Source organism: Pseudomonas sp. LBUM1648, assembly GCF_059716145.1.
In genome coordinates this window covers 1,164,939-1,280,281 of the sequence record NZ_CP166808.1, presented here as the reverse complement: position 1 = coordinate 1,280,281, position 115,343 = coordinate 1,164,939, and the positions used below count along the sequence as shown (strand labels likewise).

The 115,343-nt window shown below is 57.9% G+C and carries 101 protein-coding genes and 3 pseudogenes (2 of these 104 cut by a window edge); 51 read left to right on the top strand and 53 right to left on the bottom strand.

The window, feature by feature from the left end; translation table 11 throughout:
* From bamA to rpsB, 9 genes are all read right to left on the bottom strand, one after another.
* Positions 1 to 2,000: the 5' portion of an outer membrane protein assembly factor BamA gene (gene bamA, locus ACA043_RS05630; protein ID WP_187679151.1), read on the bottom strand. Its footprint begins 376 nt before the window's first position; 2,000 of the gene's 2,376 nt are visible here — the first part of the coding sequence; its start codon is at positions 1,998 to 2,000; the stop codon falls past the left edge of the window.
* A gap of 74 nt (positions 2,001 to 2,074) precedes the next feature.
* On the bottom strand, positions 2,075 to 3,427 hold the full coding sequence (rseP, locus tag ACA043_RS05625) for a sigma E protease regulator RseP (RefSeq protein WP_187679152.1): 1,353 nt from the start codon (positions 3,425 to 3,427) through the stop codon (positions 2,075 to 2,077).
* A gap of 54 nt (positions 3,428 to 3,481) precedes the next feature.
* Positions 3,482 to 4,672 carry a 1-deoxy-D-xylulose-5-phosphate reductoisomerase gene (gene ispC, locus ACA043_RS05620; RefSeq protein ID WP_489880865.1) on the bottom strand — a complete coding sequence of 397 codons (1,191 nt, stop codon included), beginning with the start codon at positions 4,670 to 4,672 and terminating at the stop codon, positions 3,482 to 3,484.
* On the bottom strand, positions 4,669 to 5,475 hold the full coding sequence (locus tag ACA043_RS05615; protein ID WP_187679154.1) for a phosphatidate cytidylyltransferase: 807 nt from the start codon (positions 5,473 to 5,475) through the stop codon (positions 4,669 to 4,671). Before ACA043_RS05615 ends, ispC begins: the two co-directional genes overlap by 4 nt.
* Positions 5,475 to 6,230, bottom strand: coding sequence for a polyprenyl diphosphate synthase (gene uppS, locus ACA043_RS05610; protein ID WP_103303033.1), 756 nt, complete (start codon positions 6,228 to 6,230; stop codon positions 5,475 to 5,477). The genes ACA043_RS05615 and uppS overlap by 1 nt, the downstream gene beginning before the upstream one ends.
* A 14-nt stretch (positions 6,231 to 6,244) precedes the next feature.
* Positions 6,245 to 6,802: a ribosome recycling factor gene (frr, locus tag ACA043_RS05605; protein ID WP_187679155.1), complete on the bottom strand. Its 558-nt coding sequence runs from the start codon at positions 6,800 to 6,802 to the stop codon at positions 6,245 to 6,247.
* Positions 6,799 to 7,542 carry a UMP kinase gene (pyrH, locus tag ACA043_RS05600; RefSeq protein ID WP_003222124.1) on the bottom strand — a complete coding sequence of 248 codons (744 nt, stop codon included), beginning with the start codon at positions 7,540 to 7,542 and terminating at the stop codon, positions 6,799 to 6,801. The genes frr and pyrH overlap by 4 nt, the downstream gene beginning before the upstream one ends.
* A 207-nt stretch (positions 7,543 to 7,749) precedes the next feature.
* Complete coding sequence (gene tsf, locus ACA043_RS05595) at positions 7,750 to 8,613, bottom strand: translation elongation factor Ts (protein ID WP_497658759.1); 864 nt, start codon at positions 8,611 to 8,613, stop codon at positions 7,750 to 7,752.
* A 192-nt stretch (positions 8,614 to 8,805) separates the two neighbouring features.
* Positions 8,806 to 9,543: a 30S ribosomal protein S2 gene (gene rpsB, locus ACA043_RS05590; RefSeq protein WP_187679157.1), complete on the bottom strand. Its 738-nt coding sequence runs from the start codon at positions 9,541 to 9,543 to the stop codon at positions 8,806 to 8,808.
* 373 nt (positions 9,544 to 9,916) lie between these two features.
* Here rpsB and map point away from each other — a divergent pair, with 373 nt between their 5' ends.
* The 4 genes from map (at position 9,917) to ACA043_RS05570 (ending at position 15,663) form a co-directional block, all read left to right on the top strand.
* Positions 9,917 to 10,699, top strand: coding sequence for a type I methionyl aminopeptidase (gene map, locus ACA043_RS05585; RefSeq protein ID WP_187679158.1), 783 nt, complete (start codon positions 9,917 to 9,919; stop codon positions 10,697 to 10,699).
* A gap of 40 nt (positions 10,700 to 10,739) precedes the next feature.
* Entirely contained in the window at positions 10,740 to 13,442 is a 2,703-nt protein-coding gene (locus ACA043_RS05580) for a [protein-PII] uridylyltransferase (RefSeq protein ID WP_489880863.1), read from the top strand.
* 44 nt (positions 13,443 to 13,486) lie between these two features.
* Positions 13,487 to 14,683 (top strand): succinyldiaminopimelate transaminase, encoded by a 1,197-nt coding sequence (dapC, locus tag ACA043_RS05575; protein ID WP_489880862.1) that lies wholly within the window; start codon positions 13,487 to 13,489, stop codon positions 14,681 to 14,683.
* Between the two features lie 224 nt (positions 14,684 to 14,907).
* A complete protein-coding gene (locus ACA043_RS05570; protein WP_497658758.1) occupies positions 14,908 to 15,663 on the top strand; it encodes a M12 family metallopeptidase in 756 nt (251 codons plus the stop codon).
* Between the two features lie 28 nt (positions 15,664 to 15,691).
* Here the strand turns inward: ACA043_RS05570 and ACA043_RS05565 are convergent, their stop codons facing one another.
* Positions 15,692 to 17,323 (bottom strand): Na+/H+ antiporter, encoded by a 1,632-nt coding sequence (locus ACA043_RS05565; RefSeq protein ID WP_401270660.1) that lies wholly within the window; start codon positions 17,321 to 17,323, stop codon positions 15,692 to 15,694.
* A 185-nt stretch (positions 17,324 to 17,508) separates the two neighbouring features.
* On the opposite strand from ACA043_RS05565, the gene ACA043_RS05560 reads away from it, so the two are divergent.
* From ACA043_RS05560 to ACA043_RS05545, 4 genes are all read left to right on the top strand, one after another.
* Complete coding sequence (locus tag ACA043_RS05560; protein WP_401270657.1) at positions 17,509 to 17,871, top strand: ArsC family reductase; 363 nt, start codon at positions 17,509 to 17,511, stop codon at positions 17,869 to 17,871.
* Between the two features lie 32 nt (positions 17,872 to 17,903).
* The gene (gene dapD, locus ACA043_RS05555) at positions 17,904 to 18,938 is read left to right on the top strand and encodes a 2,3,4,5-tetrahydropyridine-2,6-dicarboxylate N-succinyltransferase (protein WP_497658757.1); all 1,035 of its coding nucleotides are present in this window, start codon (positions 17,904 to 17,906) and stop codon (positions 18,936 to 18,938) included.
* An 85-nt stretch (positions 18,939 to 19,023) separates the two neighbouring features.
* Positions 19,024 to 20,229 (top strand): aminotransferase class V-fold PLP-dependent enzyme, encoded by a 1,206-nt coding sequence (locus ACA043_RS05550; protein WP_401270655.1) that lies wholly within the window; start codon positions 19,024 to 19,026, stop codon positions 20,227 to 20,229.
* Positions 20,226 to 20,630 (top strand): SufE family protein, encoded by a 405-nt coding sequence (locus ACA043_RS05545; protein ID WP_187680856.1) that lies wholly within the window; start codon positions 20,226 to 20,228, stop codon positions 20,628 to 20,630. Before ACA043_RS05550 ends, ACA043_RS05545 begins: the two co-directional genes overlap by 4 nt.
* Before the next feature lie 115 nt (positions 20,631 to 20,745).
* On the opposite strand, the gene tcdA is transcribed toward ACA043_RS05545, so the two are convergent.
* Positions 20,746 to 21,564 (bottom strand): tRNA cyclic N6-threonylcarbamoyladenosine(37) synthase TcdA, encoded by an 819-nt coding sequence (gene tcdA / locus ACA043_RS05540; protein WP_187680857.1) that lies wholly within the window; start codon positions 21,562 to 21,564, stop codon positions 20,746 to 20,748.
* Between the two features lie 214 nt (positions 21,565 to 21,778).
* Here tcdA and ACA043_RS05535 point away from each other — a divergent pair, with 214 nt between their 5' ends.
* The 4 genes from ACA043_RS05535 to ACA043_RS05520 all read left to right on the top strand — a co-directional run bounded on the left by ACA043_RS05535 (position 21,779) and on the right by ACA043_RS05520 (position 26,881).
* A complete protein-coding gene (locus ACA043_RS05535) occupies positions 21,779 to 24,370 on the top strand; it encodes a glycosyltransferase (protein ID WP_401270650.1) in 2,592 nt (863 codons plus the stop codon).
* Positions 24,371 to 24,467: 97 nt separating this feature from the next.
* On the top strand, positions 24,468 to 25,619 hold the full coding sequence (gene dapE, locus ACA043_RS05530) for a succinyl-diaminopimelate desuccinylase (protein ID WP_187680859.1): 1,152 nt from the start codon (positions 24,468 to 24,470) through the stop codon (positions 25,617 to 25,619).
* The gene (locus tag ACA043_RS05525) at positions 25,619 to 26,428 is read left to right on the top strand and encodes a putative RNA methyltransferase (protein ID WP_100847319.1); all 810 of its coding nucleotides are present in this window, start codon (positions 25,619 to 25,621) and stop codon (positions 26,426 to 26,428) included. The genes dapE and ACA043_RS05525 overlap by 1 nt, the downstream gene beginning before the upstream one ends.
* A gap of 75 nt (positions 26,429 to 26,503) precedes the next feature.
* Positions 26,504 to 26,881: a hypothetical protein gene (locus ACA043_RS05520; protein ID WP_497616654.1), complete on the top strand. Its 378-nt coding sequence runs from the start codon at positions 26,504 to 26,506 to the stop codon at positions 26,879 to 26,881.
* A gap of 271 nt (positions 26,882 to 27,152) precedes the next feature.
* On the opposite strand, the gene ACA043_RS05515 is transcribed toward ACA043_RS05520, so the two are convergent.
* Positions 27,153 to 28,967 carry a hypothetical protein gene (locus tag ACA043_RS05515; protein ID WP_497658756.1) on the bottom strand — a complete coding sequence of 605 codons (1,815 nt, stop codon included), beginning with the start codon at positions 28,965 to 28,967 and terminating at the stop codon, positions 27,153 to 27,155.
* 334 nt (positions 28,968 to 29,301) lie between these two features.
* Positions 29,302 to 29,511, bottom strand: coding sequence for a cold-shock protein (locus ACA043_RS05510; protein WP_095189383.1), 210 nt, complete (start codon positions 29,509 to 29,511; stop codon positions 29,302 to 29,304).
* 238 nt (positions 29,512 to 29,749) lie between these two features.
* On the opposite strand from ACA043_RS05510, the gene plsB reads away from it, so the two are divergent.
* From plsB to ACA043_RS05495, 3 genes are read left to right on the top strand one after another with little or no spacing between them, the layout of a single operon-like run.
* Complete coding sequence (gene plsB / locus ACA043_RS05505; protein ID WP_497658755.1) at positions 29,750 to 32,251, top strand: glycerol-3-phosphate 1-O-acyltransferase PlsB; 2,502 nt, start codon at positions 29,750 to 29,752, stop codon at positions 32,249 to 32,251.
* A gap of 54 nt (positions 32,252 to 32,305) precedes the next feature.
* A complete protein-coding gene (locus ACA043_RS05500; RefSeq protein WP_497616650.1) occupies positions 32,306 to 32,704 on the top strand; it encodes a YbaY family lipoprotein in 399 nt (132 codons plus the stop codon).
* Positions 32,705 to 32,731: 27 nt separating this feature from the next.
* Positions 32,732 to 33,421, top strand: a complete 690-nt coding sequence (locus tag ACA043_RS05495; RefSeq protein WP_401270635.1) for a DUF4197 domain-containing protein — start codon at positions 32,732 to 32,734, stop codon at positions 33,419 to 33,421.
* Between the two features lie 60 nt (positions 33,422 to 33,481).
* Here the strand turns inward: ACA043_RS05495 and ACA043_RS05490 are convergent, their stop codons facing one another.
* The 3 genes from ACA043_RS05490 to ACA043_RS05480 form a co-directional block, all read right to left on the bottom strand.
* Positions 33,482 to 33,739, bottom strand: a complete 258-nt coding sequence (locus ACA043_RS05490) for a DUF6124 family protein (RefSeq protein ID WP_401270633.1) — start codon at positions 33,737 to 33,739, stop codon at positions 33,482 to 33,484.
* Positions 33,740 to 34,579: 840 nt separating this feature from the next.
* Complete coding sequence (locus ACA043_RS05485; protein WP_497658754.1) at positions 34,580 to 37,648, bottom strand: efflux RND transporter permease subunit; 3,069 nt, start codon at positions 37,646 to 37,648, stop codon at positions 34,580 to 34,582.
* A gap of 6 nt (positions 37,649 to 37,654) precedes the next feature.
* Positions 37,655 to 38,767 carry an efflux RND transporter periplasmic adaptor subunit gene (locus tag ACA043_RS05480; protein ID WP_187680868.1) on the bottom strand — a complete coding sequence of 371 codons (1,113 nt, stop codon included), beginning with the start codon at positions 38,765 to 38,767 and terminating at the stop codon, positions 37,655 to 37,657.
* 94 nt (positions 38,768 to 38,861) lie between these two features.
* Here ACA043_RS05480 and ACA043_RS05475 point away from each other — a divergent pair, with 94 nt between their 5' ends.
* A complete protein-coding gene (locus ACA043_RS05475) occupies positions 38,862 to 39,497 on the top strand; it encodes a TetR/AcrR family transcriptional regulator (RefSeq protein ID WP_497616646.1) in 636 nt (211 codons plus the stop codon).
* Between the two features lie 59 nt (positions 39,498 to 39,556).
* Here ACA043_RS05475 and ACA043_RS05470 read toward each other — a convergent pair whose 3' ends face one another.
* Positions 39,557 to 40,339, bottom strand: a complete 783-nt coding sequence (locus tag ACA043_RS05470) for a class I SAM-dependent methyltransferase (protein WP_222944280.1) — start codon at positions 40,337 to 40,339, stop codon at positions 39,557 to 39,559.
* A 93-nt stretch (positions 40,340 to 40,432) separates the two neighbouring features.
* Between ACA043_RS05470 and ACA043_RS05465 the strand changes: the two genes are divergently transcribed.
* Positions 40,433 to 41,053: an energy transducer TonB gene (locus ACA043_RS05465; RefSeq protein ID WP_187680885.1), complete on the top strand. Its 621-nt coding sequence runs from the start codon at positions 40,433 to 40,435 to the stop codon at positions 41,051 to 41,053.
* A 3-nt stretch (positions 41,054 to 41,056) separates the two neighbouring features.
* On the opposite strand, the gene ACA043_RS05460 is transcribed toward ACA043_RS05465, so the two are convergent.
* The 7 genes from ACA043_RS05460 to ppc all read right to left on the bottom strand — a co-directional run bounded on the left by ACA043_RS05460 (position 41,057) and on the right by ppc (position 48,445).
* Positions 41,057 to 41,749, bottom strand: coding sequence for an extensin-like domain-containing protein (locus ACA043_RS05460; protein ID WP_497658753.1), 693 nt, complete (start codon positions 41,747 to 41,749; stop codon positions 41,057 to 41,059).
* A gap of 2 nt (positions 41,750 to 41,751) precedes the next feature.
* Entirely contained in the window at positions 41,752 to 42,588 is an 837-nt protein-coding gene (locus tag ACA043_RS05455; RefSeq protein WP_497658752.1) for an isocitrate lyase/PEP mutase family protein, read from the bottom strand.
* Positions 42,589 to 42,621: 33 nt separating this feature from the next.
* On the bottom strand, positions 42,622 to 43,482 hold the full coding sequence (locus ACA043_RS05450) for a DUF72 domain-containing protein (protein WP_187680872.1): 861 nt from the start codon (positions 43,480 to 43,482) through the stop codon (positions 42,622 to 42,624).
* Positions 43,482 to 43,790 (bottom strand): hypothetical protein, encoded by a 309-nt coding sequence (locus tag ACA043_RS05445; protein ID WP_007908889.1) that lies wholly within the window; start codon positions 43,788 to 43,790, stop codon positions 43,482 to 43,484. The genes ACA043_RS05450 and ACA043_RS05445 overlap by 1 nt, the downstream gene beginning before the upstream one ends.
* Before the next feature lie 307 nt (positions 43,791 to 44,097).
* Positions 44,098 to 44,772 (bottom strand): tRNA (adenosine(37)-N6)-threonylcarbamoyltransferase complex dimerization subunit type 1 TsaB, encoded by a 675-nt coding sequence (gene tsaB, locus ACA043_RS05440; protein ID WP_305441618.1) that lies wholly within the window; start codon positions 44,770 to 44,772, stop codon positions 44,098 to 44,100.
* 93 nt (positions 44,773 to 44,865) lie between these two features.
* The gene (gene adk, locus ACA043_RS05435) at positions 44,866 to 45,513 is read right to left on the bottom strand and encodes an adenylate kinase (protein WP_187680874.1); all 648 of its coding nucleotides are present in this window, start codon (positions 45,511 to 45,513) and stop codon (positions 44,866 to 44,868) included.
* Between the two features lie 301 nt (positions 45,514 to 45,814).
* Positions 45,815 to 48,445, bottom strand: coding sequence for a phosphoenolpyruvate carboxylase (ppc, locus tag ACA043_RS05430; protein ID WP_401270612.1), 2,631 nt, complete (start codon positions 48,443 to 48,445; stop codon positions 45,815 to 45,817).
* 213 nt (positions 48,446 to 48,658) lie between these two features.
* Between ppc and ACA043_RS05425 the strand changes: the two genes are divergently transcribed.
* The 3 genes from ACA043_RS05425 (at position 48,659) to lptF (ending at position 50,617) form a co-directional block, all read left to right on the top strand.
* Positions 48,659 to 49,003 (top strand): pilin assembly protein, encoded by a 345-nt coding sequence (locus ACA043_RS05425; protein ID WP_187680876.1) that lies wholly within the window; start codon positions 48,659 to 48,661, stop codon positions 49,001 to 49,003.
* A 365-nt stretch (positions 49,004 to 49,368) separates the two neighbouring features.
* Complete coding sequence (locus ACA043_RS05420; protein WP_497658751.1) at positions 49,369 to 49,773, top strand: DUF4398 domain-containing protein; 405 nt, start codon at positions 49,369 to 49,371, stop codon at positions 49,771 to 49,773.
* Positions 49,774 to 49,828: 55 nt separating this feature from the next.
* Positions 49,829 to 50,617, top strand: coding sequence for a lipotoxin F family OmpA-related lipoprotein LptF (gene lptF / locus ACA043_RS05415; protein ID WP_187680878.1), 789 nt, complete (start codon positions 49,829 to 49,831; stop codon positions 50,615 to 50,617).
* A gap of 138 nt (positions 50,618 to 50,755) precedes the next feature.
* Here the strand turns inward: lptF and ACA043_RS05410 are convergent, their stop codons facing one another.
* The 14 genes from ACA043_RS05410 to ACA043_RS05345 all read right to left on the bottom strand — a co-directional run bounded on the left by ACA043_RS05410 (position 50,756) and on the right by ACA043_RS05345 (position 66,067).
* Entirely contained in the window at positions 50,756 to 51,085 is a 330-nt protein-coding gene (locus ACA043_RS05410; RefSeq protein ID WP_187680879.1) for a PA3694 family proteiin, read from the bottom strand.
* Positions 51,082 to 51,987 carry an alpha/beta hydrolase gene (locus ACA043_RS05405; RefSeq protein WP_489880852.1) on the bottom strand — a complete coding sequence of 302 codons (906 nt, stop codon included), beginning with the start codon at positions 51,985 to 51,987 and terminating at the stop codon, positions 51,082 to 51,084. The genes ACA043_RS05410 and ACA043_RS05405 overlap by 4 nt, the downstream gene beginning before the upstream one ends.
* A 66-nt stretch (positions 51,988 to 52,053) precedes the next feature.
* A complete protein-coding gene (locus ACA043_RS05400) occupies positions 52,054 to 53,331 on the bottom strand; it encodes a flavohemoglobin expression-modulating QEGLA motif protein (protein WP_187680881.1) in 1,278 nt (425 codons plus the stop codon).
* 33 nt (positions 53,332 to 53,364) lie between these two features.
* Positions 53,365 to 53,919, bottom strand: a complete 555-nt coding sequence (locus ACA043_RS05395; protein WP_497658750.1) for a hypothetical protein — start codon at positions 53,917 to 53,919, stop codon at positions 53,365 to 53,367.
* Between the two features lie 82 nt (positions 53,920 to 54,001).
* Positions 54,002 to 54,715 carry a TetR/AcrR family transcriptional regulator gene (locus ACA043_RS05390; protein WP_187680886.1) on the bottom strand — a complete coding sequence of 238 codons (714 nt, stop codon included), beginning with the start codon at positions 54,713 to 54,715 and terminating at the stop codon, positions 54,002 to 54,004.
* Between the two features lie 105 nt (positions 54,716 to 54,820).
* Positions 54,821 to 56,323 carry a lysine--tRNA ligase gene (gene lysS / locus ACA043_RS05385; protein WP_489880849.1) on the bottom strand — a complete coding sequence of 501 codons (1,503 nt, stop codon included), beginning with the start codon at positions 56,321 to 56,323 and terminating at the stop codon, positions 54,821 to 54,823.
* A 71-nt stretch (positions 56,324 to 56,394) separates the two neighbouring features.
* Positions 56,395 to 57,490 (bottom strand): peptide chain release factor 2 gene (gene prfB, locus ACA043_RS05380; RefSeq protein WP_099758102.1). Its coding sequence is split into 2 segments (ribosomal slippage): positions 56,395 to 57,417 and positions 57,419 to 57,490, totalling 1,095 coding nucleotides; the frame shifts between segments, so codons are not numbered across the junction.
* A gap of 140 nt (positions 57,491 to 57,630) precedes the next feature.
* Complete coding sequence (locus tag ACA043_RS05375; protein ID WP_497658749.1) at positions 57,631 to 58,632, bottom strand: diguanylate cyclase domain-containing protein; 1,002 nt, start codon at positions 58,630 to 58,632, stop codon at positions 57,631 to 57,633.
* 48 nt (positions 58,633 to 58,680) lie between these two features.
* Positions 58,681 to 59,691, bottom strand: a complete 1,011-nt coding sequence (locus tag ACA043_RS05370) for a chemotaxis response regulator protein-glutamate methylesterase (protein ID WP_401272107.1) — start codon at positions 59,689 to 59,691, stop codon at positions 58,681 to 58,683.
* Positions 59,688 to 61,964 (bottom strand): hybrid sensor histidine kinase/response regulator, encoded by a 2,277-nt coding sequence (locus ACA043_RS05365; protein ID WP_497658748.1) that lies wholly within the window; start codon positions 61,962 to 61,964, stop codon positions 59,688 to 59,690. Before ACA043_RS05365 ends, ACA043_RS05370 begins: the two co-directional genes overlap by 4 nt.
* On the bottom strand, positions 61,961 to 62,644 hold the full coding sequence (locus ACA043_RS05360) for a chemotaxis protein CheW (RefSeq protein ID WP_305441605.1): 684 nt from the start codon (positions 62,642 to 62,644) through the stop codon (positions 61,961 to 61,963). The genes ACA043_RS05365 and ACA043_RS05360 overlap by 4 nt, the downstream gene beginning before the upstream one ends.
* The gene (locus ACA043_RS05355) at positions 62,641 to 63,912 is read right to left on the bottom strand and encodes a CheR family methyltransferase (RefSeq protein WP_497658747.1); all 1,272 of its coding nucleotides are present in this window, start codon (positions 63,910 to 63,912) and stop codon (positions 62,641 to 62,643) included. Before ACA043_RS05355 ends, ACA043_RS05360 begins: the two co-directional genes overlap by 4 nt.
* The gene (locus ACA043_RS05350; RefSeq protein ID WP_401272103.1) at positions 63,909 to 64,445 is read right to left on the bottom strand and encodes a chemotaxis protein CheW; all 537 of its coding nucleotides are present in this window, start codon (positions 64,443 to 64,445) and stop codon (positions 63,909 to 63,911) included. The genes ACA043_RS05355 and ACA043_RS05350 overlap by 4 nt, the downstream gene beginning before the upstream one ends.
* Positions 64,445 to 66,067: a methyl-accepting chemotaxis protein gene (locus ACA043_RS05345; RefSeq protein ID WP_489880845.1), complete on the bottom strand. Its 1,623-nt coding sequence runs from the start codon at positions 66,065 to 66,067 to the stop codon at positions 64,445 to 64,447. The genes ACA043_RS05350 and ACA043_RS05345 overlap by 1 nt, the downstream gene beginning before the upstream one ends.
* A 526-nt stretch (positions 66,068 to 66,593) precedes the next feature.
* Here ACA043_RS05345 and ACA043_RS05340 point away from each other — a divergent pair.
* The 18 genes and pseudogenes from ACA043_RS05340 to ACA043_RS05255 all read left to right on the top strand — a co-directional run bounded on the left by ACA043_RS05340 (position 66,594) and on the right by ACA043_RS05255 (position 85,635).
* Positions 66,594 to 67,109 carry an Hcp family type VI secretion system effector gene (locus ACA043_RS05340; RefSeq protein ID WP_007919523.1) on the top strand — a complete coding sequence of 172 codons (516 nt, stop codon included), beginning with the start codon at positions 66,594 to 66,596 and terminating at the stop codon, positions 67,107 to 67,109.
* A gap of 132 nt (positions 67,110 to 67,241) precedes the next feature.
* Entirely contained in the window at positions 67,242 to 69,284 is a 2,043-nt protein-coding gene (locus ACA043_RS05335; protein WP_497658746.1) for a type VI secretion system Vgr family protein, read from the top strand.
* The gene (locus ACA043_RS05330) at positions 69,274 to 70,014 is read left to right on the top strand and encodes a DUF4123 domain-containing protein (protein WP_497658745.1); all 741 of its coding nucleotides are present in this window, start codon (positions 69,274 to 69,276) and stop codon (positions 70,012 to 70,014) included. The genes ACA043_RS05335 and ACA043_RS05330 overlap by 11 nt, the downstream gene beginning before the upstream one ends.
* Positions 70,011 to 74,957 carry a polymorphic toxin type 46 domain-containing protein gene (locus ACA043_RS05325; RefSeq protein ID WP_497658744.1) on the top strand — a complete coding sequence of 1,649 codons (4,947 nt, stop codon included), beginning with the start codon at positions 70,011 to 70,013 and terminating at the stop codon, positions 74,955 to 74,957. The genes ACA043_RS05330 and ACA043_RS05325 overlap by 4 nt, the downstream gene beginning before the upstream one ends.
* A gap of 22 nt (positions 74,958 to 74,979) precedes the next feature.
* Positions 74,980 to 75,252: a hypothetical protein gene (locus ACA043_RS05320; protein WP_497658743.1), complete on the top strand. Its 273-nt coding sequence runs from the start codon at positions 74,980 to 74,982 to the stop codon at positions 75,250 to 75,252.
* Positions 75,234 to 75,869 carry an SMI1/KNR4 family protein gene (locus tag ACA043_RS05315; protein WP_497658742.1) on the top strand — a complete coding sequence of 212 codons (636 nt, stop codon included), beginning with the start codon at positions 75,234 to 75,236 and terminating at the stop codon, positions 75,867 to 75,869. The genes ACA043_RS05320 and ACA043_RS05315 overlap by 19 nt, the downstream gene beginning before the upstream one ends.
* Positions 75,870 to 76,140: 271 nt before the next feature.
* On the top strand, positions 76,141 to 76,497 hold the full coding sequence (locus ACA043_RS05310) for an HNH/ENDO VII family nuclease (protein WP_497659621.1): 357 nt from the start codon (positions 76,141 to 76,143) through the stop codon (positions 76,495 to 76,497).
* Entirely contained in the window at positions 76,494 to 76,919 is a 426-nt protein-coding gene (locus ACA043_RS05305) for an SMI1/KNR4 family protein (RefSeq protein ID WP_497658741.1), read from the top strand. Before ACA043_RS05310 ends, ACA043_RS05305 begins: the two co-directional genes overlap by 4 nt.
* 259 nt (positions 76,920 to 77,178) lie before the next feature.
* A pseudogene (locus ACA043_RS05300) lies at positions 77,179 to 77,760 on the top strand (RHS repeat-associated core domain-containing protein); the annotation flags it as partial.
* Positions 77,761 to 77,805: 45 nt separating this feature from the next.
* Entirely contained in the window at positions 77,806 to 78,141 is a 336-nt protein-coding gene (locus tag ACA043_RS05295; protein WP_497658740.1) for a hypothetical protein, read from the top strand.
* A 12-nt stretch (positions 78,142 to 78,153) separates the two neighbouring features.
* A complete protein-coding gene (locus tag ACA043_RS05290; RefSeq protein WP_497658739.1) occupies positions 78,154 to 78,477 on the top strand; it encodes a DUF7716 domain-containing protein in 324 nt (107 codons plus the stop codon).
* 465 nt (positions 78,478 to 78,942) lie between these two features.
* A complete protein-coding gene (locus ACA043_RS05285; protein ID WP_497658738.1) occupies positions 78,943 to 79,254 on the top strand; it encodes a hypothetical protein in 312 nt (103 codons plus the stop codon).
* A 199-nt stretch (positions 79,255 to 79,453) separates the two neighbouring features.
* Complete coding sequence (locus ACA043_RS05280; RefSeq protein WP_497658737.1) at positions 79,454 to 79,900, top strand: SMI1/KNR4 family protein; 447 nt, start codon at positions 79,454 to 79,456, stop codon at positions 79,898 to 79,900.
* Between the two features lie 270 nt (positions 79,901 to 80,170).
* A pseudogene (locus tag ACA043_RS05275) lies at positions 80,171 to 82,546 on the top strand (RHS repeat-associated core domain-containing protein); the annotation flags it as partial.
* 2 nt (positions 82,547 to 82,548) lie between these two features.
* A complete protein-coding gene (locus tag ACA043_RS05270; protein ID WP_497658736.1) occupies positions 82,549 to 83,190 on the top strand; it encodes a hypothetical protein in 642 nt (213 codons plus the stop codon).
* Positions 83,191 to 83,201: 11 nt separating this feature from the next.
* A pseudogene (locus ACA043_RS05265) lies at positions 83,202 to 84,268 on the top strand (RHS repeat domain-containing protein); the annotation flags it as partial.
* Between the two features lie 313 nt (positions 84,269 to 84,581).
* Positions 84,582 to 84,797 (top strand): hypothetical protein, encoded by a 216-nt coding sequence (locus ACA043_RS05260; RefSeq protein ID WP_497658735.1) that lies wholly within the window; start codon positions 84,582 to 84,584, stop codon positions 84,795 to 84,797.
* 508 nt (positions 84,798 to 85,305) lie between these two features.
* The gene (locus ACA043_RS05255) at positions 85,306 to 85,635 is read left to right on the top strand and encodes an Imm50 family immunity protein (protein ID WP_489879141.1); all 330 of its coding nucleotides are present in this window, start codon (positions 85,306 to 85,308) and stop codon (positions 85,633 to 85,635) included.
* A gap of 183 nt (positions 85,636 to 85,818) precedes the next feature.
* Here the strand turns inward: ACA043_RS05255 and ACA043_RS05250 are convergent, their stop codons facing one another.
* Complete coding sequence (locus ACA043_RS05250) at positions 85,819 to 86,529, bottom strand: tellurite resistance TerB family protein (protein ID WP_497658734.1); 711 nt, start codon at positions 86,527 to 86,529, stop codon at positions 85,819 to 85,821.
* Between the two features lie 175 nt (positions 86,530 to 86,704).
* Between ACA043_RS05250 and ACA043_RS05245 the strand changes: the two genes are divergently transcribed.
* The 8 genes from ACA043_RS05245 to ACA043_RS05210 all read left to right on the top strand — a co-directional run bounded on the left by ACA043_RS05245 (position 86,705) and on the right by ACA043_RS05210 (position 96,616).
* A complete protein-coding gene (locus tag ACA043_RS05245; RefSeq protein ID WP_123534402.1) occupies positions 86,705 to 87,619 on the top strand; it encodes a LysR family transcriptional regulator in 915 nt (304 codons plus the stop codon).
* A gap of 132 nt (positions 87,620 to 87,751) precedes the next feature.
* On the top strand, positions 87,752 to 89,209 hold the full coding sequence (locus tag ACA043_RS05240; protein ID WP_497659620.1) for a gamma-aminobutyraldehyde dehydrogenase: 1,458 nt from the start codon (positions 87,752 to 87,754) through the stop codon (positions 89,207 to 89,209).
* An 83-nt stretch (positions 89,210 to 89,292) separates the two neighbouring features.
* Positions 89,293 to 90,444 (top strand): putative ABC transporter substrate-binding protein YdcS, encoded by a 1,152-nt coding sequence (ydcS, locus tag ACA043_RS05235; RefSeq protein ID WP_401270719.1) that lies wholly within the window; start codon positions 89,293 to 89,295, stop codon positions 90,442 to 90,444.
* Between the two features lie 168 nt (positions 90,445 to 90,612).
* Positions 90,613 to 91,650 carry an ABC transporter ATP-binding protein gene (locus ACA043_RS05230; protein ID WP_489879143.1) on the top strand — a complete coding sequence of 346 codons (1,038 nt, stop codon included), beginning with the start codon at positions 90,613 to 90,615 and terminating at the stop codon, positions 91,648 to 91,650.
* 1 nt (position 91,651) lies between these two features.
* Positions 91,652 to 92,587: an ABC transporter permease gene (locus ACA043_RS05225; RefSeq protein WP_489879144.1), complete on the top strand. Its 936-nt coding sequence runs from the start codon at positions 91,652 to 91,654 to the stop codon at positions 92,585 to 92,587.
* Positions 92,577 to 93,401 (top strand): ABC transporter permease, encoded by an 825-nt coding sequence (locus ACA043_RS05220; RefSeq protein ID WP_497616621.1) that lies wholly within the window; start codon positions 92,577 to 92,579, stop codon positions 93,399 to 93,401. The genes ACA043_RS05225 and ACA043_RS05220 overlap by 11 nt, the downstream gene beginning before the upstream one ends.
* 147 nt (positions 93,402 to 93,548) lie before the next feature.
* Positions 93,549 to 94,973 (top strand): gamma-aminobutyraldehyde dehydrogenase, encoded by a 1,425-nt coding sequence (locus ACA043_RS05215; RefSeq protein ID WP_497658733.1) that lies wholly within the window; start codon positions 93,549 to 93,551, stop codon positions 94,971 to 94,973.
* A 158-nt stretch (positions 94,974 to 95,131) separates the two neighbouring features.
* Positions 95,132 to 96,616 carry an APC family permease gene (locus ACA043_RS05210; RefSeq protein ID WP_489879147.1) on the top strand — a complete coding sequence of 495 codons (1,485 nt, stop codon included), beginning with the start codon at positions 95,132 to 95,134 and terminating at the stop codon, positions 96,614 to 96,616.
* A gap of 57 nt (positions 96,617 to 96,673) precedes the next feature.
* Here the strand turns inward: ACA043_RS05210 and ACA043_RS05205 are convergent, their stop codons facing one another.
* From ACA043_RS05205 to ACA043_RS05190, 4 genes are all read right to left on the bottom strand, one after another.
* Complete coding sequence (locus ACA043_RS05205) at positions 96,674 to 97,231, bottom strand: hypothetical protein (RefSeq protein ID WP_489879148.1); 558 nt, start codon at positions 97,229 to 97,231, stop codon at positions 96,674 to 96,676.
* Positions 97,232 to 97,236: 5 nt separating this feature from the next.
* Entirely contained in the window at positions 97,237 to 97,560 is a 324-nt protein-coding gene (locus ACA043_RS05200) for a hypothetical protein (protein WP_497658732.1), read from the bottom strand.
* A 120-nt stretch (positions 97,561 to 97,680) separates the two neighbouring features.
* Positions 97,681 to 98,319, bottom strand: coding sequence for an RloB family protein (locus ACA043_RS05195; RefSeq protein ID WP_497616613.1), 639 nt, complete (start codon positions 98,317 to 98,319; stop codon positions 97,681 to 97,683).
* A complete protein-coding gene (locus ACA043_RS05190) occupies positions 98,316 to 99,569 on the bottom strand; it encodes an AAA family ATPase (RefSeq protein WP_497659619.1) in 1,254 nt (417 codons plus the stop codon). Before ACA043_RS05190 ends, ACA043_RS05195 begins: the two co-directional genes overlap by 4 nt.
* 438 nt (positions 99,570 to 100,007) lie before the next feature.
* Here ACA043_RS05190 and ACA043_RS05185 point away from each other — a divergent pair, with 438 nt between their 5' ends.
* Positions 100,008 to 100,520: a BRO-N domain-containing protein gene (locus ACA043_RS05185; protein WP_497658731.1), complete on the top strand. Its 513-nt coding sequence runs from the start codon at positions 100,008 to 100,010 to the stop codon at positions 100,518 to 100,520.
* Positions 100,521 to 100,608: 88 nt separating this feature from the next.
* Complete coding sequence (locus ACA043_RS05180) at positions 100,609 to 100,815, top strand: hypothetical protein (RefSeq protein WP_497658730.1); 207 nt, start codon at positions 100,609 to 100,611, stop codon at positions 100,813 to 100,815.
* Here ACA043_RS05180 and ACA043_RS05175 read toward each other — a convergent pair.
* The gene (locus ACA043_RS05175; RefSeq protein WP_102357616.1) at positions 100,812 to 100,997 is read right to left on the bottom strand and encodes a hypothetical protein; all 186 of its coding nucleotides are present in this window, start codon (positions 100,995 to 100,997) and stop codon (positions 100,812 to 100,814) included. The genes ACA043_RS05180 and ACA043_RS05175 overlap by 4 nt on opposite strands.
* Positions 100,998 to 101,400: 403 nt before the next feature.
* On the opposite strand from ACA043_RS05175, the gene ACA043_RS05170 reads away from it, so the two are divergent.
* On the top strand, positions 101,401 to 103,029 hold the full coding sequence (locus ACA043_RS05170) for a glucan biosynthesis protein D (protein WP_401270694.1): 1,629 nt from the start codon (positions 101,401 to 101,403) through the stop codon (positions 103,027 to 103,029).
* A 208-nt stretch (positions 103,030 to 103,237) separates the two neighbouring features.
* Here ACA043_RS05170 and ACA043_RS05165 read toward each other — a convergent pair whose 3' ends face one another.
* The 3 genes from ACA043_RS05165 to ACA043_RS05155 all read right to left on the bottom strand — a co-directional run bounded on the left by ACA043_RS05165 (position 103,238) and on the right by ACA043_RS05155 (position 106,921).
* Positions 103,238 to 104,344: an NADH:flavin oxidoreductase/NADH oxidase gene (locus ACA043_RS05165; protein ID WP_401270691.1), complete on the bottom strand. Its 1,107-nt coding sequence runs from the start codon at positions 104,342 to 104,344 to the stop codon at positions 103,238 to 103,240.
* Positions 104,345 to 104,613: 269 nt separating this feature from the next.
* A complete protein-coding gene (recJ, locus tag ACA043_RS05160) occupies positions 104,614 to 106,323 on the bottom strand; it encodes a single-stranded-DNA-specific exonuclease RecJ (protein ID WP_187679996.1) in 1,710 nt (569 codons plus the stop codon).
* Positions 106,324 to 106,378: 55 nt separating this feature from the next.
* A complete protein-coding gene (locus ACA043_RS05155; RefSeq protein WP_007908961.1) occupies positions 106,379 to 106,921 on the bottom strand; it encodes a YaeQ family protein in 543 nt (180 codons plus the stop codon).
* Between the two features lie 146 nt (positions 106,922 to 107,067).
* Here ACA043_RS05155 and ACA043_RS05150 point away from each other — a divergent pair, with 146 nt between their 5' ends.
* A complete protein-coding gene (locus tag ACA043_RS05150; protein WP_401270686.1) occupies positions 107,068 to 108,267 on the top strand; it encodes a CaiB/BaiF CoA transferase family protein in 1,200 nt (399 codons plus the stop codon).
* Positions 108,215 to 109,174, top strand: coding sequence for a TIGR02285 family protein (locus tag ACA043_RS05145; RefSeq protein WP_497658729.1), 960 nt, complete (start codon positions 108,215 to 108,217; stop codon positions 109,172 to 109,174). The genes ACA043_RS05150 and ACA043_RS05145 overlap by 53 nt, the downstream gene beginning before the upstream one ends.
* Before the next feature lie 178 nt (positions 109,175 to 109,352).
* Here ACA043_RS05145 and ACA043_RS05140 read toward each other — a convergent pair whose 3' ends face one another.
* From ACA043_RS05140 to dsbC, 6 genes are all read right to left on the bottom strand, one after another.
* Entirely contained in the window at positions 109,353 to 109,634 is a 282-nt protein-coding gene (locus ACA043_RS05140; RefSeq protein ID WP_401270681.1) for a DUF3509 domain-containing protein, read from the bottom strand.
* 164 nt (positions 109,635 to 109,798) lie between these two features.
* Positions 109,799 to 110,206, bottom strand: coding sequence for a response regulator (locus ACA043_RS05135; protein WP_187680000.1), 408 nt, complete (start codon positions 110,204 to 110,206; stop codon positions 109,799 to 109,801).
* 117 nt (positions 110,207 to 110,323) lie between these two features.
* Positions 110,324 to 111,697, bottom strand: coding sequence for a transporter substrate-binding domain-containing protein (locus tag ACA043_RS05130; protein WP_401270679.1), 1,374 nt, complete (start codon positions 111,695 to 111,697; stop codon positions 110,324 to 110,326).
* 120 nt (positions 111,698 to 111,817) lie between these two features.
* A complete protein-coding gene (gene thrC, locus ACA043_RS05125) occupies positions 111,818 to 113,227 on the bottom strand; it encodes a threonine synthase (RefSeq protein ID WP_497658728.1) in 1,410 nt (469 codons plus the stop codon).
* A gap of 66 nt (positions 113,228 to 113,293) precedes the next feature.
* On the bottom strand, positions 113,294 to 114,598 hold the full coding sequence (locus ACA043_RS05120) for a homoserine dehydrogenase (protein WP_489879156.1): 1,305 nt from the start codon (positions 114,596 to 114,598) through the stop codon (positions 113,294 to 113,296).
* Positions 114,599 to 114,729: 131 nt separating this feature from the next.
* Positions 114,730 to 115,343: the 3' portion of a bifunctional protein-disulfide isomerase/oxidoreductase DsbC gene (dsbC, locus tag ACA043_RS05115; protein ID WP_489879157.1), read on the bottom strand. 118 nt of this gene lie beyond the right edge of the window; 614 of the gene's 732 nt are visible here — the last part of the coding sequence; its start codon lies beyond the right edge, outside the window — the gene reads right to left on this strand; the stop codon is at positions 114,730 to 114,732.

Sequence of the window (115,343 nt, the reverse complement as noted above, 5' to 3'; positions counted from 1 at the left end):
CCACGACTCGGGGTACTGCGCGGGCCCAGCGTACTGTCCTTGAAGCCACGTACCGAGTTGAAACCACCAGCATAGTAGTTTTCATAGAACGGCAAGCCGTCTGTGGAACCATAACCATCGCCATAACCCAGCTCGGTGTGCAGGCGCAGAGTGTAGTTTTCGCTGATCGGCTGGAACAGCTGACCACGGTAGTCAAGTTTGTAGAAAGACAGGTCGCTGCCCGGGATGGTGGTTTCCAGGGTCAGGCTCTGGGAACGACCACGGGTTGGCAGCACGCCTTTGTTCAAAGTCGATTCGGACCAGCCGGCCGACGCCTTGAAGTTCAGGTACTGATCGCCTTCCTTGTTAACGAAGTCGAAAATCTCGTCAACGGTGTATTTACCGGTATTGATCTTGTCCTGCTGAGCAGACAGGCCGAAGGTCAGACGCGAAGTCTCACTGATCGGGTAACCAACGTTAGCGCCTACACCCAGACTGTCTACTGCGTAGCTCGAGATATCCGCGTCGAGTTCATCATAGTCAGTGGTGCGATAGAACGCGTTGTAACCCAGGCTCACGCCATCGGCGGTCCAGTAGGGGTCAACGTAGCCGAAGTTGTAGCGGCTCTGGTATTCGCTGCGGGTCAGGCCAACGCTGACGCGGTTACCGGTACCGAGGAAGTTGTTCTGGGTGATCGAACCACCGAGGATCAGACCGGCACTCTGGGCGAAACCGACACTGGCGGTAATCGAACCGGAAGCCTGCTCTTCAACGCTGTAGTTCACATCCACCTGGTCGTCGACACCTGGAACAGCCGGAGTCTCGACGTTCACTTCTTTAAAGAAGCCCAGACGCTCAAGACGGGTCTTGGACTGGTCGATCAGGTAGGTCGAAGCCCAGCCACCTTCCATCTGACGCATTTCGCGACGCAGCACTTCGTCTTCGGACTTGGTGTTGCCACGGAAGTTGATGCGGTTGACGTAGGCGCGCTTGCCCGGGTCGACAGCGAACAGGATGTCCACGGTGTGATCATCATCGTGCGGCTGAGGCACGCCGTTGACGTTGGCGAAGGTGTAACCCTCGTTACCCAGACGACGGGTGATCAATTCAGATGTGGTGGTCATCAGCTTGCGCGAGAACACCTGGCCTTTCTGCACCAGCAGCAAGGACTTGACTTGATCTTCAGGGACTTTCAGGTCACCGCTGAGTTTGACGTCACGAACGGTGTACTTTTCACCTTCGGTCACGTTGACGGTGATATAGACATGCTTCTTGTCCGGGGTGATGGACACCTGGGTCGAAGCGATATCCATGTTGATATAGCCGCGATCCAGGTAGTAGGAGCGCAGACGCTCCAGGTCACCGGAAAGCTTTTCACGGGCGTATTTGTCATCGTTCTTGAAGAACGACAGCCAGTTGGTGGTTTTCAGTTCGAACAGGTCGGTCAGGTCTTCCTCGGGGAAAACCGTGTTGCCCACCACGTTGATGTGCTGAATGGCCGCAACGGTGCCTTCGTTGATCTTCACTTTCAGACCAACACGGTTACGCGGCTGCGATACCACCTCGGTATCGACCGTAGCCGAATAGCGACCCTGCGCGACGTACTGACGTTGCAGTTCGTTACGAACACCTTCGAGGGTGGCGCGCTGGAAGATCTCGCCTTCGGACAGACCGGATTGTTTCAAGCCTTTCATCAGGTCTTCAGTGGAGATCGCTTTGTTGCCTTCGATCTCGATACTGGCGACCGACGGACGCTCGACAACCGTGATGACCAGAACGTTGCCTTCGCGGCCCAGCTGGATATCTTGAAAGAAACCGGTTTTGAACAACGCACGAGTGGATTCCACCAGGCGACGATCATCCGCCTGCTCACCGACGTTCAACGGCAAGGCACCAAAGACACTACCCGCGGAGACCCGCTGGAGGCCATTGACGCGAATATCAGAGATAGTGAAGGACTCGGCGTGAACTTCGGCGATCATCAATACGGTGAGAACCGCAGTTAGCAGCAGACGTTTCATGAAGTCCTTTCTTATTCCAACTGGCAATAAACAAACTGCCGCAAAATGCGGCAGATTCGCAATTCAGCGAAGCTTTACAGTCGACCCAGATCGTTGACCAGAGCAAGCAACATCACCCCGACCACCAAACTGATACCGATCTGTATCCCCCAACCTTGCACCCGATCCGACAAGGGACGACCACGCGCCCACTCGATCAGATAAAACAACAAATGCCCCCCATCCAGTACAGGAATGGGCAGCAAATTCAGAACTCCCAGGCTAATACTCAGATAAGCAAGGAAATTCAGGAAATCAGCGACGCCCGACTGGGCAGAAGCGCCCGCCACTTTAGCAATGGTTATCGGTCCACTCAAGTTTTTTACCGAGAGCTCGCCGAACAGCATTTTCTTCAGTGAATCCAGCGTGAGAATGCTCATGGTCCAAGTACGACGGGCGCCCTCGCCAATCGCGGCCAACGGCCCATAACTGACTTCGCGGATCATCTCCGGTGGCCAGTCGACAGCTTTTACACCCGCACCCAGATAACCGCTTGGCGACTTGCTTTCACCGCGCGCAGCCAAGGTCACAGGGACATCGATTGAAGCACCATCACGCTCGACACGCAGCACGATTTTGGTATCAGGACGCGTACGAACGGTATCGACCACTTGCTGCCAGTCGTTGAGCGCCTGGCCGTCGAGCGCCAGCAGACGATCACCGGTTTTCAGGCCGGCAGCCTGAGCCGGGCCTTTTGGATCAAGTTCGGCAAGCACCGGCGGCAAGGCCGGACGCCAAGGACGAATACCCAAAGAGCGAATCGGATCAGGCTCATCTGCGCCCTTGAGCCAGTTATCCAGCACCAGCTCACGTGGCGAATCAACGGTAGTGCCCTGCTCGCGCATCAGCAACTGCAACGAACCGCTTTCACCGAGTCGACGTACCAGCTGCAAATTGACAGCCGCCCAACCGGTCGTTGGCTCGCCATCAATTGCGACGATCTCCTGACCCGCACCCAAACCAGCCTTGGCGGCGATACTGCCGGACTCTACCGCACCGATGACCGGGCGCACCTGCTCGCTACCGAGCATCGCCAGCACCCAGAAGAACACCAGGGCCAACAGGAAGTTGGCAACAGGGCCGGCCGCTACAATAGCGATACGCTGACGAACGGACTTGCGATTGAACGACTGATCCAACTGATCGACCGGCACCTCGCCTTCGCGCTCGTCGAGCATCTTGACGTAGCCACCCAGCGGAATTGCAGCCACAACAAATTCAGTGCCCTGCTTGTCGTGCCAGCGCAGCAACGGCATGCCGAAGCCTACGGAAAAGCGCAGAACCTTGACGCCACAGCGACGCGCGACCCAGAAGTGGCCGAATTCGTGAAAGGTGACCAGCACACCCAAGGCGATCAGGGTGCCGGCAATCATATAGAGCGCGCTCATCTACTTTCTCCGCAATCCTGTTCAGTGCCGCTTATAGCCATTGTGTTGCAAAACCTATCGAGCGTGACGTTTTAGCCATTGCTCGGCCAGGACTCGCGCTTTGGCGTCTGCCGTGAACACGGCATCGAGATCATCCAGCGCCACAACTGATTCGAGGTTCAAGACCTCCTCGATGATACTCGCGATTTCCAGGTAACGAACCCGTCCGTCGAGAAACGCTGCCACCGCTACTTCGTTCGCGGCATTGAGCATCGCTGGTGCACTGTCGCCTGCCTCGGCAGCTTGCCGTGCGAGACGCAGACATGGGAAGCGCTCTTCATCGGGCGCCTCGAAGTCCAGACGCGCGATCGCAAACAGGTCCAACGGTGCCACACCGGAGTCGATGCGCTCCGGCCAGGCCAGTGCATTGGCGATTGGCGTGCGCATGTCAGGATTACCCAACTGTGCGAGCACCGAGCCATCGACATAATCGACCAGAGAGTGAATCACGCTCTGCGGGTGAATCACCACTTCGACCTGCGAAGGTTTTGCATCAAACAACCAGCAGGCCTCGATCAACTCGAGACCTTTATTCATCATGCTGGCCGAATCGACTGAAATCTTGCGCCCCATGGACCAGTTTGGATGCGCGCACGCCTGATCAGGTGAAACATTCGCCAATTCACTCACGGGCGTCTGTCGGAACGGGCCACCAGAGGCTGTGAGTAAAATCCGACGGACACCGACACTGCTCAAACCACGAGCGAAATCCTGCGGCATGCATTGGAAAATCGCGTTGTGTTCGCTGTCGATCGGCAGCAGCACCGAACCGCTTTTGCGTACCGCCTGCATGAACAAGGCGCCGGACATCACCAGCGCCTCTTTATTTGCCAGGAGGATCTTCTTGCCCGCTTCAACGGCAGCCAAAGTCGGACGCAGACCAGCCGCACCAACAATGGCCGCCATGACTGCGTCAACTTCCGGAGCAGAAGCGACCTGACACAGGCCCTCCTCCCCCACCAGCACGCGGGTCGGTAAACCGGCGGCGCGCAAATCATCCTGCAGACCACGTGCTGCGGCGACTTCCGGCACCACGGCAAATTGCGGTACATGACGCACGCACAAGGCCAACAGCTCACTCAAACGCGTAAACCCGCTCAACGCGAAAACCTGATATCGCTCTGGATGACGCGCAATGACATCAAGGGTGCTCAGACCAATCGAGCCTGTCGCACCCAGAACGGTAATCTGTTGCGGACGGCTCACGGCGCAGCCATCCACAGCAATACGGCGAAGACTGGAATGGCCGCTGTCAGGCTATCGATGCGATCGAGCACGCCGCCATGACCCGGCAGCAGGTTGCTGCTGTCCTTGATACCGGACTGACGCTTGAACATGCTTTCGGTCAGGTCACCCACAACAGAGATGAACACGATCAGCGCAGCACCCATCAAGCCCTTGAGCAATTCAGCTACCGTCCAGTCACGCACCAGACCGACAATGGCGGTAATCACCAGACTCAGCGCCAGACCACCGTACACACCTTCCCAGCTTTTACCCGGGCTGACTTGAGGGGCCAACTTGCGCTTGCCGAATGCACGACCAGAGAAGTAGGCACCAATATCGGCACCCCAGACCAATACCATCACCGCCATGATCAGCCAGTTACCCAACGGGTACTGCTTGATCTGCACCAGACCTTGCCAGGCCGGCAGCAGGATCAACAGACCGATCACCAGTTTGGTGGCGGCACTGGACCAATGCTCGCTGGACTTCGGATAGGTCAGCACCAGATACGTCGCGACCGCCCACCAAAGTACCGAAGCACCCAGCACCCAAGGCGCAAGGCCGGGCAGCACATACATGACGAACAACATCAACGCGACGACGGCAGCAAAACCGACGCGAAACGATTGCGCGGTGAAGCCGGCCAGACGCGCCCATTCCCAGGCACCCAGACTTACGACCAGACCGATGAACAGCGCAAAACCGGAACCCTGGAGCAGGAAAAACCCACACAGGGCAATCGGCAGCAGGATCAGCGCAGTGATGATTCGTTGTTTAAGCATTAAACCCGGGCTCCAGCTTCAACCTGTTCGCTCGTTTTACCGAAACGACGTTGGCGCGAAGCGAAATCGGCCAGCGCATTGCGCATGGCATCGTGTTTGAAGTCCGGCCAGAACAGGTCGGAGAAGTACAACTCGGCGTATGCCAGTTGCCACAGCAGGAAGTTACTGATGCGGTGCTCGCCACCGGTACGGATGCACAGATCCGGCAACGGCAAATCGCCGGTCGCCAGACAGGTTTGCAGCAGATCAGGGGTGATGTCTTCCGGGCGCAGATGCCCGGCCTGAACTTCACGCGCAAGGCGCTGCGCGGCTTGCGCGATATCCCACTGACCGCCGTAGTTGGCGGCGATCTGCAGGATAAAACGGTTGGCGCCCGCAGTCATCGCCTCGGCTTCGCGCATCGCGGTTTGAAGCTCCGGATGAAAGCGCGAGCGATCGCCAATGATGCGCAGGCTGATGTTGTTATCGTTGAGACGCTTGGCCTCACGACGCAACGCCTTGAAGAACAGATCCATCAAGGCGCTGACCTCATCGGCCGGACGCTGCCAGTTTTCACTGGAAAAGGCGAAAAGGGTCAGTACCTCAACCTTGGCCTCAGCGCACACCTCGATTACAGCCCGTACAGCATCAACGCCCGCTTTATGCCCGGCGACACCCGGCATAAAGCGTTTTTTCGCCCAGCGATTGTTGCCATCCATGATGATCGCGACATGGCGCGGCACCGCGGACGGCGCAGTCTGCTTGGTCTTGTCCATTAAAAGCTCGACCCTTATACGGCCATCAAGTCCGCTTCTTTTTGCTTGGTGGCTGCGTCGATATCAGCCTCAGCCTTGTCAGTCAGCTTCTGAATGTCCGCAGCAGCACGACGCTCTTCGTCTTCGCTGATTTCCTTGTCCTTGACCAGCTTCTTCAGCTCACCCAAGGCATCACGACGAATGTTGCGCACGGCAACACGAGCGTCTTCAGCTGCACTGCGCGCCTGCTTGGTAAACCCCTTACGGGTTTCTTCGGTCAGGGCAGGCATGGAGATCAGCAGCAACTCGCCCAGGTTGGTCGGGTTGAGGTTCAGGCCGGCACTCTGGATTGCCTTGTCGACTGCCGCGAGCATGTTGCGCTCAAACGCCACGACTTGCAGGGTGCGCGAGTCTTTTACAGTGATATTGGCTACTTGGGTGATGGAGGTGTCTGCGCCGTAGTACGGCACCATCACGCTGCCCAGGATGCTTGGGTGTGCCTTGCCGGTGCGAATCTGACCGAATGCATGGGACAGGGAATCCAGGGACTTCTGCATGCGCTCTTGAGCGTCTTTCTTGATTTCATTGATCATTGTTGGCCTTCCTCGATCAGGGTTCCTTCTGCGCCGCCGTGAACAATGTTCAGCAGGGCACCAGGCTTGTTCATGTTGAATACGCGCAGCGGCATCTTGTGGTCGCGGCACAGGCAAATAGCAGTCAGATCCATTACACCCAGCTTGCGATCCAGCACTTCATCATATGTCAGATGATCGAACTTCTCGGCATGCGGGTCTTTGAACGGATCTGCGGTGTAGACGCCATCGACCTTGGTCGCCTTGAGCACAACATCGGCATCGATTTCGATTGCACGCAGGCAGGCTGCCGAATCCGTGGTGAAGAACGGATTGCCGGTACCGGCCGCGAAAATCACGACATCTTTGGAGTTCAGATGGCGCATGGCTTTGCGGCGATCATAGTGATCGGTCACGCCAACCATGGAAATGGCCGACATCACGATGGCCGAGATATTGGCACGCTCCAGCGCGTCGCGCATGGCCAGAGCGTTCATCACAGTGGCCAGCATGCCCATGTGGTCGCCTGTCACCCGATCCATACCGGCTTTGCTCAAGGCTTCGCCACGGAACAGATTGCCACCGCCGATCACCAGACCGACCTGTACGCCGATGCCGACCAGTTGGCCGACTTCCAGCGCCATGCGATCCAGCACCTTTGGATCGATCCCGAACTCTTCCGACCCCATCAGGGCCTCGCCGCTAAGCTTGAGTAGAATGCGTTTATAGCGAGCCTGATAACCACTGCCCTGCTGAGCCATTGCGAATCTCTCCTGCGGCGTATTTAAAATTCTTTGCGAGCTGTTTACAGCTGGCGTTCACTCTAGCTTGGCGCTGCTTCAGCGCCATCGGAACATGGCTTTGTAAGTCAGTTCCAAGTGGAAACCAATAAAAATTGGCTACCCCATCTGAAAAGAGGCTGCGCGCGTGAGCGGGCAGCCTCTTTCGGGCGACAGTTGAAAACTGTCTTATTGCTTGGCGGCAGCCAGCTGGGCAGCAACTTCTTCAGCGAAGTTGTCGACCGGCTTCTCGATGCCTTCGCCTACTTTGAAGTAGGTGAAGGAAACGATTTCAGCACCCGCTTTCTTGGCCAGCTCGCCAACCTTGATTTCAGGGTTCTTGACGAACGCCTGCTCAACCAGGCTTGCTTCTGCCAGGAACTTGCTGATACGGCCTTTGACCATATTTTCAACAATGTTTTCTGGCTTGCCTTTGATTTTTTCTTCGTTCAGCTGCAGGAACACAGCTTTCTCGCGCTCGATAGCTTCAGCCGAAACTTCCGATGGCAGCAGGAACTCAGGGTTGCTTGCCGCTACGTGCATCGCGATGTCTTTGGCCAGCTCAACATCACCGCCCTTCAGAACAACTGCTACGCCGATTTTGTTGCCGTGCAGGTAACCACCAACAACATCACCTTCAACGCGAGTCAGGCGACGGATGTTGACGTTTTCGCCAACCTTGCCGACCAGTACCAGGCGATCAGCTTCCTGCGATTCAATCAGAGGCTCAACGGTAGTGAGCTTCTCGTCGAATGCTTTCTTGACGCTGGCAGCAACGAATGCCTTGAAGTCGTCTTGCAGAGCCAGGAAGTCGGTCTGCGAGTTCACTTCCAGCAGAACAGCAGACTTGCCGTCTTCAACCAGAGCGATCGCGCCTTCAGCAGCGACGTTGCCGGCTTTCTTGGCGGCCTTGATCGCGCCCGAAGCACGCATGTCGTCGATGGCTTTTTCGATGTCGCCGCCGGCCTTGGTCAAGGCCTTTTTGCAATCCATCATGCCTTCGCCAGTACGCTCACGCAGTTCTTTAACCAACGCTGCAGTAATCTCTGCCATTTTCAAATTCCTCTTGGATAGGTTTTCAACCATTCCACCCGATCGAACGGGCGTTCAATTCTTCCCGAATCACCCTTGTTAGCCGCTGCACGTTACAGATGCTGTAGCTGCGCTGTTAACAAATGGTTTTCGAGGTGGCAAAAAGGGGGCCAAGCCCCCTTTTTGCTTACTGAGTCAACGCCAGGGCGTCAATTACTCAGCTGCAGCCTGAGTTTCTTCAGCTGCGAATTCTACAGTGCCGCCGGAAACATTGTTGCGACCACGGATAACTGCGTCAGCCATCGAACCCATGTACAGCTGGATAGCGCGGATTGCGTCATCGTTGCCTGGGATGATGTAGTCAACGCCTTCCGGGCTGCTGTTGGTATCGACAACGCCGATAACCGGGATGCCCAGCTTGTTGGCTTCGGTGATCGCGATGCGCTCGTGGTCAACGTCGATCACGAACAGTGCGTCTGGCAGACCGCCCATGTCCTTGATGCCGCCCAGCGAACGATCCAGCTTCTCAAGATCACGAGTGCGCATCAGCGCTTCTTTCTTGGTCAGCTTGGCGAAAGTACCGTCTTCGGCCTGAACTTCAAGGTCACGCAGACGCTTGATGGAAGCACGAATGGTTTTGAAGTTGGTCAGCATGCCGCCCAACCAGCGGTGATCGACGTACGGCGAACCGCAACGTGCTGCTTCTTCAGCAACGATCTTGCCAGCGGAACGCTTGGTGCCGACGAACAGAATCTTGTTTTTGCCCTGGGCCAGACGCTCTACGAAAGTCAGAGCTTCGTTGAACATTGGCAGGGTTTTTTCAAGGTTGATGATGTGAATCTTGTTACGCGCGCCGAAAATGTACTTACCCATTTTCGGGTTCCAGTAACGGGTTTGGTGACCGAAGTGCACACCGGCCTTCAGCATATCGCGCATATTGACTTGGGACATGATAGTTCCTTAATAAGTCGGGTTTGGCCTCCACGTATCCCAATGACCAACCAGTGGCTTAAAGCCAAAAGCACCCAGGTCATCGTGTCGACACGTGTGTGGATTTAAGCTTTTCGGGGTATCCCCGGAAAGCGGCGCATTTTATACCACAGGGTGCGCAGAAACGGAACCCGAAATCTGTAATCACACCAAGGACATGGGCGCAGCCCCCTTGGAATCGACCCGGCGCGCACCATTGTATAGAGAGAAGCGATGCAGGCAGGCGCGGATTTGCTCCTTTCGTCTGTTAGAATCGCGTTTTTCAGGGTCGCAAAACGAACACCTGCCGCCCTATCCGTATCAGCAAGCGCCGCCGAGCGCAGAGAGAGCCTGTATGACCGTCAACCTCAAAACCCCCGAGGACATCGCTGGCATGCGTGTCGCCGGCAAACTGGCCGCCGATGTGCTGGAAATGATTGCCGAACATGTAAAACCAGGTGTCACCACCGATCAACTGAACCAGATCTGCCACGACTATATCGTCAACGAGCAGCAGGCCATCCCTGCCCCGCTCAACTACAAGGGCTACCCGAAGTCGATCTGCACCTCGATCAACCACGTGGTCTGCCACGGCATCCCGAACGACAAACCGCTGAAAAACGGCGACACCCTGAACATTGACGTCACGGTGATCAAGGACGGTTACCACGGCGATACCAGCCGCATGTTCCATGTCGGCGAAGTGCCGGTCTGGGCCGAGCGCCTGTCGCAGATCACTCAGGAATGCATGTACAAGGCGATCGAGATCGTCAAACCTGGCTGCCGTCTGGGCGACATCGGTGAAGTCATCCAGAAGCACGCAGAAAAGAACGGCTTCTCGGTGGTTCGCGAGTTCTGCGGCCACGGCATCGGCAAGGTGTTCCACGAAGAGCCGCAGATCCTGCACTACGGCCGCGCTGGCACCGGCATGGAACTGAAGGCCGGCATGACCTTCACCATCGAGCCGATGATCAACCAGGGCAAGGCCGACACCAAAGTATTGGGCGACGGCTGGACCGCGATCACCAAGGACCGCAAGCTCTCGGCCCAGTGGGAACACACTTTGCTGGTCACCGACACCGGCTACGAGATCTTCACCTTGCGCGCCGACGACACCATTCCCCGCGTCTCGGCCTGATCCCAAAAACGCTCCCAGCCTATAGAAGGAAAGCCAATCGATGCCGCAGGTGGATCCCGAACTCTTCGACCGCGGCCAGTTCCAGGCTGAACTGGCCCTGAAAGCGAGCCCCATCGCGGCGTTCAAGAAGGCGATCCGCCAGGCCCGCGAAGTGCTCGATGCGCGCTTTCGCAGCGGCCGCGATATACGCCGGCTGATCGAAGACCGCGCCTGGTTCGTCGACAACATCCTGCAAAAGGCCTGGGAGCAGTTCAACTGGAGCGAAGACGCCGACATCGCGCTGGTCGCGGTCGGCGGTTATGGCCGTGGTGAATTGCACCCCTACTCCGACATCGATTTGCTGATCCTGCTGGACAGTGCCGATCACGAAGTTTTCCGCGATTCCATCGAGCGTTTTCTCACCTTGCTGTGGGATATCGGCCTGGAAGTCGGTCAGAGCGTTCGTTCGGTGGATGAGTGTGCCCAAGAGGCGCGCGCCGATCTGACCGTCGTCACCAACCTCATGGAAAGCCGCACCATCTGTGGCCCCGAGCGTTTGCGCCAACGCATGCTCGACGTTACCAGCACCGCCCACATGTGGCCGGCCAAGGAGTTCTTCCTGGCCAAACGCGCCGAGCAGAAGGCTCGCCACCACAAGTACAACGACACCGAATACAACCTGGAGCCCAACGTCAAAGGCTCGCCCGGCGGGCTACGGGATATTCAGACGATTCTGTGGGTTGCCCGTCGTCAATACGGCACCCTGAACCTGCGCGCCCTTGCCGGCGAAGGCTTTTTGGTCGAGAGCGAAAACGCCCTGCTCGCTTCCTCCCAGGAATTCCTCTGGAAAGTGCGCTACGCCCTGCACATGCTCGCCGGCCGCTCCGAAGACCGCTTGTTGTTCGATCATCAACGCACCATTGCCGGGCTACTCGGTTTTGAAGGCGACGACGCCAAGCAGGCTGTCGAAAACTTCATGCAGCAGTACTTTCGCGTGGTGATGAGCATCGCCCAGCTCAGCGACCTGATCATCCAGCATTTCGAGGAAGTCATCCTCGCCCCGGAAGACGAAGCGCCGCCCCATCCGATCAACTCGCGCTTCCAGTTGCACGACGGCTATATCGAAGCACGCAACGACAACGTGTTCCGCCGCACGCCGTTTGCCATGCTCGAGATTTTCGTGCTGATGGCTCAGCAACCGGAAATCAAAGGCGTACGCGCCGATACCATTCGTCTGCTGCGCGAGCACCGGCACCTGATCGACGACAACTTCCGCAACGACATCCGCAACACGAGCCTGTTTATCGAGCTGTTCAAGTGCAAGATCGGCATCCACCGCAACCTGCGCCGGATGAACCGTTACGGCATTCTCGGGCGCTATCTGCCGGAGTTCGGCTTTATCGTCGGGCAGATGCAACATGACCTGTTTCACATCTATACGGTCGACGCGCACACCCTGAACCTGATCAAACACCTGCGCAAGTTGCAGTACACCCAGGTGTCGGAAAAATTCCCGCTGGCCAGCAAGCTTATGGGCAAGTTGCCCAAACCCGAGCTGATCTACCTCGCCGGCCTGTACCACGACATTGGCAAGGGCCGGCATGGCGATCACTCGGAGATCGGTGCGGTCGATGCCGAGGCGTTCTGCCAGCGCCATCAGTTGCCGGTGTGGGACAGCCGCCTGATCGTCTGGCTGGTGCAAAACCATCTGGTGATGTCGACCACCGCCCAGCGCAAGGACTTGTCCGACCCGCAGGTAATCCACGATTTTGCCCAGGCGGTCGGCGATGAAACCCGCCTCGACTACCTGTACGTGCTGACTGTGGCCGACATCAACGCGACGAACCCGACGCTGTGGAATTCCTGGCGCGCCAGCCTCTTGCGCCAGCTCTACACCGAGACCAAGCGCGCCTTGCGCCGCGGCCTGGAAAACCCGGTGGATCGCGAAGAGCAGATCCGCCAGACCCAAAGTGCAGCGCTGGACATTCTTGTGCGCGGCGGCACCGATCCAGACGACGTCGAGCAGTTGTGGGGGCAGTTGGGCGATGACTACTTCCTGCGTCACACAGCCGGCGATGTAGCCTGGCACAGCGACGCCATACTCCAGCAGCCAGCCGATGGCGGGCCGTTGGTGTTGATCAAGGAAACCACCCAGCGTGAATTCGAGGGCGGTACGCAGATCTTCATTTATGCACCGGATCAGCACGACTTCTTCGCTGTGACTGTGGCGGCAATGGATCAGCTCAACTTGAACATTCACGATGCTCGGGTCATCACGTCCAGCAGCCAGTTCACCCTCGATACCTACATCGTGCTCGACAACGACGGTGAATCCATCGGCGACAACCCGGCACGGATCAAGCAGATCCGCGAGGGCCTGACCGAAGCCCTGCGCAACCCCGACGACTACCCGACGATCATTCAGCGCCGGGTGCCGCGCCAGCTCAAGCATTTTGCCTTTGCGCCACAAGTGACGATTCACAACGACGCCCAGCGTCCGGTGACGGTTCTGGAACTGACCGCACCCGACCGTCCAGGCCTGTTGGCGCGGATCGGCGGAATTTTCCTGGAGTTCGACCTGTCGCTGCAGAACGCCAAGATTGCGACCCTGGGCGAACGGGTGGAGGACGTGTTCTTCATCACCGACGCGCACAACCAGCCGCTGTCCGATCCCCTGCTGTGCAGCCGTTTGCAGGATGCGATCGTCGAGCAACTGAGCGTCAATCAGGAACCCGATATCAAGCTTTCGCGCATCAGTATCTGACTGCGCGCCCGGATTAACCTGCTTTGCAATGAGACCCCGTACAAATGAACAACGCTCTGAACCAGCTCCAGCCCTACCCGTTCGAGAAACTCCGCGCCCTGCTCGGTACCGTCACGCCGAACCCGGACAAGCGCCCGATCGCCCTGTCGATCGGTGAGCCGAAACACCGCTCCCCAAGCTTTGTCGCCGAGGCGCTGGCAAACAGTCTGGATCAGATGGCGGTATACCCGACCACCCTTGGCATTCCCGCCCTGCGCGAAGCCATCGCTGGCTGGTGCGAGCGCCGCTTTGGCGTACCGAGCGGCTGGATCGACCCGGCCCGTAACGTGCTGCCGGTCAACGGCACACGCGAAGCGTTATTCGCGTTCACCCAGACCGTGGTCAACCGTGGGGACGATGCGCTGGTGGTCAGCCCGAACCCGTTCTATCAGATCTACGAAGGCGCCGCGTTCCTCGCGGGGGCCAAGCCGCATTACCTGCCGTGCCTGGATGAAAACGGCTTCAACCCTGACTTCGATGCAGTTTCGCCAGATATCTGGAAGCGCTGCCAGATCCTGTTTCTGTGCTCGCCGGGTAACCCGACCGGCGCGCTGATCCCGGTCGACACCCTGAAAAAGCTCATCGCCCTGGCAGACGAATACGACTTCGTCATTGCCGCCGACGAGTGCTACAGCGAGTTGTACTTCGACGAACAGACCCCGCCGCCGGGTCTGCTCACGGCCTGCGTTGAACTGGGCCGCAAAGACTTCAAACGCTGCGTGGTTTTCCACAGTCTGTCCAAGCGCTCCAACCTGCCGGGATTGCGTTCGGGTTTCGTTGCCGGTGATGCAGACATTCTCAAGGGCTTCCTGCTGTATCGCACCTACCACGGCTGCGCGATGCCGGTACAAACCCAGTTGGCCAGCGTCGCCGCGTGGAACGACGAAGTACACGTGCGTGCCAACCGCGCGCTGTATCGCGAGAAGTTCGATGCAGTGCTGGAAATCCTCAGCCCGGTGATGGACGTGCAGCGCCCCGACGGCAGCTTCTACTTGTGGCCGAATGTTGAAGGCGACGACGCAGCTTTCTGCCGCGACCTGTTCGCCGAAGAACACGTCACCGTGGTGCCGGGCTCGTACTTGTCCCGCGACGTTGATGGCGTCAATCCGGGTGCCGGGCGCGTGCGCATGGCGTTGGTCGCCCCCTTGGCCGAATGCGTAGAAGCCGCAGAACGAATTCGCGCATTCGTTACCCGGAAGTAATACTCACACATACCGTGCCAGGCAATCTGGCACGGTAATCAGACAATAAAGAAACGCCAACTTACAACACCACACTTTACCTTCCGCCGCCAAGAAAATAACTTGATCAGCGCAAAAACAACAACTAAACAAAAACCAGTTGCCTGACCAGCAAACTTAAAACCCAAACAACTAAAATCCATGCCCGGACACGGGACAACTACATACATCAAAAGGAATTGAACATGCTCAACTCGAAACCCTGCCTGAAACTTGAAATAACTGATCCAGTTGCCAGTTTCCGAGCAGCCATCAATGAAAACCCCAAGAATACTTCACACGCCTCCAACTCCGGCCTGTCTCCGCGCGCAACTGCAATCCTGGCAAAGTGCTGGAAGCCTGATCGCCACCTGACCATTTCATTCATGGACCAGCCTCCCGCCGCGCTGAAAGAGGCGATAAAAAGACATATTTGGGAGTGGGCTGACTATGTCAGCCTTACCTTTAGTTTCATCGACAGTAAAGATGGAATAATCAGGATAAAAACCGATACTGCTGATAATGCCTCTCAAATCGGTACCGACGCACTTACCATAGACGCAAACAAACCGACCATGTTCATCGCCGCGCGGCCCGGAGACTTGGATTTTCGCACAGTTGTATTGCACGAGTTCGGCCATGCCCTGGGCTTACATCATGAACACTTACACCCCGACGCAAACATCCCCTGGGACAAACCCAAAGTCTATAAAGAATACGCAGAGAAATGGGGCATGAATAAAAAAAGCGTGGACCTGAACATCTTCACGCCGATTACAGAGCAAGTCGCCATCACCGACTACGATACAACTTCCATCATGCATTATCCGGTCGAAAAGGAACTCACCGATGGAAAATTCGAAGTGGCGATGAATACAGAAATCAGCAGCAAAGACAAAAAAATCGTCGCGTATTACTACCCAATCAATATCCCCGACGGCGGCTCCTGCGAGACCCCATGAAACGACCGTCAGGAACAGTCGTTCACGACTACTTGACCTGCCCCAGATTGGCTTCGCTCAGGTCCAACTCGCCAAGCACCTCTCTGAGTACGTCATCGCCGATCTGGTGATGGCGGCTGAGGCTGTAGAGTTCCAGACGCTGTGCACGTAGTGCCTTCAGGCGCAAACGGCGTTCCAGCAGATCCATCTGGAACGCCAGCGCCTGGGCTTCGGCGGAGTCGTTGAACACGTCGAGTTGATGGCGATACTCGGACATGATCCGTGCTTTCAGTTCCGCTGCCAGTGCCGCTTGTGCGGCGTCTTGCGGTGCGAGTTCTTCGGTCTCCAACGAATGAATCGCCGCCTCGGCAGTTTTGCGCCAGGCATCGCGCACTTCCTGACGGCGCTTTTCGTCGGGGCTCTTCTGAATGCCTCGCAGGAGCAATGGCAACGCGATACACGCCGAAATCAGCGACAGCAGAATCACCCCGGCGGCGATAAAAATCAGCAGATCCCGTTCGGGAAACGCTTCGCTTCCCATCAGCATCGGCACTGACATCACACCCGCCAGCGTCACCGCACCGCGCACACCGCCCACCGTCAGCAGCCAGCAGGATCGCGCGGTGGGCACCTGGGTCAGATCACCCTTGCCGCGCAAACGTCGCAGGAGCACTGACAAACGCCAGATACTTTGTACCCAGACAAATCGCAGCACCACCAGCGCTAGAAAAATTGCCACCACGTCGAGGCAGCGATACAGCAGCGTCGGCCAGAGTGTCGGCTCATGACTGACAACGGCCTTGATGATGTCCGGCAATTGCAGACCCAGCAGCAGGAAGATCAGACCATTGAAGGCGAACTCCAGCAATGCCCAGACACTGCGATTGAGCAGGCGAGTGCTGGTCTGACGCGGCAGCAGATCGAGCCAGCTCTGCATCATCCCCGCCGCCACGGCAGAGAGAATGCCCGAAGCCCCCAATCGTTCGGCCAGCACATAAGCGGCGAACGGTAGCAGCAACATAAACACCACATGGGTAGCCGGATCGTCCCAGCCGCGGGCAATCATCCAGGCGCGCAAGCGCCCCACCAGCCAGCTCAACGCCACCCCGACGGCCAACCCTCCAACCGCCACCAGCACAAACGTCAGGCTCGCATTAGCCAGCGAGAACACCCCGGTCACCGCTGCGACCAAGGCGAACTTGAACGTAACCAGACCCGAAGCGTCGTTCATCAGCGCTTCACCTTGCAGCATGTGCATCAGCGGGGTGGGCAAGCGGTTTTGCGAAATGGCCGAGACCGCTACGGCGTCCGTTGGCGACAACACCGCCGCCAATGCGAAAGCCACGGGCAGCGGAATCGTTGGCAGTAACCAGTGAATGAAATATCCGGCGCCCACCACGGTAAACAGCACCAGCCCGACTGCCAGTGTCAGAATCGGCCCACGCAGGTGCCAGAGCTCACGCTTGGGCATGCGCCATCCGTCGGAGAACAACAGCGGTGGCAGGAACAGAAACAGGAAAAGCTCCGGGTCCAGCGCCACGTGCAGACCAAGTGTTGGCCAGGCCAACAGGGCGCCGGCGGCGATTTGTACCAGAGGAAGCGGCAGCGGAATTACCCGTCCGACCAGACGCGAGACGCTGACCAGCATCAGCAGGATCAGGACGGTGTAAGCAGTTTGCATAAAGCGAAAATCTCAGACGATCGACAGCGTTGAACTGCCATATTAGCCGCTTAGGCTGTGCCTGGCCTTTGCACCTATGTCGCAGCCCTCTGAAACTCGGCTCCCACAGGTTTTGCGTATTAGCTGAAGGGTCATGGCATAATCCGACACCATTTTTTTCCAGCACCTGTAAAGGGGGCGATTCCTTGACCGATTCAAGTAAAACGTTGCACCTTTTCGGCATCAAAGCCTGCGACACCATGAAGAAGGCGCGCACCTGGCTCGATGAACACGCTGTCAGCTACGACTTCCATGATTACAAGACTGCCGGCATCGACCGTGAGCACCTGACTCAATGGTGTGACGAGCACGGCTGGCAAACGGTGTTGAACCGTGCAGGCACGACCTTTCGCAAACTCGACGACGAACGTAAAGCCGATCTCGACCAGTCGAAAGCCATCGAACTGATGCTCGCTCAACCCTCGATGATCAAGCGCCCGGTGCTCGATCTCGGTGACCGAACCCTGATTGGCTTTAAGCCAGACATCTACGCGGCCGCGATCAAATAAGCAGCCCGTCACTTTTTTGTAGAGGTATTCACATGTCCAATTCCCTGTTCAGCATCGCTTTCGGTGTCGGCACCCAGAACCGCCAAGGCGCGTGGCTGGAAGTGTTCTACGCACAGCCACTGCTCAATCCTTCGGCCGAACTGGTCGCTGCCGTTGCACCGATCCTCGGTTACACCGAAGGCAACCAGGCCATCACTTTCACCACCGCACAGGCTGCGCAACTGGCTGAAGCCGTCAAAGGCATCGACGCCGTTCAAGGCAAGCTGCTGACCCGTCTGGCCGAGAGCCACAAGCCGCTGGTTGCCACGCTGCTGGCTGAAGATGCGCAACTGACCTCGACACCTGAGGCCTACCTCAAGCTGCACCTGCTGTCCCATCGTTTGGTCAAGCCGCACGGCCTGAGCCTTGCCGGTATCTTCCCGCTGCTGCCGAACGTAGCGTGGACCAGCCAGGGCGCAATCGACCTGAGCGAACTGGCCGAACTGCAACTGGAAGCCCGTCTGCGTGGCGAGCTGCTGGAAGTGTTCTCGGTGGACAAGTTCCCGAAAATGACCGACTACGTGGTACCGGCCGGCGTGCGTATCGCTGATGCTGCGCGTCTGCGTCTGGGCGCCTACGTGGGCGAAGGCACCACCGTGATGCACGAAGGTTTCATCAACTTCAACGCCGGCACCGAAGGCCCGGGCATGATCGAAGGCCGCGTCTCCGCAGGCGTCTTCGTCGGCAAGGGTTCGGATCTGGGCGGCGGTTGCTCGACCATGGGCACCCTGTCGGGCGGCGGCAACATCGTGATCAAGGTTGGCGAAGGCTGCCTGATCGGCGCCAACGCCGGTATCGGCATCCCGTTGGGCGACCGCAACACTGTCGAGTCGGGCCTGTACGTGACCGCCGGCACCAAAGTAGCGCTGCTGGACGAGAACAATAATCTGGTCAAAGTCGTGAAGGCGAGTGAACTGGCCGGTCAGACCGACCTGCTGTTCCGTCGCAATTCGGAAACCGGTGCCGTGGAGTGCAAAACCCACAAATCGGCGATCGAACTCAACGAAGCGCTGCACGCTCACAACTAAGTGCTGTAAGCACCTGGGGGAGCGAGCCTGCTCGCTCCCACAAGGTTTGGCGTAATTCCGCCCCTCTTCACCAGGGCTATGAACCGTGATGATTCCCTCCCCCTGGCGTGCCGATTTCCCGGCCATCGCCGCCCTGCAACGGCAAGACCAGACCTATCTGGACAACGCCGCCACCACGCAAAAACCTCAGGCCTTGCTCGACGCGCTGGCGCATTACTACGCCAACGGCGCGGCCAATGTGCATCGCGCGCAGCATCTTCCCGGTGCCCACGCGACACAGGCGTTCGAAGACAGTCGGCTCAAGGTGGCCCAGTGGCTGAATGCCGGTGACAGCGGGCAAATCATCTTTACCCACGGCGCCACCAGTGCGCTGAATCTCCTGGCGTATGGCCTGGAGCACCTCTTCCATCCGGGCGATGAAATTGTCATCAGCGCCCTGGAGCATCACGCCAACCTGCTGCCGTGGCAGCAACTGGCACAACGTCGCGATCTGAAACTGGTGATCCTGCCGCTGGATGACGATGGCGTAATCGACCTCGCTGCCGCCGTGCACCTGATCGGCCCGCGCACCCGCTTGCTGGCGGTCAGTCAGTTGTCCAACGTGCTGGGTGCGTGGCAACCGTTGCCGGCGCTGCTGGGCATGGCCAAGGCGCAGAACGCGCTGACCGTGGTCGACGGCGCCCAAGGTGTGGTGCACGGTCGACATGACGTGCAGGCGCTTGGTTGTGACTTTTATGTGTTTTCCAGCCACAAGCTGTACGGCCCCGATGGCCTCGGTGTTCTGTTCGGGCGCAATAAAGCGCTGGAACAGCTGAAACCGTGGCAGTTCGGCGGTGAAATGGTGCTGGAAGCCAACTATCACGATTCGCGCTTCCGCCCTGCCCCGCTGGGTTTTGAAGCCGGCACGCCGCCGATTGCCAGCGTGATCGGCCTCGGTGCGACCCTCGATTATCTTGCCGGGCTGGATCAGGAAGCCGTGTCCGCTCATGAAGCGGCGCTGCACGACTATCTGCTGCGCGGCCTCGCTGCCCGCAATGGCATTCGTCTACTGGGCAAGCCGCAACTGGCCCTGGCCAGTTTTGTCGTCGAGGGCGTGCACAACGCCGATCTGGCGCATCTGCTGACCGAGCAAGGCATCGCCGTGCGCGCCGGGCACCACTGCGCCATGCCGTTGCTGAAAAGCTTCGAGCTGGCCGGGGCGATTCGGGTGTCGCTGGCGCTGTACAACGATTCCGAGGATCTGGAGCGTTTTTTCGAAGCGCTGGATCAGGCGCTGGAGTTGTTGCGATGAGCCTGCCGACTGACGCCGCCGAGGCGCTGCAAACCTTTCAGAATGCTGCCGGCTGGGAACAGCGGGCGCGATTGCTGATGCAGTTCGGTGATCGTCTGCCGCCGCTGAGCGACGCGGATAAATGCGATGCCAACCGGGTGCATGGCTGTGAAAGCCAAGTGTGGTTGCTGGGCGAGTTGCAGGACGGCCACTGGCAATTCAGCGCCAGCAGTGATGCGCGGATGATTCGCGGGTTGGTGGCATTGCTGTTGTTGCGGGTCAACGGGTTGTCGGCGACTGAATTGCAGCAGGTGGATTTGCCGGACTGGTTCAGCCAGCTGGGGCTTTCGCGGCAGTTGTCGCCGTCGCGCAGCAATGGCCTCAATGCGGTGCTCCAGCGGATGAATGAGTTGGCGAGTTAATCGCCATCGCTGGCAAGCCAGCTCGCACAAGGTTCTATGGTGTTCACAAATGCAGTGAACCTACCAAATACCTGTGGGCGCTGGCTTGCCAGCGATGAGGCCATCAGCCCCGGCATCAAACCTGAGGTTTGACTCGATCCGCCGGCCGCCGAACCCCAGCCACAATCTTATCCACAGCCTTGGTCGCCGCGACCATGCCGAACGTCGCCGTCACCATCATCACCGCACCAAACCCGCCCGCGCAGTCCAGTTTCACGCCATCACCGACAAAACTCTTCTGCAAACAGATGCTGCCATCCGGTTTCGGGTAGCGAAGTTGTTCCGTGGAAAACACACACGGCACGCTGTAGTGACGGGTCACGGTGCGCGAGAAACCGTAGTCACGACGCAGCGTGGATCGCACTTTCGAAGCCAACGGGTCGTTGAACGTGCGGTTCAGATCGCAGACCTGAATCAGCGTCGGATCAATCTGCCCGCCCGCACCGCCAGTCGTGATGATCTGGATCTTGCGGCGTTTGCACCACGCGATCAGCGCAGCCTTGGCGTTGACGGCGTCGATGCAGTCAATCACGCAGTCGATGTTCGGCGTGATGTATTCGGCCATGGTGTCGCGAGTGACGAAATCCGCCACCGCATGGACGGTGCAGTCCGGGTTGATCCCGCGCAGTCGCTCGGCCATCACCTCGACCTTCGGTTTGCCGACGGTGCTGTCCAGCGCGTGCAACTGGCGGTTGGCGTTGCTCACGCAAACGTCATCCAGATCGAACAGGGATATTTCGCCGACGCCGCAACGGGCGATGGCTTCCGCCGCCCAGGAGCCGACGCCACCGACGCCGACGATCGCCACATGGGCCGCGCGCAAGCGCTCCATGCCTTCGATGCCATACAAACGGGCGATGCCTGCAAACCGCGGATCTTCTGTACTCATGACCATTACCCCAAAAACCGGCGCGCATTATAGGGCTACGCAGCGACAAGTTTTAACCTTCGATCTACAAGTGTAAGAACTTAAGTCAAAGCGGATTGCCCAATGTCAGGCAATTCCCTGTCTGTTGTACGACTTGCGAACTACCGGTGTAGGATGCGCGCCCCATTGGCGTATAGCCTACCGATCCTCCGTTCCACAGCCTTTGGAACCCGAAACAGCTATGTCATCGCGTAAATTTGGTCTCAACCTGGTGGTGGTTCTGGCAATCGCCGCCCTGTTCACCGGCTTCTGGGCGCTGATCAATCGCCCGGTCTCCGCGCCCAACTGGCCGGAGCAGATCTCCGGTTTCTCCTACTCGCCGTTCCAGCAGGGCCAATTCCCGCAGAAGGATCAGTACCCTTCCGACGAAGAAATGCGCCGTGACCTGGAGATCATGAGCAAGCTGACGGACAACATCCGCATCTACTCGGTCGATGGCTCGCTGCAAGACATCCCGAAACTGGCGGAAGAATTTGGTTTGCGCGTGACCTTGGGGATCTGGATCAGCCCCGATCAGGAGCGCAACGAGCGGGAAATCACTCGCGCCATCGAACTGGCGAACACCTCGCGCAGCGTGGTTCGCGTGGTAGTCGGCAACGAAGCGATCTTCCGTAAGGAAATCACTGCCGAGCAACTGAGCGTGCTGCTTGATCGCGTACGCGCAGCCGTCAAAGTACCGGTGACCACCTCCGAGCAATGGCACGTCTGGGAAGAACACCCGGAGCTGGCCAAGCACGTCGATCTGATCGCCGCTCACGTTCTGCCGTACTGGGAATTCGTCCCGGTCGACAAGGCCGGCCAGTTCGTTTTCGACCGCGCCCGCGACCTGAAAAAGATGTTCCCGAAAAAACCGCTGCTGCTGTCCGAGGTGGGCTGGCCGAGCAACGGCCGAATGCGCGGCGGCGCCGATGCGTCGCCGGCGGATCAGGCGATCTACCTGCGAACTTTGGTCAACAAGCTCAACCGCCAGGGCTTCAACTACTTCGTGATCGAAGCGTTCGACCAGCCGTGGAAAGCCAGTGACGAAGGTTCGGTTGGCGCGTATTGGGGCGTGTTCAACGCCGCGCGTCAGCAGAAATTCAACTTCGAAGGCCCGGTGGTGGCGATCCCGCAATGGCGTGTGCTGGCGGTTGGCTCGGTGGTACTGGCGCTGTTGTCGCTGACCTTGCTGATGATCGACGGTTCGGCCCTGCGCCAGCGTGGCCGGATCTTCCTGACCTTTATCGCCTTCCTTTGCGGGTCGGTGCTGGTATGGATCGGTTACGACTACAGCCTGCAATACAGCACGTGGTTTAGCCTGACAGTGGGCTTCCTCCTGGCGCTGGGTGCGCTCGGGGTATTTATCGTGTTGCTCACCGAGGCCCATGAACTGGCCGAAGCGGTGTGGATTCACAAACGCCGACGGGAATTCCTGCCCGTGGAGGGCGACTCCAGCTACCGGCCAAAAGTGTCGATCCACGTGCCTTGCTACAACGAGCCGCCGGAAATGGTCAAACAGACCCTCGACGCCCTGGCCGCCCTCGATTACCCGGACTACGAAGTCCTGATCATCGACAACAACACCAAGGACCCGGCGGTGTGGGAACCGGTGCGAGACTACTGCGAAATCCTCGGCCCGCGCTTCAAGTTCTTCCACGTCGCGCCATTGGCAGGTTTCAAGGGCGGCGCGTTGAATTATCTGCTTCCGCACACTGCCAAGGATGCCGAAGTGATCGCGGTGATCGACTCCGATTACTGCGTGCATCCGAACTGGCTCAAGCACATGGTGCCGCACTTCGCCGACCCGAAAATTGCCGTGGTGCAGTCGCCGCAGGATTACCGCGACCAGAACGAAAGCACCTTCAAGAAGCTCTGTTACGCCGAGTACAAAGGCTTCTTCCATATCGGCATGGTCACCCGTAACGACCGCGACGCGATCATCCAGCACGGCACCATGACCATGACCCGTCGTTCGGTGCTCGAAGAACTGGGCTGGGCCGACTGGTGCATCTGTGAAGACGCCGAACTGGGTCTGCGCGTATTCGAAAAAGGCCTGTCGGCGGCGTATTACCACGACAGTTACGGCAAGGGTCTGATGCCGGATACGTTCATCGACTTCAAGAAGCAGCGTTTTCGCTGGGCTTACGGCGCAATCCAGATCATCAAGCGTCACACCGGCAGCCTGCTGCGCGGCAAGGACACCGAACTGACCCGTGGCCAGCGTTACCACTTCCTCGCGGGCTGGTTGCCGTGGGTGGCGGACGGCATGAACATCTTCTTCACCGTCGGCGCACTGTTGTGGTCGGCGGCGATGATCATCGTGCCGCAACGGGTCGATCCGCCACTGTTGATCTTCGCGATCCCGCCATTGGCGCTGTTCGTGTTCAAGGTCGGCAAGATCATCTTCCTGTATCGCCGCGCGGTGGGCGTGAACCTGAAAGATGCATTCTGCGCGGCACTGGCGGGTCTGGCGTTGTCGCACACCATCGCCAAAGCGGTGTTGTACGGCTTCTTCACCAGCAGCATTCCGTTCTTCCGCACGCCGAAAAACGCCGACAACCACGGTTTCTGGGTGGCGATTTCCGAAGCGCGGGAAGAGCTGTTCATCATGCTGCTGTTGTGGGGCGCGGCGCTGGGGATCTACCTGGTGCAGGGTATTCCAAGCAACGACATGCGCTTCTGGGTGGTCATGTTGCTGGTGCAATCGTTGCCGTACCTGGCGGCATTGATCATGGCGTTCCTGTCGTCGCTGCCAAAACCTTCGGCGGCACCTGAGCCAGCACCGGCCGTCTAAATCCTCATCGATGCACTAAACGGCGGCCAATGGTCGCCGTTTTGCTTTAAGATAACCGCCATTTTGCGCGCCTTGCCCCCAGATTCCGGAGTTCTCCATGACGGCCCACGCCGACCTTTCGCCGACCCTCCAACTCGCCATCGACCTGATCCGCCGTCCGTCCGTGACGCCGGTCGACGCCGATTGCCAGAAGCAGATGATGCAGCGCCTGGGTGATGCCGGTTTCACCCTGGAGCCGATGCGCATCGAGGATGTGGATAACTTCTGGGCCATCCATGGCAACAACGACGGCCCGGTGCTGTGCTTCGCCGGTCACACCGACGTAGTGCCGACCGGCCCGGTGACTGCATGGCAGATCGACCCGTTCAACGCCATCATTGATGAACACGGCATGCTCTGCGGCCGTGGCGCGGCAGACATGAAAGGCAGCCTGGCGTCGATGACTGTCGCCGCCGAGCGCTTCGTCGCCGACTACCCGAACCACAAAGGCAAAGTCGCGTTTCTGATCACCAGCGACGAAGAAGGCCCGGCGCACCACGGCACCAAGGCAGTGGTTGAACGTCTGGTCGCGCGTAACGAGCGTCTGGACTGGTGCATCGTCGGCGAACCGTCGAGCACCACGCTGGTGGGTGACGTGGTCAAAAACGGCCGTCGCGGCTCGCTTGGTGCCAAGCTAACCATCAAGGGTATTCAGGGCCACGTGGCCTACCCGCATCTGGCGAAGAACCCGATCCACCTGGCCGCTCCGGCGCTGGCCGAATTGGCCGCCGAGCACTGGGATCACGGCAACGACTTCTTCCCGCCGACCAGTTTCCAGATTTCCAATGTCAACTCCGGCACCGGCGCGACCAACGTGATTCCGGGCGACCTGGTGGCCGTGTTCAACTTCCGTTTCTCCACCGAATCCACCGTTGAAGGCCTGCAGAAACGCGTTGCCGACATCCTCGACAAACATGACCTGGACTGGCACATCGACTGGGCGCTGTCCGGCCTGCCATTCCTCACCGAGCCGGGCGCACTGCTTGACGCGGTGTCGGCGAGCATCAAGGACATCACCGGCCGCGAGACCAAGGCGTCTACCAGCGGTGGCACTTCCGATGGCCGCTTCATCGCGACCATGGGCACTCAGGTGGTTGAACTGGGCCCGGTCAACGCGACCATTCACCAGGTCAACGAGCGCGTACTGGCGGCCGATCTCGACGTACTGACCGAGATCTACTACCAGACTCTGATCAAGTTGCTTGCCTGATGCTTGCGTGCCCGATTTGCAGTGAGCCGCTGAATGCGGTGGACAACGGCGTGGTCTGCCCCGCCGGGCATCGTTTCGACCGTGCGCGTCAGGGTTACTTGAATCTGTTGCCGGTGCAGCACAAGAACAGCCGCGATCCTGGCGACAATCAGGCAATGGTCGAGGCCCGCCGCGACTTCCTGAACGCTGGGCATTACGCGCCGGTGGCCAAGCGTCTGGCGGAGCTGGCAGCGAGTTACGCGCCGGCGCGCTGGGTCGATATCGGCTGTGGCGAGGGTTACTACACCGCGCAGATCGCCGAGGCCCTGCCGGATGCCGATGGCTACGCGCTGGACATCTCCCGTGAAGCGGTCAAACGCGCCTGCAAACGCAATCCGCAACTGACCTGGTTGATCGCCAGCATGGCCCGCGTGCCGTTGGCGTCGGGCAGTTGCCAGTTCCTGGCCAGTGTTTTCAGTCCATTGGATTGGGAAGAAGCCAAGCGTCTGCTCAGCGTAGGCGGCGGGCTGATGAAAGTCGGCCCGACCAGTGGCCATCTGATGGAGTTGCGCGAACGTCTATACGACGAAGTCCGTGAGTACACCGACGACAAGCATCTGGCCCTGGTGCCGGAAGGCATGGCGCTGGCGCACAGTGAGACGCTTGAGTTCAAACTGACGCTGGACAAGCCCGAGGATCGCGCCAACCTGCTGGCGATGACGCCCCACGGCTGGCGTGCCAGCGCCGAGCGTCGCGCGGCGGTGATCGAACAGGCCGAGCCGTTCGAGACCACCGTGTCGATGCGCTACGATTATTTCGTTCTTCAATAACTTTTGGTCTCGGGCAAATGCCCGGGGCCGGCTAAATCCGCGAATGGATTTTTCAGACCCGCAGTGAGGACATCCATGCGCCAACCGGATATCGAGATTTACCTGAAAGACGCCGACGTCGACCACAAGGCCATTTCGGCCTGGCTGGGCGAAGCGCTGGGCCCGTGCAGCGACTGGGTGCAGAAAGGCCAAACCTACAAGTGCATGGCAGGCAAAGTCCCGGTGACCTGGCTGCCGAAAGCCGTGGGCAAGTGGAACAGCCTGTACCTGGAAAGCGATGCGACCCCATGGGATGACGACATCGCCTGCGCCCGCGCCGCGTTTGCTGCGCTGAACGTCGAAGTGCGTTGTGCGCCGGGGACGTGGGTCGAGGAAGAAGGCGAGGAAACGGCGGATCGCTGGATGCGCATCAGCGCCGATGGTGAAGAAGAGATCACCTGGAAGACCGCCTGATTTCAATCCCCTCGAACGGACAGAGCCCTGAAAACTCTGATTCACAGGGGTCTTGTTCCGCGACGGCAGGCCTGAAAAAAAGCCGCAGACTGTCATAACTGACAGATTGATTATTCGTACAGTAATGCTTTCAGGGCATTCTCACTCAAAAAAGACCGCAGCCTCGGGCAGTGCCTACAGGGTGATGTATACACCTGTAGGAGCTGCCGCAGGCTGAGATCTTTTGATCCTGAAGTTCATAGCTCTGAACCTCGAATCATTGCTCCTCTCCTCAGTTCCAACTACCCACGACCTGATCACCCTTGTTGAATTCGAACCGGGCTGACTCTGCAGTCGTTCTGGGCAATGTCACTTTGATGATCGGCACTGCCTTGCTGGAATACTTGTAAAAGTCCTGCTGGTTGAATCGGGCATCCGCCAAACCGTTACTCGTATAAAAGAACGCCTTGATCGGAATGGTCGTATGGATGTTCTGTGGCCATGTCGCCAGACGGATTTCATTCCACGAGTTGAAAGACTCGGCCCCCATTAAATTCATGGCCAGTATTCCCTGATAAAACGTATTGGCTGCAAGCGTTCCCTGACTGGATCGGACATTGAACCCACACTGACGCTGGTATTTCCATCCTGCGGGCCCCTGGTTGTAATGGTTGAGCCATCCTGCAGCAGTGGTAATTCCCTGCTGTTCGCATGAGCGACTGACCGTTGGATAGTTACGGGATACGCCACAGCCCTGATCAGCCCTTATGTCACTGCCTCCGTCTATGGGAAAAATGCATAGAACCTGAACTTCCACGCTCCCCGCCGGGCGTTGCTGAGATGGAAAAAAAATGAAACCACTGGTGTTTGGATAGCTGGCGGGAAATCCTTTGAAGCGCGCATCTTTACGCAAGTAAAAAAATGAAACGCCACCGTTCTGCTGCGAAAGCGGACTGGGGTTCCAGGCGCGATAGCCGGTGCCATTGATCGTCGCCCGCAATATGACACCTGAACACAACGCCGCAGGTAGAGAAGCACTGCCGCAATTTGGCCGCGTATCGGCGTACTGTGCATTAAGATCATTGGCAACGCGCTGCCCATCGCCTTCCGGCACCGTACCGATTACCCGCACGGGCAGCGATGACGATGTAATCAGACTGCCCGCTCCACCCACCTTGTAGGTGTAAGTGAGGTTGACCGTACGCCCCTTGTTTTCGCTGATCCAGGCTTTGGGCAACTTGAAGGTCAGCGTGCCCACGGTGGACACGGTCTGAATTGGCGCATCACGCAACGCCACACCGGTCAGGCGCACACCGACGGTGTCCTTCGCTGCCAGGCTCGGATAACTGACCTGTACGTTGGCTTCGGTACCGAGCGTATCGGCATTCAACTCGCCCGTCGGGGCTTCGACCACCTTGAACACACTCTGGCCCTGCGCGCTGACCACGCGGATGCTCAGTGGGGACGAGGTAATCAGATTTCCGACACCACCCACCTTGTAGGTGTAAGTGAGGTTGACCATACGCCCCTTGTTTTCGCTGATCCAGGCTTTGGGCAACTTGAAGGTCAGCGTGCCCACGGTGGACACGGTCTGAATTGGCGCATCACGCAACGCCACACCGGTCAGGCGCACACCGACGGTGTCCTTCGCTGCCAGGCTCGGATAACTGACCTGTACGTTGGCTTCGGTACCGAGCGTATCGGCATTCAACTCGCCCGTCGGGGCTTCGACCACCTTGAACACACTCGGGCCCTGCGCGCTGACCACGCGGATGCTCAGTGGGGACGAGGTAATCAGATTTCCGACACCGCCGACCTTGTAGGTGTAAGTCAGGTTGACCGTACGCCCCTTGTTTTCGCTGATCCAGGCTTTGGGCAACTTGAAGGTCAGCGTGCCTACGGTGGACACGGTCTGGATCGGCGCATCACGCAACGCCACACCGGTCAGGCGCACACCGACGGTGTCCCTAGGCGCCTGACTCGGATAATTCACCTGAACAGTGGCCTCTGTGCCGAGGGTATCGACATTCAACTCGCCTCCCGGCGCGTCGACCACTTTGAATATCGATGGCTGCGCCGCCGAAATACCTGGTTCTTGTTGTGGCAATGCCAGGCCTGTCATTGCGCGAGCGAGCGGTTCCGGAGAAGCATTTTCGGAGGTCGTCTGACCTGAGCACCCGAAAAGCCCCAAGACCAGCAAAATCGAAATACCCTTCCACATGACCGCTTTCCTCTCGCGTAGGTAGAGCCCTGAAAATACGGGCTCCAGGGCACGTTTTCGCGAAAGTAGCCGTGAGAACAAAAGCTGTCTACTGTCAGATCTGACAGGGTGTTTATTCATACAGCGCAGCGTTGGATGAAATTTCACACCCAAAAAAAGATCGCAGCCTGCGGCAGCTTTTGTAGTAGCTGCAGAAGGCTGCGATCTTTTGATCCTGGATTTACAGGCCTACAACATCCTCAGCCTGCAAACCCTTGTCACCTGTCACCACCGCATACTCGACCTGCTGGCCTTCGGTCAGCGACCGATGCCCTTCGCCGCGAATCGCGCGGTAGTGCACGAACACGTCCACCCCGTCTTCGCGCTGAATGAAGCCGTAGCCCTTGGCGTCGTTGAACCACTTCACGTTGCCGGTTTCACGTGTTGCCATCTGTTCATACTCCTTTTTTATTATTGAACAGGCTTTTCGCAGGAAAGCCTTTGAGGAACGTCAGCCTGCGTCCGACGTCCATAAACGGGCCCCGGCGACAGAGCGCCGAGTATATGACAGGCACGAAAACTCTCAACCGGAGTTTACTTCGCCGCTTTTTTGCCGATTTTCGATGAATCCGTCACACTAGCGCCCACCCGAGCAAACGCTCGGTTTTATCAACTCACGCAGAAGCCGTATGACCCGCTCCCCGTTTCGCCGTCTTGTGTTTGGCACCTTGCGCCGACTGTTGTACCTCTGGGTTCGCTCGGAGACGATCAACCAGTCGTCGTTTACCCTCAACCTCGACCGCAGTCGTCCGGTGTTCTACGTCCTGCAAAACCCATCGCTGACCGATCTGGCCGTGCTCGATACCGAGTGCACCAAGGCCGGTCTGCCGCGCCCGGTGCTGCCGGTGTCGGTGGGTTCGTTGATTGAGCCTGCCGCGTTCTTCTATCTGACGCCGGACCCGGACTGGCTCGGCCGTCAGGACAAGCGCGGTGCCCCGCCAACCCTGACCCGTTTGGTCAGCGCCCTCACGCAGAACGCCGCCGAAGACGCGCAGATCATTCCAGTCAGTGTGTTCTGGGGTCAGTCACCGGACAGCGAAAACAGTCCGTGGAAGCTGCTGTTCGCCGACAGCTGGGCGGTCACCGGGCGTCTGCGCCGGCTGCTGAGCATCATGATTCTCGGGCGCAAGACTCGTGTGCAGTTCTCCGCGCCGATCCACCTGCGCGAGCTGATCGAACACAACAAGGGCCATGAACGCACCGTGCGTATGGCCCAGCGGATCCTGCGAGTACACTTCCGCAACCTCAAAGCGGCGGTGATCGGCCCGGACATTTCCCACCGCCGCAACCTGGTCAAAGGCCTGCTCAACCAGCCACTGGTCAAGCAAGCGATCCTCGACGAAGCCGAGCGCGAAAACATCTCCCCGGAAAAAGCCAAGGCCCAGGCCCTGCGCTACGGCAACGAGATCGCCTCGGACTACACCTACACCGCGATCCGCTTCCTTGAAGTGGTGCTGAGCTGGTTCTGGAACAAGATCTACGACGGCATCAAGGTCAACCACATCGAAGGTGTGCAAAAGGTCGCCCAGGGTCACGAAGTGATCTACGTGCCGTGCCACCGCAGCCACATCGACTACCTGCTGCTCTCATACTTGCTGTTCCGCAACGGCCTGACCCCGCCGCACATCGCTGCCGGGATCAACCTCAACATGCCGGTAATCGGCAGCCTGCTGCGCCGTGGCGGTGCGTTCTTCATGCGCCGCACGTTCAAGGGCAATCCGCTGTACACCTCGGTGTTCAACGAATACCTGCACACCCTGTTCACCAAAGGTTTCCCGGTCGAATACTTCGTCGAGGGCGGCCGCTCGCGTACCGGGCGCATGCTGCAACCGAAAACCGGGATGCTCGCAATCACGATGCGCAGCTTCCTGCGTTCGTCGCGCATGCCTATCGTGTTCGTGCCGGTGTACATCGGTTACGAGCGCGTGCTGGAGGGCCGTACCTACCTCGGCGAACTGCGTGGCGCCAGCAAGAAGAAAGAGTCGATCTTCGATATTTTCAAAGTCATCGGTGCGCTGAAGCAGCGCTTCGGGCAGGTCGCCGTCAACTTCGGCGAGCCGATCAAACTGGCGGAATTCCTCGACGCCGAGCAACCGGACTGGCGCCAGCAGGAACTCGGCCCGCAGTACAAACCGGCGTGGCTCAACGAAACCACCAATCGCCTCGGCGAGAAAGTCGCGCAGCATCTGAACGAAGCGGCGGCGATCAACCCGGTCAATCTGGTGGCGCTGGCGCTGCTGTCGACCACTCGCCTGGCGCTGGACGATCGCGCCATGGCGCGGGTGCTGGACCTGTATCTGGCGCTGCTGCGCAAGGTGCCGTACTCGCCACACACGACATTGCCGGAAGGCGATGGCCGCGCGCTGATCGAGCATGTGAAGGACATGGATCTACTGGCCGAGCAGAACGACGCACTGGGCAAGATTCTCTATCTGGACGAGCAAAATGCCGTCCTGATGACTTACTACCGCAACAACGTGCTGCACATCTTCGCCCTGCCGGCGCTGCTGGCGAGTTTCTTCCAGAGCACCTCGCGCATGAGCCGCGACCAAATCCTGCGCTACACCCGCGCGTTGTACCCGTACTTGCAGTCGGAGCTGTTCATCCGCTGGAGCCTGGACGAACTCGATGCCGTGGTCGATCAGTGGCTGGAAGCATTTGTCGAACAGGGCCTGCTGCGTTTCGAAAAAGAGGTGTACCTGCGCCCGGCACCGAGTTCTCGGCATTTCGTGTTGCTGACCCTGCTGTCGAAGAGCATTGCGCAGACCCTGCAACGCTTCTACATGACCGTGTCGCTGCTGCTCAACGCCGGCCAGAACACCGTCAGCGCCGAAGAACTGGAAGACCTCTGCACCGTCATGGCCCAGCGCCTGTCGATCCTGCATGGCCTCAACGCCCCGGAGTTTTTCGACAAGAGCCTGTTCCGCCACTTCATCCAGACCCTGCTCGACCTCGACGTGCTGCGCCGCGACGAAGCCGGCAAGCTGAGCTACCACGAGCTGCTCGGCGAACTGGCCGAAGGCGCGGCGAAACGCGTGTTGCCGGCGGAGATTCGTTTGTCGATCCGTCAGGTGGCGCTGCACCGCAGTGAAGATGCGGCCGATCAGGTCGCCACACCGCCCGAAGCTTGATGAACAACCTGTGGGAGTGAGCCTGCTCACTCCCACATTGAAAGGAGATTTCCCATGAAAAAACTGACCATTCTCGCTGCCGCGACGCTGCTCAGCGCCTGCCAATCGACCACACCCGCCGGCAAGGTCGGCCTCGACGGCGAAGTGTTCTACCTGCAACGCATTGCCCTGCCACCGAGCGCCACCTTGAGCGTGACCCTGCAAGACGTTTCACTGGCCGACGCGCCAGCCGTCGTACTCGACCAACAGAAAGGCCCGGTCAAAGGCCAGGTGCCGCTGCCGTTTCACTTGAGCTACGATCCGGCCCAGGTCAAACCCGGCCACCGCTACTCGGTCAGCGCACGCATCGAAGTCAACGGTGAGTTGATGTTCATCACCACCGAAAACCACGCCGTGCAACTCGACGGCAACGACCCGCAGCCGCTGAAGATCCGCGTCGACGCCGCTCGTTAATTCATTTTCTAGAACAAGGAAGCTGCCATGCTCCGCCCTACCCTTCGCTTCGCCGGCCTGTGCGCGGGCCTGATGATCTCCGCCAGCGCCATGGCACTGTCGCTCAGCGACCTGTCGCAACAGGACGCCACCGGCGGCCTCAAGGATGCCCTGACCCAAGGCGCGCAAATCGCCGTCAAACAACTCGGCACGCCTGGCGGTTTCAGCAATAACCCGGAGGTAAAAATCGAACTGCCGGGCAAACTCGGCAAAGCCGCCAGCAAGATGAAAGCCTTCGGCATGGGCGCCCAGGTCGAAGAACTGGAAACCGCCATGAACAAGGCTGCGGAAAGCGCCGTGACCCAGGCCCAGCCAATCCTCGTCGACGCTGTGAAGAAAATGAGCGTGGCCGACGCCAAAGGCATCCTCAGCGGCGGAAACGACTCGGCCACCCAATACCTGGACAAATCCAGCCGCGAACAGATCCGCGCCAAGTTCCTGCCGATCGTCAAACAAGCCACCGACAAGGTCGGCGTGGCGCAAAAGTACAACGCCTTTGCCGGCCAGGCCGCAACGTTCGGCGTAGTAGATGCGAAGAGCGCGAACGTCGAAAACTACGTCACCGAGCAAGCGCTCAATGGCCTGTTCGAAATGATCGGCAAACAGGAAGAAACCATCCGCCAGAACCCGGCCGCTGCGGCGACGAGTCTGGCGAAGAAGGTGTTCGGGACCTTGTAATGTTCTGAACAACAAAAAGCCCGCTGAACTTCATACGTTCAGCGGGCTTTTTTGTAGGCGTCAGGTTTGCGGATCGACTTGATCAAGGACGCGGTTCACCGACAGTTCTGCGAGGGAAATCATCTGCTGAATACCCAGAAGATGATTACACGTCGGGCCACTCAGGGTGAACGCCAGCTCCGTGGCCATGATGTTGGCTGAGGCCAGCGTTTCACAGGCGTTAGCGAGTAATGTTTCGGAGTCGACTTCGGGGAGGACGGTGAAGATTGTGCTGGGATGATTGACGAGTTTGGGCGGGTTTGGCGTGGGTTTGAACATGGCGAAATCTCCTGAAGTAGTGGAGCCGCCACCGTTCGCTGCGAAACGAATGTTAGGTGGCAGCTGTACGCAGGTTCGCAGACCGGGACTTCAGGCACCCGGCATACCCGAAGGTATCCCGCGCACAGCCGCCATGACACAGACATAAAAAAACGCCCGTTTTCGGATGGTGGACGCTGTGCGTCTGAAGTTTAACCGGGCTGCGAAACCCGGTCGCTGATTTTTGCAGCGACAGCCTTAGGCTAGAGATCGCACGTCCGACGGACAATCTGAAAAACATGTGGGAAGGTTCTGAATTTTCGTCACACCGTTAAACAACTAAGCTTTTCAGATCGTCATTGCCAGCAGGCTCGCTCCCACATTTGGATCGAGTATCTCCAGTTCAGGGCTTGGTCGGCTGTCAGGCCGCCATCGCGAGCAGGCTCGCTCCCACAGAAAAGCAAAAGCAAAAACAGCCCGCGCCCCGCGTCGCCCTTCACCACTCAACAGGATGAGCGTTAGCTCGGCTGCAGCTCTTGATCTTGATCTGGAAGCCCGTCGGCAGGCTGAGTGGAGGGATTGATCCGGGGGGTGGGAGCGCAGCGACCGTTTGGCGAAGCCAAACACATCGAGAGGAGGTGCAGCGCAGCAAACCGGAGGCGATGCCCCCGGATCAATCCCGTAACGAAGGGACCCGAGCCACAGCGAGGGCCGAACGTCAGGGCAAAGCCTTTTGGGTTACCTTTTCGGCGTTTGGAAAAGGTGACTCGCTGTAAGAGCGAAACCACCAGTCGCAGCGCCCAAAGAAACGGATATACACCCAAAACCCAAGAGCATGGTCGGCCCAAAGGCCGCCAAGGCTCAACCCTCCCGACGCACCCGGAACCAGGCCGCATACAACGCCGGCAAAAACAAAAGCGTCAACGCCGTAGCCACAATCAACCCCCCCATTATCGCCACCGCCATCGGCCCAAAAAACACACTGCGCGACAAAGGAATCATCGCCAGAACCGCCGCCAAAGCCGTCAACACAATCGGCCGAAAGCGCCGCACCGTCGCCTCGATAATCGCCTGCCAAGGCCTGAGCCCAGAGGCAATATCCTGCTCAATCTGATCCACCAGAATCACCGAATTACGCATGATCATCCCGGAAAGCGCGATCGTCCCCAGCATCGCCACAAACCCGAACGGCTGCCGGAACACCATCAAAAACAGCACAACCCCGATCAACCCCAACGGCGCCGTCAAAAACACCATCGCCGTCCGCGAAAAACTGCGCAACTGCACCATCAGCAACGTCAGCACCACAACAATGAACATCGGCACCCCGGCATTCACCGACTTCTGCCCACGCTCCGAATCCTCCACCGTCCCACCAACATCCAGCAGATACCCGTGCGGCAATTCAGCGCGAATCGAATCCAGCGTCGGCATGATCTGCTTCACCAGCGTCGCCGGCTGCTCCTTGCCATAAATGTCGGCACGCACCGTCACGTTCGGCAGCCGATTACGATGCCAGATGACGCCTTCCTCAAAGCCATATTCCAACGTGGCGACCTGCGACAGCGCCACACTGCGACCGTTATCCGTCGGCACCGCCAGACTCGGCAACAAAGACAATTCTGTACGTTCATGCACCGTGCCGCGAAGCAGGATCTCGATCAACTCGTTATCTTCGCGATACTGACTGACACTCGACCCGGTCAACGAACTCTGCAGGAATTTCGCCAGATTGGCAGTGCTCACCCCCAGTGCCCGGGCGCGATCCTGATCGATGTTCAAGTACACAACCTTGCTCGGCTCTTCCCAGTCCAGATGCACATTGACCACATGCGGATTCTCGCGAACCTTGGCCGCGACCTTGCGCGCCAGAGCGCGGACTTCTTCAATGTGCTCACCGGTAACGCGGAACTGCACCGGATAGCCAACCGGCGGGCCGTTTTCCAAACGCGTCACCCGCGAACGCAGCGCCGGGAACTGCTCGTTCAGCGTGGAGATCAACCAGGTGCGCAGCGTTTCACGCTCCTCGATGTTCTTCGCCAACACCACAAACTGGGCAAAGCTCGCCGCTGGCAACTGCTGATCCAGCGGCAGGTAGAAACGCGGCGAACCGGTGCCGACATACGCCACGTAGTTATCAATGCCGGCGTGATCCTTGAGCATCGCTTCCAGGCGTTTGACCTCACCGGTGGTGTTCGCCAGCGAAGCGCCTTCAGCCAGTTTCAGATCGACCATCAGCTCCAGCCGATTGGAGGCCGGGAAAAACTGCTGTGGCACGAAGCGGAACAGCATCACCGACGCGATAAACAGCCCCACGGTCAGCACGATTACGGTTTTGCGGTGAACCACACACCACTCCACCAAACGACGTACCCGCTGATAGAACGGTGTGGCATACGGGTCCGGCTGACCATCACCCGTGCCGTGTTTGGCCGCGTGAATTTTCGCCAGATCCGGCAGCAGTTTTTCCCCCAGATAGGGCACGAACATCACCGCCGCCACCCATGAGGCGAGCAGCGCGATGGTCACCACCTGAAAGATCGAACGGGTGTATTCGCCCGTGCCGGATTGCGCCGTGGCAATCGGCAGGAAACCGGCGGCAGTGATCAGCGTACCGGTGAGCATCGGGAACGCGGTACTGGTCCAGGCGTAGCTCGCGGCCTTGATGCGGTCGAAGCCCTGCTCCATTTTGATCGCCATCATTTCCACGGCGATGATCGCGTCGTCCACCAGCAAGCCCAACGCAAGCACCAGCGCGCCGAGGGAAATTTTGTGCAGACCGATGCCGAAGTAATACATGCAGGCGAAGGTCATCGCCAGCACCAGCGGAATGCTCAGCGCCACCACCATGCCGGTGCGCACGCCGAGAGAAAAGAAGCTCACCAGCAACACAATCGCCAGCGCTTCGACCAATACCTGGACGAACTCGCCCACGCCGGTTTTCACCGCTGCCGGTTGGTCAGAAACCTTGCGTAACTGCATGCCGGCCGGGAGGTTTTTCTGGAGGCGCGAGAATTCGCCTTCCAATGCCTTGCCGAGCACGAGAATGTCGCCGCCGTCCTTCATGGCTACTGCCAGACCAATCGCGTCTTCAGCCATGAAGCGCATGCGCGGCGCCGGCGGATCGTTGAAACCGCGCCGCACATCGGCGACATCGGAGATGCGGAACGTACGATCGCCGACCCGGATCGGGAAGTTCTTTATCTCATCGACCGTCTGAAAATTCCCCGAGACCCGTAACTGCAAACGCTCACTGCCAGTCTCAAAGAACCCTGCTGTAGACACCGCGTTCTGTTCTTCCAGCGCCTGCTGCACTGCCGCCAGCGGCAAGCCGAGGGTGGCGAGTTTAACGTTGGACAGCTCGACCCAGATCTTCTCGTCCTGCAACCCAAGCAGATCGACCTTGCCGACATCCTTGACCCGTTGCAGCTGGATCTGGATGCGGTCGGCATAATCCTTGAGCACGGCGTAGTCAAAACCGTCGCCGGTCAGCGCGTAGATATTGCCGAAAGTAGTGCCGAATTCATCGTTGAAAAACGGCCCCTGAATCCCCGGCGGCAGGGTCTGGCGGATGTCGCTGACCTTCTTGCGCACCTGATACCAGAGATCGGGGATCTGGTTGGAGTGCATCGAATCGCGGGCGATAAACGTGACTTGGGATTCGCCGGGACGAGAGAACGAAACGATGCGTTCGTACTCGCCGGTTTCCATCAGTTTCTTTTCGATGCGCTCGGTGACCTGACGCGAAACTTCCTCCGCCGTCGCGCCCGGCCAGCGGGTCTGGATCACCATGGCCTTGAAGGTAAACGGCGGGTCTTCGCTTTGGCCAAGTTTGGTGTAGGACAGCGCACCGACGATGGCCAGCAAAAGCATCAGGAACAATACGATCTGGCGATTACGCAGCGCCCATTCGGAAAGGTTGAAGCGCATCGGGACTTACTCCTTGTCCGCCAGATTGACCACACGGTTGGAGCGATCCACCGGACGCACCTGCTGACCTTCGAGCAGCACATGCACGCCAGCGGCGACGACCCAATCACTGGCGTTCAAGCCCTCAAGCACCGGTACGGTTTTCTCGCCAAACGGGCCGACGCGCACGGGGGTCTTTTTCAGAGTGTTGTTGGCGTTGACGACCCAGACGTAAGTAGCGCCATTTTCCGCGGTCAGCGCCGAAAGCGGCACCGACAGCGACACGACATCGGCGGACTGCACGAACACCCGGGCGCTCTGGCCGAGCTCGGCCGGGACTTTGCCGCTGGTGAATGAAATCCGTGCGGCGAAGGTACGGGATTTCGGATCGGCCGCCGGCGACAGCTCGCGAATCTGTCCGGCGAAGCGCTGGTTCTGCTGAGTCCAGAGTTCGACGGTCACCGGCTGACCCACCTTGAAGCGGCCGAAGCTCTGCTCCGGCAGGCTGATCAGCACTTCGCGTTCGCCATCGGTGGCGAGGGTGAACACGGTTTGTCCGGCGGCCACCACTTGCCCGACTTCCACCGAACGCTTGGCTACCACACCGTCCTGGGGCGCACGCAACACGGCGTAACTGGCCTGGTTGGTCGATACGTTGAATTCGGCTTTGATCTGCTTGAGGCGTGCTTCGCCGGAGCGAAAGAGGTTTTCGGCATTGTCATAGGCCGAGCGACTGACCATCTGACGATCCATGAGGGTCTTGTAGCGGTCGCGCTCGGCACGCACCAGATTGAGATTGGCTTCGGCAGCGGCGACTTGCGCGCGAGTGGCTTCCAGTTGCAGGCGCACGTCTTGCGGATCGAGTTCGGCGAGTGGCTGATCAGCCTTCACCCGCTGGCCTTCATCGACCAGTCGTCGGCTGACTTTGCCGCCGATGCGGAACGCCAGATCAGGCTCATAACGCGCGCGAACTTCACCCGGATAACTTTCCATTGCCTGTGCCGAAGGCTCTGGCTGCACCACCATGGCCGGTCGTACGGTGACTTGCACCGCCGTTTCCTGGCCACACGCAGACAATAAAAAAGCCAGAGTGACTGGCAATGCAAATGGCCACGTGAGGTGCAGTGCATGGCGGAACATGATGACGGACCTTTCGCTAATGGTGCTTGGAATAATTATACTGGCCGGTATGTTATTAATAGCAAACTCACCAGTCCAGTAATAAAAGCGAAGAATGTCGAACAATCTTTCAGCTCCAAACGGCCCGGGCCGCCCCAAGGATCTGGCCAAGCGCCAAGCGATCCTCGACGCGGCGAAAATTCTGTTTCTGAGTCATGGCTATGCCAACACCAGCATGGACGCGGTGGCCGCTGAGGCTGGCGTGTCAAAGCTGACGGTCTACAGCCATTTCAACGACAAGGAGACACTGTTCTCCGCCGCCGTGGTGGCCAAATGCGAGGAACAATTACCGCCGCTGTTCTTCGAATTGCCCGAAGGGATTGCCGTGGAAAATGTGTTGCTGAACATTGCCCGGGGCTTTCATCACCTGATCAACAGCGATGAATCGGTGAATCTGCACCGCCTGATCATGGCGCTGGGCAGCCAGGACCCTAAGCTGTCGCTGATCTTCTTCGAGGCAGGTCCGCAGCGCATGGTGCAGGGGATGGAGCGGCTGCTGACGCGCATCCACGAGAACGGGGTGCTGAGCATCGACCAACCACGCAATGCGGCCGAGCATTTCTTCTGCCTGATCAAGGGCGCGGGGAATTTTCGCTTGTTGTATGGCTGTGGCGAGCCTTTGAGTGAAGAGGCTTCAGAAAGCCATGTGCAGGAAGTGGTGGGGTTGTTTATGCGGGCGTATCGGCCCTGATTCTGTAGTGTTTGGGCTGACATCATCGCGAGCAGGCTCGCGAATGAGGCAACTCAGTCTTACGGCTTGAGCGCTTTCTTCGGGTAAATATCGTATCGGCTGGACTTGCCATCCAGCGCATGACTCGGCTTCGGCCCCTCAATGCACGGCGCCTTGCGCGGCCGCTTGACCACCACACGGTGTGTCGCCAGCGCCAACGCCGCTTCAAGCAAGGCCGGCGCATCCGGATCATCGCCCACCAGCGGTCGAAACAGGCGCATTTCCTTCTTCACCAACGCGGTTTTCTCACGATGGGGAAACATCGGGTCGAGGTAGATCACCTGCGGCGGCTCACCTTCCCAGTTGCGCATGACTTCGATGGAGTTGCCCTTGAGCAATTTCATCCGCGCCACGATCGGCGCCACGTCGAAATCTTCCCCCGCCCGCGCCAGACCATCCTCCAACAATGCGCCGATCAGTGGCTGACGCTCGATCAGGCTCATCTCGCAGCCCAGACTCGCCAGCACGAAGGCATCCTTGCCCAACCCCGCCGTGGCATCCAGCACTCGCGGGCGCACGCCTTGGGCGATGCCGACAGCCTTGGCGATCATCTGCCCGCTGCCACCGCCGTATAAACGACGATGCGCCGCGCCACCCTCGACGAAGTCCACCCGCACCGGCCCCGGCGCATCAGGCCCTAGCTGTTGCAGCTGCAAACCCTGCTCGCCGACCTGCAAGGCGAACTCGCCGTCGGCTACCTGCAGTGGCAGGCCCAGGCGTTCGGCCCACTGCTCGGCTTGCGCTTCAAACGTCGGGCCGAGGGCCTGGACATGGATGCGGCAGGCCGCGGGTTGCTCAATCATGAAAACACGCTCAAAAAAGTTAAGGATCGGCAAAAAGTGGCCGATAAACCAATCAACGCGCATTTTGCCAGAGCTGAGCGGCAACCGAAAAAAATGTCAGGCATTCTTCCCACATCGATTGGCTACATCTCGCCCCATGGCGACTTCAGCCGTCAAAACACTCAAGCACTGAGCGGCGTCAGTCACCTGTGGCAGGATTTCTTTGCCCAGGCGATGGCCGAACAGACGAGTGAAGTGGTGCCGGCGTGTGGCACGTTTCCCCCGGTTGACCTCAGCAGCACTGAAGAACCGACTATCGGCAGCGAGTTGCACGCACACATCCTCGAGCAGCGTGAATGCAATGTCGTGGAAACCGAAGTACGCCCACCAGAGCCACTGTTCCTGCCGATCGCCGAGTTCGAAACGGAGCTGCTGGACAAGCCGTTCCCACCGTTCCCGCCGGAAGAGCTCAAGGCTCAGCAATCGCAGCAAGACTTCGACAGCAGCTGGGTTCGCCCGATCGTGATCAACAACGGTCAGCCGATTCCTGAGCCGGGCGCCGCGCCGCAGAAACGTCCGCTCTACCTGCCGATTGCCGAATTCGACCTGGATCTGCTGCAAAAGCCTTACCCGCCATTCCCGCCGGAAGAAATCGTCGAGCAGCAGAAAGCGCTGGACTTCGATAACGGTTGGGCACGTCCTATCGTTCTGCAGAACCTGCGCATCGCCGCCTGATCCTCAGCGACACACGCTCCAGCGCCCGATATCGACATGAAAGTGATTGCGATGGGCGGCGTTGTAATCCGGACTCAACACCACACTGAACGCCTCGCAGGCGCCATCGCGCACCTTGCGGAGAAATTGTGCGTCCTGATTTTGCTTGGGCCAATCCTTGAGCACGCTGATGCTGCGACCGTCCGCCAGACGAAACCCGGCGATGTCCAGCGCATCGGCACTGGCATGACGGCTGAGCGCGCCGCTTTCGCGGTTGTAGACATTGCGGCAAGCAAAGCTGCCAAGGTGATCAAGACGCGCGACCTGCTGACCGTAAACGGACTGCGCGGCGGGTTGCAGAGTGTGGCGTTCGAACATCGCGTAGGCGACCGCCAACGGGCAACTGGCGAGGAAGCTGCTGCTTAGCGCCACCTCACCGCCCTGTACGCGCAAGGCGCCAATCAACGGGCACTTGGCGTCAGGGCTGTCGGATTGCGGCGTGACGCGCAAAGCGGAGCTGCGCAGAGCCTGAGCGCAAAGTTCAGGATCGCCGCGCAGGCGCATCAGCTTGTAACCGGTCAGCCAGTTGGGCGTCGCTTTCACATCCAGCGGCGCCCACGGATTCCATTCGGAAGGTACGTCCAGCCAACCGCGCCAGACACTGATCAAAGCCCCGCCGATGATCAGCAATACGAGCAACGCAAACGAACGCCCCATGCTCAACCTTTGAAAAACTGGTTGGCCTTGGCGTACGGCATCGACTGCGAAGTGAAGCCGAAGGTGCCCGACTGCTGGATCTCTTCAGCGGCGCGAAAGAATTCGCCGTAAGCCGCCAATGCCAAAGCAGACCCGGTACTGATCCGGCGCACGCCCAGCTCTTCGAGTTGCTGCGCAGTCAGTTTCAGTCCGCCGGACATCAACACATTGACCGGTTTCGGCGCTACCGCGCGCACCACCGCAAGGACTTCTTCGGCACTGCGTAAACCCGGCGCATACAGCACGTCGGCGCCGGCCTCGGCGAAGGCCTGCAAACGGCGGATGGTGTCGTTGACGTCGGGATTACCGTGCAGATAGTTTTCCGCACGGGCAGTCAGGGTGAAGGGAAATGGCAGGGTACGCACAGCGGCGACGGCGGCTTCGATGCGCGCCACGGCGTGTTCGAAGCAATAGATCGGCGCGTCTGCACGGCCCGTGGCGTCCTCGATTGAACCGCCCACTGCGCCCGCCTCGGCCGCTCGCAGCAAACTGTTCGCGCATTCGGCCGGATCATCGGCAAAACCATTTTCCAGATCCACCGCCACCGGCAAATCCGTCGCCGCGACAATCGACCGGACATTGGCCAGGGTGTCGTCCAAGCTCAAGGCTCCGTCGGCTTTGCCTTGGGAGAACGCATAACCGGCGCTGGTGGTCGCCAATGCCTGATAGCCCAGACTGGCGAGCATCTTCGCGGAACCTGCATCCCACGGATTGGGGATAACGAAGATTCCCGGACGCTCATGCAAGGCTTTGAAGGCGTGGGCTTTACGGACTTGTTCTGTGCGGGCTTGGGCATCCATTGACAGGCTCCGATGCAGGAAAACGAGTGCGCCTCAGAGCAAGCCAAGCTGCTCCGCGGCGGGCTCTCTGTATAGCTCAGGCAGAGATGGCAGGCCAGGCAAACGTTGCATCAGTTGTGCATGAAAACGTTGCGCCAGCTTCGCCGCCAACAGGTTGTCAGCGGTATGCAGGAAGATATACGGGGTGCGGCCCTCTTCGATCCACTCGGCGATTTTCGCTACCCATGGCACGAGGAACGAATCGTTGGCCTCAAGCTCGGGATGGCCAATGAAGCGCACTTGCGGGAACTGCGTGAACGCCGCCGGACGCGTCGGCACCCGAGGCTTTTTCGATTGCGCGTGAATCACCGAAGACTCGGTCGACAGACAGCTGAACAGCGCACGCGGGTCGAGACAGATGCGCTCGACACCTCGATCCAGCAACAACCGGTTGAGCAGCCGCTCGCTCTCACCCTTGGCAAAGAACTGTTCGTGGCGCACTTCCACCGCCAGGGGGCAGTCCAGCGCATCGATGAACGCCGCCAGTTCCGGCAACCGATGCGGCGTGAAGCTTTTCGACAGTTGCAGCCACAACGGCGCGACACGCTCGCCGAGGGGTTTGAGTAACTGGAGGAAAGTTTCGGCGGCGGTCAGTTGCTCGCGCAAGTCACCGCTATGGCTGATGTCACCGGGGAACTTGGCCGTGAAGCGAAAATGCGCAGGCATGATCTCGGCCCAACGCTGCACGGTGGCAGGCGAAGGGCTGGCATAGAAGGTCGTGTTGCCTTCCACGGCGTTGAACACCTGGCAGTAGAGGCCGAGGAAGTCAGAAGTTTTGGCGTCTACCGGATACAGATACTCGCGCCAGGCGTTTTCGCTCCAGGACGGGCAACCGAGGTAGTAAGGCAGAGCCATCAGATATACAGATCGAGGCCCAGCACGTCCGCATCCCAATCAACAAAACCGGCAGTGCTGAGGTAGCTGGCCAGCGCCATCGCCACACTCTTCTTCATCGCACGGTGGTAGATCATGTCTTGCTGACGGGCAGGCAGGTTGCTCAGGCGTTGTGCAGAGGCTTTGGCTGCGCGGGCAGCCAGTTGCTCTTCGGTCGGGAATTCCAGCTCGCCGTCGATATCGTCGACGGATTCATCCAGCGCGACATTGCCTTTGCGAGGCTTGCGCTTGATGGGGTAGGACTGAGAGGAAAGGCCGTCTATACGCATAAATTCATGCTCGGTATCGATGATGGCAATTTAGCGGCACTTGACCGACTTAGCAAACTGCCGAGTGATAACTAGAACACATAAAGCGCAAAAGGTTTAAAGCGGGGGGCTGGAAACTGACGATTGGCAGAGTCTGGAATAAGCCGCTGAGCAGGAGAGGCCTTTGTGGCGAGGGGATTTATCCCCGATGGAGTGCGCAGCGCTCCTCTGCATTTTTCCAGTGAAACCGCACGATCAGGATTAACAGCTGCTGCGCAACCGGTCGGGGATAAATCCCCTCACCACAAAAAACCCTCCTGATAAAAAGTCAGCGGGCTTTGGGGGTGGCCACTTTGTCACGCAGGTAAACCGGCTGAGCATCATCGGCCGGGATCGACTCACCGCGTTCCCAGGCGAAGCGCGCCAAGGTCAGCAGGTCTTCGGCATGTGGCAGCATGCCGGCGTCGGAACCCGTCAGATTGACCGCGATGCGCTCGCCGTACCCCCAACCGGTGCCTGCACCGAACCAGTCGCCGCTGGCATCGGCCGGCAGCGCCGCGACTTCCGGTGGCAGCACCGCCTCGACACCGGCAAGGCGCATCTCCCCCGCTGTCTCGCGGTAGCAGCCCCAATACACCTCGTCCATCCGTGCATCGATGGCGGCTGCCACCTGGCTCACGCCATGCTCACGAAACGCACGCTGCGCCAACACGGCCAGGTTGGACACCGGCAACACCGGCCGATCCAGCGCGAACGCCAACCCCTGCACCACGCCGATGGCGATCCGCACGCCGGTAAACGCCCCCGGCCCGCGACCGAACGCGATGGCATCCACCGCTTGCAACGTGGTGCCGGCGTCAGCCAGCAGTTGCTGGATCATCGGCAGCAGCTTTTGCGCGTGCAGGCGCGGGATCACCTCGTAATGGCTCGTGACCTTGCCGTCATGCAGCAAGGCAACGGAGCAAGCTTCAGTCGCGGTGTCCAGGGCCAGCAAGGTGCTCATCGATGTTTCCAAAACAGGTGGGGGAAAAAGTGCGTCAGTATAAACAACTACGGCCCGCAAGCGGGCCGAGGATGATGCAGCGGATCAGACTTTTCAGCTCAGCGCTTCAAGCACCTTGGCGGTGATTGCTTCTACCGAACCAACGCCTTGGATATGGCTGCACTTCGGCTTGCCGTTGGCAGCCGAGAGCTTCTCGTAGAAAGCCACCAGCGGCTTGGTCTGCGAATGATAGACCGACAGGCGATGACGCACGGTTTCTTCAGTGTCATCTTTGCGCTGTACCAGTTCTTCACCGGTGATGTCGTCTTTACCGGCCAGTTTTGGCGGGTTGTAGACGACGTGGTAAACGCGGCCGCTGGCTTCGTGAACACGGCGACCGGCGATACGCTGAACGATTTCTTCGTCGTCAACGGCGATCTCGACTACAGCGTCCAGTTCGACACCGGCAGTAACCAGGGCTTCAGCCTGCGGAATGGTGCGCGGGAAGCCGTCGAACAGGAAGCCGTTGGCGCAGTCAGGTTGCGCGATACGATCCTTGACCAGCGCGATGATCAGGTCATCCGACACCAGGCCGCCGGCATCCATGATGCTCTTGGCTTGAACGCCCAGCGGAGTGCCGGCCTTGACCGCTGCACGCAGCATGTCGCCGGTGGAGATTTGTGGAATGCCGAATTTTTCGGTGATGAACTTAGCCTGAGTACCTTTACCGGCCCCGGGAGCTCCCAGCAGAATGACGCGCATTAGATGTGCTCCTCAATTTTTTTATAAAAAGCTTTTACAAAACAAAGGATTCGCCACTTTGGACGAATCCTGAAAAATACGGGTCGTGGCCGCAGAAACGGCCAAAGGCTGATCAAGATACACAGCAGGCTGCGCCCACACAAGACGCCAAAAGTCGGAGAAACCCGCGCTAGCGGCGACCTTGCGACGCGGTGCACCAAGTCGCAACCCCATCATTAACTGTCGCCTGACCACACTTTTCCCCGTCTGGCCGAGCAGCACCCGACACTCACGCCGGATGCCACACACCGCGCAGAAAACTTTAGCCGGTATTGCGCAAACCGGCGGCAATCCCCGCCACAGACACCAGCAGCGCCTGCTCCACCGGGCTGCCCTGCTCGACATTCTGCTGCCGCGAGCGGGCCAACAGTTCCGCCTGCAATAGATGAAGCGGGTCGAGGTAGGTATTGCGCAGGCGAATGAATTCCAGGGTGTCCGGGCTATGTGCCAGCAGTTGCGACTGACCGGTCAAGCCGAGTACCACCGAGCACGCCTGCGACAATAGGTCGCGTAAGTGCGCGCCCAACGGCAGCAGGTCTGGTTCGACCAAACGCTCGTCGTAAGACAAAGCGATGTCAGCGTCAGCTTTGGCCAGGACCATTTCCAGCATGTCGATGCGCGTGCGGAAGAACGGCCATTGCTCGCGCATCTGCCCCAGCAACTCGCCTTCGCCACGCTCCAGCGCCTTGCTCAACGCCGATTCCCAACCAAGCCAGGCCGGCAGCATCAACCGGGTTTGCGTCCAGCCGAAAATCCACGGGATCGCCCGCAGGCTTTCGATGCCACCGGCACGGCGCTTGGCCGGGCGGCTGCCCAGTGGCAAACGGCCCAACTCCTGCTCCGGCGTTGATTGGCGGAAATACTCGACGAATTGCGGGTTTTCTCGCACCACTTGGCGGTAAGCGCTGACACCGTCAGCGGCCAATTCGTCCATCAGATGACGCCACTCCGGCGTCGGTGGCGGTGGTGGCAACAACGTCGCCTCAAGCACAGCGGCGAGGTACAGATTGAGATTCTGCTCGGCGATGTCCGGCAGGCCGAATTTGAAACGAATCATTTCCCCTTGCTCGGTAGTACGGAAGCGTCCCGCCACCGAGCCCGGTGGTTGCGACAGAATCGCCGCGTGAGCCGGGCCGCCGCCACGGCCCACGGTGCCACCGCGACCATGGAACAACAGCAGTTCGACTTGCTGCTCGCGACAGATTTCCACCAGCCGTTCCTGCGCGCGGTATTGCGCCCAGGCTGCCGCCGTGGTGCCAGCGTCCTTGGCCGAGTCGGAGTAGCCAATCATTACTTCCTGCGGGCCTTGCAGCCGCGCGCGGTAACCCGGCAACAGCAACAGTCGCTCGATCACCGGCCCGGCGTTGTCGAGGTCGGCGAGGGTTTCGAACAGCGGCACCACGCGCATCGGTCGCAACACACCGCACTCTTTAAGCAGCAGTTGCACCGCGAGCACGTCGGAAGCGGCGCCCGCCATGGAGATCACGTAGGAACCCAGCGATGCGCCTGGGGCTGCGGCGATTTCCTTGCAGGTGTTGAGCACTTCGGCGGTGTCGGCGGATGGCTTGAAATGCGCCGGCAACAACGGGCGACGATTAGCCAGTTCGCGGGTCAGGAAAGCGATTCGCGCATCCTCATCCCAGTCTTCATAGCGACCGAGGCCCAGGTAATCGGTGATTTCCGTCATCGCCGCGCTGTGCCGCGAAGAATCCTGACGCACATCGAGGCGTACCAGAAACAGGCCGAACGTCACTGCCCGACGCAGACAATCGAGCAACGGACCATCAGCGATTACGCCCATGCCGCATTCGTGCAGCGAGTTGAAGCACAGCTCCAGCGGATCGAGCAGATCGCGATTGTTGATGAGTACATCAGCAGGGGCTGGCGTGCTGGCCGTCAGGGAGGCATGCGCCCAATTGCGCGTAGCGCGCAGGCGTTCGCGCAATTGCTTGAGCACCGCACGATAAGGTTCGGCGCTGTCGCCGGCCTTTGCTTTGAGCGCGTCGCTGGCCTGCTGCATCGACAATTCGGCAGCCAGATGATCAACATCGCGCAGGTACAAATCGGCAGCCATCCAGCGCGCCAGCAGCAACACTTCGCGGGTCACTGCGGCGGTGACGTTGGGGTTGCCGTCACGGTCGCCGCCCATCCATGAGGCGAAGCGAATCGGCGCGGCTTCCAGCGGCAGACGCAGACCAGTCGCGGCGTGTAGCGCCTGATCGGCCTTGCGCATGTGATTGGGAATTGCCTGCCAAAGCGAATGTTCGATCACCGCGAAACCCCACTTGGCTTCATCGACCGGAGTTGGCCGGGTGCGGCGGATTTCTTCGGTGTGCCAGGCTTCGGCGATCAGGCGTTGCAGGGTGCTCTGGATCTGTTCGCGCTCGGCGCTGGTCAGATCGCGATGATCTTGCGCCGCGAGTTGCGCAGCGATGGCATCGTACTTCTGGATCAGCGTGCGCCGGGCTACTTCGGTCGGATGTGCGGTCAGTACCAGTTCGATTTCCAGCCGCGCCAGTTGCCGCGCCAGCGACTCGGCGCTGTGGCCCTCGTTGCGCAGGCGCGCCAGCAGTTCCGGCAACACGCGGGATTCGAACGGCGCGGGCTGCGACGCCTCGCGACGATGGATCAACTGATACTGCTCGGCGATGTTCGCCAGGTTGAGAAACTGGTTGAACGCCCGCGCCACCGGAAGCAATTCGTCTTCACTCAATTGATTGAGGCTGGCGCTCAGTTCGGCGTCCATCGAGCCACGGCGGTCGGCCTTGGCGCCCTTGCGGATTTGCTCGATCTTGTCGAGAAACCCTTCGCCGTACTGGTCTCGAATGGTGTTGCCCAACAGCTCTCCGAGCAGGTGAACATCCTCGCGCAAGCGTGCATCAATATCGGTCATCAGCGGTTCTCCAGCGTTCATCCGGGCGGCTTAGAAACGAGTGCATGACCTAGAGAGTGCCGCTCTACGGCGCTTCTTACAAGCAGGCGACGAAGGGACTTTAAACCTTGTGGGCGAAAGCTAGTCTCAACAGTAAGCCGTACAACGGCTTGCCGCCGGCTACGCCGGACACTCACCCAGGCCTGCCACCCGCAGGCGCGAAATGAGGTCATCATGAAAATCCGTGAACTCGCCCAGCATTGGGAAGAAAACGCCAAAGGTCGACTGACCGACACTGGCTACACGATTCATCTGGACGTCGAGGCCGCCGCGCGCCTGGCGGCGATTGCCGAGATGTACCCCAAGCGGCATGCCGAAGAACTGCTCGGCGAACTGATCGGTGCCGCGCTTGAAGAGTTCGAAGCGAGCCTGCCGTATGTGAAAGGCTCGACCGTGGTGGCCACGGATGAGGAAGGTGATCCGTTGTATGAAGACGTCGGGCCGACACCGCGTTTTCTTGCGCTGTCGCGGCGGCATTTGCATGATTTGTCGTCTGCTGAAGGCAAGCAGAAACACTGAATGAGCACGGAAAAACCTGTGGGAGCGGGCTTGCCCGCGATGGCGTCAGTTCAGTTACAGATGTGTTGAATTTGACGGCCTCATCGCGGGCAAACCCGCTACCACAGGGACTGTATTTTTCCTCCAGAACTGCGTCGTACTCCCCCGCGCGTACCACTCCACACCGCCAAAGTTCCCGCTTTAGAGCCATTGTCCATTCGGTCAAAGTTTTTTTTGGCGATAGGCCATCTTTTCTGAACTTTTGAAAAACGCCGCCGGTCGGAACCTGTAACCACGCCTGGAACGAGCGTTTCAAAAACGCGCTTTCATACGACGCTTACGGCTCCTCGACCAGGATGGATTTAGTTGTTTTCAGGAGATGCCTAATGGAGTTGAAGACCATGAAAAACCAAACCTCGTTTACCCACCTGCGCGGTCTGAAACTGGCCGCCCTGGCAATCGGCACCAGCTTCGTACTGGCCGGTTGCGCTGGTAATCCACCGACCGAGCAGTACGCCGTGACCCAGTCTGCGGTCAACAGCGCGGTCAGCGCCGGCGGTACCGAGTTCGCTGCCGTTGAGATGAAGCAAGCGCAGGACAAGCTGAAAGAAGCCGAAATCGCCATGCACGACAAGAAGTATGACGATGCTCGTCGCCTGTCCGAGCAAGCCGAATGGGACGCTCGTGTAGCGGAACGCAAGGCTCAAGCCGCCAAGGCCGAACTGGCTGTGAAGGATTCCCAGAAAGGTGTTCAGGAACTGCGTCAGGAAAGTCAGCGCCCAGTGAAGTAAGCGCGCATCCCGACCGCAAAGCTGAAACTCTTATCGATAGAAAGGACGACAAATTATGCGTAAGCAACTGATGATCCCCGCTCTTCTGGCCGCAAGCGTTGCCCTGGCTGCCTGCTCCACCCCGCCTAACCCGAACCTGGAACAGGCGCGTACCAACTACGCCGGCCTGCAAGCCAACCCGCAGGCGAGCAAAGTAGCAGCGCTGGAAACCAAAGACGCCAGCGATTACCTGGACAAGGCCGACAAGGCTTACCTGGACAAGCAAGACGCAGCCAAGGTTGACCAACTGGCTTACCTGACCAACCAGCGTGTGGAAGTGGCCAAGCAGACCATCGCCTTGCGTACCGCTGAAAACAACCTGAAGAACGCCGCCGCCCAACGTGCCCAGGCGCGTCTGGATGCTCGCGACCAGCAGATCAAACAGCTGCAAGACAGCCTGAATGCCAAGCAAACCGATCGCGGTACGCTGGTGACTTTCGGTGACGTGTTGTTCGCTACCAATAAGGCTGACCTGAAATCCAGCGGTCTGGTAAACATCAACAAACTGGCGCAATTCCTTCAGGAAAACCCTGATCGCAAAGTGATCGTCGAAGGCTATACCGACAGCACTGGCGCAACGAACTACAACCAGTCGCTGTCCGAGCGTCGTGCGACGTCAGTACAGGTAGCACTGATCAAAATGGGCGTAGATCCTTCGCGCATCGTGGTTCAGGGTTACGGCAAGGAATACCCGGTTGCCGATAACGGCAGCGTCTCGGGCCGTGCGATGAACCGTCGTGTGGAAGTGACCATTTCCAACGACAACCAGCCTGTGATGCCACGTTCGGCTGTCAGCTCGAACTAAGCTGTAGGCAGTAACGCAAAAGCCCCGCCTGAGTGATCAGGCGGGGCTTTTTAAGATCAAAAGATCGCAGCCTTCAGCAGTTCCTGCATTGGAATGCGTTCCCTGTAGGAGCTGCCGAAGGCTGCGATCTTTTTGCTTTTAAGGTTCCAGTTTCTGCGGCGTCTCTTCGCCCATGCACCGCACAGCCTTCTTCTGTGCGTTGATCAACACACCGGTCAATCCCTTCTGCTCGGTATCAAACAGCACCAGCACGCCATCAATGCACTGCGCCACCTGCGGCGCAGGGTTCAATGAGATTTTGTAATCCTCCCCTGGCACGGTCTTGAGCATGGTGAATTCGTTGAGCAGCAACGCATCCTCGGGTTTGGCGAAGTGCAGGTAGCCGTAGTACCACAGGGCACCGACGGTGCCGAGGATGCTGCAGATACCAGTGATGATCAGCGGGATGGCGTTGCGTTCTTCAGTCATTGCGGACTCTCATCTTCAGAATTCGGGGGTTGCGGGTAATTCGGGATTTCGCCGAGGCGGCGCAGGCCGTTGAAATGCTCGGGGTCGTCGAGATAGCGCAGCATGACTTGACGCCACACCGGATCGCCGAAGGTCTGCACATGGCCGCCTCGGGTCAGTTGCAGGACGCGCGGCGGTGGCGCAGCTTGATACAGACGGATGCCGTTGGACATTGGCACCAGCGGGTCGTCGATGCTGTGGAAAATCAGTTTCGGCACGCCGTTGAGCTGCGGCATCGAATTGATCGCGCTGTCGCCATCCGGCACCAGCCACGACAGCGGCACCTGGAAGGGCCAGGTCAGCCACGACGTGCTGAGGGCATATTGGCCGACGCTGCGGTAACTGGCGGGCACACCGTCGAGCACCAAGGCTTTGAGTTGTTTCTGCCGCTGCGGATGCTGCGCCAGCCAATGCACGGCCATCGAACCACCGAGGCTCTGACCGAGCACGATCAGCGGCTTGCCTTTGACTTCGGGCGCCTTGTCCAGCCAGGCGAATGCGGCGTCGATGTCCTGATAGATCGCCGGCAGGCTCGGTTCGCCTTCGGACAATCCATAACCGCGATAGTCCACCAGCAACACTTGATAGCCGTTTTTCGGCAGCCACCAACTCCCGCCCAGGTGCATCGGCAGGTTGCCACCGTTGCCGTGCAGGTGCAGAACCGTGCCTTTGACCTCCACACCCGGTTTGGCGGGGAGCCACCAAGCGTTGAGCTTCAATCCGTCCGCCGTTATCAGCGTGACGGTGCGGTATTCGAGCTTGGCTTTTTCCGGGGTGAAGACCTGGCCCGGCTCGGGGTAGAACAACAGCGAACTGCAACCACCGAGGCTCAGAAGCAGGCAGAAGATGCCGAGGATTCTCATCCGGTGAAACCTCGCAAAAGATTCGGATTGGAACACAGATCAAACCTGTAGGAGATTTTCGCTCGCCTAGAGGATGTTGGAATAATCCGCTTCGATCCGATCCAGGCTCAAATGGTTGAGGAAGTTGGAGAAGCACATCCACGCCGACAACGCGTTCAAGTCGCGGAACTGGTCTGGCAGATACTTGGGCGGCACCACCAATCCTTCATCCACCAACTGGCGCAGCGTTCTCATGTCCTCCAGCGTGGTCTTGCCGCAGAACAACAGCGGGATCTGCTCAAGCTTGCCCTTACGTACGGCCAACTGAATGTAGTTGTAAACCATGATGAAGCCCTTGAGGTAGGACAAGTCTTTGGTGAATGGCAGACCAGTCGGCGTCGATCCACGGAAAACCCGACTGGCGTTGCCGTAGCTTTCCGCCATTTCGAAGCCCTGTTCGCGGAAGAACTCGAACACCTGCAAGAAGTCCGCGCCCTCCTCGACCATGTGAATGGCGCGGGTGCGGTTGGTCAGTTTGCGCAGACGACTCGGATAGGAGGCAAACGTGATGATTTCCATGAGGATCGCCAGACCTTCCTGGGTCACCGTCGACGAGGGCGGGCCCTTGGACAGGAAGGTGCAGATTGGCTGGTTCAAACCGTTCAGCGTGGTGCCTACGTGTACCAGACCTTCATGGACTTCCAGCGCACGCACGTCGCGGTCGTTGAACATCGCATCGGTGCGGATCTTGATGTAATCGGCGCCCGCCGCCGCGTCGGCGACGATGCCGTCGGACTCGAAGACGCGGATGGTTTCCTCGGCCTCGCCAAACACCTTGTTTAGCCGCGTTTGCAGCAGGTGCACGGCGTCCTTGGCGGTGAGGATTTTCGGCTCGTCCTTCAGGTCGCCACGGCCATCGATGTTGTTCAGATAGTCAGACATCATCAGGCCGAGGTCAGCCAAGGTCGGGTCACCGGCGTGAAACGCATCGGAAGCGGCGCCGTAAAGCTCTTGGGAAATCAGGCCGAAATCCTCGGTGCCGCGCGCTTCAAGCATGCGCACCACCATGCGGTATTCCTTGCACATGCGCCGCATGATCTGGCCGACCGGGTTGAACTGGCCGAGCTGACGAGTGATGTCGCGCTCGATGTTCTGAAACTCCAGTTTGACCTTGCTCGAATCGAATGACAGCGGCCGGTTGAGGTAGTAGTCGCGGTCTACCGCCGGCATTTCCTTGCCCTTGGCCTTGAGGAAGCCCTTGCGCACGTTCTCGTCCCACTTGACCGCATCAAGTACGCGGATCGGCGTCTGCGCCAGCACAATGCGATCGGACAATATGCGTATCGACTGCTGGTAATCGTCCACCCGAAACTCCTGTAGAAAATCTGACGTACTGAATTATTTGGCGCTGTTCTGGCGCTGATAGCGCACCGCTTCGACGAAGACATCGGAATTGGCCGGATCGTCGAGGTAAGCAAAGACCTTGTCGAGGTTGCTGTCGACCTGCACGCCGTCGCCATCGTCGGTCTGGAAGGCCTGACCGTCGAGGGCTTTATGCTGGATCGCTTGATTGATCTGTTCGAGATCGAGGTTGTACACCACCAGTTCGCGTTTCTCGGTGAGTTCGAACCCGGCAATGGTGTAGTGGCCGCCGAACCGCCCCGGCACTTTCGCCGACAGATACCAGCGACTGCCATGGTGCGAGACGGTAAACGGGTAAGCCTCGCGCTCGCGGGGTTTGGCCTTGAAGTAGGTAACAGCCTGATAGCGGTCGTTGCCGACGCGAGTCAGCTCAAGGCTCATCGGCTCGCCCCAGGCATTGATGCCCGACCATTTGCCGAGCAGGCCTTTGGGCGCAGGGTCACTGGCAGGCAGCGGCTCCTTGAAAGTCACCAGACAGCCACTGAGCAGCAGGAACGACAGGGCGATCAGCACGCCACGCCAGGCTTTCATTCAATACTCCCTATGAACCAATCCCATGAAGACTGCATCGATCGTTCCCACGCGCAGCGTGAGGAACGATCAACGCGGCGGATCACACCGACGCCAATACCAAATGCATATACCGCGTCAGAATGCCGAGCATCTCCTCTTCGGCCAAAGGTTCGGCGTCGTTGAGCAGGCCCTGATATTCCATCCGTCCGATAATCGCCGTCAACACCTTGGCATCCTGCTGCGGTTCACGCGAGCCCAGGACCTGAAACAACTGGCAGGTGCCCTGCAGCAAAATCTGCTGATGGGAGCGCACCAGAATCGCCAGTCGCGGGTTGAGCAGCGCTTCCTGACGGAAGGCCTGCTCTGCCATCAAGTGCTCGCGACGGTTGACCAGTTGCCGATGCACGTAGTCGGCCATCAGCCGGGCTATATCGTCGGCCAGTTGCGAGCGCGATTCCGGGCTGCCGTCGCCACTGACCACCATCTCGCGCAACAGGCCTTCATTGTTGATCCACAGCTTGGCCATGTACGCGGCGCTGCGTTCGACATGTTGGGCGAAGGTATCGGTGAGCAGGTCATCGATGTCCTTGAAGTAATACGTGGTGGCCGACAGCGGCACACCGGCCTCCGCAGCTACTGCACGGTGACGTACAGCGCGTACGCCGTCACGCACGACAATACGCATCGCGGCGTCGAGAATGTCCTGGCGACGCTGTTCGCTTCCCTGTCGGCTGGCCTTGCGGCCCTGGTACTGAACACTTTCAGCGACCGCAGTGGCGATACCCGCTGCACCTTCTTGAGCGATTGCAACCATCACGACAGGACTTCCTCTGCTATTTCAAAATTAACCAATTGATACATTTGTACCAGACGGGCAATAAAAAGCCGCCTGTTTTAGGCGGCTTTTTAACTGAAACGATTACGCTTGCGGTCGCATGTGCGGGAACAGGATCACATCGCGGATCGACGGCGAGTTGGTCAGCAACATCACCAGGCGGTCGATGCCGATCCCTTCACCGGCCGTTGGCGGCATGCCGTACTCCAGCGCGCGAACGAAGTCGGCGTCGTAGTGCATGGCTTCGTCGTCGCCGGCGTCCTTGTCGGCCACCTGCGCCATGAAGCGCTCGGCCTGGTCTTCCGCGTCGTTCAACTCGGAGTAGGCGTTAGCGATTTCGCGGCCACCGATGAACAGCTCGAAACGGTCGGTGACGTTCGGGTTGTCATCGTTACGACGGGCCAATGGCGACACTTCGAACGGGTACTGGGTAATGAAGTGCGGCTGTTCCAGCTTGTGCTCGACCAGTTCTTCGAAAATCATCACCTGCAGCTTGCCCAGACCTTCGAAGCCCAGCACCTTGGCGCCAGCCTTCTTGGCGATGGCGCGCGCCTTGTCGATGTCGTTCAGGTCATCGGCCGTCAGCTCAGGGTTGTACTTGAGGATCGAGTCGAACACCGAAAGACGCACGAACGGCTCGCCGAAGTGGAACACCTTGTCGCCATAAGGCACGTCGGTGCTGCCCAGAACCAGCTGCGCCAGTTCACGGAACAGTTCTTCGGTCAGGTCCATGTTGTCTTCGTAGTCGGCGTAGGCCTGGTAGAACTCCAACATGGTGAATTCAGGGTTGTGACGAGTCGAAACGCCTTCGTTACGGAAGTTGCGGTTGATCTCGAACACTTTTTCGAAGCCGCCAACCACCAGGCGCTTGAGGTACAGCTCTGGCGCGATACGCAGGAACATTTCCATGTCCAGCGCGTTGTGGTGGGTTTCAAACGGCTTGGCAGCGGCGCCGCCAGGAATCGTCTGCAGCATCGGCGTTTCGACTTCGAGGAAGTCGCGCTTCATCAGGAAGCTGCGGATGTGTGCGATCACTTGCGAACGCACGCGGAAGGTCTGGCGCACTTCTTCGTTGACGATCAGGTCAACGTAACGCTGACGGTAGCGCTGTTCGGTGTCGGTCAGGCCGTGGTGCTTGTCCGGCAGTGGACGCAGCGACTTGGTCAGCAGGCGCACGTCGGTCATTTCAACGTACAGGTCGCCCTTGCCGGAACGGGCCAGGGTGCCAACGGCGGCAATAATGTCGCCCATGTCCCAGGTTTTCACCGCGCCCAGGGTTTCTTCGGACAGGGTTTTACGGTTGACGTAGACCTGAATGCGACCGGTCATGTCCTGAATCACCATGAACGAGCCACGGTTGAGCATGATGCGACCGGCAACCTTGACCGGGATTGCAGCCTCTGCCAGCTCTTCCTTGGTCTTGTCCGCGTATTTCTTCTGCAGTTCTTCGCAGTAGTTTTCACGGCGGAAGTCGTTCGGGAAGGCGTTGCCCTTGGCGCGCTCGGCAGCAAGCTTTTCCTTGCGCAGGGCGATCAGGGAGTTTTCTTCCTGTTGCAGGGCTTGCGGATCGAGTTGTTGGTCGCTCATGTCTTTAAATTTTCCATCACAGGTTCGTTGCCCCCGCCACTGACGGGGGACTTAAGGTCGGGCTGACGGCTTTACAGCCCCGATTTCAGGCTGGCTTCCAGGTATTCATCGATGTCGCCATCGAGCACCTTGTCGCAGTCGCTGCGTTCGATGTTGGTCCGCAAATCCTTGATCCGCGAGGCATCAAGCACGTAGGAGCGGATCTGGTGACCCCAGCCGATATCGGACTTGGTGTCTTCCAGCGCCTGGGACGCGGCGTTGCGTTTCTGCATTTCCTGCTCGTACAACTTGGCCCGCAGCATTTTCATGGCGGTGTCTTTGTTGGCGTGCTGGGAACGTTCGTTCTGGCAGCTGACCACGGTGTTGGTCGGTACGTGAGTAATACGTACGGCCGAGTCGGTGGTGTTTACGTGCTGACCACCGGCACCGGAGGAACGATAGGTGTCGATCCGCAGGTCTGCCGGGTTGATTTCGATTTCCACCTTGTCGTCGATCTCTGGGGAGACGAAAACGGCGGAGAACGAGGTGTGGCGACGATTGCCGGAGTCGAACGGGCTCTTGCGCACCAGACGGTGCACGCCGATCTCGGTCCGCAGCCAGCCAAAGGCGTATTCGCCCTTGATGTGCACGGTTGCGCCCTTGATCCCGGCGACTTCACCGGCGGACAGTTCCATGATGGTCGCGTCGAAACCGCGCTTGTCAGCCCAGCGCAGGTACATGCGCAGCAGGATGTTGGCCCAGTCCTGGGCTTCGGTGCCGCCGGAGCCGGCCTGGATGTCCAGGTACGCGTTGTTCGGGTCCATCTCGTGGCTGAACATGCGACGGAATTCAAGCTTGGCGAGGTTTTCCTCGAGACGGGCCAGCTCGGCGACAACATCGCCCACTGCGCCTTCGTCGTTTTCTTCGACGGCCATGTCCAGCAGGTCACGGCAATCGGCCAGACCGCCGTTCAGTTCGTCGAGGGTATCGACGATCTGCGCCAGCGCAGCGCGCTCGCGGCCCAGTTCCTGGGCGTATTCAGGTTTGTTCCAGACACTCGGATCTTCAAGCTCGCGATTGACCTCGGTCAGACGCTCATGCTTTTGATCGTAGTCAAAGATACCCCCGAATAGTTTCGGAGCGCTCGGACAGGTCCTTGATGGTGTTCAGGATCGGGTTGATTTCCATGACGGGCAGCACTCGTTGGCGAACTTTTGAAAGCCGGCGAGTATAACGTAATCAAGCTGTCACGGCAGCCCGTCTGGCGGCTGTTACGCCGAATCGATTGACATTGGCTCGCTCCCACAGGGATGTGCGGTGCCCGGGGGTTATTCGATCCCCACCTGATTACGCCCGTTGTTCTTCGCCAGATACAACCCGCGATCCGCCGCCGAAATCAGCAGCCGGCAATCGCTACCCGACTCGGGCACCATCGTCGCCAAGCCGATGCTGATCGTCAGGCTCGCGCCTTCACTCGGCGTATTGTGCGGAATCTTCAGCGCCGCCACGGTCTGGCGCAGTTTCTCCGCCACCAGCCGCGCACCGCCCGGCGAGGTGTTCGGCAGCACCAGGGCAAATTCCTCACCGCCGTAACGCGCCGGCAAGTCCGACGGCCGCGCACTGGCGTCGCGGATCGCCGTGGCGACCTTGCGCAGCGCCTCGTCGCCTTCGACGTGGCCGAAGGTGTCGTTGTACGACTTGAAATAATCGACGTCGATCATCAGCAACGACAGCTGGCTCTGATCACGCAGCGAACGGCGCCATTCCAGTTCGAGGTATTCGTCAAAATGGCGGCGATTGGACAGCCCGGTCAGGCCGTCGGAGTTCATCAGCCGTTGCAGCACCAGGTTGGTGTCGAGCAACTGCTGCTGACTGACCCGCAACGCGCGATATGCGGCGTCACGCTGCAGCAAGGTCATGTAGGAGCGCGAGTGATAGCGGATGCGCGCGACCAGTTCGATGGTGTCCGGCAGTTTCACCAGATAGTCGTTGGCGCCAGCGGAGAACGCCGCGCTTTTGATCAGCGGGTCCTCCTTGGTCGACAGGACGATGATCGGGATGTCCTTGGTCGCCGGGTGATTGCGGTACTCACGCACCAGACTGAGGCCATCGAGGCCGGGCATCACCAGATCCTGAAGGATCACTGTCGGCTTGATCCGCACCGCTTGCGCGATGGCCTGATGCGGGTCGGAGCAGAAATGGAAGTCGATGTTCTCTTCGTTCGACAGCCCACGGCGCACGGCTTCGCCGATCATCGCCTGATCGTCCACCAACAACACCATGGCGGCGTTTTCGTCGGTTTTAATGTCGTCGATCTGTAAGTCATTCATGGGCGGTCACCTGAGTACTGCGGGGGCCAGGATTGCGGATAAATCGGTTCATTTGGGGAAAATCTCCAGCAATCGTGGCGCTATCTTTTCCAGTGGACGGATTTCTACGGCGGCATCGATCGCCGCTGCTGCCTTGGGCATGCCGTACACGGCACTGCTTTGCTGGTCCTGCGCGATGGTCAAGTAACCCTGTTGGCGCATGAGCTTAAGCCCTTGCGCTCCGTCGCGTCCCATCCCGGTCAATAAAACCCCGACCGCATCGCCGTTCCAGTAGCTGGCGACACTCTCGAAAAACACGTCGATCGACGGTCGGTAGATCTCGTTGACCGGTTCGGCGGTGTAGGCCAGCGTGCCGTTTTTCAATAATCGAATATGGTGATTGGTGCCGGCCAGAAGCACCGCGCCGGCCTGCGGCGGCTCGCCTTCGCGGGCCAGGCGCACGTCCAGGCCGCTGGCGCTGGCCAGCCATTCGGCCATGCCGGCGGCAAACACTTGGTCAACGTGTTGCACCAGCACGATGGCCGCAGAAAAACTGCGCGGCAAACCTTTGAGCAGCACTTCCAGCGCCGCCGGCCCGCCCGCGGACGAACCGATCGCCACCAGCCGCTGGCACGATGCCGAACTGCGCTGGGGGGCCGGGGCCGGACGCGATCGCGTGGGCTTCTCGCCGATCAGCCAGCCGATGTTGAGGATCTTGCGCAGCAGTGGCGCTGCCGCTTCCTGAGCATTGCCGGCGCCGAGTGCGGGTGTGTCGACCACATCCAGCGCGCCGTGGCCCATGGCTTCGAAGACCCGGTGCACGTTCTGCTGACGATCGACCGTGACGATCACGATCGCGCATGGACTTTCCGCCATGATCCGACGCGTAGCCTCGACGCCGTCCATCACCGGCATGATCAGGTCCATCAGAATCAGGTCCGGAGTATTTTCGGCGCACAGACGCACCGCCTCGGCGCCGTTGTAAGCGACCCAGACCACCTGATGCGCCGGCTCGAAGGCCAGCGCGCGGCGCAGGGCCTCCACCGCCATGGGCATGTCGTTGACGATCGCAATCTTCATGCCCGCGCTCCTCCGATCAGCTCGACCACTGCATCAAGCAGGGCGTCGTCATGAAAACTGGCTTTGGCTAAATAATAGTCGGCGCCGGCGTCAAGTCCACGGCGCCGGTCTTCTTCGCGATCCTTGTACGACACGACCATCACCGGCAGCGATTGCAGACGGTTGTCGCGACGCAACAGCGTGACCAGTTCGATGCCATCCATGCGCGGCATGTCGATGTCGGTGATCAGCAAATCGAAATCCTCCGAACGCAGCGCGTTCCAGCCGTCCATGCCATCTACCGCGACGGCCACGTCGTAGCCGCGATTGAGCAGGAGTTTGCGTTGCAGTTCGCGTACGGTCAGCGAGTCATCGACCACCAGAACCCGTTTGCGCGCCACTTCTGCCGCTTGATTGCCATGGCGGGCGATGCGTTCCAGGCGCCCGGTATTGAGCAGTTTGTCCACCGACCGCAGCATGTCCTCGACGTCGACGATCAGCACCACCGAGCCGTCATCGAGCAGGGCGCCGGCGGAGATGTCCTGCACTTTGCCCAGACGCTCGTCCAGCGGCAACACCACCAGCGTGCGTTCGCCAATGAAGCGTTCGACCGCCACACCGTAAATCGCATCACGCTCGCGAATCACCACGACTTTCAGGGTTTCCCCGCTGCTCTGGCTGGCCGGACGGTTGAGTAATTGACTGGCCGCGACCAGCCCGACGTGCCGGCCTTCGTGCCAGAAATGCTGGCGACCTTCGACCTGCACGATGTCTTCGGGGGCCAGATCACACATGCGCTCGATATGCGCCAGCGGAAAGGCGTAAGCCTCTTCGCCGACTTCTACTACCAGACTGCGCACCACCGACAGCGTCAGCGGCACTTCCAGATGAAACCGACTGCCCTCGCCCGCCGTCTGCTCCAGCACCACCGCACCACGCAATTGGCGCACCATGTGCTGCACTGCATCGAGGCCGACGCCACGGCCGGACACTTCGGTGACCTTGTCGCGCAGGCTGAACCCGGGCAGGAAAAGAAAAGTCAGCAGTTCCTCTTCGCTCAACTGCGCCGCTGTTTCGGCGGGGGATAACTGACGCTCGACGATGCTGCGGCGAACCTTTTCCAGATCGACGCCATTGCCGTCATCGCTCAACTCCAGCACCAGCAACCCCGCCTGGTGCGAAGCGCGCAGGCGAATCATACCTTCCTCGGGTTTGCCCTTGAGCACACGCTGCTCCGGGGTTTCGATACCGTGATCAACCGCATTGCGCAGCAAATGGGTGAGCGGCGCTTCGAGTTTTTCCAGCACGTCGCGATCGACTTGGGTCTTCTCGCCTTCAATCTCCAGCCGAACCTGCTTACCGAGGCTGCGGCCCAGATCACGGACCATGCGCACCTGTCCGCTGAGCACATCAGCAAAGGGCCGCATGCGACAGGCCAGAGCCGTGTCGTAGAGCACTTGCGCGCGCTGGCTGGCCTGCCAGGCGAATTCGTCGAGTTCGGCGTTCTTTTCCATCAGCAGTTGCTGGGATTCGGCGAGCAAGCGCCGCGCATCCTCCAGCGCTTCCTGCGCCTCAAGGCTCAACGCATGTTCCTTGAGGTGGACGTTGAGGTTTTCCAGTGCGCGCAGACCGTTGTTCTGCATGCGTTTGAGGCGCTGCATGGTCGCCAGATGCGGCTTGAGGCGCTGGGTTTCCACCAACGATTTGCTCGACAGATCGAGCAGGCTGTTCAGGCGTTCGGCAGTGACGCGCAGCACGCGCTCGCCGCCTTCGGTGGTGCGTTTGTTATTGCGTGGAGCCGGCTCGGGTGACTCGACCGCAACTTCCAAAGAAGACGCGGACACTGACGGCGCTTCGAGTTGCAACTCGGCCATGACTGGCGCGGCGACCGGCGCTGGCGGTGCCGACGGATCGAGCAGTTGCCCCATCAACGCGACATAAGCCTCAATGTCTGCCGGTTGCGGCGCGTTCGCGGGCGTGGCAATACGCATCAGCAGATCGGTGCCCTGCAACAACGCGTCGATGTGTTCCGGGCGCAGCAACAACCGCCCCTCCTGCGCACTGACCAGACAATCTTCCATCACATGGGCGACGCTGACGCCGCTGTCGATACCAACGATCCGCGCCGCGCCTTTGAGCGAGTGCGCCGCGCGCATGCACGATTCGAGGTGATCGGCCTGGGTCGGGTTGCGCTCAAGCGCCAACAGCCCTGTGCTGAGCACCTGGGTCTGGGCTTCGGCCTCGAGGCTGAACAGCTCCAGCAACGAAGCGTCGCGCATTTGCTCGGGGGTCATGTGAGGCTCCGGGTCACGGCGGACAGCAACTGCTCTTCATCCAGCCAACGCAGGCTGCGACCCCGATATTGCAGGACGCCACGGGTGTATTTGGCGCTGGCTTGTGCACCGGATTGCGAGGCGGCATCGAGAATTCGCTCGTCAATCGCATGGATGCCGTCGACTTCATCGACCGGCACCACCACCGGCCCGCCATTGGCGGCGATGATCAGCATGCGTGGCATGATCCGCCCGCCGTTGGCCGGGGCCGCGTTGCCATCCAGATCAAGCAGCTCAACCAGCGACAGGCACGCCACCAGCGCGCCGCGCACATTCGCCACACCAAGCAAGGCCCGCGAGCGCTGGTGCGGCAACGAGTGAATCGCCTGCATCGGCGCGACTTCAACCAGACTGCGTGTCGCCAGTCCCAGCCATTCTTCGCCGAGGCGGAACATCAGCAGCGAACGGGTTTTCAGCTCGGTTTCGACTGCGATCGCCACCGGGTCGCGCTCGTCCTGTTGTAAGGCATAACGATCAAGCAGGCGTGTGGCGGCGGCGGAATACACCGAGCAGTTGCGGCAATGGATGTGTTCTTCCAGCAATGGGCACGACTTGTCGCCGTGAATGCCGATGCGATTCCAGCAATCATCGATGGCCCGGGCGTCTTCGTGGGTGACGTTCAAGGTGTCGGACGGGATCATCGTTTACGCTCACTGTCGGCGGTGCGCCCGCTGCGCGCGGCACGCTCCTGCAATCGTCGGGCACCGGCGCTGTCACCTTGGGCTTGCAGCAAGGCGGCCAGGTGCATCAACGCTTCGGGATGTTGCGGTTCGAGGTACAACGCCTTGCGGTAAAAACCCTGGGCTTCCAGCGTCAGGCCGGCGACATCGCTGAGCAGGCCAAGCCAGTAAAACACCTGCGCCACCGGCTCGTGGCTGCGCAAATACTGTTCGCACGCGGCGCGGGCCTCGGCACTTTTGCCTTCGTTGGCCAACGCGGCGATGTTGGCCAGCAGCGTCGCCGCATCCGGATTTGCGCTTTTACTGGTGGTCGGCAGCGGTGTCACCGGGGCAAACGGCCGATTACGCACCGGCGGTGGCGGCGCACTGCGCAGCGGTTGGCTGACGGGCAACGGAACGGGTTTGGGGATTGGCAGCGGCTCAGGCACAGGCTCGCTGTGGCGACTGAACGCAAACGACTGCGGGATGCCGATCGAACGCATGCCCAGCCGCCCGAGCAGACTGCCCTCGGCCGGGCCGATAAACAGCACGCCGTCAACATGGGTCAGGCGCTTGAGCACTTCGAAGACTTGCTTCTGGGTCGGCTGATCGAAATAGATCAGCAGGTTGCGGCAGAACACAAAATCAAAGGCTGGCTCGTTGGCCAACAACGCGGGATCAAGCACGTTGCCAACCTGTAAACGCACTTGCTCGCGAACGTTTTCGTTGACCCGATGGCCGTCCTGCTCAGGCGTGAAATGCCGCTCGCGGAAGTCCAGATCCTGGCCGCGAAACGAGTTTTTTCCGTACAGCGCGCGTCGTGCCTTTTCCACCGAGATCGGGCTAACGTCCATGCCGTCGACTTTGAACTGATGCGGTTTGAGTCCTGCATCAAGCAACGCCATGGCAATTGAATAGGGCTCTTCGCCGGTGGAACACGGCAGGCTGAGGATGCGCAAGGCGCGCATGTTGTTCAGCTCGCCGAGGCGCTTGCGCGCCAGTTTGCCCAGCGTGGCGAAAGATTCCGGGTAACGGAAAAACCAGGTCTCGGGTACGATCACCGCTTCGATCAGTGCCTGTTGCTCATCTCGCGAGCCTTGCAGCAGTTGCCAGTATTCGGCGGCATTGGCGGCCTGCGAAAGTGTGGTGCGCTGACGCACCGCCCGTTCGATGATCGCAGACCCCACCGACGTGACATCGAGACCGATACGTTCCTTGAGGAAGTCGAAAAAGCGCTGATCGCCGCTCATGACTGCGCCTCAAGCTGCGCCGAATCCCGTGGCGGATTCGGGAACAGCAACCCGCGCACGGAATCATCGAGCAAGTCACTGACAAGCACCCATTGCACCAGCCCTTGCGCATCTTCACGCACCGGGCCGAGGTACGGTGCTTCACGGTTGTCGAGGCCATAGGGCTGAAAATCTTCTGGATCGCAGCGCAAAGTGTCGGTGGCCTGCTCAAGAATCAGCCCGAGCCATTGCGCCGGTTGTGCTTCGTCCGGGCGATAGTGAACCAGCACCAGACGCGTGCTGGTGCGTGCCTCGGCAGGCTGGCCAAACGTCAGCGCGCTGAGATCAATCACCGGCACCACCGCGCCACGATAGGCGAACACTCCGGCAACCCAATGCGGTGCACGGGCAATCGGTTTCAACGGCAGACGCGGCAGCACTTCCGCCACTTCGGTGGCGCGCAAGGCATAGCGCTCGCTGCCGATGCGAAACAGCAGGAACAACGCCTTCTTCGCCACCTGCGCGACGCTGCGTTTGGCGATGATTTCGCTCATCAGACTTTAAATCGCGAAACGCCGCTGCGCAGGCCGACGGCCACCTGGCTCAGTTCGTCAATGGCGAAACTGGCCTGACGCAACGACTCGACAGTCTGGCTGCTGGCGTCGCCCAACTGCACCAGCGCGTGGTTGATCTGCTCGGCGCCGGTGGCCTGGGCCTGCATGCCTTCGTTGACCATCAACACCCGCGGCGCCAGCGCCTGCACTTGATGGATAATCTGCGACAGCTGCTCGCCGACCTGCTGCACTTCGGACATGCCGCGACGCACTTCTTCGGAGAACTTATCCATGCCCATCACGCCCGCCGACACGGCCGACTGGATCTCGCGAACCATTTGTTCGATGTCATAGGTCGCGACGGCGGTCTGATCCGCCAGACGCCGCACTTCGGTGGCGACCACGGCAAAACCGCGACCGTATTCACCGGCCTTCTCGGCCTCGATCGCCGCGTTGAGCGACAGCAGGTTGGTCTGGTCGGCCACTTTAACAATGGTCACCACGACCTGATTGATGTTGCCGGCCTTCTCGTTGAGGATCGCCAGTTTGGCGTTGACCAGATCGGCTGCGCCCATCACCGAGTGCATGGTGTCTTCCATGCGCGCCAGGCCTTGCTGGCCGGAGCCGGCGAGCACCGAAGCCTGATCGGCGGCGGTGGAGACTTCGGTCATGGTGCGCACCAGATCCCGCGAAGTGGCGGCAATCTCTCGGGATGTCGCGCCAATCTCGGTGGTGGTGGCAGCGGTTTCAGTCGCGGTGGCTTGCTGTTGCTTGGAAGTCGCGGCGATCTCGGTCACCGAGGTTGTCACTTGCACCGACGAGCGCTGTGCCTGGGACACCAGCGCGGTCAGCTCGGTCATCATGTCGTTGAAGCCGGTTTCCACGGCGCCGAACTCGTCCTTGCGGTCGAGGTTCAAACGGTTGCTCAAGTCGCCGGTGCGCATGATTTCGAGGATTTCCACGATGCGGTTCATCGGCGCCATGATCGCGCGCATCAACAGCAGACCGCAGGCACCAGCCGCCAGAACGGCCACCAGCAACGAGATGAACATACTGACCTTCGCCGCAGCCACCGCATCATCGATGTTGGCCATGGCCTGATCGGCGACTTTCTTGTTCTCACCGATGATGTCGTTGAGTTTCATCCGACCGCTGTACCAGGCCGGAGTCAGTTTCTCGTTGAACAACTTGACCGCATCGGCTTCCAGATTGCGCCCGTGCAGGCTCAGCACCTGATCCTGAATCTGCATATAGACATCGTGGTACTTCTCGAAGGCCGCGAATTCAGTACGGTCCTCATCGGTGGCCATGGTCTTGCGGTAGTTGGCCATCTGCTCTTGCAGGCGGTTTTCGAACGCCTTGTAGTCCGCCGCATCTTCGCTGCTGATGCCCTGCCCTTCCTTCAGCCCGAGCAGTTCCTGGGTTTGCAAGTAACTATCGACCCATGCACCACGGATCATCGAGCTGTAGTAAACACCGGGAATTGCGTCGTCACGCACGCTGTTTTCGCTGGCTTCGATCTTCAACAGCCGTGAATACGAGACGACCACCATCAGCAACATGATGGCGATAATCACCGCAAAGCTCGCCAAAATGCGTTGGCGCAACGTCCAGTTCTTCACAGTGATTCCTCGTGCCTGATTCGAAATGCGGGGAGTATAGCCGAGGGCGCTGTTTCATTTATAAGACGCTTTTTAACCCTTTGGCCTGTCTGAGCTCGGTAACGCATGCTCTGGCTGGGGACTTTCCCGCAGCCGGGGTGCGGCTGACCAGTGACGGATTGGCAGAAAGGGGCGCTGGATCGGTCATTTGCCAAACCGGTGGCTTTTGCCCAGTCAAGGCAATGCGCCATGATGCGCAAGAAGTTGCGCACATGCTCGTAATATTTCGCCCTTAAAATCGCTACAGCTCACGCCATTCATGGCCTGCAGCCAAGTGCGCAAGAAGTTGCGCAGTACTGCGCAACTTCTTGCGCACTTTTGCCCCCAAACCACGGCCAAACATCCTGCGTTTAGCCTCCAACATCCGCTTACCCCCCACATGCCGGGGGCTTCGCAAAACCTGGCACGCTCCTTGATAACAGTCAGGCACCCACCGGGCGATTTCGCCTCCCGGGCACCCTAAATTTATCCGCAAGGAGAGCATCCCATGGCAACACCAGCGTACATGTCGGTTACCGGCGAAAAACAAGGCCTGATCACTGCCGGCGCCTTCACCGCCGACTCCGTTGGCAACACCTACCAGGAAGGCCACGAAGACCAGGTTATGGTTCAGGCTTTCAGCCACGACGTGATCATCCCGCGTGACCCACAATCCGGTCAGCCAACCGGTCAGCGCGTTCACAAGCCAGTTGTGATCACTAAGGTCTACGACAAGGCTTCGCCACTGCTGCAAGCCGCTCTGACCTCCGGCGAGCGCATGAGCGAAATCGTTATCCAGTGGTTCCGTACTTCGGCTCAAGGTACTCAAGAGCACTACTACACCACCAAACTGGAAGACGCGATCATCGTCGCCATCAACAACAAAATGCACAACTGCCAGGATCCAGGCAACTCGCACTTCACCCACCTGGAAGAAGTGCAGTTCACCTACCGCAAAATCACCTGGACCCACGAAGTCTCCGGTACTTCGGGTTCCGATGACTGGCGTGCTCCAGTCGTTTAATTACGGCTGATCGTTACAAGCATCGGCCAGCTCTGCTGGTCGATGTTGTTTACGCCCCTCCAGAATTTCGCGTACGTTGACCCGCTTTTGCGGGCGTCGACGAGCGCCGCTGCACAGCACGAGGAACAAGGGATGTTCGCGCCGGCCAATGAAACCCACTTTGCCCTGACCATCGAAGGGCTTTCCGCTGATTTTCAGGTGTTTACCCTGCAAGGTCGGGAAGCCATCAGCCAGCCTTTTGTCTTTGAGGTGGAGCTGGTCAGTGAGCAGCCGTCGCTGGACCTCGAAACCCTGCTGCACAAACCGGCCTTCCTGCAACTGTCGCCCGACGGCAGCGGCATCCACGGCCAGATCTATCGCGCCGCGCAAGGTGACTCCGGCAAACGCCTGACCCGTTATTCGGTGACCCTGCGCCCGCAATTGTCGTACCTGGCGCACCGCGTCAACCAGCGCATCTTCCAGAACCTCACCGTGCCTAAAATCATCGGCATGGTCCTCGAAGAACACGGCATCCAGAGCAACGCCTACGAATTCAAGACCGGCTCGATCTACCCCGAGCGCGTCTACTGCGTGCAGTACGACGAGTCGGACCTGCATTTCATCCAGCGTCTGTGCGAAGAAGAAGGTATTCACTACCACTTCCAGCACACGGCGACGGCACACAAACTGGTATTCGGCGATGACCAGACGGTGTTCCCGAAACTCAAGCCAGTGGCCTATCAGCAAGACTCCGGCATGGTCGCCAACGACCCGGTGATCAAACGCTTCGACCTGCGCCTGGAAACCCGCACCAGCCGCACCACCCGCCGCGATTACGACTTCGAAAAACCACGCATCACCCTCGAAAGCGAAAACCGTGGCGACGCCCTGCCCGATCTTGAAGACTACGATTATCCGGGTCGTTTCATCGACCGCGAACGCGGCAAGCACCTGGCCAAACGCGCCCTCGAACGCCACCGCAGCGACTTCCAACTGGCTGAAGGCAAGAGCGATCAGCCGTTGCTGGTCAGCGGCCACTTCCTCGCGCTGACCGCGCACCCGAAAGCCAAGTGGAACGACCTCTGGCTGCTGACCGAAGTCCTCCACGAAGGCAAACAGCCGCAAGTACTGGAAGAGTCGGTGACCAGCGACACCACCGCGCTGAAAGACGATTTCCACCAGGGCTACCGCAACCGCTTTCAGGCCACCCCTTGGGACGTGCCGAACCGCCCGCCGCTGCGCCACCCGAAACCGCGCATCCTCGGCAGCCAGAGCGCCGTGGTCACCGGCCCCAAAGGCGAAGAGATCCACTGCGACCAGTACGGCCGCGTCAAAGTCCAATTCCACTGGGACCGCGAAGGCCAGGCCGACGATAAAACCAGCTGCTGGCTGCGCGTGTCTTCAGCCTGGGCCGGCGCCCAATACGGCGGCATCGCCATCCCGCGCATCGGCATGGAAGTGCTCGTCACCTTCCTTGAAGGCGATCCCGACCAACCGCTGATCAGCGGCTGCCTGTACCACAAGGAAAACACCGTCCCGTACGCCCTGCCCGCGAACAAGACCCGCAGCACCTTCAAGACCCTGAGTTCAATGGGTGGCGGCGGTTACAACGAACTGCGCATCGAAGACAAAAAAGGTCAGGAACAGATTTATCTGCACGCCCAGCGCGACTGGGACGAGAACGTCGAGCACGACCAGAAAATCCGCGTCGGCAACGAACGTCACGACACCGTTGAAAAGAACAGCTACACGGAATTCAAGGCCGAAGAACACCACACCGTCTACGCCGACCGCAAAGTCGAAGCCCGGGCGAATGATCACCTCACCGTGGGCGTCAATCAGCACATCAAGATCGGCACCGGTCAGTTCATCGACGCGGGTCAGGAAATCCACCTGAGCAGCGGCATGAAAGTGGTGATGGAAGCCGGCGCCGAGTTGACCCTGGTCGGCGGCGGCAGCTTCATCAAAATCGATGCCGGCGGCGTGACCATGAGCGGGCCGGTGATCAACATGAACTCCGGCGGCAGCCCCGGCAGCGGCACGGGCGCCGCCCCGCTGATGCCCGGCGTGCTGAAGCAGGCCGACGCCGACAAGGCAGGCCAAGTCCTGACCCCGGCCCAGATCAACACCCTCAAACGCAACGCACCATTCTGCGAAGAATGCGAAAAATGCAAGGCAGGTGCCTGTGCCATCTGATCGACTGACACCCAAGGACTGGCTGGCACAACAGCCGCTGCAGACTGGCGAGCGTTTGTACCTGATCATCAGCGCGGCGAGCGACGCCGAGCCTCTCAAGCCTTTTTATCAACAGGATACAGCCCCTCAACTGGTACCCATTTGGAGCGGAACGCCTTACGCCGATTGGCTTCCAGTGATGCCGTATCTTGCCGAGATCAGCCCCAATGCCAGTTTTCTGCAATGGATTACTGAAACCGATGCATTGGATTGGGGTTGGCTAGCGGTATCCACCAGCGCGCCGGAAACGGTGCTTGAACATTTGCGCAGCCTGACTCAGGTAAAAATGCCGGACGCGACTGAAGTGTTTTTCAGGTTCTGGGATGGTCGACATTTTCATCTGATCATCGAAGGGTTAGGTGCCTCAGCAGGTGAACTGCTGCCAGTGTTCCAGCGCTACCTGATTAACGGACAAACTCTCGAAGTCGGCCGAAGAGCGGTACCACCCGCAAAAGAGTGGCCGTGGTGGGAGATTCCCCAAACGCTATTGGATGCCCTCGCGAAAAAGGATCACACCACCGTCGTCGAGAACCTGATGCAGTGGCTATCAGAAGATTGCCCCGAGTTGTACTTCGAGTTCCCCGAAGCCAACTTGCGCAGAAAGGTTGAGCGCTTCGTGCGCCAGAACCCAAACACAGAAGATATGGCAGAGCGTCTCGCCGCACAGCTGACAAAGGAAGTCACGTCATGAATACCCCGATTGGTACCCTGGTCCTGCGTGTGCTGGACGCCAAAGCGCCTGACGTGAGCCTGATTCTCAAAGACTTCAAAAACTGCCTCAGCGATTACAAGGAATGGGCAGACGGCTTCTGGAGTGGCTGGGCACTGGACGTCGACCAGACCTTCAAGGTCGGCAACGAGGTCAGTGTCACTAAACGCAAAACCAAAACAGGTGCTGTGGAAACCTATGCGACCTGCCCTCTGGTGGGTGACTTCACGCTGATTCACATGTTCGAATCGGCGCGATTCGTGCCGATTGGCAATACCCCAGTGAAGCTGGAGCCGGTCACCAAAGGCACCTTTTACGACGACGTCACCGGCCCGGTTATCGAAACCATGATCGGCCCGAGCGGCATCAAAGTGATCAAGGGGGCCAAGAAGGGTCAGACCTATCGCATCACTTTTTTCCCCAACGTATCCAAGAGCGACGTCAAGGCGCTTTATGACTCCTATCAAGGCGTTATCGGCAAGCTTGATGGCTGGCTGCAGAGCGAATGGTCGAGCAAGTTTCAGCCGCAATGGGCGAGTTACTCGACGGCGGATCGTGCCGGGCGCTCAGTTATTCTGCTCAAACGGGCCCTAGACGGTTTTGAGCAGGCTCTGCTTCGTCTATGGGATGACATCAAAAGCCTATTCGAGCTGCTCGCCAATCCGAGGAAAAATTACGCAAAGCTGAAAAAGTACCTGTCGGACGTCGAAATCGACAAGCTATACGCCGCATCGAAAGAGTCCATCGCTTCAGGGTTGCTGATCCTTAGCGACGAACCTCTGATGTTCATCTATGTATCGGCGATCGTGGCCTGGGTCGGCATGCTCCCGCCGCAGGTCATCGTCGACGTTATGACGGCGATCGCTTCGGAGTTTCTGATCAACGTATTGTTGGGTATCTGCCTGACAGGTGGCGCTGGATTGGCTGTAAGAGCCGGGACAAAAGTCATCACCACGGTCAAATCGGGTGAAGCAATCAAGTACCTGGACGATCTTGCCTCTACCCTGATGACACTCAGCAACAAGCACGCCCTGCCCGCGCATGCAGAAGTGTCGAAGCCAATTATCGCCAGCGCGAAAAACGTGCCGATGAAGCCGGCTAAAACGGCCGCATTGAAGATCGATGAAGCCGTCGCTGAAGCACCTAAACCGCAAGCACCGAAGGAGGCACCGCGTAGTCAGGTGGCGCAAAAACCTGCTCAGAGTCCGTTGCCTAAAACGGCGGACACTCCGAAGCAGGAGGTTAAGGATGCCTCCTCGTTTCCGCGAGACAAGAAACAAAACAAACATACCCTTCAGCCGAAGGAAAAAGTCGACGACGTACCCGACCAGTCCAAGACGCCCGACGATAAAAGCGCCACCTGCGCGAAGAAAACCTGCACCAATGGCTGCCCGGTCTCGATGGTCACCGGTGAGGAACTGCTAACCATTACCGACGGTGAACTCGGTGGCCTGCTGCCATTCAGTTGGACTCGTCTCTACCGAACCAGCGCGGCTGAAATCGACTGCGGCCTAGGCTATGGCTGGAGCCACGCCCTCGCTCAGCGGGTGGACATCAACGGCGACGAGGTCGTGTGGACCGATCACGAAAACCGGGTCACCACTTTTCCGATGCCCAGCGTACAGCGCCCGGCGATCACTAATAGCCTTTCGGAAGCCGCCATCTTCATTGGCGACGATCCGTCCGAACTCGTACTGACTCAGGCCGGCGAAAAGCCGCTGTTCTATCACTTCCGCTTCAACAGCAAAGGCGCGACGTTGATCGCCATCAGCGACAACTACGACAATCGCCTGCACATCACTCGTGACATCCATGGGCGCATCAAGCGCGTGGATAACGGCGCTGGTCGTGCCCTGCTTGCCCGATACAACCGCAAGCACATTGTCGCCATCGACTATCAGCAGTTCCTACCGGCGGACAATCTCGAAGACGCCTGGAACACCGTTCAGACGCTGACCACCTATGAATACGATGCTCAACATCGATTGATCAAAGCCACCAACGCTCTCGGAGAATCCGAGCGTTATGCCTACAACGAGCAAAACGTCATTCTTGAGCGGCAACTCGCCGGGGGCGCAAGCTTTTACTGGGAGTGGGAAAAGGAAGGCAAGTCCGCACGTTGCATCCATCACTGGGCCAGTTTCTCTCAGATGGATGCGCACTATGCGTGGGATGACAAAGGCAGCGTCACCGTTACCAATGCCGATGGCAGCGAAGAGGTCTATACCCACGACGACAAGGCGCGACTCGTCGCCAAAGTTGATCCGGACGGTGCCGAGCACTTAAAGGCCTATGACGACAAAGGCCGACTGATCGCCGAAAAAGATCCGATGGGGGCGGTCACGGAATATCAGTACAACGAAGCTGGTCGATTGATCGCGGTGATACCACCAGAAGACGCGCCGACCACCTACGAGTACTACAAGGGCTTTGTCCGTGTGGTGAATCGCGGCACCGCCAAATGGATCTACTGGCGTAACGACCAAGGTGACATCACTGAGCAAGTCGACCCGGATGGCAACTCGACGCATTACACCTATGATCGCCAAGGACGCCTGCTGGAGATCCGCCATCCCGACGGCAGCCGTCACCAACTGGGTTGGAACAACCTCGGCCAATTACTGGAGGAGCGTCTGCCCGATGGCGGCCAGCGCAAGTACCGCTACGATGCGCTCGGCAGACAAATCACACGTCAGGCTGAAACCGGTGCAATCACCCACTACCAGTGGGATGCTGCAAATCGACTGGCACAGATCACTCTGCCCGGCGGCGCTACCCGTGCGTTCACTTACAACCCATACGGCCGCGTCACTGCAGAACGCGACGAACTGGGGCGCATTACCCGCTATGAGTACGCCGACAATCTTCATCTGGTCAGCCGTCGTATCAATCCGGACGGCAGCCAACTGCGTTATCGCTACGACAACGCAAGCCTGCTGCTCACCGATATCGAAAACGAACGCGGCGAACACTATCAACTCGATTACTACTCAAATGGGCTGATCCAGCAGGAAAGCGGTTTTGACGGGCGTCGCACCGCCTATGAGTACGACCTCAACGGCAAACTGTTGAAGAAAACCGAGTTTGGTGACGACGGCAGTGAGCTGGTGACCGAGTATCAGCGCGATGCCTCTGGCCGCTTGCTGGTGAAAACCCTCGCTGATGGCGAAGAAATCCATTACAGCTACGATGCTTTGGGTCGCCTGGTAAACGTTGACGACGGCCACTGGCCCCTCGCCTATGAGTACGACGTACAAGATCGCCTGATCACTGAGCACCAAGGTTGGGGCACCACGCGTTACGAGTACGACAGCGTCGGCCAACTCAATCACTGCCGCCTGCCGGATGGCAGCACACTCGATTACCGCCACTTGTCCGGCGGTCGGCTGAGCAGCATCGACCTCAACGGCTCGCGCCTGACTACGCACCAGTTCGACGCTGGCCGCGAACAGCAGCGTCAACAAGGTGTGCTGCTTAGCCAATATCAATACGACGAACAGGGAAGACTTCAGGCGCACACCGTAGGTCAGCAGGATCGCAATCTGTTCCAGCGCCGCTACGCCTACGATGCAAACGGCAACCTGGCCGGCATCGATGACAGCCGCAAAGGAAACCGCAGCTACCATTACGATCCTCTTGATCGCCTGGTCAGTGTTCGCGGCGCCACCCCCGAAACCTTCGCTCATGACCCGGCCGGCAACTTGCTCGGCCAAAGCGATCTGCCAACTGCAAACCTCGCCAACGTCAAAGGCAATCGCCTGCTTATGCAAGGCGACCGGCATTACGACTATGACGCCTACGGCAACCTGAGCCGCGAACGCCGTGGTACCGGCCAGCAACTGGTCACCGAATATCGCTACGATTGCCAGCATCGTTTGATTGGCGTCAGCCTGCCCGGTGGCAGCACCGCAAGCTACAACTACGACGCGTTTGGCCGTCGTATCGAAAAAACCGTCGATGGACACACCACTGAATTTCTGTGGCAAGGCGAACGCCTGATCGCCGAAAGCGCTGAAAATCGCTACCGCACCTACATCTACGAACCTGGCAGCTTCCGCCCCTTGGCGATGCTCGACGGCGAGGGTCCACTAAAGGCCACGCCGTTCTATTACCAACTCGACCACCTAGGCACACCTCAAGAACTCACCGACTACAGCGGCGAGATCATGTGGTCGGCGAAATACCGTGCCTATGGCAACCTGGCAACGCTGGACGTCGCCGAAATCGACAACCCTCTGCGCTTCCAGGGTCAGTATTTCGATACGGAGACGGGGTTACATTACAACCGGCACCGCTACTACAATCCAAGCACCGGGCGGTTTTTGACGCCGGATCCGATCAAGCTTGCTGGGGGGCTGAATAACTACCAGTACGTGCCTAACCCTACGGGGTGGGTGGATCCGTTGGGGCTGAACTGTGTTCCCAGTGATTGCCCAGATGCAAGACGTGCAGAGCTCAACCAAAAATACGGGCGCACCGGCGACATTAACCAAGATATAAATATACGTGCTAGAAAAGAGGTTGCGACCGATTTTTATAGAAGCCAAGGTTTCGAAGAAGCCAGCATTCCAGGGCATTTAAATGGCATTGATTTCAGCCATCCTGTGAACATTGAAACTCTAAATCGCGGAAAAACTGTTTATCAATATCAGTCACCAGGTGCACCACAAGGAAATTACTACTCTCTAAATTCGGCCACCACTCCATCTGAGTTAGGTATTGGCCCTTTAGGCGACAATCGTGCTGCTGGCACTGTAGAACTTAAGCTTCAAGGGATTTATCGAACAAATGAGAAAAAACAGGTTTTGAAATCTACAGCTAAATCCATAGACGACACATGGTCAGTGCGAGGAGTGACTCAACCTTCATCTGGCGGAGGCACTCAAGTTTTCAGCGCTTCCAAAAGTAGCTTTGAAAAACAATAAACACTTTCAATAGGCAAGAAAAATGAAACAAGCCCTCCTCTACGAAATCGCAAAAACTAATGGCTTTATCGTTACATTATTTTCAGATCATCCAGATTTTTTTTCTTCTTGGTCATTGAGCGTAAGAAAGCAAGACACTTCATACATGATTGATCACGACGGTAGGGATGGATGGCTGATTTTTTATAAAGAAACAGGCCCCAATAAATATCAAGAAATAGATAAAAAAACATCTCATACAATGAACGACAATGAGAAAGCCAAGCAGTGTGAAACATGGCTGCAGACCGTTTGAAGAAGGAGATTCATGACATTCGGGAACAGACCACAACTTTTTTGATTTCTAGATATAGCCCACCTCTGAACAGCCTCCTTTTTTGCATTCTAAACGTGGCTTACACCAAAACCAAAAACTCCGAAAGCACATTAGGAAGAACAGATCAAAGACTTTTAGTGAGTGAAATCATGCATAATTATCAAGATCTGATAACTAAGCTCAACAACTCCGACGAAGAAACTTTTTGGCTCGGCCCCGCCACTGCCGAGCAAATTAAAAAACTCGAGAATATTCTAGGCATAAAGCTGCCTGAAGATTTCGTTAATTTCTTGAATGTATGCGGTGGGGGTGGTGCAGCAGACTCAGATATATGCGGAATTGAGAGCAATAATGCAACTCTAGATAATGGCGGAACTGTAAATTACAGTACTATGCACTGCCGTTCAGAGTTTGATCTACCTAGTCACTTTGCCGTCATTTATTTAAAAGGCGACGAACTTTGCTGGGCAATTTATTGCGGACCCACGGGAAATGGACAGGTCGTTAGCTACGATCTATTTAAGCGCAAACCTTCTAAAACAATAGCGGAAAACTTCTATTCATTCTTTGAAGAATACGTCGAACTTAGAACCTAACTTTCAACCATGAGTTGCCTGATAAGCGGTCGGGGGTATTCCAAACTCTATTGTCTAATTGCGGTCTATCCCCGAACAACTTTATGTTTCTCCTCCTGCGAACTTGGCATATTCACCAATCAACCTTATCCGAGCCGAACAGTACAACGATGGTGGGGCGCAACAATTCCATTTAGATGAAAAAAATTTATTATTTCGATGAAGCTTAGTACCTTCTTGACCCGTTAGATGGTGTAAGGCGGATTCTGTAGAAAAAGTAGCTCCCGCAAACATTGGGGCAAGGCGCGCTGGAAGAAACGAATACAAGGTTTTCCAACAAGATATTGACTGGAATTTAGAACATAAAGGCATTTCGAATCTGGATAGAGCAAAAGAAGGTGGCGCTCCTTACATCATGAAGGATGGGGTTCCTCAACAGCTACAGCTCCATCATTCCAGGCAGAATGGCAAAGGACCGCTTTTTGAGTTAAGTCGCAAGACTCACCTTACAACTCTAAAGGGTAAGGGCCGAGAGGCGGTTCACCCATACGGTCACAATCAACATCCAGATGAGCCTGTTAGCAGGAAACTCTTCAAGAAAGAGGTTCCACAATATTGGAAAGACCGTGCAGCAGAGGCCGCGAAATGATACCAACCAAACTAAAACAGCTAATCGAAAATCAACCCGGCGACATCCAAAGAGCAGATAAGCAGTCAGTTAAGGACGCTTTAAAATTATTAGGTATCGACACAAACAGCGAGCTCTCAGAGTTTTTCTTGAATTACACAATAACATATTTTAGGAGTAGCTCTTCAGATGAAGAGTTGTGTGACATTGCTGACCCAAGCAACAAAATCGAAATCGGGACAAATTTCACCTATGAAGTATGGGAGCTTCCAGAAAATTTTGTATGCCTTACCAATATTCAAGGTGAAGGATGTTATTTGTATGATAAAAATAGTGGCGAGGTTTTAGACTTCAGTCTTGCAGAGAGAGACGATTTTCTAGCAGGCAAGTCACAGCAAAAATGGAGCAGTTTTTTTGAATTCTTGACTTGGTACTTGTCTTAGAAAATATACTTAATAAAAAACCTCCCAAAAATTAACAGATTTTTTTAAAAAAGTGATTCGGGAACAGATACCGAAAGCCCCCACAAACCTGCATCAAACTCTGCGTCTGATGATGCAGCTCATCACGTAGAGCTACCTCCAACAATTCCAGATGCAGCTACACCAATACTCCAAACCCAACCACCAGAGTGCAAGCACTCTTTTGTTCTTAAGTTTGTTGCTTTGATAGCGCCGTTCCAAATGGATCTCAAGCGCGTGTCGCTTGATTGGCGTCAGCCTGCCCGGTGGCAGCACCGCAAGCTACAAGTACGACGCGTTTGGCCGTCGTATCGAAAAAACCGTCGATGGCCACACCACTGAATTTCTCTGGCAAGGTGAACGCCTGATTGCCGAGAGAGCTGAAAATCGCTACCGCACCTACATCTACGAACCTGGCAGCTTCCGCCCCTTGGCGATGCTCGACGGCGAGGGTCCACTAAAGGCCACGCCGTTCTATTACCAACTCGACCACCTAGGCACACCTCAAGAACTCACCGACTACAGCGGCGAGATCATGTGGTCGGCGAAATACCGTGCCTATGGCAACCTGGCAACGCTGGACGTCGCCGAAATCGACAACCCTCTGCGCTTTCAGGGTCAGTATTTCGATACGGAGACGGGGTTACATTACAACCGGCACCGCTACTACAATCCAAGCACCGGGCGGTTTCTGACGCCGGATCCGATCAAGCTTGCGGGTGGGCTGAATAACTACCAGTACGTGCCTAACCCTACGGGGTGGGTGGATCCGTTGGGATTAACGGTTATTGAGTGCGAACCTCCTGCGACGGATGCAAGTGGCCACCCCAAATCCAGTCCTCACTAAAGCGTCACTTATGAAGCTACGTTGGAAAAAGACGTTCACTATCCTGGAAGAAGTGATCTTTCCCACTTTCAAGAAGGTAATAAACAGCTCTACAACACTATGAGTAATGATCCTGTCTACAAAGATCATATGGAAAGTTTGTATCCTGGTATCTATGACAAAGTCAGCCCAGGCCCGAAAGGCGCTCACGCAAGGTCTAAGCCACATCCTTTACTAACCTGGCATCATGACGCCTATCGAGAAGGAATTTTGCAACTCATCCCTACGGCGCCGCATAGATCTGGAGGGGCGGTTGCTGATGTTCTGCATCCAGGACAGAAAGGTGGGATGGAGCTTTGGGGAGGCGGTCGAAAATAAATGGCGAATCAAATGAAAAAGATAAAATTTGCTAATGTTCTCTCTGATGCAGAAAACCTAGACTGGGAAGACGCATTGTATTTACCAAAAAACAAAGAGGAGTGGAGTTTAAACTGCGAAGCAATCATCGAAAATCCAGACAACTTCGAAAGCTACGACTCCGATGACAATCCGACAGAAATGTCAAAAATAAATTACCGCTACGTCCTACTGTGCGACGACCTATCATCTATCATAAAAAATCTAAAGGAACAGTCCGCCTCATATGACATTGATACTGCTTACAAAGCATTTGTCTTCTACTTTAATAACGACAGCTTTATTAAGCTGAGCTAAAATATTAAAAATATAAAATTAATCAAAGCACCATTTCATTTTCAGAGCTTTATGCGTAAGGGCTGCGGAAATACTGGAAACCTTCTCTTGATAGCGCAATAAATGGGGTCAGGATGCAATAGAAACAAAGAGTCAGGGGGTAACCTACTTCGGCTTCGAAAAACATGAAACGGGGAAAGAGGCACGGAATGCGTTTCAGGTTAAAGGGCCTGAGCATGGGCCGGACGAAAACGGGCCTGGCTCATGGAGTGATGCGCGCATTAGGGCAGAGTTTGATACCTTGCAACTCTACACTGATGGGAAGCCGAGAGCACGAGTTCCGTTCTGGAAGGGTGATACTGACAAATCCCAATTAGAGCCTTTAGCTGAGGCATATAAAAAATATGGCGATGGCGGAGCACAACAACTCCATCTAGATGGGCAAAAAGTAAACTTCGACAAACTCGACGTACTTCCGGAAAAAAAATGAGAACTTTTTATGTGATTGCTAGTAAGGATATGGAGCCAAACCTCCCGCATAGCTCAAACTGGCCAAAGGTTATAGGCTACTCCTTCGCAGATAACTATTTTTATTTATCCGAAGGCAAAGGCCACGGCTTTGCCGCGAACGACATGCCTGAATCGAAAGCTAAAAGACCAGAATGGCTTGAAATATTCACAGCTTTAGACGCGACTTGGTTCCTTAACATGATTGACAATACTAACTTTACCAGCGAAACGGATTTCCGTGAAAAATTAACAGCACACATTGGCAACGTAGATACAATAATATTTTGACCAACTCGAGTTCGGTATTACACCAGCAGGCAGGGCTCAACTGGCATCGAAGTGATGGTGTAATCCAAGCAGGAAAACAATCGTGTCTACGTGAAACCTGCCAACGCCTACCAATGTGTAAACGGCGGACAGACCACGTTTTCTTTTTCTGAAGTTCAGAAAAGGGACAGATTTATTTTCTCCTTGAGTGAACAGAACCATGCATAAATACCAAGACTTGATAACGAAACTCGATAACTCCGACGAAGTAACATTTTGGCTCGGCCCCGCCACTGCCGAGCAAATTAAAAAACCCGAGAATATTCTAGGCATAAAGCTGCCTGAAGATTTCGTTGACTTCTTGAGTGTATGCGGTGGTGGTGGCGCAGCAGACTCAGAAATATGCGGAGTTGAGAATAATGATGCAACTCTAGATAACGGCGGAACTGTAAATTACAGCACCATATACTGCCGTTCAGAGTTTGAATTACCTAGTCATTTTGCCGCAATTTATTTAAAAGATGACGAAGTATGCTGGGCAATTGATTGCGGTCCCACGGGAAATGGACAGGTCATTAGCTACGATCTGTTTAAGCGCAAACCGTCTAAGAAAATAGCGGAAAATTTCTATTCATTCTTTGAAGAATACGTCGAACTTATAACCTAACTTTCAACCATGAGTTGCCTGATAAGCCCCGGGGGTATTCCACATTCTATTGTCTAATTGCGGTCTATCCCCGAACAGCTTTCTGTTTCTCCGCCTCCAAACTTTGCATATTTACCAAGCAACCTTAGCCGAACCGTAAAAGTACGACGATGGTGGGGCGCAACAATTCCATCTAGATGAAAAAAATTTATTTTTCCGTTGAAGCTTAGTACCTTCTTGACCCGTTAGATGGTGTAAGGCGGATTCTGTTGAAAAAGTAGCTCCCGCAAACATCGTGGCAAGGCGCGCTGGAAATTTGAGCGCAACCGTCAGGGTGACATCACCCAACAAACCGACCCGGACGGCAACGAAACCTACTACAGCTATGACCGTCAGGGCCGACTGCTGGAAATTCGTCACCCCGACGGCAGCCGCCATCAACTGGGTTGGAACAACCTTGGTCAATTGCTCGAAGAACGCCTGCCGGACGGTGGTCAGCGCAAGTACCGCTACGATGCACTCGGCCGGCAAATCACCCGGCAGGACGAATTCGGCGCCATCACTCATTACCAATGGGACGCTGCTGATCGTCTGACCCAAGTCACCCTGCCCGGCGGCGCCACCCGTGCTTTCACCTATAACCCGTATGGCCGAGTCACCGCCGAACGCGACGAACTCGGACGCATCACTCGCTACGAGTACGCCGACAACCTGCACCTGGTCAGCCGCCGCATCAATCCGGACGGAAGCCAACTGCGCTACCGCTACGACAACTCACAACTCAACCTCACCGAGATTGAGAACGAGCGCGGCGAACGCTATCAGCTCGACTACTACTCGAACGGACTGATCCAGCAGGAAACCGGTTTCGACGGTCGCCGCACCGCCTACGAGTACGACCTCAACGGTCAGTTGCTGAAGAAAACCGAGTTCGGCGACGACGGCAGCGAACTGATCAGCGAGTACCAGCGCGATGCCTCTGGTCGCCTGCTGGTGAAGACCCTGCCCGACGGCGAGGAAATCCACTACAGCTACGACGCCCTAGGTCGCCTGGTCAACGTCGACGACGGTCACTGGCCGCTTGCTTACGAATATGACGTGCAGGACCGGTTGATCACCGAGCACCAAGGCTGGGGTACGACGCGTTATGAATACGATAGCGTCGGCCAATTGAGCCACTGCCGCCTACCGGATGGCAGTACGCTCGATTACCGTCACGTGTCAGGCGGACGTCTGAGTAGCATCGACCTTAACGGTTCACGCCTGACCTCTCACCAGTTCAGCGCCGGTCGCGAACAGCAACGCCAGCAAGGCCTGCTGCTCAGCCAATATCAGTACGACGAACAGGGCCGACTGCAAGCGCACAGCGTAGGCCAGCGGGACAAAAACCTGTTCCATCGCCGCTACAACTACGATGCCAACGGCAACCTGGCCGGCATTGACGACAGTCGTAAAGGCAACCGCAGCTATCACTACGATCCATTGGATCGGCTGATCAGCGTTCGCGGCGCCACACCAGAAAGCTTCGCCCACGACCCAGCGGGCAACCTACTCGGCCAGAACAACGAAGGCACAGCCAACCTCGCCAACGTCAAAGGCAACCGCCTGCTGATGCAGGGTGACCGCCATTACGACTATGACGCTTTTGGCAACCTGATCCGTGAACGTCGCGGCGCCGGCCAAAAACTCGTCACCGAATACCGCTACGACTGCCAGCACCGCCTCATCGGCGTCAGCCTGCCCGGCGGCAGTACCGCCAGCTACAAGTACGACGCCTTCGGCCGCCGAATCGAAAAAACCGTTGACGGCCACACCACCGAGTTTCTGTGGCAAGGCGAACGATTGATCGCGGAAAGCGCCGACAATCGCTATCGCAGCTACATCTACGAGCCCGGCAGCTTCCGCCCGCTTGCGATGCTCGATGGCGAAGGCCCGCGCAAGGCCACGCCGTTTTACTACCAACTCGACCACCTCGGCACGCCGCAGGAACTCACTGATTACAGCGGCGAGATCATGTGGTCGGCCAAATACCGCGCCTACGGCAACCTTGCTGCACTGGACGTCAGCGAAATCGACAATCCGTTGCGCTTCCAGGGACAGTACTTCGATACGGAGACAGGCCTACACTACAACCGCCATCGCTACTACAATCCGAGCACTGGACGTTTTCTAACGTCAGATCCGATTAAGCTTGCGGGTGGGTTGAACAACTACCAGTACGTGCCTAACCCTACGGGGTGGGTGGATCCGTTGGGGTTGAGCACTAAGTGTCCCGGAAAATCGAAAAACGGAATCAGAAAAAAGGCAGATGAGACAAGCGACTCAAAAGTAGAAACAGGTGAGGTTGAGCCGCCAATAGGCCATGACAGCACTCTGACGAGAAGGACAGCATTCAGGCAGGCTAAAAAGGTCGGAGGAGTTCCACTATCGCAGCAGCCATCAAGGTCATATAAAGAAGTACTTACTGACCAACCCGGCCGCGTTATGAGTCGCGTGTATGAATTCCGCCTGAACAATGGTCAAATTGTCACGATTAGAGAACATTCACTGGGACATGTAAAAGGAAATGAAGGACCTCATTTTAATACCGAGGTAACGAAAACTACCGGCACGAAGGCATCCCTGAAAGAGGGTGAAAATTCACATACATACTTCAAAAAAGAATAACCATGAGCATATTTTACATTTGCGACTCAGGCATCAAGCTTTGCGAGCAACCCGAGCACATATATTCTCCTGATTTTGTGAGCTTCACACTTATTTCGGCGTCATTGCAGGAGATATGGTCGACTTGGGAAAAAATTAGTCATTCACTGGAATTGGAATGGCCTATAACTATAAAGTGGCGAACTGTTGGCTACTCACTGGAAGATCAAAAGATCCAAGAAATTCGTCTACGCAAGGAGATTGAAGGTACTCTAGGCGACAATGGAATCATCAAGAAAAATATAAAAACAAAAATATACTCTTACTTAGACCCCATCACTACTAACAAAAACAAATTAAAACCAGACGAACTAACACAACACAGAAACACCTTCCTAATTCTAAAAAAGAGCAACACTGACTTAAACACCCTATGGGATCAGTTGAGTGAAGGTGACAAGGCAGTCACTCCAAAAAGCATTTTAAACTTTATCACAACTGATAGAGAAGTAACCATTGTTCGTTTTTTAGAAAGCGACACCCACTCAACCTTGCAACTTATAACACCAGCAGAAAACCTAAACAAAACCACATCGCTACTTGAAACGCTAAAAGTTAAAAAAATTAGATACGCCGAACTTCCTGAAACAATAAATAACTTTTAATAAAACTCAAGGTTTATCAGCACCAACGCAATGCCGCTGACCGACTTCTTGAGAAAACCCTCGCCGACGGCGAAGAGATCCACTACAGCTACGACGCACTGGGACGCCTGGTTAACGTGGACGACGGCAATTGGCTTCTTGCCTACGAGTACGACGTTCAGGATCGGCTGATCAACGAGCACCAAAGCTGGGGCACGACGCGTTATGAGTACGACAGCGTCGGCCAATTGAGTCACTGCCGCCTGCCGGATGGCAGTACGCTCACTGGATCCTGATCAGCGTACGAGGCGCCACACCGGAAAGTTTCGCCCACGACCCGGCGGGAAATCTGCTGGGCCAAAACAACGAAGGCACAGCCAACCTCGCGAACGTCAAAGGCAACCGCCTGCTGATGCAGGGTGACCGCCATTACGACTATGACGCTTATGGCAACCTGATCCGTGAACGTCGCGGCGCCGGCCAAAAACTCGTCACCGAATACCGCTACGACTGCCAGCACCGCCTCATCGGCGTCAGCCTGCCTGGCGGTAGTACCGCCAGCTACAAGTACGACGCCTTCGGCCGCCGAATCGAGAAAACCGTTGACGGCCACACCACCGAGTTTCTGTCGCAAGGCGAACGATTGATCGCGGAAAGCGCAGACAATCGCTATCGCAGCTACATTTACGAGCCCGGCAGCTTCCGCCCGCTGGCGATGCTCGATGGTGAAGGCCCACGCAAGGCCACGCCGTTTTACTACCAACTCGACCACCTCGGCACGCCGCAGGAACTCACCGACTACAGCGGTGAGATCATGTGGTCGGCGAAGTACCGCGCCTACGGCAACCTTGCTGCACTGGACGTCAGCGAAATCGACAATCCGCTGCGCTTCCAGGGTCAGTATTTCGATGCCGAGACGGGGTTACATTACAACCGGCACCACTACTACAATCCGAGCACTGGACGTTTTCTAACGTCAGATCCGATTAAGCTTGCGGGTGGGTTGAACAACTACCAGTACGTGCCAAATCCAACTGGCTGGATAGACCCCTTAGGGCTGGTTTGTAAGCAAACAAACGGTTCTACCCCAAAAAAACCTCCGCAGAAAACAACACCTCCTGAGGTGGGAGAAACATTAGAATTCGAACACTTCGAGCAAGCTCGCAATAAAGCACTTGAGTGGCTTGAAAGCAATGGATTCAAGGCAGAGAAGCCAACAATTGGCAAGTTTGGTACAAACGCAGGAAAGAACGTAGGTATGCAAACTGCTGATGGAAAGACTGGCTACCGAATAGAATACGATGAAAGAAGTGGTGCTCACATAAACGTCTGGTCAGGAAAAAACCTGCCCCACACTACCTCTTCAACGCAGGTGAAAAAACAGTATTAAAACTGCTCAAGGCATTTAAAAAATGAGTTATTTCGACGACGAGCTTGAAAAAGATCTATCAGACTCCAACATTACTTTCGAAAAATTGAAACCCGAAGTACATGATAGCTTTGTATCTAGCATCAATAAAAAATTTCCATTTAGCGGGTCTAAAATAGCTTGGAACTCTCTCCCCAACAGCATGAACTACGTAAAAAAAGAGGCCAACCAAGCTTTTATTGACGTTTCAAAAAAATAAGAACCCTCAACACTCCCGAGATTGTATTCATTGGCGACTCTCTTACAGATAACGCATACAGAATAAGCACAGTAAATTTAGAATGCACTCTAGCGATTTTCGCGGACATCCCTCAACATACTTACTTCTTCTCTGAAAGCCTAAGCTTCATCGGCTGCATTAGTAGCGAAGGAGAAATTGATTTTAGCGAATCATCTTCTTAATCATCATTCTTAATGAAGCCGGGGCAGGCTACGCTTCTATTCTCCTGATGTAGCCTGTCCCTGAATAATCTTCATTTTTCGCTCTCTAAACGTAGCTTACTATGAATATCCTCCACCACTGGAAGAGATATAAAAATGCAAGCAAGATGTAGTCCACCCCTGAAAAACTGCCGACCTCTCGATTTCTAAACGTGGTCTACTTCTGAATAAACCCATATTTAAGCAATATAAACAATGTGGACATCTTCAATCTCCAACAAAATTCACTGGACTTCAATTTTTGTTGAAGGCCACCCCCAGCAAACATGAGCCTTTCTTATGCATTACTGGACGGAAACTCAATACATCTAAAACTGCATAGCAAAATAGAGCAGTCAGCCGCACCCAAGAAATGGTTAGAAAAAGAGTACAACGAGTATGAATTTGATCTTTATATAAACCCTGTTAAAAACCTCAAAATAAAAAACTTCAGTTTCACCGTATCCGTGCTCATATCTATCACAAATGAAAACCACACTTACAAGCTAAAACTTAAGATCAATGATCTCATGCGATGTCACATGCAACGCAAAAAGTATTACTACGGCCAACATCAAAGCCTATCGCAACGACGGAGCTGTCTAGGCAAGTGCTGAATAGAAAAGGGCCAAACCAAGCTCCCTAGTTTTCCTGAAACCCATGTCTGAAACCCAGAGACGCAGTCATAACGGAAAAAGACTGAAAGTGGTAGCTCTCAGAATCGAAATATCTAAGCCTGCAAAACAATCGGGGGGGGGTTAACCGACTGCCTGCCCCCCAAGCCTTGCAGGCTCGAATAATTAAACTGCAGCCAACCGCACCTGCTTCTCCAACTCCACCTTCAACCCCGGCTCCAGCTTCAACTGCCGCGCCAACTCATCCAGATAGCTCTTCTCCATAAAGTTCTCCTCGTCCACCAGCATCACACTGGCGATGTACATCTCTGCCGCCATCTCAGGCGTACTCGCAGCACGTGCGACTTCGGCAGGGTCGAGAGGTTTGTTGAGTTCGGCATGCAGCCAGTGCTGGAGCTCCTGGTCGTTGTCGAGTTTGGTGAATTCGCCTTCGATCAGTTGGCGCTCGCGGTCGTCGATATGGCCGTCGGCTTTGGCGGCCGCAACGAGTGCCTTGAGGATTGCCTGACTGTGTTGCTCGGCTTGTGCGGGCGGGAGGCGATCCAGGGTTTGTGGTTCGCGTTGTGGGGCGGTGCCTTTTTGGGCGTTGTAGTTGCCGTAGGCTTTATACGCCAACACGCCGAGTGCGGCGAGGCCGCCGTAGAGGGCGACTTTGCCGCCGACGTTGCGCACTTTCTTATTGCCGAGCAGCAGGCCCATGGCGCCTGCCGCCAGTGCGCCACCGCCGGCACCCGACAGCAGACCGCCGAGGCCACTGCCGCCGGAAGACCCACCAAGCAAGCCGCCAGCCGATTTGTTCTGCGATCCGCCAGCCTTGTTCTCCAACAGATCCTGGCCGGATTTGAGTAGTTGATCTAGCAATCCACGGGTGTTCATGTTCCGCCTCCAAACAGGGTTATCCGGATCTATAAGGCCCTCAGCCTAGTTTGAAAGTGCCCGTGCCCTGCTCACGAGTGTGCTTCCAGATGTTGCTTGGCACCGGACTGCCCTTCGTGAAAATAGATATACACTCCAGCCAATCTATAAAAACCGCCCACTGGGTACCCCTCTCATGATGACCCTGCGTCAGATCCGTCACTTCATCGCCGTGGCCGAGACCGGCTCGATCTCCGCTGCTGCGCAAACCGCATTCATTTCCCAATCGACACTGACCCTGGCGATCCAGCAACTGGAAGAAGAAATCGGCGTCAGCCTGTTCAGCCGACACGCCAAAGGCATGACGCTGACGCATCAGGGTCATCAATTCCTACGCCAGGCGCACCTGATTCTGGCGACGGTGGATAACGCCAAACGCAGCCTGCAACAAAGCACCGATCAGGTTGCCGGGCAGTTGATCATCGGTGTGACCAGCCTTGTCGCTGGTTATTACCTCGCGGATTTGGTCACTCGATTTCAGCGTGCTTATCCCAATGTCGAGATACGGGTGATGGAGGACGAACGCCCCTACATCGAGCATCTGCTGGTCAGTGGCGAGATCGACGTAGGCGTGTTGATCCTCTCCAACCTCGAAGATCGCCACGCCTTGCAGACTGAGGTTCTGACTCATTCGCCGCACCGTTTATGGCTTCCGGCCCAGCACCCGCTTTTGGAACACGACAGCATCAACCTCGCCGATGTCGCCCGCGAACCGTTGATTCAACTCAACGTCGACGAGATGGATCGCAATGCTCAACGCCTGTGGCGCGGTGCGGGACTGCAACCGAAGATCACGCTGAGAACCGCTTCAACCGAAGCAGTGCGAAGCCTTGTAGCGGCGGGTTTGGGCGTGTCGATCCAGCCGGACATGACCTACCGCCCATGGTCGCTGGAAGGCGACATCATCGAAGCGCGGCCAATTGCAGACCTCAACCAGACCCTCGATGTCGGGCTGGCCTGGCGTCGTGGCACCGCGCGGCCGGCGCTGGTTGATCCATTTCTGACCGTGGCCCGTGAACAACCCCACGGCGGACGCAAGCCATCTATTTAATCGAATGCCACCTTCAGTATTTAGAATTTGTCGCCCCCGGAGCCGCGCACTAGTCTTGCTGCATCTATAAGACGGTCGGCTCCCGGTGCACAGGGAGCACCAATGGCCATACAAGAAAAGAGAACTCGCAAAATGGCTGGCGCGCAGACCCCGATGTGTACCGCGTTGTTGATCGACGGCGAACTGGTCGCCGGCGAAGGCTTTGTCGAGCCGATCCTCAATCCGGCCAACGGTGAAATTCTCACGCACATCGCCGAGGCCAGCACCGAGCAGGTCGAAGCTGCCATCCTCGCCGCCCACCGTGCCTTTGCCGAATGGTCGCGCACCACGCCGCAGCAACGCTCCAACCTGCTGCTGGAGATCGCCAACGCGGTCGAAAAACACGCCGACCACCTCGCCCGCCTCGAATCGCTGAACTGCGGCAAGCCGTTGCATCTGGCCCGTCAGGACGATTTGACTGCGACCGTCGACGTGTTCCGTTTCTTCGCCGGAGCCGTGCGCTGCCAGACCGGCCAGCTCAGCGGCGAATACCTGCCGGGTTACACCAGCATGGTGCGCCGCGATCCGATTGGCGTCGTGGCTTCGATTGCACCGTGGAACTACCCGATCATGATGGCCGCGTGGAAAATCGCCCCGGCCCTCGCCGCCGGCAACACACTGGTGTTCAAGCCGTCCGAGCACACGCCGCTGTCGATCCTCGCGCTGGCTCCTGCGCTCGCCGAAATCCTGCCGCGTGGGGTGATCAACATCATCTGCGGGGGTGGCGAAGGCGTAGGCAGCCATTTGGTCAGTCACCCGAAAATCCGCATGGTCTCGCTGACCGGCGATATCGTCACCGGGCAGAAAATCCTTCAGGCCGCGGCGAAAACCCTGAAACGCACACACCTTGAACTCGGCGGCAAAGCCCCGGTAATCGTCTGCAACGACGCGGATCTGAAAGCCGTGGTCGAAGGCGTGCGCACCTACGGTTATTACAACGCTGGGCAAGACTGCACCGCCGCCTGCCGGATCTACGCCCAGGCCGGCATCCACGACAAATTAGTCGCCGAACTCGGTGCCGCCGTCAGCAGCCTGCGCTTCGCTGGCAAGCGCGATGCCGACAACGAAATCGGCCCGCTGATCAGCACCCGCCAGCGCGACCGCGTGGCCAGTTTCGTCGAACGCGCCCTCGGTCAGCCGCACATCGAGCGGGTGACCGGCGCGGCGGTGCATTCCGGCGCCGGTTTCTACTACCAACCAACGCTGCTGGCCGGTTGCAAGCAGAGCGATGAAATCGTCCAGCGCGAAGTGTTCGGCCCGGTGGTGACCGTGACCCGTTTCGATGAACTCGCCCAAGCCGTGGACTGGGCCAACGACTCCGAATACGGCCTCGCCTCGTCGGTGTGGACGCAGAATCTGGACAAGGCGATGCAGGTCGCCGCCCGCCTGCAATACGGCTGCACCTGGATCAACAGCCATTTCATGCTGGTCAGCGAAATGCCCCACGGCGGGCTGAAACGTTCAGGTTATGGCAAAGACTTATCCAGCGATTCGCTTCAGGACTACAGCGTGGTGCGGCACATCATGGCCCGCCACGGCCAGCATCTCTGACTACGCTAATAACAAGCCGCCAACGGCATGCTTCACCGCGTTCACAACTGCCCCGACCATAATTTAAAGAAGAGGGTTCAACCATGTTCGTGCACAAGACCGCACTGTTCAGTGCAATCACCACGGCCTTGCTGGCCAGCGCCAGCCTGCAAGCGGCAGAACCGCTGAAGGCTGTCGGCGCTGGTGAAGGTCAGCTGGATATCGTCGCCTGGCCGGGCTACATCGAACGTGGCGAGAGCGACAAGGCGTACGACTGGGTGAGCGGTTTCGAGAAAGAAACCGGCTGCAAGGTCAACGTGAAAACCGCCGCGACCTCTGACGAAATGGTCAGCCTGATGGCCAAGGGCGGTTACGACCTGGTCACCGCGTCGGGCGATGCGTCGCTGCGTCTGATCGTCGGCAAGCGTGTGCAACCGATCAACACCGCGTTGATCCCGAACTGGAAAACCCTCGACCCACGCCTGAAAGATGCGCCTTGGTACGTGGTCAACAATCAGACTTACGGCACCCCGTACCAGTGGGGGCCGAACGTGCTGATGTACAACACCAACGTGTTCAAGACTGCACCGACCAGTTGGAATGTGCTGTTCGACGCGCAGAACCTGCCGGACGGCAAAGCGAACAAGGGCCGTGTGCAGGCGTATGACGGACCGATCTACATCGCCGATGCGGCGCTGTATCTGAAGTCCGCCAAGCCTGAATTAGGTATAAGCGATCCGTATCAACTCACCGAAGCACAGTACAAAGCCGTGCTCGATCTGTTGCGCGCCCAGCAGCCGCTGATCCACCGCTACTGGCACGACACCACGGTGCAAATGAGCGACTTCAAAAACGAAGGCGTGGTCGCCTCCAGCGCCTGGCCATATCAGGTCAACGGCCTGATCAACGAGAAGCAGCCAATCGCTTCGACCATCCCGAAAGAAGGCGCTACCGGCTGGGCCGACACCACCATGTTGCACGCCGAGGCCAAGCATCCGAACTGCGCGTACAAGTGGATGGATTGGTCGCTGCAACCGAAAGTCCAGGGTGACGTGGCGGCGTGGTTCGGCTCGTTACCGGCCGTGCCGGCGGCTTGCCAAGGCAGTGAGTTGCTCGGCGCCGAGGGTTGCAAGACCAACGGTTTCGACCAGTTCGACAAGATCGCCTTCTGGAAAACTCCACAGGCTGAGGGCGGCAAGTTTGTGCCGTACAGCCGCTGGACGCAGGACTACATAGCGATCATGGGCGGTAGGTAAGCCCCTTCAAGATCAAAAGATCGCAGCCTTCGGCAGCTCCTACACCGACCGCGAGCACCGAAAATTCAGCGTCCGGCACACATCCTGTAGGAGCTGCCGAAGGCTGCGATCTTTTCGACGCAACACCTGATCATTCTTTGAAAGCCTGCTTTACCGGAGCACCGCACCATGACGCTTGCAGTCCAGTTCACCAACGTTTCCCGGCAGTTTGGCGAAGTGAAAGCCGTTGACCGGGTTTCCATCGATATCCAGGACGGCGAGTTCTTTTCCATGCTCGGCCCTTCCGGCTCGGGCAAAACCACGTGCCTGCGCCTGATCGCCGGATTCGAACAACCGAGCGCCGGCTCGATCCGCATCCACGGCGCCGAAGCGGCGGGTTTGCCGCCGTATCAACGTGACGTAAACACTGTGTTTCAGGATTACGCGCTGTTCCCGCACATGAACGTGCTCGACAACGTCGCCTACGGCTTGAAAGTCAAAGGCGTGGGCAAAAACGAACGCCACAAACGCGCAGAAGAAGCCTTGGACATGGTCGCCCTCGGCGGCTACGGCGCACGTAAACCGGTGCAATTGTCCGGCGGCCAGCGCCAGCGTGTCGCCCTCGCTCGCGCCTTGGTCAATCGACCCCGCGTGCTGCTGCTCGATGAGCCTTTGGGCGCCCTCGATTTAAAGCTGCGCGAGCAAATGCAAAGCGAGCTGAAGAAACTGCAACGCCAGCTCGGTATCACTTTCATCTTCGTCACCCACGATCAAACCGAAGCGCTGTCGATGTCCGACCGCGTCGCCGTGTTCAACAAGGGCCGCATCGAGCAGGTCGATACCCCGCGCAATCTGTACATGAAACCCACCACCACATTCGTCGCCGAATTCGTCGGCACCTCGAACGTGATTCGTGGCGAAATGGCACGCCAGCTCAGTGGTCATCCGCAGCCGTTTTCAATCCGTCCGGAGCACGTGCGCTTTGCTGAAGGCCCATTGGCCAGCCATGAAATCGAAGTCAGCGGTCTGCTCCACGACATCCAGTATCAGGGCAGCGCCACGCGCTATGAACTGACGCTGGAAAACGGCCAGACCCTGAGCATCAGCCACGCCAACAACCAGTGGCTCGACAGCAGCGCACAGCATCAGACTGGCCAGCGCCTGAGCGCACGCTGGGCGCGGGAGGCGATGATCCCGCTGCACGACACCGTGACGAGTGGGGTCTGAGATGAGCACGCTCGCGATGACTCAATCGCCGCCGCTGCGCAGGTTTTCCAACCTGCTCTACCGCAAGCCGAATTTGTATTTGTCGATGCTGCTGGTGCCGCCACTGCTGTGGTTCGGCGCGATCTATCTTGGCTCGCTGCTGGTGCTGTTGTGGCAAGGTTTCTACACCTTCGACGACTTCACCATGGCGGTCACCCCTGACCTGACCCTGGCGAATTTTGCCGCACTGTTTCAGCCATCTAACTTCGACATCATCCTGCGCACGCTGAGCATGGCCATCGTCGTGTCGATTGCCAGCGCCATTGTGGCGTTCCCGATTGCCTACTACATGGCGCGCTACACCACGGGCAAGACCAAGGCGTTTTTCTACATCGCGGTGATGATGCCGATGTGGGCCAGTTACATCGTCAAGGCTTACGCATGGACGTTGCTTCTGGCCAAGGGCGGCGTGGCGCAGTGGTTCGTTCAGCATCTGGGGCTGGAGCCGGTGTTGCAGTTCATCCTCGGTATTCCCGGCGTCGGGGGGAGCACCTTGTCGACCTCGCATCTCGGGCGTTTCATGGTGTTCGTCTACATCTGGCTGCCGTTCATGATCCTGCCGATTCAGGCTTCACTGGAGCGCCTGCCGCCGTCGTTATTGCAGGCTTCGGCCGACCTTGGCGCCAAGCCGCGCCAGACCTTCATGCAGGTGATTCTGCCGCTGTCGATTCCGGGGATTGCCGCCGGATCGATCTTCACGTTTTCCCTGACCTTGGGCGACTTCATCGTGCCGCAACTGGTCGGCCCACCGGGCTACTTTGTCGGCAGCATGGTTTATGCGCAGCAAGGTGCGATTGGCAACATGCCGATGGCCGCCGCGTTTACGCTGGTGCCGATTGTGTTGATCGCCATCTACCTGTCCATCGTCAAACGACTGGGGGCCTTCGATGCACTCTGACTCTTCATCACAAGGGCATGCGTCTATAGGTCTGCGCATCGCAGCCTGGGGCGGGTTGGTGTTTCTGCACTTCCCGATCCTGATCATCTTCCTCTACGCCTTCAACACCGAAGAGGCCGCGTTCAGCTTTCCGCCGAAGGGCTTTACGTTGCACTGGTTCAGCGTGGCGTTTTCGCGGCCGGACGTTCTGGAATCGATCAAGCTGTCGCTGCAAATCGCGGCCATTGCCACATTGATCGCGATGGTGCTCGGCACGCTTGCCTCGGCAGCTTTGTACCGCCGGGATTTCTTCGGCAAACAGGGTATTTCGTTGATGCTGATCCTGCCGATCGCGCTGCCGGGGATCATCACCGGTATCGCGTTGCTGGCGACGTTCAAGACGCTGGGGATCGAGCCGGGAATGTTCACCATCATCGTCGGCCACGCGACCTTCTGCGTGGTGATCGTCTACAACAACGTCATCGCCCGCCTGCGCCGCACTTCGCACAGTCTGATCGAGGCTTCGATGGACCTGGGCGCCGATGGCTGGCAGACCTTCCGCTACATCATGCTGCCCAATCTCGGCTCGGCGTTGCTGGCCGGCGGCATGCTCGCGTTTGCGCTGTCGTTCGACGAAATCATCGTCACCACATTTACCGCAGGCCATGAACGCACGTTGCCGCTGTGGCTGCTCAACCAGCTCAGTCGCCCACGGGATGTGCCGGTGACCAACGTCGTCGCCATGCTGGTGATGATGGTGACCATGCTGCCGATCCTTGGCGCGTACTACCTGACTCGGGGTGGTGAGAGCGTCGCCGGCAGTGGCGGAAAATAATTGAAATCCCCCTGTAGGAGCTGCCGAAGGCTGCGATCTGTTGATGTTGCTTTTGAAAATCAAGATCAAAAGATCGCAGCCTGCGGCAGCTCCTACACAGGATCCGGTTTCCACAGATAAAACAATGGATTCGAAGAGGACAAAAGCATGCAAACCAAACTCTTGATCAACGGCCAATTGGTCAACGGCGAAGGCCCCGCCCAACCGGTGCTCAACCCGGCGCTCGGCGAAGTGCTGGTGGAAATCAACGAAGCCACAGAAGCCCAGGTCGATGCCGCCGTGCGAGCAGCCGATAGCGCCTTCGCCGAGTGGTCGCAAACCGCGCCGAAAGACCGCTCCCTGCTGCTGCTCAAACTCGCCGACGCTATCGAAGCCCACGGCGAAGAATTAGCCAAACTCGAGTCCGACAATTGCGGTAAACCCTACAGCGCCGCGCTCAACGACGAGATCCCGGCAATTGCTGACGTGTTCCGTTTCTTCGCCGGCGCCAGCCGTTGCATGAGCGGTTCGGCCGGCGGTGAATACCTGCCCGGCCACACCTCGATGATCCGCCGCGACCCGGTCGGCGTGATCGCCTCCATCGCGCCGTGGAATTACCCGTTGATGATGGTCGCCTGGAAAATCGCCCCGGCACTGGCCGCCGGTAATACCGTGGTGCTCAAGCCGTCGGAACAAACCCCACTGACCGCGTTGCGTCTGGCCGAACTGGCATCGGAAATCTTCCCGGCCGGCGTACTCAATCTGGTGTTTGGTCGTGGGCCTACCGTTGGCAGCCCGTTGGTGACTCATCCGAAAGTGCGCATGGTCTCGCTGACCGGCTCAATCGCGACCGGTTCGAACATCATTTCCAGCACCGCCGACAGCGTCAAACGCATGCACATGGAACTGGGCGGCAAGGCGCCGGTGATCATCTTTGACGATGCTGATATTGATGCAGCGGTTGAAGGCATTCGTACATTCGGCTTCTACAACGCCGGGCAGGACTGCACGGCAGCGTGCAGGATCTACGCGCAGCAAGGCATTTACGAAAAATTCGTCGAGAAGCTTGGCGCGGCGGTCAGCAGCATCAAGTACGGCTTGCAGGATGATCCTTCTACCGAACTGGGACCGCTGATTACTGCGCAGCATCGTGATCGTGTCGCAGCGTTCGTCGAACGCGCCGTGGCGCAACCGCACATTCGTTTGATCACGGGCGGCAAGGCTGTGGACGGCAATGGTTTCTTCTTCGAGCCGACCGTGTTGGCTGACGCGCAACAGGACGATGAAATCGTCCGCCGCGAAGTGTTCGGGCCGGTGGTGTCGGTGACCAAGTTCACCGATGAAGCGCAGGCGCTGGAGTGGGCCAACGATTCGGACTACGGCCTGGCGTCCTCCGTTTGGACAGCTGACGTAGGACGCGCGCATCGCATGTCGGCACGGTTGCAATACGGCTGCACCTGGGTGAACACGCACTTCATGCTGGTCAGCGAAATGCCGCATGGCGGTCAGAAACTGTCCGGTTACGGCAAGGACATGTCCATGTATGGGCTGGAGGACTACACCACGGTTCGGCATGTGATGTTCAAGCATTAACAGGCTGCGATCTTTTCCACGACACACGGACGATGTCGGCGACTCACCACCAGGCTTCAACGAAACCAAAACAATAACTACCGAACCGGGCGGCGCTCCCAAAGCCCCGCCACGGCCTCGGCCATCCGAAATCTGCCGATTTCACGGAGCAAACACACATGAGTGCATCACCCGATCTCTCAGCCGCCGTCGCCGATAGCGATGCCGAACAACTGCGCAAACTGGGCTACACCTCCAACTTCAATCGCAGCATGAGCCTGTGGGAAAACTTCGCCCTGGGCTTCACCTATCTGTCACCGGTCGTAGGGGTTTATACCCTGTTCGGCCTGTGCCTCGCCGCTGGCGGCCCGCCGATGTTCTGGGCCTATTTGCTGGTTGGTTGCGGCCAGTTGCTGGTGTGCCTGATCTTCGGCGAGGTGGTTTCGCAATTCCCGATTTCTGGCGGCGTTTACCCATGGGCGCGCCGACTGGTCGGCAAGAAATGGGCGTGGATGGTCGGCTGGATCTACTCCATCGCCCTGTGCGTCACCATCGCGGCCGTCGCAGTCGGCGCTGGCCCGTACCTGGCCGCGATGCTGGGATTTGAGCCGAGCAACAACACCAACATCGTCATCGCTCTGGTGCTGACCTTGTTCGCCACGCTGGTCAACCTCAGCGGCACCAAAGTGCTGGCGCGCATCGCCATGTTTGGCTTCCTCTGCGAACTGGTCGGCGCAGTGATCGTCGGCGTGTACCTGCTGATCTTCGAACGTCACCAGCCGCTGAGCGTGCTGTTCAACACCTTCGACATCAGCGTCGACGGCTCCTACCTGCCGGCATTCCTCACCGCCTCGCTGGCGGGGATGTTCCTCTACTACGGCTTCGAGGCCTGCGGCGACGTCGCCGAAGAAACCCCGAACCCGAGCGCAAAAATCCCGGTAGCCATGCGCATGACCATCTACATCGGCGGCATCGCGGCGATGTTCGCCTGCCTGGCGCTGATCCTCGCCGTACCGGACATGCAAGCGGTGATCAACGGCACCGACAAAGACCCGGTCACCACCATCCTCAACAACGCCTTCGGCCCGGTCGGCTCGAAAGTGGTGATGGGCGTGGTGATGATTTCCTTCATCTCCTGCGTCATCAGCCTACAGGCCGCAGCGAGTCGTCTTCTCTACTCCTACGCCCGCGATGAAATGGTCATCGGCAGCCAACTGCTGAAAAAGATTTCTCCTACGACTCAGGTGCCGGTTGCCGCGCTGTTCGTGTCCGGCGTCCTGCCGGCGCTGATCATCGCCCTCGGATTTTTCCTGCAAGACGCCGTCGCGACCATCGTCAGTTTCGCCGCGATCGGCATCTACCTCGCGTTCCAGATGATCGTGCTGGCGGCACTGTATGCGCGGGTGAAAGGCTGGAAACCCAGCGGCAAATTCACCCTCGGCGCGTGGGGCTGGCCAGTGAACATTGGCGCGCTGGTGTATGGCGTTGGCGCAATCATCAACATGGCCTGGCCACGCACGCCGGATGCGGCGTGGTACGTGAACTATGCGATGGTGTTGAGCACCGCGATCGTGATTGGCTTGGGCTTGATTTATATGTGGATTGGCAAGCCGTATGACCATGGGAAGGCGCCGGCTGGGGATGCTTGGAAGGTGAGTCGCTAAGCGTTTTTGACCTCGGCACCGACAAGGTGCCGGGGTTCAGGAAACCGAGAAAAATCATCAGAAAGAAAGCTCTGCCTGATCGTGTTTCAGCAAGGAAATACGATCGAACAATTTGATTTTTTCGTTGGCTTTTTGCTTGGCGTGATCGGACATGAATGCAATCAACTCTTCGAGCTGACTGACGTCTCCGACGACTTTGAATTCCTTTTCCCTGTTGACGAAAACAAGCGACTTCTTCTTTCTCGACAACAGTTCTATGACGTTGCTGAGCGTACCGGTGCTCTTTGCATCCCAGATCATCAAGCCGTAGTCAGCCGCTTCGGCCATGACTACGTCTTTCTCAGTGAAGAAGGCTCTCGATCCCTTGGAATGCTTGGAGTCGACTGTTCTGGCGGGCCACTGCCCAAGGTTATTCCGCGGCGTTGAACCACTGCAGAACACCGTGGTTCTGGATCGTTCGAGGCTCAACAGGTACTCCTGAATAGAGGTATCGGCGCCCCCAGCATCACCCACCACCACCTCAAAATCAGACGCAACGATATTATTGATGCGCTCTTTAACCTTCGGATCAAGGTTCTTGATGTTGATAGAGCCGGCAATAAATACAGTGGTCATTGAGTTCACTTCCAAGTTAGCGCTGCTACGTAAATCTTCCCCACTTTTGGATATTTACGCAAAACAGCGCAGGCCGCGTCCATCGACGCCCCACTATCAAACAAATCATCTACAACCAAAACATTCCAGCGCCCATCAGTGGTGATTTCATCATTGACGCTGAAACTGTCTCCAATCGCAGCAACCTTGTCTGCTGAGCCCGGAAACCAAGGGCCGAGCATCTGTAGCGATGCGCGAGATTTAAACAAATAACGGAAAAAATACTGGTTAGGGGTGGTTTCACTGGCGCCAGTGCAAAAACAGGCATTTCCTACAGGCGCGACCTTCAAGGAAAAATCTTGTTTCCTACAGTGGATGGCGGCTGAATGGCCTTGGTTCAGCCAGCGCCTGCCAGCAACGTCTCCTCTCAGCTACTGAGCCAGGCCAATGGGGGGGGGCTCGGAGAGGGCTTATGTGTCAATCGGCTGGGGCTTTGAAAGGGTTTCGAACTCATCCATCAATAAGTGAATTTCAGTGCTTGGGTTGTGTTCGCCACTGAGGGCGACATCGTCAAGAACTTTGGGGGCCAGCGCTCTTGCCTGCTGAAATGGCTTGCCGAGTAGCTGAGCGAAGTAGCTGACGTCTTTGCCTTTCTGATAGTCAGCCATGCTGGGTTTTGCTCTGAGGCTCTTGGTCACCAAATCAGCCGGAGAGTTTTTCCCGGCTGTGCTGAACGGTTTTCGACTGTAGCCAAAGTGCAGTAGTAGCCAAAACTCGAAGCACGGATAAGAGGCGATGACTTGGATTTTTGGATAAGACTTCGCCGCATTCAACGCTCGCTCGAAGCACATGTGGGTGTCTCGATCCAAAACACAGAACACCTTATCGAAGCTTTTTTGCCTTACGACTGCTCGCTCAACAATGCCGCTTGGATGTGTAACCCCGCAGTGGACGATCTCAACCTGGGCCTTGGCCCGAAAATAAAAAGCGGCTTCCTCCAGATAACGTTTCCCTGACTTACTGTCTTCACACAACACCAGTACCTTAGGCTGCGGTTTGAAGCGGGAAGCCTTGCGATCAAACGATTTGAACGAACTCACTACTCTCACCCCCGCCTTATCAGCGGCAGCCCGCGATAGCGCCCTTCGAAGTAACGTTTCTCGACATCCTCGCTTTCCCGGCCTCCAAAATCGTGTACGGAAAACAGGCTCGTGGCGCCATGCGCATCACGCTCTGTAATCCAGAACTGGTCACGCCGCAGAATCTTTTCATTCATCAGATGGGTATCGTGTGTCGTGAAAATCAGTTGGGTATCCAACCCACTGTCCAGATGCTTTGCGATCAAGTCAGCGACGATTTCGGGATGAAGACTGCTATTCAGTTCGTCGACGCAGAGGATCCCGCTGCCACCGGCCTGATTCATCATGAACCAGGGCAACCAGAAGCCAATCAGGTTCTTGGTTCCACAAGACTCCTCCGAGAAGTCGAACTGCGCATCGCCTGAAATGCTGGAATGCGTGAGTGTCAGTTTGTCCTTTTGAGCCGCCGCGAAGAACTCCTTCAAGGACAGTTTTCTGTTGCTCAAGTCTGCAGAGGCGTCATCCGGGTCGAGCTGTATCGCAGACACGGGAATATCCAGCGCACTGAGAAAATCGCGCAGGTTGCTCGTATGATTTTTGACCATTTGCAGAAAGCGAATCGAGGCTGTGGATAAGCCAAGCATGTTGTTCTGTTCAATGACTAGCAGACCGGTTTGAAACCAACTAAATGGAGTGCGCAGTTGACTCAACTCTTCGCTGCTATGAGTGACGGCTTGTGCAATAAACAGCATCGTCGGACTGGTCAATCGGCGCCAGGCGCAATGCACTTCCTTGCCGCCCTCAAGGGTTTTACCAAACAGGTAATGCTCACCTTCAGCATCAAACCGGCGGTCATAAAGCAGTGTTTCCTTACCGTTCGGGTAAGCAGTCAGTTGTTCCTGAACAACCCTCTGCGCGGTCAGCCCGAGGACAAACCGATAGCGCAGTCCGCCCTGAATAAAGTCGTACTCAAAGACACTGGGCGCATCGCTCAGAGTGCAATCAAATCGAAAAGGTGAAACGGGCAGCGCTTCGTCATTTGAACCATGTGGTGTCGCTAGCAAGCGTCCGACGATGCCCATTGCGCGGATCAGCGAAGACTTTCCGGAGGCGTTCGGGCCGTAAATAGCTGCAACCTTCAACAGCTCCGGAAGCTTTTCTGCGCTCGTGGAGGCTTTGAACGTATTGCGCGTTTTGTTCAGACGAGGGCTCGCCGCCATGGACAGGGTTTGCCTGTCCCGAAATGAGCGGTAATTGGATACCGAGAATTCGATCAACATGGAGAAAACCTGCAGTTCATTGCTTGGGTTTTCATGAATAAACGAAAAAACAGGCTTCAGATGCAGACAGGCTGCAGCGAGTGCAAAAACAGGCATTTCCTACAGATGCAGCCTTCCGGAGAAAGCCCCATTTCCTACGCTGCGCGTCGACAGAGTAGACTTGTCGCCGCAAGCGCCTGACCGATAGGCTTTGTCCCGTCGCTGGTAATTCAGCGACCCGGGGTCGAAGCCGGAACATCATCAACTTGGCGCAACTGCGTCCTCCATAGAGACCGGGGCTTTTTTGCCTTTCAGTTTCGCGTTATGGCGGATCGTGTGGTGCGGGCCTCTCGGCTTCCATGTTGATCGAGAATGTTCCGACTTCGAACGCCACACGGTTCGCCACCCAAAATCTGTCGAAGGATTCGTGGCGACTCTCATTTCAACATGGAGTCAGAAATGCCTAAGCACACGCCAAATCCACCTGAAACCCACCCGCACTTCACCCCCACCGTCTTCACCCGCCACAACCGCTTCCTCCACGCGTTCATGCAAGACCACGAAGCCTGGTTCTGCGTCCAGGATCTCGGTCGCTTGATGGGCTATCCGCTGAACGAACGCCTCACCCTGAAACTCGATCCCGATCAGCGTCGCAACGTCCTCATGCGCAAGGACGGCGAAATCGTCGATTGCGCGATGGTCAGCGAGTCCGGTCTGTACGCCCTGCTCGTCCACCACTTCGTCCCGGAAAACCGCAATCTGCGCCAATGGCTGAGCCATGAAGTGATTCCGATGTTGCGCGAAACCAACGCGGTACCTGTGGATAACTGCCCGAGCCTGAGTTCGGTGAACTGGGCTGGGGTCACCGTCCCTCTGCTGCACTGGCAACAGCAGGCGTGGGTCAAATGGCGAGACGTGCCGGAGTTGATGCACGGCCAGCAGCCGTATCCGGTTTTGGGAACCTGTAGCTGAAGTCCATCCAGCAAAAAACCTTTGGCGAGGGAGCTTGCTCCCTCGCCACAGGTTCCGCGTTTCAAACCTCTAACCGAGTTGTTTGCAGATGAAAGCGCCAATCGTTGAAATGCCCTACGTTCTGGAAGTCATCCCAAGCGATGAGTTCTTCGCAGAGTGTTACCTAAAGCAAATCAGCCTAACCAAGCACCAGGAAGCAATAAAAGTCGGCATCGCTGATGCCGACGCAGGCAGGTTAATTGACTTGGCGACCGTAAAAGCCAAATGGCTTTCACTGTCGCAATCCCAGGGTTAAAACCGCGAAACACTCCTCATCGCATCCACCAGATACCGCATCGCGATGCGGTCGCTCTCCGAAAGCTCCCGATAACGCTCAACCAGTTTCAGCTCATCGGAGCTAAGCCTACGCCTTCTGCGCCCGCTGCCGAGACAGGGAAAGATGCCCAACATGTCGGTGATACCTTGTATTTTTGCCATGGACGATGTCCTTCTCTAATACGTCAAAGAACTGCTTAACCACCACATCGCCCTGCCCCTTTCAGCAGCGTCGTGTGCCCAGCCGGTCTGAAGGTTCGCGACCGGTCATGTCCATAGAATAGAAATTTAAACGGCGCTGAAAAGGGGTATTTAGAGTAATTAGTCGAAAAAAGCAGATATGCCGTGTAAATCAGAAAGCACTGTCGGAAAAAATACTGACATGTCTTGTTTCATTGCCAGATGCGACCTTGTAATCAATCATTTTTGCTCGACAATCGAACGGTTTAAGCTAGACGGCATCTGTTTATAGTCCGTTGCGTTTGGCCAAGGCATGTCCGAACCGTTATTTCTGATCCAGCACGTGCCAGGAAGGGCGCGGGATTGCACACGACAGGTTGTATTTATGCACCGCAGGAATTTGCTCAAAGCGTCCATGGCCATTGCGGCTTACACCGGTCTTTCGGCTACCGGCCTGCTGGCCAGCCGCGCCTGGGCTGCCAATGGCGGCGCCGCCGATGGCGAGGCTCAGGCCTTCGACTTCGAAGCGCTGAAGCGTCAGGCCAAGCAACTGGCCGGCAGCGCGTATCAGGACACCAAACAGGTGCTGCCGCCGACGCTGGCGACCATGACCCCGCAAAATTTCAACGCGATCCGCTACGACGGCGAACATTCGTTGTGGAAAGAGAACAAGGGTCAGCTGGACGTGCAGTTCTTCCACGTCGGTATGGGTTTCCGCCAGCCGGTGCGCATGTACAGCGTCGACGCCAAGACCCGCACCGCCCGTGAGGTGCATTTCCGCCCGGCGCTGTTCAACTATGAAAATACTTCGGTCGACACCCAGCAGCTCAAGGGCGACTTGGGTTTTGCCGGGTTCAAGCTGTTCAAGGCACCGGAACTGGATCGCCACGACGTGTTGTCGTTCCTCGGCGCCAGCTATTTCCGTGCGGTCGACGCCACTGGCCAATATGGCCTCTCGGCGCGCGGTCTGGCGATCGATACTTACGCGAAGAAACGCGAAGAATTCCCTGACTTCACCAAATTCTGGTTCGAGACGCCGGACAAGAACGCCACGCGTTTTGTGGTGTACGCCCTGCTCGATTCGCCGAGTGCCACTGGCGCGTATCGCTTCGACATCGATTGCCAGGCCGAGCGCGTGGTGATGGAGGTCGACGCACACATCAACGCGCGCACGGCCATCGAACAACTGGGCATCTCGCCGATGACCAGCATGTTCAGCTGCGGCACCCACGAGCGCCGCATGTGCGACACCATTCACCCGCAGATACACGACTCGGATCGTCTGGCGATGTGGCGCGGCAACGGCGAGTGGATCTGCCGTCCGTTGAACAACCCGGCCACCCTGCAATTCAACGCGTTTGCCGACACCGATCCGAAGGGCTTCGGTCTGGTGCAGACCGATCATGAATTCGCCAACTATCAGGACACTGTCGACTGGTACAGCAAACGCCCAAGCCTGTGGGTAGAACCTACAACCGCGTGGGGCGAAGGCTCTATCGATCTGTTGGAAATTCCTACAACCGGCGAGACCCTCGACAACATCGTGGCGTTCTGGACACCGAAAAAACCGGTCGCGGCCGGGGATTCGCTGAACTACGGCTACAAGTTGTACTGGAGCGCCCTGCCGCCGGTGGGTACACCGCTGGCACGGGTGCATGCCACACGCTCCGGTATGGGCGGCTTCACTGAAGGCTGGGCGCCGGGCGAACATTATCCGCCGGTATGGGCACGCCGTTTTGCCGTGGACTTCAACGGTGGCGGGCTCGATCGCCTGCCGCAGGGCACCGGGATCGAACCGGTGGTGACGTGCTCGAACGGCAAGGTGCAGGACTTCAGCGTGCTGGTGCTGGATGACATCAAGGGTTATCGGATCCTGTTTGACTGGTACCCGACCAATGACAGCGTTGAACCGGTGGAGCTGCGTTTGTTCATCCGCACCAATGACCGCACGCTGAGTGAAACCTGGTTGTACCAGTACTTCCCGCCGGCGCCGGACAAGCGCAAATACCCTTGAGGGTTCTCTAGCGTTTGGGCGGGCCTCTTCGCGAGCAGGCTCGCTCCCACAGTTGATCTCGGCCGACCACAAAAGTCATGACCGGCATTGAACCAATGTGGGAGCGAGCCTGCTCGCGAAGGCGGGCCAGGCAAAACAATATTCAGCAGACAAAAAAACCAAGTCCCGGCCATCACTGACCGGGGCTTTTTGCATTTCAGCAGTTCACTCAATCACGCAGATCAGACTCATGAATCGGCTGGTCTCGATGGGTCGCGCGCTGATACTGCGCCGGCCACACGGCTTGGCGTCCGCCCAGATCATCGTCGGCGTGCAACGGCCAGTACGGATCACGCAGCAGTTCACGGGCGAGGAAGATGATGTCGGCCTGACAGGTTCGCAAAATGTGCTCGGCCTGCGCCGGCTCGGTAATCATTCCCACAGTGCCGGTGGCGATGCCTGACTCCTTGCGTACGCGTTCAGCGAAGCGCGTCTGATAGCCCGGCCCAACGGGAATCTCCGCGTTGGCCGCCGTGCCGCCAGAGGAAACGTCGATCAAGTCCGCGCCAAGTGTATGCAGGCGTCGCGCCAGCTCTACGGTTTCATCCGGGTTCCAGCCGTCCTCGACCCAGTCAGTGGCCGACACGCGGACAAACACCGGCAACTCTTCCGGCCAGACCGCGCGCACCGCTTCGGTCACTTGCAACACCAGCCGAATCCGGTTTTCAAATGAACCGCCGTATTGATCCCGCCGTTGATTACTCAATGGCGAAAGAAACTGGTGCAGCAGATAACCATGAGCTGCGTGGACTTCAACCACACTGAACCCCGCCGTCAATGCGCGCTTGGCGGCATCGACAAAGGCCTGTATCACGTCGGCGATCTGCCCATCATCAAGCTGTTTGGGTTGTGTGTGTTGCGGGTCGAAGGCAATCGGGGAAGGCCCGACCGGGGTCCAGCCGCCATCGTCCGGTTTGACGCTGCCATGCTTGCCGATCCAGGGCCGATGGGTGCTGGCCTTGCGCCCGGCGTGGGCCAGTTGAATGCCGGCCACCGCGCCATTGGCGGTGATGAAACGGGTGATGCGCTGCAGCGGTTCAATCTGTTCGTCGTTCCACAAACCAAGGTCTTCGGCGGTGATCCGCCCGTCGGCTGTGACCGCCGTGGCTTCGGTGAAGACCAGGCCGGCGCCGCCCACCGCGCGGCTGCCGAGATGCACCAGATGCCAGTCGTTGGCCAGGCCATCGACGCTGGAGTACTGGCACATGGGCGACACGGCGATGCGATTGGGCAGGGTCAGTTGGCGCAGGGTAAAGGGTTCAAGCAGCAGACTCATGGGGCACCTCTCAAATCAGTGGGCAGGCTCCAGGGTTCTGTTTGAAAAGTCGACGAGTGACAGGAAAAGGTACAGCACCCGCCCCCGCGGGCAAAAAATTCGACAAAACGTCACAAGGCCAATCAAGCAGTGCTTAGAGCCTAGTCGACAACCGGGGGGGCGGGAGGGTTCAGAGTGATTCTGTGTATGAAAGACCGCTTTCGCGAGCAGGCTCGCTCCCACAGTTGGAATGCATCTCCCTGTGGGAGCGAGCCTGCTCGCGAATGGGGTCAACGCGGTTCGATGTGGGCAATCATCAGTTGCACGGTCTCGTTGCCCCGAAACTCGTTGACGTCGAGTTTGTAGGCCAGTTCAACCCACTTGATGGTCGGGTTCGGCCAGATATCGCGGTCGATGCCGAACGCGATGCCGTCGAGTTTCACCGAACCGCACTCGCTTTTCAGCACCACTTTCAAATGACGCTCGCCAACCACGCGCTGCTCGACCAACTGGAACACGCCGTGGAACAGCGGTTCCGGAAAGTGCTGCCCCCACGGTCCGGCGTGGCGCAGGGCGCGGGCCAGTTCGAGGTGAAACTCTTCAACCGCCAGCGTACCGTCCGAGAGCAAACGCCCGGTGAGGTCTTCTTCGCGAAGTTGCCTACGCACTTCGGCGTCAAATGCCTCGGCGAATAACGGAAAATTCTCTTGCGGCAAGGTCAGGCCGGCCGCCATCGCATGGCCACCGTACTTGGCGATCAGGTTCGGATGTTGCGCCGCAACCACGCTCAGTGCATCGCGAATATGAAAGCCCTGCACCGATCGCCCCGAGCCTTTGAGCAACCCATCGCCAGCATCGGCGAAGGCAATGGTCGGACGGAAATAACGCTCTTTCATGCGCGAGGCGAGGATCCCGATAACACCCTGGTGCCACTCCGGATCGAACAGGCACAAACCGTACGGCATCGACTCGACGGGCAAATCCTTGAGCTGGGCCAGCGCTTCACGCTGCATGCCCTGCTCGATGGATTTGCGATCCTGGTTCATGCCGTCCAGTTGCGCGGCCATTTCCTGGGCCATATTGGCGTCGGCGGTGAGCAGGCATTCGATACCCAGACTCATGTCATCCAGACGCCCGGCGGCATTGAGCCGCGGGCCGACGATAAAGCCGAGATCCGTGGAGGTTATCCGCGCCGCGTCACGCTTTGCCACTTCAAGAATCGCCTTGATCCCCGGCCGCGCGCGCCCGGCACGAATCCGCTCAAGACCTTGGTGCACCAAAATCCGATTGTTGGCGTCGAGCGGCACTACGTCAGCCACGCTGCCCAATGCCACCAGATCAAGCAGCTCGCCGATGTTCGGTTGCGGTTTGCTCTCGTACCAGCCGAGGCTGCGCAGGCGCGCACGCAACGCCATCAACACATAGAAAATCACCCCGACCCCGGCCAGCGCCTTGCTCGGAAACTCACAGCCCGGTTGGTTCGGATTGACCAGCGCATCGGCCGCCGGCAGTTCGTCGCCAGGCAAGTGGTGATCGGTGATCAGTACTTTGAGCCCATGACGCTTCGCGGCGGCAACGCCTTCGACGCTGGAGATGCCGTTGTCGACGGTGATCAGCAACTGCGGCTCGCGGGTCATGGCGACTTCGACGATTTCCGGGGTCAGGCCGTAGCCGTATTCAAAACGGTTCGGCACCAGATAGTCGACGTGCGCCGCACCCAACAGACGCAGACCGAGCATGCCGACCGTACTGGCGGTGGCGCCGTCCGCGTCAAAGTCACCGACGATGAGGATGCGCTGACGTTGCTCCAGCGCCGTCACCAGCAGATCTACTGCCGCATCAATGCCCTTGAGTTGCTGGAACGGAATCAAGCGCGCCAGGCTCTTGTCCAGCTCCGCCTCGGACTGCACGCCCCGCGCCGCGTACAAACGGGTCAGCAGCGGTGGCAGATCACCGAGAAATGGCAGAGTGGCAGGCAGTTGGCGAGGTTCGATACGCATGGGGTGACGGAGGCTTCTCTTGAATACGTGGGATTAATTTGGTGAAAGCGCAGGATCAGCCGCGCTCACCTTGCAGCCATTGCAACTGGACTTCGTGCTGACCACGGTCGTCGGTGACGAAGATCGTCCCTTCGCTGATCATCACGTCCCACTTGATGACGCGAGGCATGTCCTTGGCCAGGGTTTCCAACACTTCTTGCGGGACCGCAGCGATGTTGACGTTTTTCAGGTTCTTGATCGCCGGGATGACCTTGGTTTCCCAGACGCGCAGGCTGCCGTAGGCCAGCAGGCTGGTACGTTCGGTGCGGCGTGAGCACCAGGTCAGACGATCGGCGTCTGGCTGGCCGACTTCGATCCAGTGCAGGACACGGTCGTCCAGGCTTTTTTCCCACAGCGCCGGCTCATCCACGTCCGACAGACCACGGCCAAACGACAACTGCTCGTTGTACCAGAGGGCGTAGGCCAACAACCGCACGGTCATGCGCTCTTCGGTCTCCGAAGGGTGACGGGCGATGGTCTGCTTGACGCTCTCGTAGACGCTGCGGTCGAGGTCGGTGAGGTTCAGTTCGAATTTATACGTAGTGGACGGCTGGGCCATGAACGGGCTTCTTGATACGAGGAAAGTCGGCAAGTCTAACCGATGCGGTAGGCAATCATCGAATTGATGGCGATCAACTTTGCGCGCCTGACAGCCGGCTATGTTAAAACGCTGTATCCGCATAACCTTGTCCTACAGGATTCAGTATGCCGTTCGCCAACAAGCCGCTCAGCGGTGTGAAAGTCATTGAATTGGGTACGTTGATTGCCGGACCGTTTGCCTCGCGCATTTGCGGCGAGTTCGGCGCCGAAGTGATCAAGATCGAATCGCCGGACGGCGGTGATCCCTTGCGCAAGTGGCGTAAGTTGTACGAAGGCACTTCGCTTTGGTGGTTCGTTCAGGCGCGCAACAAGAAATCGCTGACGCTGAACCTCAAACACCCCGAGGGTTTGGCAATCCTGAAAAAACTGCTCGCTGAAGCCGATATCCTGATCGAGAACTTCCGACCCGGCGTTCTGGAGAAACTCGGTCTGAGCTGGGAAACCTTACATGCGCTGAACCCGAAACTGGTGATGGTGCGCCTTTCCGGTTTCGGTCAGACCGGGCCGATGAAGGATCAGCCAGGTTTTGGTGCCGTCGGCGAATCCATGGGCGGCTTGCGCTACATCACCGGTTTCGAGGATCGACCGCCGGTGCGCACCGGAATTTCCATCGGCGATTCGATTGCCGCGCTGTGGGGCGTGATTGGCGCATTGATGGCGCTGCGTCATCGCGAGGTCAACGGCGGCTTGGGCCAAGTGGTCGATGTGGCGTTGTATGAAGCCATCTTCGCCATGATGGAAAGCATGGTGCCGGAGTTCGACGTGTTCGGTTTTATCCGCGAGCGCACCGGCAACATCATGCCCGGCATCACGCCCTCCTCGATCCACACCAGCGCCGACGGCAAGCATGTGCAGATCGGCGCCAATGGCGATGCGATTTTCAAACGTTTCATGCAGGTGATGGGCCGCGACGATCTGGCCAACGACCCGACGCTGGCCAGCAACGACGGGCGCGATAGCCGCCGTGACGAGTTGTATGGCGTAATTGATCGCTGGGTCAATTCGCTGCCGCTGCAAACCGTGCTCGACCTGCTCAATCAGGCCGACGTGCCGGTCAGCCGGATCTTCAGCGCCGAGGACATGCTCACCGATCCGCAATACCTGGCCCGGGAAATGTTCCTGCACGCCAAGTTGCCAGACGGCAAGCCCTTCAAGATGCCGGGCATCGTGCCGAAACTCTCTGAGACACCGGGCTCGTCCGAATGGGTCGGGCCGCAGCTCGGTGAACACAATGCGCAGGTACTCCACGATCTTGGCTACGACGAACAGCAGATCACTCGACTGCGCGAAGACGGAGCCATTTGAACTGAAAAACCGACAGACATCAGCCGCCAACCGCGCCCATCACTGGTGGACGTGGCGCCTGTTCGGCTTGCTGTTTCTGCTGGGTTTTCCGGCTTGGGCGCAGGCGAAACCGACGCTGATCTGGTTACTGCGCGACATGCCGCCGCTGACGATTTTCGAAGGTCCTAAAAAGGGCCAGGGCGTCATCGATCACCTGATGCCGATGCTGATCGCCGGCATGCCGCAATACGAACACACACTGATGCGGGTTAATCGCGCCCGCGGCATGCAGATGCTTCACGAAGCCTCGTTCACCTGCGACCCATCGTTAATCTGGAGCAAAGAGCGCACGCAATGGATCGCTTTTTCCATTCCTGCGTTTCGCGCTGTCAGCAACGGGCTGGTGGTGCGTCAGAAAGATCGCGACGTATTGGCGCGGTTTCTGGTGGACGGTGAAGTCGATCTGGCGGCGCTTTTGGCCGATGGCAAGGAAAAGGTCGGCATCGTCGCGGAGCGCAGTTACGGTGAGCTCGTCGACAACCTGCTGCGCCAGGCACCAAAAGACGCACTCACACCGCATTACGGCAACGACGCTCTTAACAGCCTGCTGATGATGCAGCGTCTCGGACGGTTACAGGTAGTTCTGGGTTATTGGCCGGAAATCCGCTACCAGGCTCATCTGGCACAAATTGCCGAAGATGAGCTGCTGTTTTATCCGATTCGGGGCAACGCTAAATACCTGTCGGGGTACATCGGATGTTCCGACACACCACAAGGTCGCCAGGCGATCACCGAGATCAACCAACTGCTGCGTACCCTGCCCCACGATCAGTTGAACCAGCGCTACGCCGACTGGCTCGATCCCGACAGGCGTGAGGGTTACCTCGAACAGGCCCGGACGTTCTTCGAACAGCAGGCGGCGCAGTGAGCAAATTGCAGACAAAAGAAACCCCGAGAAGTGGGGAGACGACTCGGGGTTAAACGTGGCCTGTAAAAAAGACCAGTAGCAGCAAGCGACAAGCACCGGAGCACAATGCTTGATCCTGCTGTTACGGGGTCTGACTGACGGGGATGCAGGAAGGTTCCCACAAAAAACATTTCATTTTTCAAAGCGCCGGACGCTTGTCCAGGGCTGCATTGCGCAATGCTGCGATCACGCAGGGCTCCAGGCGCCCTTCGGCAATCAGGATGTCACGGTGCAAACCATCAACGACATCGGTCAGTTGACGCTTGTCGGTCAACTGCGCCTGATTGAATTGGCGTTCAACCACAATGGCGCCGCTGCTGTTCTTCAAGGTCACCAGGCATTCACCCTGGGCACCACTTGAGGACAACGAAACCTGATACGGGCTCAGAGCCTCACCGAGCAATAGACTGATACTTTCCATCTCGATCTCCACTCAATAGTCCGAAAACATTGTGTCTGGGGCGTGTCCACTGTAAATGACCACCGGCCCGAGAAGAAAGTTCTGCATTTCGGTTGCAAGCACCGCAGCGCCACCGGTCTGTCAGAGCATGCACGGCGAAGATGACAGAAAAATAACCACGCCCCTCAAACGCCGACAGGCTGCGTATGGGCGATCAGGTAGCTGTCCAGCAAACCTCTCATCAGCACCGCCGAGACCGGTGTTTGCAGACGCCCCAGCAGTCGCAACCGATGCTCGCGCAGCAACGAGTCCAGATCGTTCAGCAGACTCGGCGCGACCGCGCCCAAAAGGATCAGCGCACGCGCTTCTTGCTGCTCCGCCAGATGCTGGATCAGCGCCAGGCCATCTCCCCCTTTGAGTTGCGGATCGCAAATAGCGATGTCGACAGCGCCGCGATGCCCCAGTGAACACAGGGCCGATGCCAGCGACGGCGCCGTCAGTACGTCGTAGATGCCAATGGCATTGAGCATTTGATGCAATGCCATCAACTGGAACGGATTGGGTTCAAGAATCAGGACTTTAAGCGAGCGCATGGGCGACCTCTGAGGCGACAATCGCGGACTCTCACCGCAGTTGTCGTTCACTCTAGGGCAGCCGTCTTAAGCCTCCCATCAGAAAAGTAGTCACGTCGTATAGGACATTTCCCAACTTCAATGCGGACATCTGCACCCGCTCTCCGTCCGGCGCTGAGTGATGTCCGTCCAGCCGCCCAGCAGACCACGCAATTGGCCGTCGGCACTGTAAAAAGGCACCGTCCACTGATAGACCTCGCGCGGGCCGTTGTTGAACTGCAATTGCCGCTTGCTGAAACGCGACTTGCGCGTGCGCAGTTGCATCATGAACTCGTCGTGCAACATCAACGCCGTCGCTTCGGGTAACGCACCGACCTCGATCAACTGCCGCCCCTGCACCTGATCCAGTCGAACCGAAAGCGCCTCTTCATAGCTGCGGTTGCACATAATCAGACGCCCGTGCAGATCGCGGACGAACACCGGATCGGGCATGGAATCGATCAGTGCGTGCTGAAACGCCAGTTGATCGCCAAGATCCTTTTCCGCCTCGCGCCGCAACTTGATCACCGCCGTCAGTCGCCGATTCCATATCAGCGACAACAAACCGAACACGCCGAGCCCGCCCATCATCCAGCAGCCCCATTCGATCATGCGCTGCCACATGGACGGCACAGGTGCCGGTGAAATGCCTTCAAGCCATTTCAGGCGAATGGCCCGCAACTCGGCGGCCGGAAACGCCTCCAGCGCCTTGTTGAGAATGCTCAGCAGCTCCGGCATGCCCTTGCGCACGGCCAGGTTATCGGCTTCCCACTTGCCTTCCACCAGGCCGCCCACCTTGAGCAACCCCAAAGGATAAAGCTGTGCACCAATCTCGTTTTCAATGGTCGCGTAGGCTTCGCCGCTCTCGACCAGAGCCCGGGCCTCGGCATAGGTCTTGACCGAACGTATCTCGATCGCCGGGAAGTCACGCCGAATCACATCCTCCAGCGCATGGCGGGCCGGCAGCACAACCACGCGCTTGGCCAATTGCTCGAAAGACTCCACCTGCGGCGATCCGGCGCGACCGACAAACACCCATCCGGCGCCACCGAATGCGTGGCTGAAATCCAGAAAAACCTTGCGCTCATCACTCACGGCCAGGGTAGTACTGATGTCCGCCGCCCCGCTCTCAAGGCGCTCCAGCATATGATCGGTGGAAAAAGATTCCTGATGCACAAATTGCAACCCGGTCATCGCAGTGAGGCGCTTGAGCACATCGTTGTTCAAACCGCTCCACTGCCCATGTTCGTCCTTGAACAGATACAACGGGTACTGCACCGACGCCACCGTCACCTTGGGGTTATCGCGAATCCATTGGCGCTCGTGCGCGTTCAGTTCCACGGACTGGACATTGAGTGCCACCCCTTCCTCATGCAGCGCCAGTTGCGCCGCCACACTGCCGCGCATCCATGCCAGCAACCCGAACACAAACAACCAGCCCAGTGCCGGTTTCAAACCTCTATAAAACAGCATTGCCACTTCCTTCGTGATCGACTCACCCGTCCTTCATGGGTGAAAACCCCAGCAGTGTGGCAGCAGAAACAAAAAAGCCCGTCAGGAGACGGGCTTCAAAATGTGACAGCTTTTAGCGTCTTAAAGCGGCTTGCCGCGGTTGCCATGCTGACTGACAAAGGCTTGTACGGCTTTCAGCTCATTTGGCAGAACGGTGCAGCGCTCGTTTCGCTCAAACAAATCAGAAAGATGTGCAGGTAGTGCGAGAGCTTTTCCTACACCGGCCTTTTCCACTGCATCCGGGAATTTCACCGGGTGTGCAGTGCCCAGAATCACCATCGGGATGTCCAGGCTGCGACGGCATTCGCGCGCGGCTCTGACGCCGATAGCCGTGTGCGGGTCGAGTACTTCACCGGTCTGTGCAAAGACGTCGGCGATGGTTTCACAGGTTTGCGCGTCATCCACGGCCAGCGAGTCGAACAGTTTGCGCGCTTCGGTCCAGCGTTCTTGCTCGACGCTGAAGCCGCCGCCCTGTTTGAACGAATCCATCAGACCGGCAATCGCTGCACCATTGCGACCGTGCAGGTCGAAGAGCAGGCGCTCGAAGTTCGACGAGACCATGATGTCCATCGACGGCGACAGCGTGGCGTGCAGGGTTTCCTTGACGTACTGGTTGCCGCTCATGAAGCGGTGCAGGATGTCGTTGCGGTTGGTGGCGACGATCAGTTGATTGATCGGCAGGCCCATGTTGCGCGCCAGGTAACCGGCGAAGATGTCACCGAAGTTGCCGGTAGGCACCGAGAACGACACCGAACGCGCCGGACCGCCCAACTGCAGGGCTGCGTGGAAGTAGTAAACGATCTGGGCCATGATTCGCGCCCAGTTGATCGAGTTCACCGCCACCAGACGCGTGCCTTTGAGGAAGCTCTGGTCGGCGAAGCTGTTCTTGACCATTTCCTGGCAGTCATCGAAGTTGCCTTCGATGGCGATGTTATGGATGTTCTCGCCGAAAATCGTGGTCATCTGGCGACGCTGCACTTCGGACACACGGTTGTGCGGGTGCAAGATGAAGATGTCGACGTTTTCGCAATGTTTGCAGCCTTCGATGGCGGCCGAACCGGTATCACCGGAGGTGGCACCGACAATCACCACGCGCTCGCCGCGCTTTTCCAGCACGTAGTCGAGCAGACGACCGAGCAGTTGCAGGGCGAAGTCCTTGAACGCCAGGGTCGGGCCGTGGAACAGTTCCAGCACCCATTCATTGCCGTTCAGTTGACGCAGCGGCGCCACGGCGCTGTGCGAGAACACACCGTAGGTTTCTTCAAGGATCTTCTTGAAATCGGCATCGGGAATGCTGCCGGTTACAAACGGGCGCATCACTCGGAAGGCCAACTCGTGATACGGCAGGCCGGCCCAGGAAGAGATTTCCTCCTGAGTGAAACGTGGCAGCACTTCCGGGACGTACAGACCGCCGTCGGAGGCAAGACCGGCCAGCAGGACATCTTCGAAATTCAGGGCCGGTGCCTGGCCGCGGGTACTGATGTAACGCATGACTGACTCCAATGGAGAGTGTTCGCAAAGCCGGGCCCGCGCACGGGCCCGGTGAACAATAGCGGCTTAGTTCAGGTGCTCGACGCGGATCCGTACAACCGGACCGTTCACGCCGGCCAGAGCTTCGAGGGCGGCGATTGCATCGTTGATGCGCTGTTCCACTACACGGTGGGTCAGCAAGATCATCGGCACCAGACCGTCGTGTTCCTCGACTTCCTTCTGCATGATCGACTCGATGTTGATGCCGCGCTCCGAAAGGATGCTCGCCACCTGAGCCAGTACGCCCGGATGGTCCTTGGCCTGGATGCGCAAGTAGTAAGCGCTTTCGCAGGCTTCGATCGGCAGGATCGGATGGGCCGACAGCGAGTCCGGCTGGAAAGCCAGATGCGGTACGCGGTTTTCCGGATCGGAGGTCATGGCGCGAACCACGTCCACCAGATCGGCGATCACCGACGAAGCTGTCGGCTCCATACCGGCACCGGCGCCGTAGAACAGGGTCGAACCGGCAGCGTCACCGTTGACCATCACCGCGTTCATCACACCGTTGACGTTGGCGATCAAACGATCGGCCGGAATCAGCGTCGGGTGTACGCGCAACTCGATGCCGGCATCAGTGATGCGCGCCACACCGAGGTGCTTGATGCGATAACCGAGCGCTTCGGCGTAGTTGACGTCAGCTGTAGTCAGCTTGGTGATGCCTTCGGTGTAAGCCTTGTCGAATTGCAGCGGAATGCCGAACGCGATCGAAGCCAGAATCGTCAGCTTGTGCGCCGCATCGATGCCTTCGACGTCGAAGGTCGGATCGGCTTCGGCGTAACCCAGAGCCTGAGCCTCGGCCAACACGTCTTCGAAGGTGCGACCCTTCTCGCGCATTTCGGTGAGGATGAAGTTGCCGGTGCCGTTGATGATCCCGGCGACCCAGTTGATGCGGTTGGCGGACAGGCCTTCACGGATCGCCTTGATCACCGGAATGCCACCGGCCACAGCCGCTTCGAACGCCACGATCACGCCTTTCTCGCGTGCCTTGGCGAAAATTTCATTACCGTGAACGGCAATCAGAGCCTTGTTCGCGGTGACCACATGCTTGCCATTCTCGATGGCCTTGAGTACCAGCTCGCGGGCAACGGTATAGCCGCCCACCAGCTCTATGACGATATCGATCTCAGGGTTCGTGGCCACTTCGAAGACATCGTTGGTAATCGCAATACCGGTCGTCTGGAACTGAGGCTTTGGCGTGCGCGTGGCAATTTGTGCCACTTCGATCCCACGCCCGGCACGACGAGCAATTTCCTCGGCGTTGCGCTGAAGTACGTTGAAGGTACCGCCACCGACGGTCCCTAACCCACAGATGCCTACTTTGACCGGATTCACTGTGAACTCCCCATAAAACGGCCGACTCAGGGTCGGCCGGAAAACAACCGCGTGCTCGCGGCTCTCTATTAATGGCCCGGCGATGTTGCTACCGGACCATGATCGTCAAAGCCTGACCGTGACGATGCGAATTACTTGGCGCCCAGCGCCAGTTTGGCGACTTGTGGCGCAGGCTGGTAGCCCGGAATGACTTGTCCGTCGGCCAAAACGATGGCCGGTGTACCGTTCACACCAATCGACTGCCCCAGAGCGAATTGTCTGGAAACCGGGTTATCGCACTTGGCGGCCTTGATTTCCTTGCCATCGACCATTTTGTCCATGGCCGCTTTCTTGTCTTTCGAGCACCACACCGCTTGCAGTTGCTCGTCACCCGGCGAGCCGAGGCCCTGGCGCGGAAACGCAACATAACGCACTTCGATGCCACGCTTGTTCAGCTCCGGCACTTCGGCATGCAGCTTGTGGCAGTACGGGCAGGTGGTGTCGGTGAACACGGTGATGTGCGATTTGGTCTCGCCCACGGCCGGGTAAACCACGGTTTCGGCCACCGGGATGGCGTTGACCAGTTTGGAGATGCCCAGACGCTCGGTCTTCTCGGTCAGATTGACCGGTTTGCCGTCCTTGAGCTGGAACAGGTAACCCTGAACGATGTACTGGCCGTCGGCGCTGGCGTACAGCACGCGGCTGCCCTTGAGCTTGACTTCATACATGCCTGGCAACGGGCTGGCACTGATACTTTCTACCGGAA

Coding starts and splice junctions, on each gene's coding strand:
- ACA043_RS05405 (WP_489880852.1), bottom strand. CDS start 51,987: ATGAGAATCCTCGGCATCTTCTGCCTGCTTCTGAGCCTCGGTGGTTGC.
- ACA043_RS05150 (WP_401270686.1), top strand. CDS start 107,068: ATGCCGTTCGCCAACAAGCCGCTCAGCGGTGTGAAAGTCATTGAATTG.
- ACA043_RS05355 (WP_497658747.1), bottom strand. CDS start 63,912: ATGAGCGGCGATCAGCGCTTTTTCGACTTCCTCAAGGAACGTATCGGT.
- ACA043_RS05280 (WP_497658737.1), top strand. CDS start 79,454: ATGCATAAATACCAAGACTTGATAACGAAACTCGATAACTCCGACGAA.
- ACA043_RS05130 (WP_401270679.1), bottom strand. CDS start 111,697: ATGCTGTTTTATAGAGGTTTGAAACCGGCACTGGGCTGGTTGTTTGTG.
- ACA043_RS05315 (WP_497658742.1), top strand. CDS start 75,234: ATGGCTGCAGACCGTTTGAAGAAGGAGATTCATGACATTCGGGAACAG.
- ACA043_RS05285 (WP_497658738.1), top strand. CDS start 78,943: ATGAGAACTTTTTATGTGATTGCTAGTAAGGATATGGAGCCAAACCTC.
- ACA043_RS05455 (WP_497658752.1), bottom strand. CDS start 42,588: ATGGATGCCCAAGCCCGCACAGAACAAGTCCGTAAAGCCCACGCCTTC.
- rpsB (WP_187679157.1), bottom strand. CDS start 9,543: ATGTCCCAAGTCAATATGCGCGATATGCTGAAGGCCGGTGTGCACTTC.
- ACA043_RS05535 (WP_401270650.1), top strand. CDS start 21,779: ATGTCATCGCGTAAATTTGGTCTCAACCTGGTGGTGGTTCTGGCAATC.
- ACA043_RS05165 (WP_401270691.1), bottom strand. CDS start 104,344: ATGAGTCTGCTGCTTGAACCCTTTACCCTGCGCCAACTGACCCTGCCC.
- ACA043_RS05565 (WP_401270660.1), bottom strand. CDS start 17,323: ATGCAAACTGCTTACACCGTCCTGATCCTGCTGATGCTGGTCAGCGTC.
- ACA043_RS05135 (WP_187680000.1), bottom strand. CDS start 110,206: ATGCGCTCGCTTAAAGTCCTGATTCTTGAACCCAATCCGTTCCAGTTG.
- ACA043_RS05170 (WP_401270694.1), top strand. CDS start 101,401: ATGCACCGCAGGAATTTGCTCAAAGCGTCCATGGCCATTGCGGCTTAC.
- ACA043_RS05445 (WP_007908889.1), bottom strand. CDS start 43,790: ATGCGTATAGACGGCCTTTCCTCTCAGTCCTACCCCATCAAGCGCAAG.
- ACA043_RS05490 (WP_401270633.1), bottom strand. CDS start 33,739: ATGTTCAAACCCACGCCAAACCCGCCCAAACTCGTCAATCATCCCAGC.
- ACA043_RS05240 (WP_497659620.1), top strand. CDS start 87,752: ATGGCTGGCGCGCAGACCCCGATGTGTACCGCGTTGTTGATCGACGGC.
- ACA043_RS05390 (WP_187680886.1), bottom strand. CDS start 54,715: ATGGTTGCAATCGCTCAAGAAGGTGCAGCGGGTATCGCCACTGCGGTC.
- ACA043_RS05155 (WP_007908961.1), bottom strand. CDS start 106,921: ATGGCCCAGCCGTCCACTACGTATAAATTCGAACTGAACCTCACCGAC.
- ACA043_RS05460 (WP_497658753.1), bottom strand. CDS start 41,749: ATGGGGCGTTCGTTTGCGTTGCTCGTATTGCTGATCATCGGCGGGGCT.
- plsB (WP_497658755.1), top strand. CDS start 29,750: ATGACCCGCTCCCCGTTTCGCCGTCTTGTGTTTGGCACCTTGCGCCGA.
- tsf (WP_497658759.1), bottom strand. CDS start 8,613: ATGGCAGAGATTACTGCAGCGTTGGTTAAAGAACTGCGTGAGCGTACT.
- ACA043_RS05450 (WP_187680872.1), bottom strand. CDS start 43,482: ATGGCTCTGCCTTACTACCTCGGTTGCCCGTCCTGGAGCGAAAACGCC.
- ACA043_RS05290 (WP_497658739.1), top strand. CDS start 78,154: ATGAAAAAGATAAAATTTGCTAATGTTCTCTCTGATGCAGAAAACCTA.
- ACA043_RS05360 (WP_305441605.1), bottom strand. CDS start 62,644: ATGATCCCGTCCGACACCTTGAACGTCACCCACGAAGACGCCCGGGCC.
- ACA043_RS05305 (WP_497658741.1), top strand. CDS start 76,494: ATGATACCAACCAAACTAAAACAGCTAATCGAAAATCAACCCGGCGAC.
- ACA043_RS05220 (WP_497616621.1), top strand. CDS start 92,577: ATGCACTCTGACTCTTCATCACAAGGGCATGCGTCTATAGGTCTGCGC.
- lptF (WP_187680878.1), top strand. CDS start 49,829: ATGCGTAAGCAACTGATGATCCCCGCTCTTCTGGCCGCAAGCGTTGCC.
- ACA043_RS05480 (WP_187680868.1), bottom strand. CDS start 38,767: ATGTTCCGCCATGCACTGCACCTCACGTGGCCATTTGCATTGCCAGTC.
- ACA043_RS05260 (WP_497658735.1), top strand. CDS start 84,582: ATGAGTTATTTCGACGACGAGCTTGAAAAAGATCTATCAGACTCCAAC.
- ACA043_RS05375 (WP_497658749.1), bottom strand. CDS start 58,632: ATGAATGACTTACAGATCGACGACATTAAAACCGACGAAAACGCCGCC.
- ACA043_RS05190 (WP_497659619.1), bottom strand. CDS start 99,569: ATGTTGATCGAATTCTCGGTATCCAATTACCGCTCATTTCGGGACAGG.
- dapE (WP_187680859.1), top strand. CDS start 24,468: ATGACGGCCCACGCCGACCTTTCGCCGACCCTCCAACTCGCCATCGAC.
- ACA043_RS05215 (WP_497658733.1), top strand. CDS start 93,549: ATGCAAACCAAACTCTTGATCAACGGCCAATTGGTCAACGGCGAAGGC.
- adk (WP_187680874.1), bottom strand. CDS start 45,513: ATGCGCGTCATTCTGCTGGGAGCTCCCGGGGCCGGTAAAGGTACTCAG.
- ACA043_RS05140 (WP_401270681.1), bottom strand. CDS start 109,634: ATGGAAAGTATCAGTCTATTGCTCGGTGAGGCTCTGAGCCCGTATCAG.
- recJ (WP_187679996.1), bottom strand. CDS start 106,323: ATGCGTATCGAACCTCGCCAACTGCCTGCCACTCTGCCATTTCTCGGT.
- map (WP_187679158.1), top strand. CDS start 9,917: ATGACCGTCAACCTCAAAACCCCCGAGGACATCGCTGGCATGCGTGTC.
- dapC (WP_489880862.1), top strand. CDS start 13,487: ATGAACAACGCTCTGAACCAGCTCCAGCCCTACCCGTTCGAGAAACTC.
- ACA043_RS05365 (WP_497658748.1), bottom strand. CDS start 61,964: ATGACCCCCGAGCAAATGCGCGACGCTTCGTTGCTGGAGCTGTTCAGC.
- ACA043_RS05270 (WP_497658736.1), top strand. CDS start 82,549: ATGAGCATATTTTACATTTGCGACTCAGGCATCAAGCTTTGCGAGCAA.
- ACA043_RS05185 (WP_497658731.1), top strand. CDS start 100,008: ATGCCTAAGCACACGCCAAATCCACCTGAAACCCACCCGCACTTCACC.
- ACA043_RS05395 (WP_497658750.1), bottom strand. CDS start 53,919: ATGAAAGCCTGGCGTGGCGTGCTGATCGCCCTGTCGTTCCTGCTGCTC.
- ACA043_RS05520 (WP_497616654.1), top strand. CDS start 26,504: ATGCGCCAACCGGATATCGAGATTTACCTGAAAGACGCCGACGTCGAC.
- ACA043_RS05485 (WP_497658754.1), bottom strand. CDS start 37,648: ATGCGCTTCAACCTTTCCGAATGGGCGCTGCGTAATCGCCAGATCGTA.
- ACA043_RS05180 (WP_497658730.1), top strand. CDS start 100,609: ATGAAAGCGCCAATCGTTGAAATGCCCTACGTTCTGGAAGTCATCCCA.
- ACA043_RS05210 (WP_489879147.1), top strand. CDS start 95,132: ATGAGTGCATCACCCGATCTCTCAGCCGCCGTCGCCGATAGCGATGCC.
- ACA043_RS05500 (WP_497616650.1), top strand. CDS start 32,306: ATGAAAAAACTGACCATTCTCGCTGCCGCGACGCTGCTCAGCGCCTGC.
- ACA043_RS05470 (WP_222944280.1), bottom strand. CDS start 40,339: ATGATTGAGCAACCCGCGGCCTGCCGCATCCATGTCCAGGCCCTCGGC.
- ACA043_RS05255 (WP_489879141.1), top strand. CDS start 85,306: ATGAGCCTTTCTTATGCATTACTGGACGGAAACTCAATACATCTAAAA.
- tcdA (WP_187680857.1), bottom strand. CDS start 21,564: ATGGTCATGAGTACAGAAGATCCGCGGTTTGCAGGCATCGCCCGTTTG.
- lysS (WP_489880849.1), bottom strand. CDS start 56,323: ATGAGCGACCAACAACTCGATCCGCAAGCCCTGCAACAGGAAGAAAAC.
- ydcS (WP_401270719.1), top strand. CDS start 89,293: ATGTTCGTGCACAAGACCGCACTGTTCAGTGCAATCACCACGGCCTTG.
- ACA043_RS05245 (WP_123534402.1), top strand. CDS start 86,705: ATGATGACCCTGCGTCAGATCCGTCACTTCATCGCCGTGGCCGAGACC.
- ACA043_RS05570 (WP_497658758.1), top strand. CDS start 14,908: ATGCTCAACTCGAAACCCTGCCTGAAACTTGAAATAACTGATCCAGTT.
- ACA043_RS05205 (WP_489879148.1), bottom strand. CDS start 97,231: ATGACCACTGTATTTATTGCCGGCTCTATCAACATCAAGAACCTTGAT.
- ACA043_RS05340 (WP_007919523.1), top strand. CDS start 66,594: ATGGCAACACCAGCGTACATGTCGGTTACCGGCGAAAAACAAGGCCTG.
- thrC (WP_497658728.1), bottom strand. CDS start 113,227: ATGCGTTACATCAGTACCCGCGGCCAGGCACCGGCCCTGAATTTCGAA.
- ACA043_RS05230 (WP_489879143.1), top strand. CDS start 90,613: ATGACGCTTGCAGTCCAGTTCACCAACGTTTCCCGGCAGTTTGGCGAA.
- ACA043_RS05335 (WP_497658746.1), top strand. CDS start 67,242: ATGTTCGCGCCGGCCAATGAAACCCACTTTGCCCTGACCATCGAAGGG.
- ppc (WP_401270612.1), bottom strand. CDS start 48,445: ATGACCGATATTGATGCACGCTTGCGCGAGGATGTTCACCTGCTCGGA.
- ACA043_RS05350 (WP_401272103.1), bottom strand. CDS start 64,445: ATGAGCGAAATCATCGCCAAACGCAGCGTCGCGCAGGTGGCGAAGAAG.
- ACA043_RS05495 (WP_401270635.1), top strand. CDS start 32,732: ATGCTCCGCCCTACCCTTCGCTTCGCCGGCCTGTGCGCGGGCCTGATG.
- rseP (WP_187679152.1), bottom strand. CDS start 3,427: ATGAGCGCGCTCTATATGATTGCCGGCACCCTGATCGCCTTGGGTGTG.
- ACA043_RS05325 (WP_497658744.1), top strand. CDS start 70,011: ATGAATACCCCGATTGGTACCCTGGTCCTGCGTGTGCTGGACGCCAAA.
- dapD (WP_497658757.1), top strand. CDS start 17,904: ATGTCCAATTCCCTGTTCAGCATCGCTTTCGGTGTCGGCACCCAGAAC.
- ACA043_RS05545 (WP_187680856.1), top strand. CDS start 20,226: ATGAGCCTGCCGACTGACGCCGCCGAGGCGCTGCAAACCTTTCAGAAT.
- ACA043_RS05175 (WP_102357616.1), bottom strand. CDS start 100,997: ATGGCAAAAATACAAGGTATCACCGACATGTTGGGCATCTTTCCCTGT.
- frr (WP_187679155.1), bottom strand. CDS start 6,802: ATGATCAATGAAATCAAGAAAGACGCTCAAGAGCGCATGCAGAAGTCC.
- uppS (WP_103303033.1), bottom strand. CDS start 6,230: ATGGACAAGACCAAGCAGACTGCGCCGTCCGCGGTGCCGCGCCATGTC.
- ACA043_RS05615 (WP_187679154.1), bottom strand. CDS start 5,475: ATGCTTAAACAACGAATCATCACTGCGCTGATCCTGCTGCCGATTGCC.
- ACA043_RS05580 (WP_489880863.1), top strand. CDS start 10,740: ATGCCGCAGGTGGATCCCGAACTCTTCGACCGCGGCCAGTTCCAGGCT.
- tsaB (WP_305441618.1), bottom strand. CDS start 44,772: ATGAGCACCTTGCTGGCCCTGGACACCGCGACTGAAGCTTGCTCCGTT.
- ACA043_RS05250 (WP_497658734.1), bottom strand. CDS start 86,529: ATGAACACCCGTGGATTGCTAGATCAACTACTCAAATCCGGCCAGGAT.
- pyrH (WP_003222124.1), bottom strand. CDS start 7,542: ATGGCTCAGCAGGGCAGTGGTTATCAGGCTCGCTATAAACGCATTCTA.
- ACA043_RS05420 (WP_497658751.1), top strand. CDS start 49,369: ATGGAGTTGAAGACCATGAAAAACCAAACCTCGTTTACCCACCTGCGC.
- ACA043_RS05475 (WP_497616646.1), top strand. CDS start 38,862: ATGTCGAACAATCTTTCAGCTCCAAACGGCCCGGGCCGCCCCAAGGAT.
- ACA043_RS05320 (WP_497658743.1), top strand. CDS start 74,980: ATGAAACAAGCCCTCCTCTACGAAATCGCAAAAACTAATGGCTTTATC.
- ACA043_RS05425 (WP_187680876.1), top strand. CDS start 48,659: ATGAAAATCCGTGAACTCGCCCAGCATTGGGAAGAAAACGCCAAAGGT.
- ACA043_RS05225 (WP_489879144.1), top strand. CDS start 91,652: ATGAGCACGCTCGCGATGACTCAATCGCCGCCGCTGCGCAGGTTTTCC.
- ACA043_RS05525 (WP_100847319.1), top strand. CDS start 25,619: ATGCTTGCGTGCCCGATTTGCAGTGAGCCGCTGAATGCGGTGGACAAC.
- ACA043_RS05510 (WP_095189383.1), bottom strand. CDS start 29,511: ATGGCAACACGTGAAACCGGCAACGTGAAGTGGTTCAACGACGCCAAG.
- ACA043_RS05370 (WP_401272107.1), bottom strand. CDS start 59,691: ATGAAGATTGCGATCGTCAACGACATGCCCATGGCGGTGGAGGCCCTG.
- ACA043_RS05410 (WP_187680879.1), bottom strand. CDS start 51,085: ATGACTGAAGAACGCAACGCCATCCCGCTGATCATCACTGGTATCTGC.
- ACA043_RS05465 (WP_187680885.1), top strand. CDS start 40,433: ATGTCAGGCATTCTTCCCACATCGATTGGCTACATCTCGCCCCATGGC.